This is a genomic window from Streptomyces sp. NPDC050560, from assembly GCF_044457285.1.
GTDB lineage: Bacteria > Actinomycetota > Actinomycetes > Streptomycetales > Streptomycetaceae > Streptomyces.
On sequence record NZ_JBITGT010000003.1, the window covers coordinates 393,703 to 507,471 of the forward strand.

Here is a 113,769-nt window from a genome sequence, read left to right on the forward strand (position 1 = left end):
CTGCCGCGCCTGGGCCCGCCCCCCGGCGGGTCTTCGCACCGTGCGCACCCCGGGCGGCGGCGTGATGAGCGCCCGCCAGGTCTGCCTGGGCCGGCACTGGTACCCGTACGGCTACGCGCGCACCGTCACGGACGGCGACGGCGCCCCGGTCAAGGAGTTCCCGCCCGCGCTCGGCGACCTCGCGCGCGCCGCGGTGGCCGCGGCTTACGGCGCCCCGAGCACCGCCCCGTACGACATCGCGCTGATCAACTTCTACCGCGGCGACGCCCACATGGGCATGCACCGCGACAGCGACGAGCGGAGCGAGGACCCCGTGGTCTCGTTCAGCCTCGGCGACACCTGTGTCTTCCGCTTCGGCAACACCGCCTCGCGCGGGCGCCCTTACACCGATGTGCGGCTGCGCAGCGGCGACGGCTTCGTCTTCGGCGGGCCCTCCAGGCTCGCCTACCACGGGGTGCCCTCGGTGGCCGCGGTCAGCGCCCCCGTGGCGCTCGGCCTCGACGGGCGGCTCAGCGTGACCCTGCGGGTGAGCGGGCTCACCGGGTGACGGCGTCGGCTTTCGGTCACCGCGCCGCCCGGGCGCGCACGACGGGGCCCCACGCCGGGCGATCATGACAGACTCGCGGGCATGAGCGGCCACCCGACATCCCAGGCGGCGGGCGGAGGACCCCCGCGCACCCGGCTCGAACGGGGGCGCAACGCCCTGGGCCCCGCCCTGGAACTCGTCCACACCGGACGCGCCCCCACCCGCGCCGTGCTCACCGCGGAACTCGGCGTCACCCGGGCCACCGCGGGCGCCGTGGCCGCCGAACTGGCCGCGCTCGGGCTGATCAGCGTCGACGCACGGCCGAGCGCCGAGGGCTCCCAGGGGCGCCCCTCGCACCGGCTGCACGTCGCGGGGGAGGGCCCGGTGGCGCTCGCCGTGCAGGTGCACACCGAGGGCTACCGCTCGGCGCTCGTGGCCCTCGGCGGCCGGGTCGTCGCCACCACCGTGGGCTGCGACCCGGTGACCGCCGACCCCTCCGAGGTGCTCGGCGCCGCGGTGGCGGCGGGGGCGCGGCTGCTGCGCGAGACCGGGCGGCGCTGTGTCGGCGCGGGGCTCGCCGTGCCCTCCGCGGTCGCCGAGCCCGACGGGGTGGCGCTCAGCCCGCTGCACCTCGCCTGGCCGATGGGGTCCCCGGTGCGGGACATCTTCGCCCGGCGGGTGCGCGAGGCGGGCCTCACCGGCGAGGCGTTCGCCGCCAACGACATCAACCTCGCCGCGCTCGCCGAGCACCGGCACGGCGCCGGGCGCGGCGCCCGCGACCTGCTCTGCGTGGCCACCGGGCACCGGGGCGTGGGCGGGGCGCTGGTGCTCGACGGGCGGCTGCACACCGGCAGTTCCGGCCTGGCGCTTGAGGTCGGCCATCTGACCGTGAACCCCGAGGGGCGGCCCTGCCACTGCGGCGGCAGGGGCTGTCTCGACGTCGAGGCCGACCCGGTCGCCTTCTGCGCCGACACCGGGCACCCCCTCGCGCCCGGCGACTCACCGCTGCGGCACGCCGAGGCGCTGATCAGACGCACGCCCGCAGCGCCCGTGGTGCGCGAGGCCACCGCCGCCATGATCGACAGGCTCGGGCTCGGGCTCGCGGGCCTGGTGAACATCCTCAACCCTGACCGCATCGTGCTCGGCGGCTTCCACGCCGACCTGCTGCGCGCCGACCCCGACAGGCTGGGCGCCGCCGTCGCCGACCACACCCTCTGGGGCCGCGGCGGCCGCGTCCCCCTGCTGCCCTGCGCCCTCGACCACCCCAGCCTCGTCGGCGCCGCGGAACTCGCCTGGCAGCCGGTGCTGGACGACCCCCTGAAGGCGCTTGCCTGAAGGGCGGTGGCCGGTCGTGGGCGGGCGGTGGCCTCCGGCGGTTGGCAGGGGGCGGGCGGTGGCCTCCGGCGGTTGGCAGGGGGCGGCCGGGGGCCGGCGGTTCGGCTCCGGGCGGGCATGGTGCCCGGGCGCGCCGGTATGTCGGCGGCCACACAAGCCGCCGCCACATCGCCGGGCGCGCGCAGCCCCTTCTCGCGCCCCATGCTTTCCGGCCCCGGCGCCTGGGCAGATCTGTCCCGTGCCCACCGCCTCCGGAACCGCCCCGGCCGCCGGGCCCTGGTACGCCCGCCCCATCGCCCGGATGTGGACCTGCGCCCCCGCGCCCGACGGGGTGGCCGCCTTCCACGCCGCGCTGCCCGGCTATGCGCCCACCCCGCTCACCGAACTCCCGCCGCTCGCCGCCGAGCTGGGCGTCGGGCGGGTCTTCGTCAAGGACGAGTCGCACCGGCTCGGGCTGCCCGCCTTCAAGGCGCTCGGCGCGTCCTGGGCCGTCCACCGCATCGTCGAGGCGCACCGGGGCGGGGCCCCGCTGACCCTGGTGACCGCGACCGACGGCAACCACGGGCGCGCCGTCGCCCGGTTCGCCCGGCTCGCCGGGCAGCGCGCCCACATCCTGGTGCCGCGCGGCGTACACCCGGACGCCCGCGCCGCCATCGCCGCCGAGGGCGCCAGGGTGACGCGTGTCGACGGCGACTACGACGACGCGGTACGGCGCGCCGCCGCGGCACGCGGCACGCCCGGCACGGTGCTGGTGCAGGACGTCGGCTGGCCCGGCTACGAGGAGATCCCCGGCTGGGTCGTCGAGGGGTACGCCACCCTGTTCGCGGAGACCGCGGCCCAACTCGCCGCCGCCGGGGCCGGTCCGCCGGGCCTCGTGGCCGTTCCCACGGGCGTGGGCTCGCTGGCCCAGGCCGCCGTCGTGCACCACCGGGGCCACCCGGGCACCCGGGCCGCGCTGCTCGCCGTCGAGCCGGTGGGGGCCGCCTGCGTCGGCGCCAGCCTCGCCGCGGGCCACCCGGTCTCGGTGCCCTGCGGCGCGACCACGATGACGGGCCTGTGCGCGGGCACGCCCTCGCGCACCGCCTGGCCCCATCTGCTCGCGGGGCTCGACACGGCCGTCGCCGTCGCCGACGCGGAGTCCGCGCGCGCCGCCCGTGACCTGGCCGCGCTCGGCGTGTCGGCCGGGCCCTGCGGCGCCGCGTCCCTTGCGGGCGCGCGCGCCGCGCTCACCGGGCCGCACGCCCCGACACGCCGCGCCGACCTCGACGTGGGCCCCGGCGCCACGGTGCTGCTGCTGAGCACCGAGGGCGCCGAGGCCAACCCGTCCTGACCACGCGCCGCACGCCCGGCCGCGGCGGGGCGTGCGGCGGCGGGGGTGTTCAGTGCCCGGGGCCGTCGGGCCGCTCCCGGGCGGCGTCGGCGCCCCAACTGGCCAGCAGGCGCAACGCCTCCTGGGAGGGCGATCCCGGCTCGGCGTGGTAAGCGGTCAGCGACTGGTCCCGGTCGCCGGGGAGCGCCAGAGTCTCGTAGCGCAGTGTCAGCTCCCCCACCAGAGGGTGCACGAACCGCATGGTCCCGTACGTCTTCCTCTTGACGTCGTGGGCGGCCCACAGCCTGCGGAAGTCCTCGCTCTTCACGGAGAGTTCGCCGATCAGCGAGGCGAGCAGCGGGTCGTCGGCGTGCAGCCCCGCGCCGAAGCGCAACTGCCCCACGACGTCGTACGCCTTGGACTCCCAGTCGGCGAACAGGGTGCGGGAGGCGGGGTCGAGGAAGGCGATCCTGGCCCAGTTCCGGGCCTCGGGGGCGCGGGCCGCCCAGTCCCCGAAGAGCGCGGAGGCGGTCTCGTTCCACGCCAGCACGTCGGTGCGGCGGCCCCACACATACGCGGGGACGCCCTCCATCGCGGTCAGCATCTCCCGCACCGAGACCCTGACCCGCTGCCGCGGCGGGGCCTGCCGCCCGCCGCGCGGTCTCGGCGCGGCCAGCCGCAGCAGATGGGCGTGCTCGGCCTCGGAGAGCCCGAGCGCCCGGGAGACGGCGTCCAGCACCTCGCGCGAGACATTGCGGGCGTTGCCCTGCTCGAACCGCGTGTAGTACGCCGCGGACACCCCGGCGAGCTGTGCCAGCTCCTCGCGCCGCAGCCCCGGCACACGGCGCCGCCTGCTGTGGTCGGTCAGCCCCACGTCGGACGGCTTGAGGCGGGCCCTGCGGGTGCGCAGGAACTCACTCAGCTCCGCGCCGCGCGGGTCGAGGCCCCGCCGGGAGCCGGCCACCGGGTCGGGCGCCGCGGAGCCCGGGGCCGCGGTGTCCGGGGGCGCGGCGTCCGTGACTGCGGCGGCCCGGTCGGGGGCCGCGGCGGTCGGGGGCTCGGAGCGGGCGGCGCGGTCGGTTGCCATGCCTTCGAGTATCGCGCGCAGCGGGCGTCCGAGCCTGTCCCTGCCAGGGACAGCACCACGGGACGCGGACGTACGGGCCACCGCCCGCCCCGCCGCCGGAAGCAGCCGCGGGCCCGCCGGATACTCCCGGCGGGGTATCCCCACTGCCGCTGGCCGTACGACGACGCGGGCGGCCCGGGCGAGCAGGCTCGGAGGTATACACACCAGACGCCTTCGAGGGAGATGGACCACATGCTCGACCTGGCCTTCGGACCCGACGGGCCCGGCCCGTGGATACTGCTCTTCCCGCTGCTGTGGGCCGCGGCCGTCCTCGGCGTCGTCACCGTGCTGCGGCGCACCGTGTGGCGCGGCCGCAGGGGCCCCTGGCGCCCGCAGCTCGGCGACGAGCACTCGCCGCGCGCCGTCCTCGGCCGCCGCTTCGCCTCCGGCGAGATCGACGAGGAGGAGTACTGGCGCCGTATGTCGGTCCTCGACGAGCACTTCGGCGGGACCAGGGGAGGAGCGGCCTGACCGCCACAAACCCCGCCGCCCGTGTCCTCGGCGCCGTGCAGGTGTACGGCACCGGGGACACCGCGGCACACGCCCTCGACGGCGTCGACGCCGACTTCGACGCCGGACGCTCCACCGCCATCATGGGCCCCTCGCCTCGGGCTCCGGCAAGTCCACCCTGATGCACCGCGCCGCCGGGCTCGGCACGCTCACCTCGGGCGCCGCGTACATCGGCGACACCGAACTCGGCGCGCTCGACGAGCGCCGCCTCACCCTGCTGCGCCGGGACCGTGTCGGCTTCGTCTTCCAGGCGTTCGACCTCGTGCCCACGCTGACCGTCGCCGAGAACATCACGCTCCCGCTCCACCGGGAGGGGATCGACGCCCTCGTCGACGTCGTCGGCCTCGGCGACCGGCTCCGCCACCGGCCGCCCGAGCTGTCCGGCGGCCAGCAGTTGGGGGTACCTCCCAGGCCCTTGGGCACTGGGGGAGGGTTGCCGTCGCCCGCGCCCTCGCCGGGCGCCCCGACGTCGTCCTCGGCGCCGACGGCAAGCCCGTCGGCGGCCAGGGCCCGCCCACCCCCGCGGGCAACTGGCTCACCGACCCCGAGCTGAACCCCTACAGGATCGCCGAGGGCCGTGCCCCCGCGCACCACGGCGAGGTCGTCGTCAACAAGGGCGCCGCCGACGTGTCCCAGACCCGGGCCATGGTGCGCAGGGAGTCCGTGCTGATCGCGGCCTTCGGCACCGCGGGCGGCCTCGCGCGCGGCACCTTCCTCGGCTGGGCGCTGGTCAGGGTCCCCGACGGGGCGTCGGACAGCGGTTTCGCCTTCGCGCTCCCGCCGGTCAGGCTGCTCGCGGTGCTGCTCGTCGGGCTGCCAGCCGCGCTGCGGCCCGCACGGCGCGCGGCCCGGCACCCGGTCCTCGCGTCCCTCGCGGTGGAGTAGCCCGGCGCGCCCCGAAGCCCCGCCCGCCTTCCGAAGAGGGCGGGCGGGGCTACGCCACGACCTCGGCGAGCGCCCCCTGCGCCGAGGCCCGGGCGGTGAGCCGCCCGGCGCCCGTGACGCCGAGCGTGAACCAGACCACCTTGCCCGCGTCGCCCCGCGCCCTCGCGCCCCAGCTCTCGCACATGGCGGCGATCAGCGCGAGCCCGCGCCCGCAGGTCTCGAAGGTGCCTGCCTCGCGCAGTTCGGGGAGGCGGGGGTCGTGGTCGTGCACCGCCACCGTGAGCCGGTCGAGCAGCAGCTCGATCTCGACGGTGCACCTCTTGTCCCGTTGCGCGTGCCTGTGCACGTTGGTGAGCAGCTCGGTCACCCCGAGCGCCACCGGGTCTATCAACGGGTCCTGGTGCCAGTAGCGCAACTGCGCCGAGACGATCCTGCGGACCTGTGTGATCCGCGCCGGCAGGGCCTGAAGCTCTACCGTGCAGTGCCTGCTTGACGGGCTGGTCACGGCTGCGGCTCCCCGAAGGTGAGTTCCGGAAGAACGAGAACGCATGCAGCAGTCCGGCTGCGTTCCGCGACCGCCTGCTCTGGGAACGGCGGGCCGGCCCGCAGCGTGAGCGCTGGTAAACCCTGAGTGATGTGACCAGAGTGACGCAGGACTCATCGCCCTGCAACTCGGAGCGTGGGGAGGCCGATCGCGGCGCCGCACGGTCCCTGGACGGGGCCGGTACGGGAGGGGACAGCGTGCGGCGGCGCCCGGCGCCGTGACCGGATGCGGCCGTCATGCCGCACTGCCCGGCGCGGCCGGGCGCGGCGCTGCCGCGTGCGGTGTCGCACGGCCACGGCCGGGCGCGGCCGTCGCGCCGCGCGGCGCGGGGGTGAGGGAAGAAACCGGTGCCGGTCCGCCGCTATCTGCCGCGCGCCTTGCGGACCGCCTCTATGAAGCGCCTCGCCGCCGGGCCCGACGCCTTGTCGTCGCCCTCGCCGTCCAGCTTCAGCAGATAACGGGTGCCGTTGACCTCGGCCGACGCCTGGTCGCCGCCCGTGAACCAGGGCCGGCCCGCCCGCACCGCCTGCACCGGCGCGCTGTCGATCTCGCTGCCGTAACTGGTGAGCAGCCGCAGCCGCCCCTCGCTGATCCGCACCTGTCCCGCACGGGTCAGCGAGCGCAGCCGCCTGCCGATCCCCACCCGGGTCGCCGTGTACTCCGGTTCCGCCATGTCCGAACGCCGCCCCTCGTGCTCCACCGGTCCCCGGCGCCGCGGCGCCCGGGACGCTTCCCGCCTCGAAGCGCGGCGGCGGCTCCGGGGACCGCTCCGCCCGCGACTTCGCATGTATGCAGTGTGCCCGCACCCTCCCCGACCTCACCAGTCCGGGTACCCAAGAGCCCCGCGACGCATCCGCGCGCGCCCCGTACACCTCCTTCGCGACCCCCCTCGAACAGCTTTCCTTTGCACTGGTCAAAGGGTTGTTTATGCAGGTGGAACGGGGCAGAACGGCTATGCTCCGTACTGCGCGAGCGCCGCGAGGGGCGCCGTGCGACCAAGGAGCCGCGTGGTGAGCAGCACACCCAGGGGGCCGGCGCCCGACCCGGCCGGCACGCTCGACGTCGACCGCAGCGACAGCGCCTACCGCGACTGGCTGAAGGACGCCGTGCGCAAGGTGCGCGCGGACGCCAACCGCTCGGCCGACACCCATCTGCTGCGCTTCCCGCTCCCCGAGCACTGGGGCATCGACCTCTACCTGAAGGACGAGTCGACGCACCCCACCGGCAGCCTCAAACACCGCCTGGCGCGCTCCCTGTTCCTCTACGGGCTCTGCAACGGCTGGGTCCGCCCCGGCCGCCCCGTCATCGAGGCGTCGAGCGGCTCCACCGCCGTCTCGGAGGCGTACTTCGCGCAGCTCATCGGCGTCCCCTTCGTCGCGGTGATGCCGCGCACCACCAGCGCGGAGAAGTGCCGCCTGATCGAGTTCCACGGCGGGCGCTGCCACTTCGTCGACGACCCGCGCTCGATGTACGAGGAGTCGGCCGCGCTCGCGGCCCGCACCGGTGGCCACTATATGGACCAGTTCACCTACGCGGAGCGCGCCACGGACTGGCGCGGCAACAACAACATCGCCGAGTCCATCTACCGCCAGCTCGAACTCGAACGCCACCCGCACCCGGCGTGGATCGTCGCCACCGCGGGCACCGGCGGCACCTCCGCCACCCTGGCCCGCTATGTGCACTACCTCCAGTACGACACCCGTATCTGCGTCGCCGACCCGGAGAACTCCTGCTTCTTCGACGGCTGGACGAGCGGCGACGCCGACGTCGGCACCGACTGCGGCTCCCGTATCGAGGGCATCGGCAGGCCCCGTATGGAGCCCAGCTTCCTGCCCGGCGCCATCGACCGGATGATGAAGGTGCCCGACGCGGCCAGCATCGCCACCATCCGCGTACTGGAGCGGCTCACCGGGCACCGCGCGGGCGGCTCCACCGGCACCGGGCTGTGGAGCGCGCTGAAGATCGCCGCCGAGATGGTGGCGGGCGGGCGCACCGGGAGCGTGGTGACGCTGCTGTGCGACCCGGGCGACCGCTACCTCGACAAGTACTACTCGGACTCCTGGCTCGCCGCGCAGGGCATCGACATCGCCCCCTACACCGACGCCCTCGACGCCCTGCTCGCCACCGGGATCTGGCGCGACGGCCCCAGGCCGGGCGGCCGCGAGGCCCCTGCCGCGCCCTGAACTCCCCTGGCCGCGGCCCGGGTCAGCCCTCGGCGGCCGCCGGGGCGTCCTCGTCCGCACCGGCGCCCTCGTCGTCCGCGTCGACCCCCGGGGTCCCCGGGATCTCGTCCCGGCCCGCGATCACCAGGTGCCGCAACTGCTCCCCGACCTCGGCGCGCGCCTCGGGCGGCAGCCCCGCGTCCGTCACCAGGGTGTCCACCTGGGACAGGGCCGCGAACGAACTCAGGCCCACGGTGCCCCACTTGGTGTGGTCCGCGACCACCACCACCCGGCGCGCCGACTCCACGAGCCGCCTGTTGGTCTCCGCCTCCGCGAGGTTCGGCGTGGACAGGCCCGCCTCCACCGATATCCCGTGGACCCCGATGAACAGCACGTCGAAGTGGAGCGCCGCGAGCGCCCGGTCGGCCACCGGGCCCACCAGCGAGTCCGACGGGGTGCGCACCCCGCCCGTCAGCACCACCGTCGCCGCGCCCTGGCGCCGCGCGGTGCCGCGCTGCGCGCTGTGGAACACGTCGGCCACCCGCACCGAGTTGGTGACCACCGTCAGATCCGGCACGTCGAGCAGCCGGTGGGCGAGCGCGAACGTCGTGGTGCCCCCGGACAGCGCGATCGCCGTCCCGGGCGCCACCAGGCGCGCCGCGGCCAGCGCGATGTCCTCCTTGGCCGTCGGCTCAAGCTCCGACTTCGCCTCGAAACCGGGCTCGTGGGTGCTCGCCTCCACCACAGGGACCGCGCCGCCGTGCACCTTCTCCACCGCGCCCTGCCGGGCCAGCGCGTCCAGGTCCCTGCGGACCGTCATGTCGGAGACGCCGAGCTTCCTCGTCAGCTCGTTGACCCTGACCCCGCCGCGCCGTCGTACCTCGTCGAGGATCAGGGCGCGGCGCTGCTCCGCCAGGAGGTTCTGATTCTCGTTCACCGACGGCCCCGTCCTCTCGCGTGAACCCGGGCGCCGTGCCGGGACGCCGGGAATGCTCATCCTCGCACGCCACCGGCCCTGCCGCGGCACGGTGGCGGCAACCCGGCGCCCCCACCGCTCACACAGACAGGGGAGATTGCGTGAGGAGGGGTGTGGGAGGCGCGGGGAGCGGAATCCTTCCTCTGTACATGACAGCCAGGGCGGACACGATCGCGAGGCACACCGTGGAACAGGCGACCCGACCGGCGGCCGAGCGCACCACACCACCCGACCCCGCCGGGGCCGCCGAGCCCTCCGCGCCCGTCACGGAGCCCGCGCTCGAACTCCTGGTGCACGGCGTCGGCGGCACCACCCCCGAGGAGATGCTGGACGCCCCGAGCACGGTGCGCGTCACCGGCGACGAGACCGCCGCCGTCTACCGGCGCGAGTGCGACGTCGACGCCGAGAGCCGCCCGCGCGACTACCTCGACCGCCCGGTCCCCGAGGCGTACGTCTGGTGCAACCTGACGTCGGGCAACGCCTCCCGCGCCCTGTGGCTCCTGCTGCTGCCCTTCATGGTGGTCAACCTCGCACACTGGATGCGCCCCTCGGCCCGCTCCGCCCGCTCCCGCACCGTGCGCGCCCACGGCCTGCTGGTCAGGCTCGCGGGGCTGACCCTCACCGTGCTGCTCGTCGCCGCCGCCACCGAGGTCGCCCTCGACCTGCTCGCCTGGCAGTGCGCGGGCACCGGCGCCTGCTCCGACGGCAGGTCCTGGCTGCGCTTCCTGTCGCCCGACGCCTCGGGCGGCGGCTGGTGGTCCCAGCCGGGCCGCAGGCTCGCTCTCGCCGCCGCCGTGCCCGCCGCCCTCACCGCGCTGCTGTGGTACCTCGCGCACCGCACCTGGAGCGCGTACGAGTCGCAGGAGCCGCCGACCGGCGAGCGGGACCGCGCCGACTCCTCCTCCCTCGCAAGCCCCGGCTTCTGGTACGGCCGCCGCTTCGTCGCCCGGCTGCGCGCCGCGCACACCGCCGCGGGCCTGCTCACCGTCGCCGCCGCCGTCTGTGCCCCCGCCGCCCGCCACGACCGCGCCCCCGGCGGGCCCGCGGTGCTCGCGGCGCTCGGCTGGGCGCTGGAGGCCGCGCTCGTCGCGGGCGGCCTCGCCGCGGTCTGGGTGGTTTCCCGCAGGGGCCGCAGCGAGCGCCGCCTCGACCGGCGGCTCGACGGCGCGCTGCGCCTGCTGCCGCTCGCCGCCGTCGTCCTGCTCGCCGCCGCCGTGCTGTACGCGGGCTGGTCGCGCCCCGGCTGGCGCTCCGCGGGACGGCTGCCGGGCGACGCCGCCTTCGGCGCCATCGCCCTGCTCCAGGGCCTGCTGGTGATCGCGCTCGCCGTCGTCGCGCACCTGCTGTACCGCCGCTCGCCCGACCCCCGCACCGTGCTGCGCGGCCTCGGCGCCCCCGCCGTCGCCCTGCTCGCCTGCGCGCTCGGCGGCGTGATGACCGGCGGGGTGGCCCAGCGGGTCGCGGACTGGCTGGACGGCGGCGGCACCCCGGGCAGCATCGCGGGGCCGCCCGCGCTGCTCACCTGGCAGGCGTCGGTCATCCCGCCCCTGCTGCTGATCGTGGCGGTCCTCGTCGCCGTCCTCGCCGTACGCACCGGCCGCCGTACCCGGCGCGGCCTCGCGGCCGTGGCCACCGACTACCCGGGTGAGCCCCAGGACGACGCGCGCACCAGGCGCATCGCCGCCACCCGCGCCCGCGCCGCCCTCACCGACTCGGCGCCCGCCGCGGTCGGCGTCATCGCCGCCGTGACCCTGCTGTTCGGCGCGGGCGCCCTCGCCGGGGCCTGGGCCACCGGGGAGACACCGACCGCGGCCACCGACGGCGGCTGGGCGTTCGTGGCGGGGGCCGCCAGGTCCTCGCAGGCGCTGGGGTCGTGGCTGATAGGGCTCGGCTTCATCCTCTTCGTCACCTGGGGCCGCCGCGCCTACCGCGACGCCTCCGCACGCCGCACCATCGGCATCCTCTGGGACGTCGGCACCTTCTGGCCGCGTGCCGCTCACCCCTTCGCGCCGCCCTGCTACGCCGAGCGCGCGGTCCCCGACCTCACCTGGCGCATGGCCACCTGGACCGCGGCCACCGACGGCCGCCTCGTGCTGTCGGGGCACTCCCAGGGCAGCGTCCTCGCCGCCGCCGCGACCTGGCAGCTCGCCCCCGCGACCCGCCGCCGGGTCGCCCTGCTGACGTACGGCTGCCCGCTGGAACGGCTCTACGGGCGCTGGTTCCCCGCCCACTTCGGCCCCGCGGCCCTCGAAGGGCTGCACCGCGAGGCGGTCTGCTGGCGCAACCTGTACCGGGCCACCGACCCCATCGGGGGGCCCGTCAGGGTCACGGGGCCCGAGGTGGACCGGCTCCTGAAGGACCCGCTCGCCTACGGCCGCACCCCTGAACACCCGCTGCCCGCGCCGATCCTCGGCCACGGCGACTACCAGGCCGACCCGGACTTCGCCGTGGAACGCGAACACCTCCTGGCCCGGCTGCGCCCCGCCGTCCCGGGGCCGCGCCCCGAACCGGCCGGCGACCCCGTACCCGCGGAGGCCGGGAGCGCGGGCACCGCCGCCGTGGAGTCAGCCACCGCGGAGCCCGCCAGGGAGTCCACTGCGGAGCCCACGGCGGCGCCCACCGGGGCCGCCGGGCCCGACACGGGCCAGGATCAGGGCAGTTCCGGCAGGTCGTCCGGGTAGAGCAGGGTCAGGTCGTCCGTGGTCGGCTCGGGAAGCTGGGCGACCCGGCCCGCGTGCCGCTCCACCATCGCCTCGAACGTCCCGCGCGCCGCACGGCCGTTGCCGAACGCCGGGCCCTTCGGCAGCGCCTCGAAGTGCTTCAGCAGCGCCTCGTCGGTGCCGGGCCCGAGCCGGTACTCGTGCTCGTCCGCCTGCTGCTCCACGATCCGCAGCAGCTCGGGGGGCGCGTAGTCGCCGAAGGTGATGGTGCGTGAGAAACGCGACGCCACGCCGGGGTTGGCCGACAGGAAGTGCGCCATCTCCTGGGTGTAGCCGGCGACGATCACCACCACCGCCTCCCGGTGATCCTCCATCAGCTTCACCAGGGTGTCGATGGCCTCGCGCCCGAAGTCGCGCCCCGAGTCGTGCGGCGCCAGCGCGTACGCCTCGTCGATGAAGAGCACCCCGCCGCGCGCCCGCTCGAACGCCTCCTGGGTGCGGATCGCCGTCGAGCCGATGTGCTCGCCGACCAGGTCGACCCGGGACACCTCCACCAGGTGCCCCTTCTCCAGCACCCCGAGCGCCGCAAGGATCTCCCCGTACAGCCGCGCCACGGTGGTCTTGCCGGTGCCGGGGGAGCCCGTGAAGACCAGATGGCGCCTGGCCGAGGCGGCCTTGAGCCCGGCCGCCCTGCGCCGCCTGCCCACCTCGATCATGTCGGTCAGCGCCCGCACCTCGCGCTTGACGCTCTCCAGGCCCACCAGGGCGTCCAGTTCGCCGAGGACGTCCTTGGAGCTGCGCGCCGCGGGCGGCGGCTCCTCGCCCGTCCTCGGCGACGGCACCTCGCTCAGCAGGCCCGCGGTGGCGGGGGCGGTCTGTACGAGGGTCTGCCGCTCCGCGGGCGCCGCCGTCACCTCGCCGCTCTCGTCGCTTGTGCAGTCCTCCACCTGGGGGCCCTGCGCACCCGAGGCCCCTGCGGCGTCCGCGAACTCGTAGCCCCCGCGGGCACACCGCTCCGTACGGCAGCGCTTCAGCGCCGTACGGCAGCCGTCTATGACATGGAAGCCGTAGCCGCCGCTGCCGGTGACCCGGCAGCCGGTGAAGGTGCCGCGGCCGCCCGCCGACACATAGAAGCCGGCCTCCGCCGGCGAGGTCACGGTGCACCGGTCGACGGTGGGGTCGGCGCCCTTGGTGACGATCACCCCGGTCTGGGTGCCGTCCACGGTGCAGCCGAAGAGGGTGCCGCCGCTGCCGTGGTCGCGGAACCAGGCGCCGGTCGCGGCGTCCTTGATGCGGCAGTCGTCGAGCTGCGCGGTGGCGCCGTCGCTCACCGACACCGCGGTGTTGCGCACCTGCGCCAGGTCGCTGTCGACGACGTCGGCGCGCGAGCCCCGGTCGAGCACGAAGAGCGCGTCGGGCACGTCGTGCACCCGGCAGGACTCCAGGACGGCGGTGGCGCCGTCGCTGACCCACACCGCCGGGTAGTCGCCCGTACTGTCGTGGATCTCGCACTGGTTGGCGTCGACGCGGGTGCCCGGGTCCCACACCGAGAGGCCGTTGCGGCCGAAGCGGCGGACGGTGGAGCGGGTCAGCGTCAGCACCGAGCGGGAGCGCAGGTCGATCGCGTTCTCCGGGACGTCGTGGACGCGGCAGTCGGCGAGGGTGAGCACCGCGTCGGTGTCGAGGGTCAGCCCGTCGGCGGTGGTGCGGTGCACCTCGCAGTCGGTGAGGTGCACCGAGGCGCCCGAGGTCACCTGCACCCCGCTGCCCTGGATCTCGTACACCTCGCAGCCGAACGCCTCCACACCGGTGCCCTCGCCGGTGACGGTGAGCCCGGCGCCCGAGGCGTGGTGGACCCGGCAGCGCTCGAAGCGCGGCCGTGCCGCGCCGCGCACCGCCAGGCCGGCCTGCCCGGCCGCCACCACCTCGCAGTCCTCGAACACCCCGCCCGCCTCGTCGAGCACCGCGAGGCCCACGCCCGCCGGATTGTCCACGGCGCAGCGGCGCACCGTCGGGCGCGCGCCGCCGCGCACCTCGACGCCGGTCGCGGAACGGGTCACGATCCGCAGGTCGGTCAGCTCCGGGGTGCCGTCCTCGACGAGCAGCGCGGGCGCCGCCGCGTCCTGGCCCTCCACCTGGAGGTCGCGCACCACCGCTGAGGCGCGCACGGTCAGCGGCACCCCGTCGGCGGGCGCGATGCGCACCGAGCCGGGGGAGCCCTCGGGGCCGCGCAGGGTGACGGCTCGCTGCACCACGAGGTTCTCACGGTAGGTGCCGGGGGCGACGGTCAGCACGTCACCGTCGGCCGCGACCTGGAGCGCGGCGGTGAGAGACGCGTACTCGCCCGTGCGGCGCCGCCACCGCGATGTGCCGGTGTGCGTCACCTGGACCGTGCCCTGTGCCATGTGGTGCTCTGTCCCCCACCTGTGTGGTTTCGCGGGTGCCGCGAAGCGTGCCGGAAGGATGCCGGGGAGCCCGGCCGGTCCACCGTAGCGCGTACGGGGCGGGAGAGTTGGCGCGGAGCCTGGCCGGTCAGATGCCGGTGCCTGTCTTGCCCCAGTCGGGCCCGGCCTGCTGCCAGGCGCGGTCCCAACGCGCGTACCTGCGGCGCATGATGCGCCACAGCAGCAGGCGGCGTACGCCCTCCACGAGGGCCACGGCGGTGAGGGCCGCGCCGAGGCCGGTGAGGGCGGCGTGCGCCGAGGCGGTCGCGGGGGTCAGGGGGCGGGGGATGACGCGGTTCGCGTCGTCGGTCCAGAGTGTCATCGCGTCGCCCGGGCGGGGATCGCGCACGTCGGCCGGGACCCGGGCGCGGTGCTTGCCGCCGTCCGCGGACTTCCACGCGGCGAGCACCCGCCCGCCGGGGTCGCGCAGCGAGGGCGCCTCCGGGTCGGCCACCGCGGGCTGCCTGCGCTCCGGGCGCACCACCACGGCACGCACCGGGTGCCGCTGGCGCTGCTGCTGGACCACCGTGCGCTGGAAGGCGCGGTCGGACACCAGGCCGGTGACCACCCCGGCGGCGGGCGCCGCGAGCACGGCCGCAAGCAGGGTGACCAGCATCAGCCAGGCTTCCAGCAGATCCGTGGGACGGCACAGCGGATTGTGCCGCCAGCGCCTGATACCGGCGATCACTCGCACCGCCCGCACCCCCTCACCATCCTCCCCCGACGGACAGACCGCGCGGCGGAGCCCCACGGGCCCGGCCCCTCGTGGCACCCGGGAGCGCCGGACCGTTTTCCACCGCACTCGGTGAACGGCCTTGCCGGTCCTGCGGGTTCCCGGGCGGCACACATCCATGCGGTGACACACGGCACACCGGCGGGGGAGGGGAGGGGGTTCGAAGAGAGGAAGAAGGGGGCGTGGTGCGGGCGAGTCCGCCCTGCCTGATCCGGTGCGGACAGCCGTGACCTCCCGCCCGGCGTGCGCGCGGCGGCGGTCGGCACCGGAACCAGCAGAACCGACGGGAAAGCAGGAAGGACCGTCAAGGGGCGCGGCGGGGGCGGCGCGGCGCACGGGCCTCACGGCCCCGCGGTGTCAGCGGGGCGGGGGCGGGGCGGCGGCGCCGGAGCCGCGTGGGCGCGCTCACCGGGGAGGCGGCCGCCGCGTGGTGCGACCGCTCCCGGTGGCCGCGGTCAGTAGCCGCGGTAGGGGCGGTTGTACGGGTCCTCGTACGCCTGCGGGGCCGGGGGCCTCGGGGCGGCGGGGCGCATCGCCTCGTACCCGGTCGCCATCGCGGGCCGCGGCTGCGGGGGGCGCTGCTGCTGCGGCCACGGCTGCTGGGGCGGGGCGGCCTGCGGCGCCTGCTGGTAGCCGCGGGGCGGCACCGGCTGCTGCGGGATGTACGGGGGCGGGGCCTGCTGGAGCGGTGCCACGGGCGGCGCCTGCTGGTAGCCGTACGGCGGCTGCGGCGGCACCGGGGACGGCGCGGCGGGCAGCGCGGGGAGGGCCGAGGGCAGGGCCGGGAGGTGGCCGCCGGTCTCGTAAGCGGAAGGGACGCGGATCGGAGCGATCTGCGGGGTGCCCCGCTCTGCGACCAGGGAGTCGTAGATCGGAGTGTCCGGGAAGGACGGCGCGGAGTAGTAACCGCCGCCATAAGTGGAGCGGGGGGAGGTCATGGGACATAAGTTAAGCCCACGATGTGCTGGTTGGGGAGACCGATTAGAGGGTTCTTTACCGCGACCTCGTCACGCTCGCGTCACTTTACGATCCCCAATCCGAGCGAACATGGGAAAAACGGTCGCCGCGCGAAGTGCTGATCGTGTAAAGACCGGCTCCGCCAGGGCTACTTGAGAGGTGAACCGCCCCCGCCCCGAGGCGTCCCCCGGCGCCGTGTGCGGCACCCGCGGGCGTCGGGGAATAGGCTGGAGCCCGGAGCAGGAGGAAACGACGAAGAAATTCGGCCACCGGCCGAAGTGGAGCCGTGCGATGGGGGCGGACATGTCAATGTCCAAAGGTTCGAATGTTCCGGTGCCGGCACCGGCGGTCCGTGTCGAATTGACCTGGACGGCGGGACCCGGTGTGCCGGACGTGGACGCGTCCGCCCTGCTCCTGGCCTCGGGCCGGGTCAGGTCGGACGCCGACTTCGTCTTCTACAACCAGCCGGTGCACGCCTCCTCGGCCGTGCGGCACGAGGGCAAGCGCGCCGACGCCGGGCGCACCACCGACACCCTCCACGTCGACCTCGCCGCGGTGGAGGCCGGCGTCGAGCGCGTGGTGCTCGCCGCGTCCGCCGACGGCGGCACCTTCGGCCAGGTGCCGGGGCTGGGCGTGCGGGTCACCGACGCCGCCGACGGCCGGGAGATCGCCCGCTACGACAGCTCCGACGCCACCGTCGAGACCGCGTTCGTGCTCGGCGAGCTGTACCGCAGGCAGGGCGCCTGGAAGTTCCGCGCGGTCGGCCAGGGCTACGACTCGGGACTCGCGGGCCTGGCAACGGACTTCGGCATCAGCGTCGAGGAGCCCGCCCCCGCCGCGGTCGCCCCGCCCGCCGCCGCTCCGGCTCCGCCTGCTCCCGCCGTGCCGCCCGCGCCTCCGGCTGCCGCCGCACCGCCGCCCCCCTCCGCACCGCCCGCGCCCCCCGCGCCGCCCGCCGCGCCCGCGCCGGTACGGCTGACGAAGGTGACGCTCACCAAGCAGGCGCCCACGGTCTCCCTCACCAAGCAGGGCGGCACCTCGGGCACCCTCGACGTCAACCTCAACTGGGAGGTGCACAGGCAGTTCAAGGGCTGGGCCTCCAAGCTGGGCAAGGCCGTCGCCGCCCACTCCGACCTCGATCTCGACCTCTGCGCGCTCTACGAGCTGGCAGACGGCCGCAAGGGCGTCGTCCAGGCGCTCGGCAACGCCTTCGGCGCCCTCGACCGCGCCCCGTACATCCACCTCGACGGCGACGACAGGACCGGCGCGGTGCAGAGCGGCGAGAACCTCACCATCAGCCTCGACCATCGCGACAAGCTGCGCCGTGTCCTCGTCTTCGTCACCATCTACGAGGGCGCGCGCTCCTTCGCCGACCTGCACGCCACCGTCACCCTGCGGCCCCAGCACGGCGCGCCCGTGGAGTTCAGCCTCGACGAGTGCACCGTGCCGTCCACCGTGTGCGCGCTCGCACTCCTCACCAACGAGGGCGACGACCTGGTGGTCCACCGCGAGGCGCGCTATCTGGTGCCGCAGCGCGGCGTCAGCCCCCAGCGCACCGTCGACCGCGAGTACGGCTGGGGCATGAACTGGACACCGGGCCGCAAGTGACCGCGCGCTCAGGACGCGCCGGGCCCCGCCGTCCCCGCGCCCGCCGCGTCCTCTGTGCCCGCCGTGTTTCCGGCGGCCGCCGTGTCCCTCGCGTGCTGTGTGCCTCCGGCGTCCGCGTCCGGGCGCGCGTAGGTCCGCCCCTTCCAGGCCGCGCCGCGGCCCCGGTAGTGCTGCACCGCGGAGTCCACCGTCATCAGCAGGTACAGCAGCGCCGTGAACGGCAGCAGCGGCGCGAGCCACGGCGGCAGCCGGTAGTAGCGCTGCATCGGCACGAAGGTGCCCGCCATGACCAGCCACGCCGCCCCCGCCAGGGCCGCCGCCGCCGGGTCGCCCGCCGCGAGCCCCGCCACCACGCCCGCGGGCGGCACCAGGTACACGAGCGCCAGGCCCGCCACCGTGCCAAGCAGAAGCAGCGGATGGTGCCTGAGCTGGGCGTACGCGCTGCGCGACACCATCCGCCACAGGTCGTGCAGCCGCGGATAGGGCCGGACGCTGTCCACCCGCTCCGCGAGCCCGAGCCACACCCTGCCGCCCGCGGCCTTCACCGCCCGCGCGAGCGACACGTCGTCGATCACCGCCTGCCTGATCGACTCGGGCAGCCGGGCCCGCTCGGCCATCGACGTCCGCAGCAGCACACAGCCGCCCGCCGCCGCTGCCGTCCTCGACCCGGCACGCCCGATCCGGCGGAACGGGTAGAGCTGCGCGAAGAAGTACACGAACGCGGGCACCACGAGCCGCTCCCAGCAGCTCGCCACCCGCAGCCGCGCCATCAGCGACACCACGTCGTACCCGGTGGACTCGGCCGCCGCCACCAACTCCCGCAGGCTGTCACGGTCATGGGCGATGTCCGCGTCGGTCAGCAGCAGGTACCCGGGCCGCCGCTGCCGCGCCAGCTCGATGCCCTGGCGGACCGCCCACAGCTTGCCCGTCCACCCGGCGGGCGGCTCGCCGGGCGACGACACCGTCAGCGGCAGGCTCCCAGGACGCGCCGCCAGCTCTCTTGCCAGGTCGCCCGTGCCGTCCGAACTGCCGTCGTCCACCAGGAAGATCTCGGCCTGCCCCGGATAGTCCTGCGCCAGCAGCGACGGCAGGCTCAGCGGCAGCACCTCCGCCTCGTCCCGCGCCGGGACGACCACGCACACCGACGGCCACCGCGCGGGCGCCGCGCGGGGCGGCAGCCGTACGTCGGTGCGCCAGAAGAAGCCCTGGGCGAGCAGCAGCCACACCCAGGCCGCGAGGGAAACGAGACAGATCAGCGTCAGGGGACTCACGCCCCGCAGTCTGCCGTACCGCCGCCCGCCGCTTCACGGGACGCCCCGCCACGCGCGGCCGTACACGAGGAGTTCGGGCGTGCGCGGCGGCGGGCGGTGCCCGGGGTGGGCCCGGTGGCTACGCTGGGGGCCGTGAAGATCGCACTCATGGACTCCGGGATCGGGCTGCTCGCCGCCGCCGCGGCCGTACGCCGGCTCCGCCCCGACGCCGATCTCGTCCTCTCCGGGGACCCCGAGGGCATGCCCTGGGGCCCGCGCACCCCCGAGGACCTCACCCGGCGGGCGCTCGCCGTCGCCGAGGCCGCCGCCGCCCTCGCCCCCGACGTGCTGATCGTCGCCTGCAACACCGCGACCGTGCACGCCCTGCCCGCGCTGCGCGCCCGCTTCGAACCCGGCATCCCCGTCGTCGGCACGGTGCCCGCGGTGAAGCCCGCGGCGGCGGGCGGCGGCCGCATCGCCATCTGGGCCACCCCCGCCACCACCGGCAGCCCCTACCAGCGCCGCCTCATCGAGGAGCACGCCGCCGGGGTCCCGGTGACCGAGGTGCCCTGCCCCGGGCTCGCCGACGCCGTCGAGCACACCGACGCGGAGGCGGCCGGTGCCGCCATCGTCGCGGCCGCCGCGCGCACCCCCGCCGACACCACCGCCGTGGTCCTCGGCTGCACCCACTACGAACTCGTCGCCGAGCGCATCAGGGCCGCCGTCCGCCCCACCGGCACGCCCCCGCTGGTGCTGCACGGCTCGGCGGGCGCGGTCGCCGCCCAGGCGCTGCGCCGCTGCGGCGAGCAGCCCGCGCCGCAGGCGCCCGCCCGCGGCCGCCTCACGGTGCTGCACGGCGGCACGGAGGCCACGCTCGCGGCGGAGGCGCTCGCGTACCCCGAGGGGCGGCTGCTCGCCGCCGTCAGCCCCGCGCGCTGAGCCCGTGTCCCCCGGGCGGGTGACCCCGGCGGCCCGCGTGCGACGCGCTCGCGCGGTGTGCAACGGCCCCCCGGGCGCGGGGGTGTGAGGCGCGCACGGGGGCCCCGCCGTGTGTGACCCGGTGCCATCGCTCCCGAAGATGGGTACCCTCGGGTGCATGAGGCGCCATCTCCCCGGCAGGACCGGCCCCGCCGAGCCCCTGCCCGAGACCTGGAACGGCCGGGCGACGAACCGCGTGCAGTGGGTGCTCGCGGCCGCCGGGGCGGCCTGTCTCGCCCTGGGCATCGAGCTGGCCGTGGACTCCTCGTGGGCCAACCACATCCTGGCCCTGGTGATGGCCGTCGTCGGCTGTATCGCCGTCGGACTGCTGATGCTCTTCGGCACCCTCGCGTTCGTCCACGTGGCCGTGAAGCTCGACCGGGACTACGTCGAGGTCCGCTGCGGACACATCGGAGTGCCGCGCCGCCGCATCCTGCTCGCCCATGTCGTCGACGCCGACTTCGCCCCCCGGGTCACCCCACGCCAGTGGGGCGGCTGGGGCTACCGCTGGCGCCCCGGCAAGGGCACCGCCGTCGTGGTACGGCGCGGCGAGGGCCTGGTGCTCTACCTCGGCGACGGCCACCGCTTCACGGTCACCGTCGACAACGCCGAGGCCGCCGTGCGCTTCATCCGCAACCGCTGCCGCCCCGACGAGCCCACCGCCACCCTCTGACCCACGCCGCCCGGCCGCCAGTCTCAGGACTCCTGGACCACCGCCCGGCCTCAGCGCGCCGCGGGCACGTCCCCCGGGCAGGCCGCACCGCCCGCCGGGGCCGCGCCGCCCAGCGGCCGCGCGGTCGCGATGCCCGCGAGCAGCCCCGCGCCCGCCGTCACCGTGGTGAAGCTGAGCGCGTTCCCGCCCATCGCCAGCACCGCGAGCGCCGTCAGCGCCGCGCCCGCCGTCAGCACCAGCGGCGCGGGCCGCGCCGACCTCCCCAGCGCCAACAGCAGCCAGCAGAACCCGGCCCCGAGCAGCAGCACCCCCACCACCCCCTGCTCCACCGCCTGCTGGAGCAGCGCCGAGTGCGGCCTGCCGTCCCCCGGCAGCGTCCCCACCGGCACCGAGGACACCTCCCCGAACCTGCCGGGCCCGGCGCCGAGCCCCGGGTGCTCACCCGCCAGGCCCAGCGCGTCGTGCCACAGCGCCACCCGGTGCGAGCCGAGCGCCCCCGCCGCCGAGGCCGCGGGCCCCGCCGGCAGCACTCCGCCCGCCACCGCCCACACCCCGGCGCCCGCCAGGAGCGCCGCGACCCCCAGACCCACAAGACCTGAGCGCCTGCTCATCCGGGGCGCCGCGAGCGACGCGAGCACCACCACCGCAGACGCCACAAGCCCCGCGAAGGAACCGAGCGCCGCCGCCAGGCCCACCACCGCCAGCGCGAGCACCCGCAGCAGCACCCGCGTCCGCGGCCGCCGCGCCGCCCACGCGGCACAGCACGCGGCCCCTGCCGCCAGCGCCAGCACCCCCGCCGTGCCCGCCGTGTCCCCGAGCGGCGACGTCGCGTCCGGCACCCGCGCCGCGTGCGGTGTCAGCACCACAAGACCGACGCCTGCCACCGCGCCCGCCGCGGGGGCGCCCACCGGCAGCACCGCGCCGCCGATCCGCCCCGCCGCGTAGCCCGCCGCGACCGCGAGGACCGCGAGCAGCACACCCTCGGGCCTGCCGTCGTCCGCGGCGGCCGTCACCAGCGCCCAGACCGCGCAGGCGCCGAGCACCGCCACACCGGCCGCGGCGGCGCCGTCGCGTGTGTACCCCACCGGTTCTTCCGCCACCGGCACCATCCCCCATGCCCCACCCGTCGCCTCCCCGGTCCTCGCCGGGGCGGACGGCCCCCACCGCACACCGGGCCCCCTGACCCCCGACGGAGACTGCGCACACCGTAACGGCTCGGAGCCGTACTGTGGATGGGTTGTGGCGGAAAAGGTCATAAAGAGTGCACCCGGTGACGCCGCACCGCCCGGGGCCGGGCGCCGACCGCGGCTGACCGCAGGCCGGTGGCGGCTGCTCCAGGAGGGCGCGCCGTACACTCACCCGGGTGACCGCCACCGCGACCTCCCTGGAAGAGCCACCACCGGCCATGGGACCTCCCACCGCACGTCGTCGGCGCCGCGTCCCGGCCCGGCTCCTGCCCGCCGCCGTCGCCGCGGCGAGCGGGCTGCTGCTCTACGTCAGCTTCCCGCCCCGCACCCTGTGGTGGCTCGCCCTGCCTGCCTTCGCCGGGCTCGGCTGGAGCCTGCGCGGCAGGAGCTGGAAGGCGGGCGCCGGGCTCGGCTACCTCTTCGGGCTCGGCTTCCTGCTGCCGCTGCTGGTGTGGACGGGGGTCGAGGTGGGCTCGGGCCCCTGGCTCGCGCTCGTCGCCGTGGAGGCGCTGTTCGTCGCGCTGGTGGGGGCGTGCGCCGCCGTGGTGTCCCGGCTGCCCGGGTGGCCGCTGTGGGCCGCGGCGCTGTGGACCGCGGGGGAGGCGCTGCGCGCCCGGGTGCCGTTCGGCGGCTTCCCCTGGGGCAAGATCGCGTTCGGGCAGGCGGACGGGGTGTTCCTGCCGCTCGCCGCGCTCGGCGGCACCCCCGTCCTCGGCTTCGCCGTGGTCCTGTGCGGCTTCGGCCTTTACGAGGCCGTACGCCTCTTCCTTGTCGTTGTTCCACGCCGCACGGGCCGCCCCCTGCCCTGGCGCAACGGGACCGCCGACGCCGCTGAGACAGCGGAGTCGGGAGAGGCGGGGGATACGGGAGCTACGGGGGATACGGCGGAGGGGAACGAGACGGGGGAGGCTCCCGGGGTGCCCCCGCGCCGCACCGTACCGCGGGCCGCCGCGCTGACCGCGGCCCTGGCGATCGCCGTGCCGCTGGTGGCGGCGCTCGCGTCCCGCTCCCTGGTCAGCGACGCCGCGGAGGACGGCACCAGGACCGTCGCCGTGATCCAGGGCAACGTGCCGCGCGCCGGGCTCGGCTTCAACGCCCAGCGGCGCGCCGTGCTCGACTACCACGTCAAGGAGACCCTGCGCCTCGCCGACCGGGTGCGCAGGGGCGAGGTGGCCCGCCCCGACCTGGTGCTGTGGCCGGAGAACGCCTCCGACGTCGACCCCTTCACCGACCCCGACGCGCGCGCCGGGATCGAGAAGGCGGTGCGCGCGGTCGGGGCGCCGCTGTCCGTCGGCGGCGTGGTCGTGAAAAACGACGGGCGCCTCTACAACGAGCAGATCCTCTGGGACCCCGCCAAGGGCCCCGTCGACACCTACGACAAGCGGCAGATCCAGCCCTTCGGCGAGTACATCCCGCTGCGCTCGCTCGCCGAGAAGTTCACCAGCACCGTCGACATGGTCGCCCAGGACTTCTCCCGCGGCACGAAGCCCGGCGTCTTCACCATGGACGGCGCCAAGGTCGGCCTCGCCACCTGCTACGAGGCCGCGTTCGACTGGGCGGTGCGGGACACCGTCACCGACGGCGCCCAGATGATCTCGGTGCCGAGCAACAACGCCACCTTCGACCGCAGCGAGATGACCTACCAGCAACTCGCCATGTCCCGGGTGCGCGCCGTCGAGCACAGCCGCGCCGTCACCGTCCCCGTGACCAGCGGTGTCAGCGCCGTGATCAGGCCGGACGGGCGGCTCGTCGCCAAGACCGGCATGTTCACGCCCGCCTCGCTGGTGGAGAAGGTGCCGCTGCGCTCCTCGCTGACCCCCGCCACCCGGATGGGCACGGGGCCCGAGTGGTTCCTCGTCGCCCTCGCCGTCGGCGGCCTCGGCTGGGGCGTCACCGCGGCGGTACGCGCCCGGCGCGCCTGAGCCGCGGGCGGAGGCCCGGCCGGGGCGTCAGAGCAGGCTCGGGTCGGGCACGTCGGGGTCGAACCAGGTGGGCTCGGCGGCCAGGGCCCGCTCCAGCCGGAAGTGGCAGAAGTCGCCCAGCGGCGGCAGCGCGTCGAGCGCGAACCAGCCCACCTCCGTCGACTCGTCGTCGTTGACCCGGGCCTCGCCGCCCGTCGCACGGCAGCGGAAGGTGATGTCCATGAACTGGCACCGGTCCCCGTTGGGGTACTCCGTCGGCTTCAGGGTCTTCACCAGCACCACGCGCTCCGGCACACACCGCACCCCGGTCTCCTCGTGCACCTCGCGCACGGCGGTCGTGGCGGGCTGCTCGCCCGGCTCGGGGATGCCGCCCACGAGGGTCCACTCGCCGTTGTCGGCGCGCCGTACCAGCAGCACCCGGCCCGCCTCGTCGAACACGACGGCGCTCACCCCGGGCAGGAACAGCAGTTGGTGTCCCGCCGAGGCACGGAGGGCGCGAATGAAGTCCGGTGTCGCCATACGAAGATCCTAACCGGGCCCCCCGCGCGCACCCGGCGCCGCACGCTCCCCCCTCCGGCGCCCCACCGCCCCGCTCCCACCGCCGCTCCCTCGTCCCTCTGCCGCGCCGCACCCCGGCGTCCTAGAGTCGCCCCATGACCACACCGCAGCCGCCCGCCACACCCGGCAGACCCGCCTCCATCGCCTCCGCCGCCCCCATCGGCGCCTCGGACCTCGAAGGGCGCACCGCGCTGGTGACCGGGGCCGCCGGCGGTATCGGCAGGGCCTGCGCGCTGCGGCTCGCCGCCGCCGGGGCCCGGGTCAGGGCCGTGGACCGGGACGAGCCGGGGCTGCGCGCCCTCGCGGCCGACGGCGCGGGGCTGCCGGGCGGCATCGAGAAGGTCGTGCTCGACCTCACCGACCTGGACGCCGCCGAGGCGGTGGCGCCCGGCAGCGACATCCTCGTCAACAACGCGGGCATCCAACTGGTGCGCCCCATCGAGGAGTTCCCGCCCGACGTCTTCCACACCGTGCTCACGGTGATGCTGGAGGCGCCCTTCCGGCTCATCAGGGGCGCCCTGCCGCACATGTACGCGGGGGAGTGGGGCCGTATCGTCAACGTCTCGTCGGTGCACGGGCTGCGCGCCTCCGTGTTCAAGTCCGCGTACGTCGCCGCCAAGCACGGGCTCGAAGGGCTCTCCAAGACGGCGGCGCTGGAGGGCGCGGGGCGGGGCGTGACGTCCAACTGCGTGAACCCCGGCTATGTGCGCACCCCGCTGGTGGAGCGGCAGATCGCCGACCAGGCGAGGGCGCACGGCATCCCGGAGGACCGGGTGCTGTCCGAGGTGCTGCTCACGGACAGCGCCGTGAAGCGCCTGGTGGAGCCCGCCGAGGTGGCCGAGGCGGTGGCATACCTCTGCTCGCCCGCCGCGTCCTTCGTCACCGGCGCCTCACTGGTGATGGACGGCGGCTGGACCGCGCACTGACCGCCGCCGGGACGCCTCGGACGGCGGACGGGGGGTGCCCGTCCGCCGCCCGAGGCGTGTCCGCCGCCCCTGAGGGGTGTCCCGCGGTGCCTAGCCCATGCCGAGCGTGGAGTCGGTGCCTTCGAGGGACTTGGCGCCCTGGTTGGCGGAACCGGTCAGGGTGGTGTGGGTGTAGTCGGAGAACGGCTTGGCCACCCGCTCCACGAGGTAGACGGTGTTCGGGTCGGTGTCGAGGGTGAACTCGCCGTCCGAGGTGGTCAGCACCTCGGCGTTGTCGGACGCCCTGCGGACCCTGAGCTGCTGGTCGCCCCAGGGGTTCACCACCCGGGTGGTGTTGCCGTACAGGCTCTTGATGCCGACGTACTTGGTGTCGCCCGCCTCCCGCTCGGAGCTGACCTGGAAGCCGCCCTCCGCGAGCAGGGTGAACTTCCCCGTGAAGCCCGCCCTGTCGGGGATCGCGGGGAAGACCCGGATTCTGCCGTCGTAGGACTGCATCAGCGACTCGTTCATGGCGGCCAGGTGCACGCCCAGGTACTCGAAGACGCCGTTGGTGTTGCTGGTCATGCCGTTCGGGTAGTTCTGGTACTTCTGCAACATCGTCTTCATGCCGGAGAAGGCGTCGTCGCCGAGGCCGAGCCTGGCCGCCTGCACCGCGTCGTTGGCCCAGACGTTGCCGTACGGGAAGGGCCTGGCCCGCCAGGTGTCGACCGCCTTCCGCTGGTCGGGGTGGCCGATTCCGGTCCTGTCGTAGGGCCAGACCAGCTCGGAGGCCACGTTCTCGTTGTTGCGGGTCTGGGAGACGGGCGGGGTGTGCGGCAGGTAGACGTCGTCGTCCTGCGGGTACGCGATCAGATGGTCGAGGATGTTCTGCCACTGCGGCCGCAGCCCGGCGTCCTGGCCGAGCTGCTCGGACACCTCGATGGCGATCGGGAACACGTTGCGCACCGCCGCCAGGTCGGTGATCGCGTTGGGCACGTCCCAGTACGTCTCGTGGGAGTTGCTGCTCGCCACGTAGTACTCGTTCCTGCCCTGGTCGTACGAGAGCATCCCCTGGTAGAACTTCACGACCTCGCGCAGGAACGGGTACGCGGTGTCCCGCAGGTAGCCGGTGTCGTCGGTGTACCGGTACTGGAGGTACATGTTGTACGCGGCCTCGGCGCCCGTCGACCAGATGTCCTGGGTGAAGTCGCTGTCGACGGTGCCCCTGGCGTTGCCGTCCCACCCCATGGTCTCCGGCACCCAGATGCCGTCCACGCCGTACCGCGTCTTGGTGTACGACTTCAGCGCGTCGAAGTTGCGGCTGTAGAGCCGGTTGAAGCCGTTCATGAGGTCGGCGTGGCCCGAGGCGAGGAACGAGTTGTAGACGTCGCGCTGGTTCCAGTACCAGTACGCGTTGCTCCACTTGGTGTCGTCCCCGGTGGAGCGGAAGACGCCGTTGATGAAGTGGAAGGGGTAGTCGCCGTAGCCGCCCGCGGCGATCATGTAGGTGCTCAGGTAGTACACGTTCTCCAGGTAACCGGCCTGCCCCGAGTCGTCGGAGTACTGCACGAACGACTTCTGCCAGAACGCGTGCCACCAGTCGCGGAACGCGCCCAGGGTGCTGTCGTAGCCGGTGGCGGAGGTCTGCTGGAGCTCCTGCCTCGCCCGTGCCACCGAGTCCCCTCCCGGGGCGCCCTTGCGGCTGCTGGACGTGAACCAGATCGTGTAGCTGTCGGACGGGTCGACGGTCAGCCGCACCCGGCTGCCGTCGACGACCTCGGTGGAGAACGGCGCGCCCTCGACGGTGGCGGCGAGCGTGTAGCCGAAGCCCTGGGGGTCGTCCTGGCCCCGGCTGAGGCCCGCGGCGCCGGAGTCGGCGAACGTCCTGACGTCCTTCCAGGTGTCCAGGTCCGGCACGTCGCCGCTGTTGCCGAGGCCGCCGAGGTCCCACAGGCTCAGGTCGAGCGAGACCGCGGAGACGTCGTCGCGGCCGTCCTCGACGTGGATGCCCATGACCTCCGAGTCGGGGGCGCCCATCACGGTGACGGTGCGGTCGTCGGCGTAGCGGGTGGTGAGGGTGCCGTCGTACAGGGAGAGCCGCTGCTGGTAGCCGGAGGCGCCGTCGTCGAGGGCGGGCGTGGTGGACAGCTTGACGTTGCCCGCGCCGAACGCGCTCTGCTGGGCGTTGTCCACCCCGCCGACCTGCATCATCAGCCCGTCGTCCTGCCAGACCATCGCCCCCGTGCGGCCGTTGCCCACGGTCAGCGCGTCCTTGGGGTCGGTGTTCTGGCGGTTGTAGACGATGTCGTGCTGGGACAGGTAGGCGCCCCGGTCGACGTCGAGGGCGCCGCCCGACGTGTCGAAGGCGGCGTCGGTGGCGGAGGCGACCTCCGGCGGCGCGGCCGACGCGGGCGCGGCGCCGAGACCTCCCGCCACGCAGACGACGGCGGCCAGCGCCGCGGCGAATCTGGGAACGCGGAACGTGGGGGCTCTCACGGAGATCTCTCCCGGGTCGGGGGACTGCGGGGGATGAGCATGCGCATGACATACGCAGGGTGGAGCAACAGGCAGTTAACATCGGAGGTTTAGGGCGGGTCAAGAGGGCGGACAGCGGGGGCTTCTGACGCCCCGCCATGCCCGATGCCCCGCCACGGACGAGGGCCGCCGGGAAAGCCCCGACGGCCCTGTGGTCCGATGTATTCGGTTGTTCTGCGGTGCAGCTACGGGACCGCCGCCACGAGTGCGCGGCCCGGAGCCCCGCGCCCGCGTCGGTGGAACTGCGGTCAGTGGAACTGCGGGACGATCAGATAGATCCCGTACGCCACCACGGCCGCGCACGCCAGGAAGCACAGCCCCGCCACCACGCGCGCACCCGCGCCCGCGCCCTCCGCGAAACCGCCCGCGGAGCCACCGGGCTCCGGGTCGTCCGCGCCCGTGCCGGCCAGCGCCCGTACCCCCAGCGCGAAGACCACCACCACGGCCACCGTGACACCGACGCTCACCCCGGCCACCTCGCCGAGCGCGTTCCAGTCCAGGTCCATCGCCGCTCTCCTCTCCTTCGCTTTTCGCCCTTTTTCGGCGACCGGCCTACACCCCGGCGCCCGTGGGCGTGGAGCGCACCGGCACCGTGTGCGCCTCGTTGACGTTGCCCGAGTGCACCGGGTTGCGGCGGCTCATGTAGACGATGAACGCGGCCACCGCCAGCGTGACCAGCAGCACCGCCACCACACCCGGGGTGCCCCCGTGCACCACCACCCCGGCGGCCACCGCGCCGACCGCCGCCGCGGCCGGGAGCGTGATGCACCAGGCCGCCGCCATCCGTCCCGCCGTGCCCCAGCGCACCTCGGCCAGCCTCCGGCCGAGGCCCGCGCCGAGAATGCCGCCGGAGCAGACATGCGTCGTGGACAGCGCGAAGCCGAGGTGGGCGGAGGCGAGGATGACGGTGGTCGCCGACGCCTCGGCGGCGAAGCCCTGCGGGGCGCGGATGTCGGTGAGGCCCTTGCCCATCGTTCTGATGATGCGCCAGCCGCCGATGCTCGTGCCCAGGCCCATCGCGAGACCGGCCGACGCGATCACCCACACCGGCGGCCCCGAACCGCTGTCGAGCGCCCCCGCCGAGATCAGCGTCAGGGTGATGACGCCCATGGTCTTCTGCGCGTCGTTGGTGCCGTGCGCCAGCGAGACCAGCGAGGCCGACACGACCTGCCCCGCCCTGAAGCCCCGGTCGACCCGGGAGGCACGGGCCCGCTCGGTGAGCCGGTACGCCAGATAGGTGGCGAACAGCGCCCCGACCCCGGCGACCAGCGGCGAGGCGACGGCGGGGAGCAGGATCTTCTCGACGACCTGGCCGAAGTGCACCCCGTGCTGCCCCGCGCCCACCCACACGGCGCCGATGAGGCCGCCGAAGAGGGCGTGTGAGGAGCTGGACGGGAGCCCGAGCAGCCAGGTCGCCAGATTCCAGAGGATCGCCCCCACCAGACCCGCGAAGATCATTCCGGGGGTCACCAGGGAGTCGTCGACGATGCCGCCCGAGATCGTCTTCGCCACCTCGGTGGAGAGGAACGCGCCCACGAGGTTCAGCACGCCGCTGATCACCACGGCGACCACGGGCCGCAGGGCACCCGTCGCGATCGAGGTGGCCATCGCGTTGGCCGTGTCATGGAAGCCGTTCGTGAAGTCGAAGGCCAGCGCCGTGACGATGACCATCGCCACGAGGAAGGTGATGTGTTCCACCCGGCCAGACAAGAGGCCGCGGCCGACCGCCGACCCACCGGGACATGACAGGAGTGGAGGAGTTCGGTGAAGACGGCGGAACGGCTCAGTCCCGCGTCACCCGTGCGGCCCAGGCCACCGCGCCCAGCAGGTGCCGCGCGAAGGCCGGGTCGCGGAAGGACTCCCGGGTGTGGCCGAGCCCGGTGTAGAACACCCGGCCGCCGAGCCGCTCGTGGCACCACACCAGGGGGTGGTCGGCGCCCATCCCGCCGCCCTCGTAGCTGGACTCGTCGGCGGTGGCGAGCACCCTGACCCGGGGACGCGGGTTGGCCCGGAAGTTGTACCACTCGTCGACGAAGTCCCAGCGGTCCTGAAGGTGCGCCATGGCCGGGTGCGCCGCGTCCTCCACCACGGCGGTGCCCGGCTGGAGTTCGGGGTGCCCGTCGAACCAGGCGCCCAGCAGCTCCTCGTAGAACGGCCAGTCGTACTCGGTGCAGGCCGCGGCGTGCACCCCGACGAAGCCGCGGCCCGCGGCGGTGTGCGCGCGCAGCGCCTCGCGGCCCGCGGCCGTGAGGACGTTCCCGCTGGTGGACAGGAACACCACGGCGTCGCTCTCCGGGAGCAGCCGGGTCAGCTCGTCCGGGTCCTCGGTGTGCCGTACCGCGAGGCCCCGCGCGGGCCCGGCCCCCGCCACGCACTCCACCCCCGCCTCGATGGACTCGTGGCGGTAGCCGGTGGTGCGGGTGTAGACGGTGATACGGGTGGCGGTACTGGTCAAGGGGGGCTCCGGCTCAGCGGCGGCGTACGGTGACGGTGTGCGTGCCCGGGGGCAGCCCGGGCAGGATGACATGCCCGTTCTCCAGCCGCACACCGTGGTACCTGCTGGTGCGGTCCCACGCCCTGCGGCCGTCGCGCCGCACCACCGTGGGCCCCTCCGCGGGCACCGGCACCCCCACCGAGGCGACGCCCTCGGGGGACTTCAGCGTCAGGTCGAACCAGCCGTTGGGACGTCCGCGCCAGGAGACCGCGATGACGCCCGCCGGGGTGCTCAGCCTGCCCTGCGCGTGCGCGAGCCCGCCCGGGCTCGGCGACACCAGGTAGCCGCCGCCCGGCGCGGGCCTGATACCCAGCAGATGGTGGGTCAGCGCCGACGTGGGCCCCGTGGACCAGCCGTGCGACGCGCTCATGTACGAGCCCTGGTAGTCGGGCGAGCCGTCGCGCAGATAGCCCTCCCAGAAGGTGCTCGCGGTGCCCTGCGGCGCGCCGAGCATATAGCCCCACTCGCGGCGGATCAGGTCGAGCGCCCTGCGGTCCTCGCCCGCGGTGAAGTGCGCGTGCACCTCCATGCCGCCGGGGAACGGGTGCACCGAGTCCGCGCTCTTCTCCGGGCTCAGCGCGCCCACCGCCGTCCACCGCCCGGCGAGCGCCGCGCTGACCCGGCGGGCGCGCTCCTCGTCGGCGAGGCCGAACCACACCGCGAGCGCGTTGCCGTCCTGCGGGTACAGCGCGGCGCCCGGGCCCTCCGGCTTGTCGCGGTACAGGCCCGCGGCCTCGTCCCAGTAACCCCCCGCGGCGACCGCGGACTTCAGCGCCTCGGCGCGCTTGACGCAGGCGGTGGCCGTGTCCGGGTCGCCGGCCGCGCGGGCCAGCGGCGCCGCGGTCACCAGCGCGTGGTACATGACCGCGTTGGCCTCCAGGTTCTTGCCGTCCGCGTCGGTACGCGCCCAGTCGGCGGCGGCCGTCACCGCGAGCAGCCCGTCGCCGTCCAGCTTGGCGGTGATGTGGTCGAGGGCCCTCAGATAGCCGGGGTAGCGCTCGCGCAGCCATCCGGTGTCCCCGCTGAAGCGCACGTACAGCGCGGTGCCGACGAGGGTCCACAGGTGGTACGCGTCCGACGTGCCGAGGAAGTTGACGGCGGGGCCCGCGTACGGCAGGGCGCCGTCCTCCGTCTGGTGGCGGTAGAGGGTGTCGAGGGAGGCCCGCACCGCCGCCAGGTCGCCCAGCGACACATGGTCGGTCAGCACCGAGACGCCCAGGTCGCCGGGCCACACCGTGCGGTCCCGCTTGGCGCCGTCCACCAGCACCGGGTCCCCGGTCTCGCCGACCAGGGCGCTGTTGTCCCAGCCCAGCTCCGGCGGCCCCCACACCCGGCCCTGCCGCGGCGCGATGATGTTGGTCTGCACCGTGTAGGCGCCCGCGTACCAGATCCGGTTGAGCAGGTCGTCGTCGCAGTAGAAGTAGTTGGGGTACGCGCGCAGGTCCGCGGCGTCGGGCGCGAAGGTGATGCGGACCGAGCAGCCCGCGAGCGCCACGGTGCCGTCGGACTCGTTCGTCACCGTCAGATAGCGGAAGCCGCCGCGCAGTTGGCTCGCCGGGTTGGCCGCCGCCGCGGCCCCGGTGCCCGCGAGCGGGGTGTCGCGCTCGGTGGAGACGGTGCCGCCGGGGGGCGCCGCGTAGACGACCGCGGGCTCGTCGTTCGCGCCGCCGTTGGAGCCGTCGCTCGCCGCCGCGTCGAGGAACGACGACAGCTCCGCGTACGCCAGGCCGATCCGCCGGCCGCGCTCGGTGCCCTCGCCGAGCGCCACGGTGACGAAGCCGCCGACCTCCTTGCCGAAGTCCAGCGTCACCGAGGCACCACGGCCGCTGAGCCGGGTGCGGGCGGCGCCGTCCTTGCCCAGCAGGTCCTGGGCGCGCTCCACGGAGCCGGTGGTGGTGCGCACCGCGACCGGGCGCACCGTGCGGCGCGCGGGGGAGAGGTTGAAGGTGTCCCAGCGGCCCGAGGGTGCCTTCCCGGCCCGCTCCCGCACCGCGCGGACCGCGCCGCCGCCCGGCCGTGAAGCCTGCTGCGGGGGCGCCGCGACCGCGTCCGTCGCCGTCGCGAGCCCGGCGGCCGTCGCGGCGGCCGCCGCGCCCGCCTTGAGCAGGGCGCGGCGCTCGGGGCCAGGCCCCCCGGCTCTCGGCATGTCATCTCCTCGCCGGCGCGGTCGCGGTGCCGAACCGGTGTCGTCAGGGCCGTCACGGCCTTCGGAGCGACGGCGGGGGGCCGAAGACCACCTCACCGTATGTAACGTTTTAGCAAAAAACGTACGGGCTGATGCCGTACGCGGTCAAGACCATCATCCTCCCCCGGCCGCCCCCGCGGACCCCTCCGGGGCGCGGATGTGGCGCGCGTCCGCCCGCGCGAGGGTGGAGCGGCGCACCACGAGCTCGGGTTCGAGTACCACCCGACGGTGCCGGTGGCGCCCCGGTTCGTGCCCCGTCTCCTCCATCAGCAGCCGCGCGGCGATCCGCCCGAGCTGCTCCGACGGCTGGCGCACCGACGTCAGCGGGACGGCGGCAGCGGCGGCGAACTCGATGTCGTCGTACCCCACGATCGCCACGTCCTCGGGCACCCGGACACCCGCGGCGAACAGCGCCTGGAGCACCCCGAGGGCGAGCAGGTCGTTGGCGCAGAACACGGCGGCGGGCGGGCGCACCGTGCCCAGCAGCCGCGCCCCCGCGTCGAGCCCCGAGGCCACGTCGAGGCGCTCCGCGCGCACCACCGTCAGCGCCGCGGGCCCGAGCCCCGCCTCCCGCAGCGCCGCCAGCGCCCCCGAACGCCGGTCCCCGCACTGCGGCAACTGCGGGGGGCCTGTGACATAGGTCACCGAGCGGTGCCCGAGCCGCAGCAGGTGCCGCACCGCGAGCCGACCGCCCGCGACGTCGTCCACCGACACGGAGCAGCCCCGGTCCCCGTCCGACAGCACCCGGTCGACCAGCACGAACGGTATGCGGTGGCGGCGGAACGCGCGCAGGTTGCCGCTGTCCGCCGGGGTGACCAGCACCCCGCGCACCCGCTGCTCGCTGAAGAGCGACAGGTACTCGGCCTCCTCGGCCGCGCTCTCCGCGCTGTTGCAGACCATCACCCCGAGCCCCGCCTCCCTGGCGGCGCGCTCGGCGGCGCGCGCCACCGTCACGAAGAACGGGTTGGCCATGTCGAGCACCAGCATGGCGATGATCCTGCTGCTGCCCGCGCGCAGTTGCCGCGCGCTCTCGCTGCGCACGTACCCGAGGCGCGCGATGATCGCGAGCACCCTGGTCCTGGTCTCCTCCGCCACCCGGTCGGGGCGGTTGAGCACGTTGGACACGGTGCCGATGGAGACGCCCGCCTCACGCGCCACGTCCTTGATGCCGACGGTGTGCTCCACCCGGCCCGCCTCTCTCCGCTGTCGACCCCCGCGCCCGCGCACCGCGTCGGCGGCCCGTTCACGGCGCGCCGCCGCCGCGGGCGCCCGCGAGGCGCGCGGCGGCGCGCTCCCAGGGCGCGGCGTCGCCCGAGGGCGCGTACCGCTGCGGCGGGGCGCTCGCCGCCAGCGCCGCCCGCAGCTCCGCGAGCCCGCCGCCGAGCACCCCCGCGGCCCGCGCCTGCACCAGGACGTTGCCGTACGCCGCCGCCTCGGCGGGACCCGCGGCCACCGGCAGCCCGCAGGCGTCCGCGGTCAGCCGGCACAGCAGCGCGTTGCGGGCGCCGCCGCCGACGATGTGCACCGTCGAGACCGCGCGCCCGGCGAGCCGCTGGGCGTCCTCGACGGCCAGCTTGTGGGCCAGGGCGAGCGAGTCCAGCACACAGCGCGCGATCTCGGCGGGGCGGTGCGGCACCGGCTGCCCGGTGCGGCGGCAGAAGTCGGCGATACGCCCCGGCATCCCGCCGGGCGCGAGGAACGCGGGGTCGCCCGCGTCCACCACCGAGCGCAGCCCCGGCTCCCGCGCCGCGTCCCGCAGCAGGGTGTCGAGCCGCTGCGGCGCCCCCGCCTCCGACCACGCGCGCAGGCACTCCTGGAGCAGCCAGAGCCCCATGATGTTGCGCAGGTAGCGCACCGTGCCGTCGACGCCCAGCTCGTTGGTGAAGTTGGCGCGGCGGCTGTCCTCGGTGAGCACGGGCGCGTCCAGTTCGAGACCGGCGAGCGACCAGGTACCGGTGGCGATGTAGGCGAAGTCGCCGTCCACCGCGGGGACCCCGGCCACCGCGGAGGCGGTGTCGTGCGAGCCCACCGCGGTCACCGGGACCTCCCCCGCGAGCCCCAGCTCGTCCAGGACGTCGGGCAGCAGCACCCCCGCGGGATCGCCAGGACCGCGCAGCGGCGCGAACAGGCCGAGGTCGATACCGAGCGCCCCGGCCACCGCGGCCGACCAGTTGCGGGTGCGCGGGTCGACGAGCTGGGTGGTGGACGCGTTGGTCAGCTCCGTGCCCTCCTCGCCGGTCAGCCAGTACGACAGCAGGTCAGGGACCAGCAGCAGCCGCCGCGCCGCGGCGAACGCCGGGGTGCCGCGCGCCGCGGTCAACTGGAAGACCGTGTTGAACGGCAGGTGCTGGAGCCCGGTCGCCGCGTACAGCTCCCGCGGCCCGAGCCGCGCCCACACCCGCTGCGCCGCGCCCTCGGTACGGGCGTCCCGGTAGTGCACCGGATTGCCGATGAGGGCCCCCGACGCGTCGAGCAGCCCGTAGTCCACCGCCCAGCCGTCGATGCCGACCCCGGCAGGCGGGCCGCCGATCTCCTCCGCCGCGGCCCGCAGCCCGGTGAGCACGCCCCGGTGCAGCCGCAGCACGTCCCAGTGCAGCACCCCGCCCACCCGCACCGGCACGTTGGCGAACCGGTGCGCCTCCGTGAGCGCCACCCGCCCCCCGGCCACCCGGCCCACCATCACCCGGCCGCTGGACGCGCCGAGGTCGACGGCGGCGAACGCCGTGGCGGCGGCCGGGGAGGCGGAAGCGGCAGACACGGGAACCTCGGCAGGGGGACGTGGCGGGCGGGACGGGGGTTCAGCGCAGGAAGGCGGCGGCGACCCCGGCGTCGACGGGGATGTGCAGCCCGGTGGTGTGCGTGAGGTCGCCCCCGGTCAGCGCGAACACGGCGTTCGCCACATGCTCGGGCAGCACCTCGCGCTTGAGCAGGGTCCGCTGGGCGTAGAACTCGCCCAGCTTCTCCTCCGGCACCCCGTACACCGCCGCGCGCTGCGCCCCCCAGCCGGAGGCGAAGATGCCGGAGCCGCGCACCACCCCGTCGGGGTTGATCCCGTTGACCCTGATGCCGTGCTCGCCCAACTCGGCCGCCAGCAGCCGCACCTGATGGGCCTGGTCGGCCTTGGTGGCGCCGTAGGCGATGTTGTTGGGCCCGGCGAACACACCGTTCTTGGACGCGATGTAGACGATGTCGCCGCCCAGGCCCTGCGCCGTCATCACCCGCGCCGCCTCCCGCGACACCAGGAACGAGCCGCGCGCCATGATGGCGTGCTGCCGGTCCCAGTCCGCGGCCGAGGTCTCCAGCAGCGGCTTGCTGACGGAGATCCCCGCGTTGTTCACCACCAGGTCGACCCCGCCGAAGGCGAGCAGCGCCTCCTCGAAGGCCCGCGCGATCTCGGCCTCGCTCGTGACGTCCACGGTGACCGGCACCGCCCTGTCGGGCCCGCCGAGTTCGCCCGCGACCTGCGCCGCCGCCCCGGCGTTGACGTCCGCGACGACCACGCACGCGCCCTCAGCGGCCAGCCGGTGCGCGATCGCCCTGCCGATGCCGGAGCCCGCGCCCGTCACCAGCGCGATCCTGGTGGCGAGGGGCTTCGGCGGCGGCATCCGCCGCAGCTTGGCCTCTTCGAGGTCCCAGTACTCGATGCGGAACTTCTCCGACTCCTCGATCGGCGTGTACGAGGAGACCGCCTCGGCGCCGCGCATCACGTTGATCGCGTTGACGTAGAACTCGCCCGCCACCCGCGCCGTCTGCTCGTCCTTGCCGAAGGAGAACATCCCCACGCCCGGCACCAGCACGATCGCCGGGTCGGCGCCGCGCATCGGCGGCGAGTCCGGCAGCGCGTGCCGCTCGTAGTAGGCGCGGTACTCCTCCCGGTAGGCCGTGTGCAGCTCCCGCAGCCTGGCCAGCGCGGACTCCAGCGGCGCTGCGGCGGGCAGGTCGAGCACCAGGGGGCGCACCTTGGTGCGCAGGAAGTGGTCGGGGCACGAGGTGCCGAGCGCCGCGAGCCTCGGGTGCTCGGCGCACGCCAGGAAGTCGAGCACCGCCTCGCCGTCGTCGAAGTGGCCCACCTGCGGCCGGTCCGCGGAGGCCAGCCCCCTGATCACGGGCGCGAGCGCGGCCGCGCGGCGGCGGCGCTCGGCGGGCGGCAGCGCCTCGTACCCGGGCAGCGGGGGGCCGAAGGGCTCAGGACCGCCGCGCTGCGCGAGGAAGGTCTCCGCGGTGCGGATGATCTCCAGCGAGTTGCGCTCGCACTCCTCGCTCGTGTCGCCCCACGCGGTGATGCCGTGCCCGCCCAGCACACAGCCGACGGCCTCCGGGTTGGCCTCCTTGACGGCCGCGATGTCGAGCCCGAGCTGGAAGCCGGGCCGCCGCCACGGCACCCACACCACCCGGGGCCCGAAGCACTCGGCGGTCAGCCGCTCCCCGTCGGCCGCGCAGGCCAGCGCGATGCCGGAGTCCGGGTGCAGGTGGTCGACGTGGGCGGCGTCCACCAGGCCGTGCATGGCGGTGTCGATGGAGGGCGCGGCGCCGCCCCTGCCGTGCAGGCAGTAGTCGAACGCGGCGACCATCTCGTCCTCGCGCCCGACGCCCGGGTAGACGTCGGCCAGCGCCCGCAGCCGGTCGAGCCGGAGCGCGGCCAGGCCGCCCGCGGTGAGGGTGCCGAGGTCGCCGCCGGAGCCCTTGACCCACATCAGCTCGGTGTCGCCGCCGGTGACCGGGTCGGTCGCGGTGGCCTTGGCGGACGTGTTGCCGCCCGCGTAGTTGGTGTTGCGGGGATCGGCGCCCAGCCGGTGCGAGCGCTCCAGCAGGGCCGCGGCCTCGGGGTGCAGCGGGGAGTTCATGTCACGTCGTCTTTCGCGTCGGGTGCGGAGGGGCGAATGCTGCGCTCTTGCCGGTACGTCCCGGCGGCGGGGGAGCCGGGCCGCCCGCGGCCACGGACCCGGACGGCGGGGCGGCGGCTTATACGGCCGGTCCGTCCCGTGGTCCGCCGTCCGGTGCCCTGCCGTCAGGTGGCCTGTTGTCCGGTGCCGTGCCGTCCGGTGGTGCCCCGTCCGGTGGTGCGCCGTCCGGCCGGGCGCGGCGAGCGGCGCGCGCTCGGGCGCCGGGCGGCCGCCACGGGCGCCGGTCGCCGGGAAGCGGAGCGGGGGAGGCCGGGTGCCGCAGGGGCGTCAGGCGCCCCAGCCCGCCTGCTGACCGCCGACCCGCTCGGCCACGATCCGCTCGGCGTAGCCGGAGCGCCGGTAGGCGGCGGTGGGGTCGGGGTCGAGCCCCATCTCCTCGCGCACCTCGGCGAGCAGCGGCCGCACGTCCGTGTTGTACGCGTCCATGAACACCCCGTACGCGCCCAGTACGTCGCCCTCGCCCTGCGCCGCGGCCAGTGCCTCCCGGTCCACGAGGAGCGCCTTGGCCGTGGCCTCCTGGACGTTCATCACGGAGCGGATGATGGCCGGGATCTTCGGCTCGATGTTGTGGCACTGGTCGAGCATGAACGCGGTCCGCTCGCCGAGGCCGCCCCCGCGCACCACCTCGTACATGATCCGGAAGAGCTGGAAGGGGTCGGCGGCGCCCGCCATCAGGTCGTCGTCGGCGTAGAAGCGGGAGTTGAAGTCGAAGCCGCCGAGCTTCCCCTCGCGCAGCAGGAACGCCACGATGAACTCGATGTTGGTGCCCGGCGCGTGGTGCCCGGTGTCGACCACCACCCGTGCCTTGTCGCCCAGTTTGAGGCAGTGCGCGTACGAGGTGCCCCAGTCCGGCACGTCGGTGCTGTAGAAGGCGGGCTCGAAGAGCTTGTACTCCAGCAGCATCCCCTGCCCGTCGCCGAGCCGCCCGTACACCGCGTCGAGCGCCTCGGCGAGCCGGTCCTGCCGGGCCCGGATGTCGTCCTGGCCCGGGTAGTTGGTGCCGTCGGCGAACCAGAGCTTCAGCTCGCGTGAGCCGGTCGCGTCCATGATGTCGACGCATTCCAGCAGGTGCGCCAGGGCCTTGCGGCGCACTGCCGCGTCGGGGTGGGCGACGGAGCCGAGCTTGTACGAGTCGTCCTGGAAGACGTTGGCGTTGACGGTGCCGAGGCGCACCCCGCGCTCCTTCGCGTACCCGGCGAGCGCGGCGTAGTCGTCCACCCGGTCCCAGGGGATGTGCAGCGCCACCACAGGGGCCACCCCGGTGTGCGCGTGCACCCGGGCCGCGTCGTCGATCTTCTCCTCGGGGGTGCGGGGCACTCCCGCCTGCGCGAACACCTTGAAACGGGTGCCGCTGTTGCCGTAGGCCCAGGACGGCGTCTCGATGATCTGGCTCTTCAGCGCCGCCTTGGCGGCTGGTACGGCGGTCATCCCTCAGCGCTCCCGTATCATCCCCGGCATCATGAATCGTTTCACGCTGGGAAGCTAAGTGAGCCCCGGGAGTGTGTCAAGACCGGTCGTCGCCGTGTTTCGGCTGTCCAGCGCGGTGCGTTGGCGGAGTTTATGGAATTGGTGGTCGTCGACCCATTGACGGTCCCGGAATCGGGCGTCTAGTTTCCCTGAAACCTGAATGAAACCTTTCACCCCAGCGCCGCGGCCACCCCCCACACCCCGGGCGCGGCGCCCCGCGGCCCCGTAAGACCGACGAGCACCCGACCGAAGAGCAGGCGAGCCGAATGCCGCTGAGGAGCAGTCCATGAAACCGTCCGCTCCGGGCCCCGACGCCGTACTGGCCCTGGAGGATGTCAGCAAGTCCTTCGGTGCCGTACGGGCGCTGCGGGGGGTCTCCCTGAGCCTGGCCGCGGGCGAGGCGCACGCGCTCGCGGGCGAGAACGGCGCGGGCAAGTCCACCCTCATCAAGACCCTGGCCGGGGTGCACAGGCCCGACACGGGGACGGTGCTCCTCGACGGGCGCCCCGTCGCCTTCCACGGCCCCGCCGACGCCCGCGACGCGGGGATCGCGGTGATCTACCAGGAACCCACCCTGTTCCCCGACCTGTCCATCGCCGAGAACATCTTCATGGGCCGCCAGCCGCGCGCCGCGCTGCGCCGCATCGACCGCGGCGCGACCCGCCGCGCCACCGCAGGACTGATGCGCCGCCTCGGCGTCGACCTCGCCGCCGACCGGCCCGCGCGCGGCCTGTCCATCGCCGACCAGCAGATCGTCGAGATCGCCAAGGCGCTCTCCTTCGACGCCCGCGTCCTCATCATGGACGAGCCCACCGCGGCCCTCACCGGCAGCGAGGTGGCCCGCCTCTTCGCCGTCGTCGAGGCGCTGCGCGCCGAGGGCGCCGCGGTGCTGTTCATCTCGCACCGCATCGAGGAGATGTTCGCCCTCTGCCAGCGCGTCACCGTGCTGCGCGACGGCGCCCTCGTCAGCTCACGGCCGCTCGACGGGCTCACCGAGGACGACCTCGTGCGCAGCATGGTCGGCCGCGACCTCGACGAGCTGTACCCCAAGCAGCCCGCCGCCCTCGGCGACACCGCCCTCTCGGTACGGCGGCTGACCCGCGAGGGCGTCTTCCACGACGTCTCCTTCGATATCCGCCGCGGCGAGATCGTCGCTCTCGCGGGCCTCGTCGGCGCCGGCCGCTCCGAGGTCGCACAGGCCGTGTTCGGCGTCGACAGGCCGGACGCGGGCCGCGTCGAGGTCGACGGCAGGGCGCTGCGCCCCGGCTCGCCCACCGCCGCGATGGCCGCGGGGCTCGCCCTGGTGCCCGAGGACCGCCGCCAGCGCGGCCTGGTGATGGACATGTCCATCGAGCGCAACATCGGACTCACCGGGCTCGACGCCGTCGGCAGCGCGGGCCTCGTCAGCAGGACGCTGGAGCACGCGCGCGCCGCCGACTGGGCGGTGCGCCTGCGGCTCAAGTACTCCCGCCTCACCGACCTCGTCGGCGTGCTCTCCGGAGGCAACCAGCAGAAGGTCGTCCTGGCCAAGTGGCTCGCCACCCGCCCCTCCGTACTCATCGTCGACGAGCCCACCAGGGGCATCGACGTCGGCACCAAGGCCGAGGTCCACCGGCTGCTGTCGTCGCTCGCCGCCGAGGGCCTCGCGGTCCTGATGATCTCCTCCGACCTGCCGGAGGTGCTGGGCATGGCCGACCGGGTGCTCGTCATGCACGAGGGCCGGCTCACCGCCGAGATCCCCCGCGACGAAGCCGACGAGGAGACCGTCATGGCCGCCGCCACCGGACGCACGGAAGCGAAGGGGGCGGCATGACCACCACCCTGGAACGTCCGCAGGGCACCGGTGAGTCCGAGGGCCGCTCGGCGCGCTCGCTCGTCGACGCCATCTTCCGGGCCCGCGAGATCAGCATCGCCGGCGCCCTTGTCCTGCTCATCCTCGGCACCCAGCTCGCCAACCACCGCTTCCTGTCCGACCAGGGCATCAAGGACCTGCTGCTCAACGCGTCCATCCTGGTCCTGCTCGCCGTCGGCCAGTCCGCGGTGGTCATCACCCGCAACATCGACCTCTCCGTCGGCTCCGTGGTGGGCCTGTCCGCCTTCGCCTGCGGCAAGTTCGTCTCCGGCACCGGCCACAGCGCCGTCCTCGTCCTGCTCGTCGGGCTCGGCATCGGCGTGCTGTGCGGGCTCGTCAGCGGCACCCTCGTCAGCTTCGGCCGGGTGCCCGCGCTCGTGGTCACCCTCGGCATGCTCTACATCATCCAGGGCTTCGACTACTGGTGGGCCAAGGGCCGGCAGATCAACGCCTCCGACGTGCCGGACCCGGTGCTGCACCTCGGCAGCGGCAGCGTCCTCGGCATCCCCTACCTGCCGCTGATCGCCGCCGTGGTGCTCGCCGCGGCCGCCTGGTTCCTGCGCGCCTACCCCACGGGGCGCGAGCTGTACGCCATCGGCTCAAGCCCCGAGGCGGCACGGCTCGCCGGCATCCCCATCCGCCGCCGGGTCTTCGGCGCCTACGTCTTCTCCGGCGCGGTCGCCGGATTCGCCGGGGCGCTCTGGCTCGCCAGGTTCGGCACCGTCGTCGCCGACAACGCGCACGGCTGGGAGCTGACCGTGGTCTCCGCGGTCGTCGTCGGCGGCGTCGCCATCACCGGCGGCACCGGCACCGTCTGGGGCGCCGCACTCGGCGCCCTGCTGCTGACCACCATCGGCAGCGTCCTGGTGGTGCTCAAGGTCAACTCCTTCTGGCAGGGCGCCATCACCGGCGCGCTGCTGCTCGCCGCCATCAGCGTCGACCGCATCGTCAACCTGCGCGTGACGCGCGCCCTGAGGAAGAGGAGCAGGGGCCATGACGCCTGAGAGCACCCCGTCGGCCCCGGCAGCCGCCAAGGGCGACCCGCCGCTGAGCGCCGGGCAGCGGCTGCGGGCCACCGCGCTGCGCTGGGACACCGCCGTGGGCGTGCTGTTCGTCGCCGTCTTCGCCGTCGGACTCGGCACCACCGACGGCTTCTCGGCGAGCGGCAACCTCGCCTTCGCGTTCAACGACATCATCGAGGTCGGGCTGATCGCGCTGCCGATGACGCTGCTCGTCGTCGCGGGGCAGGTCGACCTGTCGGTCGCCTCCATGCTCGGCCTCGGCAGCGCCCTCACCGGCAACCTGTGGAACGCCGGCTGGGCCTTCGAGGCCATCGTCCCCGTGGTCCTCCTCGTCGGAGTCGCCGGGGGACTGCTCAACGGCTGGCTCGTCACCCGCGTCGGACTGCCGTCGCTCGCCGTCACCATCGGCACCCTGGCGCTCTACCGCGGGCTCGCCTCCGTGGTCCTCGGCAGCGACGCCGTCACCGACTTCCCCTCCGCCTACGCGAAGCTCGCCGTCGACACCACCACCGTCCCCGGCACCTTCCTCACCTACCCGGTGGCGCTCTTCGTCGTGCTCGCCGTGGTCACCGCCGTGGTGCTGCACTCCACCCGGGTCGGCCGCTCCCTGTTCGCCATCGGCGCCCAGGAGGACGCCGCCTGGTTCGCCGGGATCAGGGTCAAGCGGATCAAGCTGCTGCTGTTCGTCGCCACCGGGCTCGTCTCCTCCTTCGCCGGGATCGTCTTCACCCTCCGCTACGGCAGCGCGCGCGCCGACAACGGCCTCGGCTTCGAGATGCTCGTCATCGCCTCCGTGCTCCTCGGCGGTGTCGACTTCGACGGCGGCCGCGGCACCCTCTTCGGCGCGGTGGCCGGGGTGCTGCTGATCGGCGTCCTGAAGAACCTGCTCACCCTGAACGACGTCGCGAACGAGGTCCAGGTGATCGTGACCGGGGCGCTGCTCGTCGCCTCCGTCCTCACCCCCCGTCTCGTCGCGGCCCTGGAAGAGCGGCGCCACCGGCGCGCGGCGTCCACCGGAGTCGAAGACCGGCGCCCCGAGGGCGCCGCCACCACTAGCTGAAAGGCACCGCTCGACATGATCCTGCGAACCCAGGCCCGACGCCGCACCGTGGCCGCCGCGGCAGCGGCCTGCGCCCTGGTGGTCACCCTCGCCGGCTGCTCAGGCACCACCAAGGACGACAACGACAAGGGCGCGGACGGCTCGTCCGCGGGCTCGGGCGCCAAGGCCGACCCCGACGCGCCCCTGAAGAAGAACCTCAAGCTGGCCTTCCTGCCCAAGGCCGTCAACAACCCCTACGAGAAGATCGTCGACGACGCCGGTATCGCGGCGGCCGGCGACTTCGCGGGCAAGGGCAAGGAGGTCGGCCCCTCCGACGCCAGCGCCTCCTCCCAGGTCTCGTACATCAACACCCTGATCCAGCAGCGCCAGGACGCCATCCTCATCGCCGCCAACGACCCCAACGCGGTCTGCGGGCCCCTCAAGCAGGCCATGCAGAAGGGCATCAAGGTGGTGTCGTACGACTCCGACACCGCCAAGGACTGCCGCCAGGTCTTCATCAACCAGGCGTCGTCCGAGGAGATCGGCCGCAGCCTGGTCCGCAACATCGGCAAGCAGATCGGCTACAAGGGCAAGGTCGCCATCCTGTCCGCCACCCAGAACGCCACCAACCAGAACACCTGGATCGGCTTCATGAAGGACGAGCTGAAAAACCCCAAGTACAAGGGGATGAAGCTCGTCAAGGTGGCCTACGGGGACGACGACGACCAGAAGTCGTTCCAGCAGACCCAGGGGCTCCTCCAGGCGTACCCCGACCTCAAGGGCATCATCTCGCCCACCACGGTCGGCATCGCCGCCGCCGCCCGCTACCTCAGCGACTCCTCGTACAAGGGCAAGGTCGTTCTGGGCGGGCTCGGCACGCCGAACCAGATGCGCAAGTACGTCAAGGACGGCACCCTCGACCAGTTCTCGCTGTGGAACCCGGAGAAGCTGGGCGAACTCGGCGCCTACGCCGCCGCCGCGCTCGCCTCCGGGCAGATCACCGGCGCCCAGGGCGAGAAGTTCAAGGCGGGCGACCTCGGCGAGTTCACCGTCGGCAAGGACGGCGAGGTCATCCTCGGCCCGCCCACCGTCTTCGACGCCAAGAACATCGACCAGTTCCATTTCTAGTTCCAGGAGGCGGCTCCCATGGCACGCGTGTGCTTCCTGCTGAAGGTGCGCCCCGACCGGATGGCGGAGTACCGGAGGCGGCACACCGAGGTGTGGCCGCAGATGCGGGCCGCGCTCACCGCGTCCGGCTGGCGTGACTACTCGCTCTTCCTCGGCCCCGACGGCACCCTCGTCGGCTACCTGGAGGCCGACGACTTCGCCGCCGCCGAGCGTGCCATGGCCGCCACCGAGGTCAACGCCCGCTGGCAGCGCGAGATGGCGCCCTTCTTCGAGGTCCCCGCCGGTGGCGCGGCCGGCACGGCGGACGACGCCAGGGTCCTGCTGACGGAGGTCTTCCACCTGGACTGACCCCGCACGCCCGCCCCCGGGTACGGCCGGGGTGCCGGGCCCGGCAGCCGCCGCGCCCGGCACCCCGGCCGTACCCGCACCCCCGCCGCACCGACCGCACCACCCGTACCAGCACGCGCGAGGAGCGACCCATGACCACCCGCACCCCAGCCGTCGCCCGCAGGCCGAGGATCGGCCTCGTCGCCGGGGGCCTCGGCGCCTACTGGTCGCAGTTCCCTGGCCTGCTCCCGCAGTTGCGGCGCTCCGCCGACCGGGTCGCGCAGCGGATGCGGGAGTTCGACGCGGACGTCGTCGACGCCGGGTTCGTCTCCGACGCCCAGGAGGGCGCCGCCGCGGCCGACACGCTGCGCGCCGCCGACTGCGACCTCATCGTCGGCTTCCTCACCACCTATATGACGGCGACCATGCTGCTGCCGATCGCGCAGCGCTCCGGCGCCCCCGTGCTGCTCATCAACCTCCAGCCCACCGAGGCCATGGACCACGCCGCCTTCGGCACCGGCGAATGGCTCGCGTACTGCGGCGCCTGCCCGCTGCCCGAGATGGCGAACGCCTTCGAGCGCGCCGGGGTCGCCTTCCGCTCCGTCTCGGGACACCTGGAGGACGAGCGCGCCTGGCGGCGCATCGGCCGCTGGGTGCGCGCCGCCGGGGTGCGCGCCGCGCTGCGCGGCGGACGCCACGGCCTCATGGGCCACCTCTACCCGGGCATGTACGACGTCTCCACCGACCTCACCATGGTCCCCGGCAGGCTCGGCGGCCATGTCGAGGTCCTGGAGTTCGACGACCTGCGGGTGCGCGCCGAGGCCGCCACCGGGGACGAGGTCGCGGCCCGGCTCGACGAGGCCCGCGCCCTGTTCGAGATCACCGACTCCGTCGACCCCGCCGACCTGGAGTGGGCGGCCCGGGTCGCCGCGGGACTCGACCGGCTCGTCGCCGACTTCGACCTCGACTCCCTCGCCTACTACCACCGCGGCCTCGACGGCGAGGTCCACGAGCGGCTGGGCGCCGGGATGATCCTCGGCGCCTCCCTGCTGACCGCGCGCGGCGTCCCGGCCTGCGGCGAATACGAGCTGCGCACCTCGCTCGCCATGCTGATCGCCGACCGGTTCGGCGCCGGGGGCTCCTTCACCGAGTTCCAGGCCCTCCACTTCCGCGACGACGTGGTGGAGATGGGCCACGACGGCCCAGGACACCTCGCCATCAGCGAGCGCCGCCCGCTGCTGCGCGGCCTCGGCGTCTACCACGGCAAGCGCGGCTACGGGGTCTCCGTCGAGTTCGACGTGAAGCACGGGCCCGTCACCCTCGTCGGCCTCGGCCAGACACGGGACGGCCGCTACCGGCTGATCGCCGCCGAGGGCGAGGTCGTCGGGGGACCCCTGCTGGAGATCGGCAACACCACCTCGCGCGTCGACTTCGGCTGCGACCCCGGCGAGTGGACCGACGCCTGGAGCGCGTCGGGCGTGGGCCACCACTGGGCCCTCGCCACCGGCCGCCTCCTGCCGGAACTGCGCTGCCTCGCCGACCTCACGGGGCTCGACCTCGTGGAGGTACGGGCGTGACCCCCGCCCGCAACCCGCCGCGGCGCGGGGCGCCTACCCCCGGGGCTGCGCCGCGCGCAGATGCCGGCTGACGTCGCCGACGAGGCGGATGTGCACCCGGCGCTCCACGAAGCGCCAGCCGTCGCCGCGCCGCTCGAAGCGGTCCCGGTAGCGGCCGCAGGCGACGGGCTGGAGCGGCAGGCCGGGCAGCGCCTGGAGCACGGTCACATACGAGCGGGCGCGTGCCGTGCCCGCCGCCTCGTCGACCTCCACGAGCAGGTTGGTCGTCACGTGCTGGGTGCGCGGGGTGCCGTCGTCGTAGACGACCAGGGTCCGCCGGAACATCTCCTCGATCGCCTCCCGCCCCCGCACCGGGTCCCCGCTCCCGGCGAACTCGGCGTCGGCGAGCAGGGCGCCGAGCCCCGCGAAGTCGCCGTCGTCCACCAGCTCCGCGTAACGCGCGATCAGGTTCTCGACGGCCCGTTCGCCCGACGGGCCGCCGCCCGGCCCGCGGTCGGCCGGGGACACTGGGGACGCTGGGGACACGGCTGCCTCCGTACGACGGGCGGTGGCGCGGGCCCGCCCCGGCGCCGGGGCCGCGCCCGCGCGGTGGTGTGCCCCCAGCCTGCCCTGCCCGCGCGGCGCCCGCCCGGCGGGGGTCGTCCCCGATGGGAAAGAATGCCCACGGACCGCCAACCCCCGAGGAGAGGCAGAGCCCATGCGGATCGCCAGCGCCGACGTCGTGGTCACCAGCCCCGCGCGCAACTTCGTCACCCTCGTGATCACCACCGACGACGGCCTCACCGGGCTCGGCGACGCCACCCTCAACGGCCGGGAGCTGTCCGTCGCCTCCTACCTCCGCGACCACGTCGCCCCGCTCCTCGAAGGCCGCGACGCCTCCCGTATCGAGGACACCTGGCAGTACCTCTACCGCGGCGCCTACTGGCGGCGCGGCCCGGTCACCATGGCCGCCGTCGCCGCCGTCGACACCGCCCTGTGGGACATCAAGGCCAAGGCCGCAGGGATGCCCCTCTACCAGCTACTCGGCGGCGCCTCCCGCACCGGCGCCCTCGCCTACGGGCACGCCTCGGGGCGCGACGTACCCGAACTCCTCGACTCGGTCCGCGCCCACCTGGAGCGCGGCTACCGCGCCATCCGGGTACAGACCGGCATCCCCGGACTCGACTCCGTCTACGGCGTGGCCTCCTCCGCCGCGGGCGGTGGCGAGCGCTACGACTACGAGCCCGCACGCCGCCGCCCCCTCCCCGCGGAGGAGACCTGGGACACCCGCGCCTACCTGCGCCACGTCCCCACCGTCTTCGAGGCGGTACGCGCCGAGTTCGGCCCCGGGCTGCCCCTGCTGCACGACGGCCACCACCGCATGACCCCCATCCAGGCCGCGCGCCTCGGCAAGGACCTCGAACCGTACGACCTGTTCTGGCTGGAGGACGCCACCCCCGCCGAGGACCAGACCGCGCTGCGCCTCATCCGCCAGCACACCACCACCCCGCTCGCCATCGGCGAGGTCTTCAACTCCGCCCACGACTACACGGTGCTGCTCCAGGAGCGCCTGATCGACTACGTGCGCTCCGCCGTCACCCACGCCGGAGGCGTCACCGGCCTGCGCAGACTCCTGGACATGGCAGGGCACTTCGGCATCAGGTCGGGCATCCACGGCCCCACCGACATCTCACCCGTCGGCATGGCGGCCGCCCTCCATCTCGACCTGGCCGTGCACAACTTCGGCATCCAGGAGTACATGCGGCACGCCCCCGAGACCCTGGAGGTCTTCCGCACCTCCTTCACCTTCACCGACGGGCTGCTGCACCCCTCCGACACCCCGGGCCTCGGCGTCGGCCTCGACCTGGCCGCCGCCGAGCGCTTCCCCTACGCGCCCGCCTACCTCCCCGTCAACAGGCTCGCCGACGGCACGGTCCACGACTGGTGAGCGGCCCACGAGCCCACCCGCGCGGCCCGGGCGCCCCCACGGCATGCAGTAGCGTCGGACCGTGACATCCAGTCGTGAAGAAGCCGGTGGGGCGCCCGCGGACGCCACGGCACCCAGGCCGCGGGCACCGCGCAGGGCGCCCGCGGCGCGCCCGCCGCGGCGCGCCACCCTGCGGGACGTGGCGGACCTCGCGGGCGTCTCCGTCGCCACGGTCTCCCGGGTGCTCGCCGACAACTACCCGGTGTCGGTGAGCACCCGCAACAAGGTCATGCGCGCCGTGCGCCGCCTCGACTACGTGGTCAACGCCCACGCCCGCGCCCTCCAGGTCGGCGCCAGCAGGACCATCGCCTTCGTCCTCGACGACATCACCGGGCCCTCCTTCGCCCAGGCCGCCGCCGGGGTCGAGGAGGAGGCGGCGGAGTGCGGCCGGATCTGCGTGGTGTGCACCACGGGCGGCGACAGCGAGCGGCAGGCCGCCGTCATCGACCTGATGCGCACCCAGGGCACCGAGGCCGTCATCCTCATCGGCGGCACCACCGACGACGACGCCGCCCAGGAGCGCCTCGCCTCCTACGCGCGCGCCCTCGCCGCCTCCGGCTCCCGCCTCGTGCTCTGCGGCCACCCGCCGCTGCGCGAGGAGGCCCCCGTCACCGTCGTCGACTACGACAACGAAGCCGGTGCCTACGCCGCCACCGCCCACGTCCTCTCCCAGGGCCACCGCCGGGTCGCGTTCCTCGGCGGCCGGGCGGGCCACCTCACCGCCTCCGCCCGCCTCGCGGGCTATCTGCGCGCCCTCACGTCCTTCGGCGTCGATCCCGACCCCGCCCTCCAGATCCCCGGCGACCTCAGCTTCTCGCGGGAGTCCGGAGTGCGTTCGCTGCGCCGCGCCCTGGACGAAGGGGTCCGCTTCACCGCGGTCGTCGCCGCCACCGACATGGTCGCCGCCGGGGCGCTCTCCGTCCTCAGGGACCGCGGCGTCCGGGTCCCCGAGGACGTCTCCCTGGTCGGCTACGACGACATCCCCCTCACCGTCGACCTCACCCCCCGCCTCACCACCGTCCACGTCCCCTACCGCGAACTCGGCCGCACCGCCGTCCGCCACGCCCTGCGCCCCCGCACGGGACCCCAGGACGAGCCGGACCACGTGGTCCTCGGCACCCACCTGGTGGTACGGGACTCGGTGGCACCGCCGGGGGCGTGAGCGGGGCCGCCGAGGGGAACCACCCGCGGTCTCTCAGCCGTCCTGCGGAGGCGGCTGACCGCCGGGCCGCCCCGTGCCCGCGCGCTCGTGGGGCAGCAGCGGCGGGTCGCCCGCGGGCCGGCCGCGGCGCCCGTGGCGCAGCGCGGCGGCAAGCACCGGCAGGGTGAGGAGCCGGGCGGGCGGCCTGCTCATGCTCATCACGTCGAGCATCGCGAGCGACGCCCCACGGCTGCGGCCGCCCGCGACGACCACCCGGTCGAGATAGGCGCCGAACAGCCGCTCCACGGCCGTCGGCGGCCGCTCGCTCGCCCCCTCGTAGCAACTGTCCTGGGTGACCGCCACGTCCCAGGCGGTGCCGACGGGCCCCGCGGCGGCCCGCTGGACGCGCCGCGCGAGCCCGGGGGCGGCGAGCCCGTCGCGGGCGACGCGCTCACGCAGCGCGACCACGCTCAGCGCCGCCGCCGACATCCCGTGGCCGTACAGCGGGTTGTACGTGGCCACCGCGTCCCCGAGCGCCACGAACCCCTCCGGCCAGTGCGCGCAGCGCTCGTAGTAGCGGCGCAGACTGGCCGTGCTGCGGCTGACGGCGACCCCGGTCAGCGGCTCGGCGCCCGCGATCAGCTCGCCGATGACCGGGTGCCTGAGCGAGCGCGCGAACGCCTCGAACGCGTCCGGGTCGTCGTCCGGCCGCGCACCCCTGGTGCCGGAGAGGGTGACGACCCAGCGGCCGCCCTCCACCGGCAGGATCACCCCGGTCCTGCCAGGACCGCCGGAGCGCGGGTCGGCCTGGACGTTGACCACCGGGAGCGCGCCGGTCGGGGCGCGGAAGACACGGGTCGCGTAGCCCACCCCCGAGTCCACGGTGCGCACCCGCACCGGCGGCAGGCCGAGCGCCGAGAGCCAGACCGGGGCGCGGGTGCCGCGGCCGCTCGCGTCGACGACGAGGTCGGCCCCGAGCACGGACTCGGCGCCGTCGCGCAGCACCCGTACGCCCGTCACCCGCCGGGCGTCGCCGGTCAGGCCGAGCGCGTCGGCCTGCTCCAGGAGCCCGACACGCGCCGTCGCGAGCACCCGGGCGCGGACGGTGGCGTCGAGGAGGTCGCGGCTGGCGACCAGCATGCTGTGCGGATGGTCCCAGCGGGGCAGCCAGGGCCCCTGCGGGCTGAGCGACACCAGGTCGGCGAACATCGGCACGCGCCGCCCGCCCGCCGCGACCAGCGCGTCGGGGAAGCCGGGCAGCACGCTCTCGATCGCGCCGATCCCCCCGGACCACAGCAGGTGCGCGTGCCGTGCCTGCGGCAGCCCCCTGCGGGGCGCGGGCCCCTCGGGGAGGGTGTCGCGCTCGACGACGGTGACGTCCGCGTAGCGGGAGAGCGCGGCCGCGGCCAGCAGTCCCGTGAGGCTGCCGCCGATCACGACGGCGGTGGGTTCACTCATGGTCGGCGGGCACGCTCCGTCCGGCCGCGCGCAGACAGCGCGCCACCACGGCGGGCCTGCGCAGGGCCAGGGACACCGGCTCCACGGCGCGGAAGTCCTCGGACAGTGCCGTGGCGCGGGCGCCGTCGGCGGGCCCTTCGACCCGGTATCTCACCATGGCGTCGAGTATGTCGGCCGCACCGGCGATCCCGCGCGCCTCGGCGTCCGCGTGTCCCGCGCTGCGCGCCTGCGCGCGTACCCGGCCGCGCAACTCCGCGTCGAGACACGGCGCCAGCCGCAGCAGCCCGTCGCTGATCTCCGACTGGCGCCGCAGCAGCCGCAGTTCGTACGGGGACCACCAGCCGACCCGGGCGAGCACCGGTCCCGGCCCGAGCGGGCGCAGCGTCCGCCACAGCGGTCCAAGGGCCCGGTAGGAGCGCCTGGCCCGCCGGCACGCGGCGAGGTGCGGCGCCGCCTGGGGCAGCAGGAAGCCGAGCGCGACCAGGACCGCGCAGCCCGCGGCGAGCGGCGGCGCGAGCACCGTGCTGAGCCAGTCCGCGTCGCGCCCCGCCCAACGCGCAACGACCGCGGTGAACTTGGCGATGTCGTACGCCAGGCCGAGGAGTTGGCCGGCCAGCATGGCGACGAGGCCCGCGCGCAGCCGTCGGCGCACCGTGCCCACCCAGGCGGCGATCAGCCGGATCGCGGCGAGCACCCCGGCGGTGTGCCCGAGCAGGTAGAGCACGATGTGCTCCCTCGCCCATGGGGTGTTCGCGTAGTACGTGTCCAGATCGCGCAGCCGCTCCACGCGCATGTCGGCGAGGCCGAAGGTCACCCACAGGCCCGCGACGACGCACGCGTAGCCGCCCCACACCCGGCGGATCTTCCGCCGCCGCCGCGCCGACGCGCCCTCACGCCAGGTGATGAGCAGGGCGAGACAGGCCGCGTCGAAGCAGGTGAGCACGGTGTAGGTGAGGGGCGCCGCGATGTTGGGGACGCCGAGGAGCCGGTTCTCGAAGGCGAGGGCGCGCGGCGCCGCCACCACGAACACACAGAGGGCGAGCGCGAGCACCCCGGCGACGGCCCGCAGGTCACGGGTGCCAGGGTCGCGCCATGCCCGGACGATGCCGGGCAGCCGCGGCAGCAGCGCCGCGCACAGCGCGAGCGCGGGGACCGCGTAGGCGAGGAACGGCACGTGCGCGGGCACGGGTCACGGCCGGGGGCGCGGTTCGAGTGCCGAGGCGATACGGCCCTCCACGGTGTCCTGGCCGACGGGCTCCCCGGCGCCCTGCTCGCGCAGCCAGGGCCCGAACCTGCCCCTGCACAGCAGTCCGAAGGTCTCCGCCGCGGACTCGGCGCCGCCGTCGGAGACCGCGCGTGCGGCGACCGCCACCACGCCGTCCCAGCCGCCGCCGTCGTCCGTGAACGAGCGCGCGGCGGCCGCCGCGTCCGCGGCCAGGTGCCCGTGGTCGCCCTGCTCAAGGTGCCACAGCTCATGGCCCAGGATGAGGAGTTGGTGCTCGGGCGTGGTCCGCTCCTCGACGATGATGGTGGCGGCGCCGTCGAAGTCGAGATAGAGCCCGGAGGCGCCGAGCCCGTCGGGGAACGGTCTGAAGTACAGGTGCAGCGGCCTGCCCTGGCGCTCGGCCATGGCGTCGCACAGCGCCCGCATCAGCGCCTCGGGCGCCGCCGGACGCTCCAGGCCCCCGGCCGTGCGCGCCGCCAGCTCCGCGAGGAGCCTCCTCATCCTCTTGCCGCTCACCGGTCTCCCTCCGGTCCTGGTACGGGCCGCGCCCGGCCCGCGCGCCCGCCGCGTGCCCGCGCCGTGTGACGCCGCATCACAGTCTCTCGCGGACCGCCCCGCGGCACCCCGTTTGGATTTCCTGGCCGGAAAAGCACCGCGCCCCCGGCGGCCCGCCCTGGCGCCCTCACGACCGGGCCCAGGCGCGCTGGCTATGCTGGCCGCGATGTTCGCACCCCACGGCCCCACCCTGCGCGAGCTGGCGGTCCAGGCGCTGTCCTCCGTCGAGCGCGGCTACGACCTGCTCGCCCCGAAGTTCGACGCCACCCCCTTCCGCACCCCCGCCCCCGTGCTCGACGCCGTCACCGCGCAGCTTCGCCGCCGCGGCCCCTACCGCACCGGGCTCGACCTGTGCTGCGGCACCGGCGCCGGGCTCGGGGTGCTCGACGCCGTGTGCGGGGAGCTGGTCACCGGGGTCGACGTGAGCACCGGCATGCTCCGGCAGGCACGCGCCGCGGCCGCCGCCGCCCGTACGCCCGCGCACCTGGTACGGGGCGACGCGCTGGCGCTGCCGTACCGGCAGGCGTTCGACCTGGTGGTGAGCTTCGGCGCGTTCGGGCACTTCCTGCCGCGCGAGCGGCCCGCGCTGTTCGCCGCGGTGCTGCGGGTGCTCAGGCCCGGCGGCAGCCTCGCCTTCCCGCTGCCCGCCTCGCCACGCCCCGGCACCCCGGCCGATCTGGCGCTGCTCGGCTTCGACACCGCGATGCGGCTGCGCAACGCCCTGTGGCGGCCCCCGTTCGTGATGTACTACCGCACCTTCAGACCGGTGCGGATCCGCCGCGAGCTGGTGCGCGCCGGTTTCGAGGTGGACATCCGGCCGCTCACCGCGCTCGGCACCCGCGCCGACGGCCGCCCCCGCTGCGGCCTGGTCGTCGCCACCCGGCCGGGGCCCCGCTGACCCCCGCGTGGGCCGCCCGCCGCCCCGGGCGGGCCCACGCCGCGCCGCCTCAGACGTGCGGCCGTACGAACGTGTAGCCGCGCTCCAACAGCCGCGGCAGATAGCTGGAGACGGCGTCGACGGTCTGCGAGCGGTCCCCGCCGCCGTCGTGCTGGAGGATGACGGAGCCCGGCTCCACGCCCGACGTCACCGCCGCCTCGATCCGGGAAGTCCCGGGCCGCGCCCAGTCGTTGGTGTCGATGGACCAGCCGAGCGGCTCCATGCCGAGCGCGGCGCACTCGGTGAGCGAGGGCCGGTCCCAGTCGCCGTACGGGGCGCGGCACCAGCGGGGCGGGGCGCCGAGCACCTTCTCGATGACGTCGCTCGTCCTGCCGAGCTGGTCCTTGACCCCGGCCCGCGACAGCTTCGTCAACTGGGGGTGCGTATAGCTGTGGTTGGCGACGACGTGCCCCTCGGCGGCGATGTCGTGCAGCAGCCCGGGGAAGGCCGCGGCGTTCTCCCCGATGACGAAGAAGGTGGCCTGTACGCCGTGCTTGCGCAGGGCCGCGAGCACCTTCGGGGTGTACTCGGGGTGCGGGCCGTCGTCGAAGGTGAGCGCGATGCTGCGGGCCTTGCCCGGGAGGGTGAACTCGGCGTGGGTGCGCACCTCGGGGCGGGCCGCGGGCGCGCCGAGCGAGGAGTCGCCCGCGATCGGCCGCAGCCGGTACACGGCGGGCGGCCTGCCCTGCGCCGCCACCGCGGCGGGCCCCGGGTGCGGGGCGACGGGCGAGGCCGGTGCCCCGGGTGCCGCGGCCGGTGCGGGGGAGCCGGAGGAGCCCGCCGTCACCGCGAGCACGGTGCCGGTGACGGCCGCCGCACCCGCCCCGAGGGTGCCGACCAGGAACCAGCGCCGAGTATTAATCTGATTATCAGAGGAAGTGTCTGGCATGACTCTTCCTTGCCACACCGGCCACCACGGAGCCGGGAGCCGCGCCCCGCGCCACCGCCCGCACCACTCCACCGGCCGACGGCCCCCGCCCCGGCCGGGCCGTGGGCGGCGACCGCGAGACGTCGTCGGCCCCTTCCGCGGCAAGGGAGGAGTGTCAGAGGCCCCCGTGGTGGGCGATGACGGCGCCGGCCAGCAGGGAGAGCTGGGCGCGCTGCGCCTCGGACAGCCCTTCGGTGAGGGCCGTGATCCGCCGCTCCACCTCGATCTCGCCCTCGTGCGCCAGCGCGCGGCCCCGCTCGGTCAGCGACACCTGGAACGCCCGCTTGTCGTGCGGGGCGACCGTGCGCCGCACCAGGTCGCGCCGCTCGGCGCGGTCCACGAGGCCGGTCATGCTGGACTTGTCCAGCTTCAGATGCCGCGCGAGGTCCCGCATCAGGGGGGTGCGGTCGCGCAGGATGCCGATCAGCCGCAGTTGGGCGACCGACAGCTCATGGCCCGCCGCGACCCCGGCCATGACCTCCTGCACCAGGAACGACAGTTGGACGAGCCCGTCCACGATGCCCAGGTCCGAGGCGGGCGCGTCCCCGGCGTCCGGCGGTGTGCTGTGCGGGGGCGTGGTGGTCGCGGGGGTGCGGGCCGCGGTGGGGGCGTCGTCGGGCATGGCGCCGATCCTATCTTGACGTTGGTATGTGTCACCAACTAATTTGGTTTGTGTCACGTACTAATCGGGTGGCGGTCGCGGACCGCCCGCCAACGGAGGAATCACGATGTCCACAGCCGTCCCGGCCCCCGCCCCTTCCCCCGCCCCGCCCGGCGCCCGCCCGGGCCCGGCAGAACCCGACGTGCTCGTCTGCGGCGCCGGGGCGGCCGGGCTGACCCTGGCGCTCGACCTGGCACGCCGCCAAGTCCCGTTCCTGCTGATCGACAAGGCCCCGCACCCGTTCGTCGGCTCCCGGGGCAAGGGCATCCAGCCGCGCAGCCAGGAGGTCTTCGAGGACCTCGGCCTGATCGACAGGCTGGTCGCCTCCGGCGGAACCTACCCCGTCCAGCGCGTGCACACCGCCGAGGGCCACACCGACGCCGTGGACGAGGCCGCCGCGGCGGCCGCGGTGCCCACCCCCGCCGAGCCCCTGCGCGGCGCGCTGCTCGTCCCGCAGTTCCTCACCGAACGGCGGCTCGCGGAGCGGCTGGCCGAGTTCGGCCACACCGTCCACCGCGGCCACGAACTCACCGGCTTCACCCAGGACGCCGACGGCGTGACGGCCACCGTCGCCACCCCGGACGGCGAACGCACCGTACGCGCCCGCTACCTGGTCGGCGCCGACGGCGGATCGAGCCTCGTCCGCAAGAGCCTCGGCATCGGCTTCCCCGGCAAGACCCTCCCGATGCGCGCGATCGTCGCCGACGTCCACGTCGACGGGGTCTCCGCCGACGCCTGGCACCGCTGGGGCACACGCACCGAGCGGCAGATCGCGCTCTGCCCGCTGCGCGGCACCGACCTGTTCCAACTCCAGGGCCCGATACCGCTCGAAGGCGACACCGACCTGTCCGCCGACGGGCTCACCGCGCTGCTGCGCGAGCGCACGGGCGCCGACAACATCGTCGTACGCGACGTGACCTGGGCCTCCGCCTACGGCATGAACGCCCGCCTCGCCGACAGCTACCGCTCGGGCCGGCTGTTCCTCGCCGGAGACTCCGCCCACTGCCACCCCCCGACCGGCGGCCAGGGCCTCAACACCGGTATCCAGGACGCCTACAACCTGGGCTGGAAGCTCGCCGCCGCCCTCGACGGCGCCCCCGACACCCTCCTCGCCAGCTACGAGCAGGAGCGCCGCCCCATCGCCGCCGCCGTGCTCGGCATGTCCGAGCGGCTCCTCGAAGCGGCCCGCAACCAGGACTTCAGGCGCGGCCGCGAGACCAGCCAACTCGACCTCGGCTACCCCGGCTCCCCGCTGTCGCTGCCCTGCCCCGGGCGCGACGGCGGCGTCCTGCCGGGCGACCGCGCCCCCGACGCCCCGCTCACCGGCGCCGCGGGCCTGCCCGTCCGGCTCTTCCACCTGTTCCGCGGCCCCCACTGGACCCTCCTCGGCCACGGCACCGGCCTCGCAGAAGCCCCCGCGCCCCGCCGCGGCCTGCACGTCCACACCATCGGAGCCCGCGGCGAACTGCGCGACACCGAGGGCCACTTCCGCGACGCCTACGGGCTTGCCGCGGGGGAGTGGGTCCTCGTACGCCCCGACGGCTATGTGGCGGCCGTGCTGCCCACCGCGGAACTCGCCGCCGCCGACGCCTACCTCGACTCCGTCGCGGTCCGCCGCCCCGCCTGAACCCCGTCCGACGCGGCCCCGCCGCCCGGCACGCCCGGCCCCGCCGCCCGGCACGCCCGGGCCCGCCGACCGTACGGCGGGCCCGGGCCCCGTCACACCCCGCCGTGCAGGACCGACGTCTCGAAGCGGCCGAACGCGGACTCCTGCCGCCATTCGAGCGCCGCCTTCGGGCTGTGCGCCAGGAAGTCGGCGCACCGCGCGCCGGGCGAGCGCGCGCCGGGGCGGCTGTCCGCGCACTGCGGCACCGTCTCGTAGCGGCCCGGCGCCCGCCACAGGTCGCCGCCCGGCAGGAACGCGTACGCGAGCGACGCCCGCGCCAGGTCCTTCAGGTCCCGGTAGCCGAGCCCGTAGGTGCGCGCCGCACGCGCGTACTCGTCGCCGATCGTGATCCGCGCGACCCCCTGGTCGTCCGTCGCCAGCACCACCGGCACCCCGTACCTGCGGTACAGCGGGAACGGATGGTCCTGCCCGCGCACCTGGAGGATCTGGTCGTTGCTGGTGAGCGGCGTCTCCACCGCCACGTGCCGGCGCGCCATCAGCCGCAGCAGCGCGGCCGAGCCGTCCTCGCCCGCGATGTCCACCCCGTGCCCGACACGCTCCGTGCGCGCCGTGCGCACCGCGTCCGCGACATGGAAGCGCAGATCCTCCGGCTTCACCAGGCCCGGCACCAACTCCCCGGCGTGCAACGACACATGGGCACGCGGGAACCGGGTCCGCAGATACCCCACCATCCGCATCTGCAGGTGGTAGTCCCGCAGCGCCACCTCACCGTCCTCCGGCTGTACGAGGTTGATGCCCACGTACCGCGGATCGCGCTCGGCCAGCGCCATCCCCAGCGCGATCTGCGTGAACACCCGCTCCGGCGCCCCGCCCCTGCTCACCTGCGCAATGAACCGGTAGGGCACCGAGCACGCGGGCCGCGGCCGCGCCGTGTCGCAGCGGGCCACCTCGCGGAACTGCGCCACCCCCGCGTCCGCCTCCCGGCGCGCGTCGGCCACCACATCGTCCAGGGCGCCGTCCGCGCGCAGCGACGCCAGCATCCGCGGCATGTCCGCGTCCCAGCCCACCTTCGCCGCCAACGCCTTGGCCCCGCCCGACGCCGGGGTCGTCATCAACTCCTGGTAGAGCTGGTGCTGGTCGGCGGCGCGGTCCAGCACGTCGGCGAGCAGCTCGCCGGTGTGCCGCCACGTCACCTCGCCGAACTTCTCGAAGGTGGCGAAGAAGTGGTCGTGGCCCGACTCGGCGCCCGGCGTGAAGCCCTCCATCGACCACGCCCTGATCACCCGCTCCCGCAGCGCGGGATCGGTGCGCATGTCGGTGGCGGGCCGGGTGCCGGCGCCGCACGGCGGCTCCACCGTCACCATGTCGGAGGTGCGCAGGCACAGCCCGTCGCGGACCGCGAGATCGGCGAGCAGTTCGGTGGAGGCGGCGCCGGACAGATGGCTGTGCAGCTCGCCGCCCTTCGGCATGGCGCGGACGAACGCGTCGAGCCCGCCGGGCAGTTCACGAAGGGAGCGGAACCGGGACTCGACCCGGCGCTCGGCGGCGGTGGGAGCCGCGGCCGCCGCGGCCGCCGCCACCGGCGCGTGCCCGTCGGCGGGCCGTGGGGCCGCACCTGCCGGGGCGGTGACGAGCGAGGTGAGGGCCGCGGCGCAGGCGAGCGCGGCGGCGAGTGGCGCGCGTGGGCGGCGCCGACGTACACGGGGAGCAGAGTGCATGCGGGCATCCTGCTGGGGCGCCGTCCCCCGCCGCCCCACCGACAGGCGGTGACCGGGCGATCACCACCCGCACAGGGCACTGCCCGAACGCCCGCGCGGAATCGGCCCGCCCCGTGCCCGCGCCCCGTCTCGTATCACGGAACGCGATGGCCACCGGGAACATCCGCCGGGCTACGGTCCTTGCACCTGCTGTCGCCGTCGGCCCGCGCCGCGCGGCGGCAGCCGACGCAGTGAACGAGAGCGAGAGGGCACATGGCCAAGGCGTATGTGTACACCCGGCACGGCGGCCCGGAGACCCAGAGCTTCGTCGACCGCGAGGTCGCCGAGCCGGGCCGGGGCGAGCTGCTGGTCGCGGTGCGCGCGGCGGGCGTCAACCCCGTCGACCACAAACTCAGGGGCGGCTACACCCGCCCGGGCGGCACCCCCGCCGCGCTGCCCGCGGTCCTCGGCAGCGAGGCGGCGGGCACCGTGGAGCGCGTCGGCCCGGGCGTCGAGGGCTTCGCGCCGGGCGACGCCGTCTTCGGCACCACCCTCGACGGCGCCTTCACCGAGCTGACCCTCATGCCGACCGCCGTCACCGCGCACAAGCCCGAGGGGCTGTCCTTCGCGGTCGCCGCCACCCTCCCCGTCGCCGCGGCCACCGCCTACGACGCCGTGCACCAGCTCGCCCTGCCGCCCGGCGCCACGCTCCTCGTCACCGGGGCGGGCGGCGGTGTCGGCGTCGCCGCCGTGCAGCTCGCCACCGCCCTCGGGCTGCGCGTCATCGGCACCGCGAGCCGCGCCAAGGCGGACTTCGTGCGCTCCCTCGGCGACGGCGTCGTCCACATCCCCTCCGACGCCGACCTGCCCGCCGCCGTCGCGGCCGCCGCGCCCGGCGGGGTGGACGGGGTGCTCGACCTCGTCGGCGGCGACGTCCTCGCCACCGCCGCCGCCCTCCTCGACGACCGCGCCAAGCTGCTGACCGCGGCCGACAAGCAGAGCGTCACCCGCTACGGAGGACAGCCCGTCGTACGGGCGCGGAACGCCGCCGTGCTCGACGCGGTCGGCGCGCTCGCCGCCGACGGCACCCTCGACCCGCACATCACCGAGGTCCTCCCGCTGGAACAGGCGGGCGAGGCACTGCGCCTCGTCGAGGAGGGCCACGCACGCGGCAAGGTCGTCATCGAGGTGAGCAGGTGACCCACCCCCTCGACGACCCGGTGCTCGCCGCGCTGACGGGACCGCACGCCCACCTCGCCGAGCGCGCCGGACGGCTGCTGCGCTACCCCGTCGACGCCGCCCCCTGGCTCGCCTTCACGGACGGCCCCACCGACGCCGACTGGGCCGCTCTGGCCGCCCTCGCCGGCCCCGGCGCCGAGGTGTCCATGCCGCTGACCACCGCCGTGCCGCCCGCCGACTGGGAGTACACCCTCAGCCTGCCGGGCGTCCAGCTCGTCGACACCGACGTCGCCGCGGACGCCGCCGTCGACCCGGAGGCGGTCCGCCTCACCCCCGCCGACGTGCCCGACATGCTGGACCTGGTGGCCCGCACCAAGCCGGGCCCCTTCCTGCCGCGCACCATAGAACTGGGCACCTACCTCGCCATCCGCCGCGGGGGACGGCTCGTCGCGATGGCGGGGGAGCGGATGCACCCGCCGGGCTGGGTCGAGATCAGCGCCGTCTGCACCGCACCCGAGGCACGCGGCCAGGGCCTCGCCGGCAGGCTGATCACCACCCTGACGGCGCTGGCCCGGGCGCGCGACGAACGGGCCTTCCTGCACGCCGCCGCCGAGAACACCGGCGCCATACGGCTCTACGAGAACCTCGGCTTCCGGCACCGCGCCGATGTGCGCTTCCGCGTCGCCCGGGTCCCCAAGCGGTCCGCCGAGGTCCCCGTGGCGACCTGAGCCACCCGCCGCCCCGCCGCCCACGACACGGCGGCGGGGCCGCGCACCCACGGACCGGCGCCTCAGGCCAGCGTCGCCGCCGTCGGGTCCCAGTCCTCGGGCAGCGGCACCGGGGCCACCGGGGCGCCCGCCGGCTCCGTGAACTCCGCGCGCGCCGCCGACTCGTCGACCGCCGCCATCGTCCGCAGCACATGCAGCGCCAGTCCGCCCGAGGCGCGGTGCGGATGCCCGTCCCTGATCGCCCGCGCCATGTCGAGCACCCCCAGGCCCCGCCCGTCCGTGCGGCCCGTCACCGGCAGGTCGAGCCAGTCGTCCGAGCCGTTGGGCCGCACCCGCAGCGGGCCCTGGAACGTGTTGGGGTCGGGCACCGCGAGGGTGCCCTCGGTGCCCGTCACCTCGAACATGATCCGCCGTACCGACGAGTCGAAGCTGAACGTCGACGCCGCGCGTACCCCGGAGGCGAACTCAAGCAGCGCGTTCACATGCGTCGGCACCAGCACAGGAAACGGCGTGCCCGCCTTCGGGCCCGAGCCCACCACCCGTTCGAGACGCGCCCTCGTCGCCGTCGCCGCCACCCGCGACACCCCGCCGAACAGGGCGGTGAGCGCCGTCAGATAGTAGGGGCCGATGTCGAACAGCGGCCCCGCGCCCTGCTCGTAGAGGAACGCGGGATCGGGGTGCCACGCCTCGGGGCCGAGGCTGCGCATCGACGTCGTCGCCGCCACCGGGGTGCCGATGCTGCCCGCGCGCACCGCGCGCAGCGCCGACTGGAGGCCCGCGCCGAGGAACGTGTCCGGCGCGTTGCCCACCAGCAGGCCGCGCTCCGACGCCTCCGACAGCAGCTTCTCCGCCTCGCCAGGCGTCAGCGTGATCGGCTTCTCGCCGTACACATGCCTGCCCGCGTGCAGCGCCGCGGCCGCCACCTGCCCGTGCGCCGCGGGCACCGTCAGATTGACCACCAGCTCCACCTCGGGCACCGCGAGCGCCGTCGCCAGGTCCCCGGCCACCGGCACCCCGTGCGCCCGCGCCGCCGTCTCGGCCCGTACCGGGTCGAGGTCGGCCACCGCCAGCAGCCGGATGTCGGGAAAGGTGGAGAGCACGCTCAGATACTGCTGGCTGATGACCCCGGCGCCGACCACCGCGACCCCGACAGGACCCCTCGTCATACGCCCTCCCCGGCGTCCGCGCCCACGACACGCGGGCCGCCGCCGCTCACGCCGCGGCCCCCGCGCCCACCAGGTACTCCCGGCTCGCGCCCAGCTCCGCGAACACATCGCCCGCGCACGCGTCGAACTCCACGATCCGCCAGGCGTCCGCGGGCGCCGCCGCCAGCACGTCGGGCACCCGCATCACCCCGGAGCCCACCGCCACGTTCGGCTCCTCACGCACCCCGGGCCCGTCCTTCACATGCAGCGCGCGCACCCGCTCCCCGAGCCCGGCGAGCAGCGTCGGCACGTCGGCGCCGCCCACCGCCGCCCAGTACGTGTCCACTTCGAGGAACACCGCGGGCTCCAGCAGGTCCGCCAGCACTTCGAGGGCGTGCCGGCCCCCGAGCAGCGGCTCGACCTCCCACCAGTGGTTGTGGTAGCCGAGCCGCAGGCCGTGCGCCGCGGCGCGCTCCGCGAGGCCGTTCAGCAACTCGGCTGCGCGGGCGACGCCCTCGCGCGTGGTGAAGTCCTCAGGGGGAATCCCGGCGGGCACGATCGCGTCCGGCGCGCCTGCCTCCGCCACCGCGTCGAGCACCCGGTCCACATCCTCCCCGGGCGTCACGAGCGCCTTCACATGCGCCCCCGACACCGCGAGGCCCAACTCGCCGAGGCGGGCCCGCAGCAGCGCCGGGCGGTCCAGGACGTCGTACGGCTCGACCGCCCCGTATCCGAGCCCTGCGATCCTCGCCAGCGTCGCGTCCCGGTCCGCCGCCAGCTCCGCGCGCACCGAGTACAACTGGACACCGAGCGGTCGTGGCATACGGGGGCCTCCCTGAATCCACCGCCCGGGACCCGGGCGCTCCGACCTGTTGTGCCTGCCCGCCGTGGCGGCGGGTCATGCGCGGGCCCGGCAGCGTGGCCGACACCGGCCGCGCCGTCGCCGCCAGGAGCGCACCCGGGCGGCGACGGCGTACGGCAAGGAGCGAGGAGGCGGCGGGGCGCCCCCGGTCCGGGCGGGTCAGTGGCGGCGCTGGGTGCGGCGGCGCACGAGCCAGGTGCCGCCGCCGGTGGCCGCCACCACCAGCGTGGCGCCGATCGCCGCCGTCACGGGCCCGTGGTCACGGGAGCCGCCGCCGAGACCGCCGCGCACGGCGAGCGCGGTGGCGGACGGCACCTCGGTGGGCGCGGGCGAGACCGTACGGGACGGCAGGGGCGCCGACGTACGCGTCGGGGTGGGGGAGGCGGGGCGCGCGGTGGCGCCCGTGACGGTCGCGGTGCCGGTGCCCGCCGTGGTGCCGTCGGCGCACATCACGATCACCGTGTAGCTGCCGGGGCTGACGTTCCGCCACAGCGCCCTGCGCAGCCCGCCCTCCCGCGCCAGGGTCGCCTGGCGGCCCTGGGAGAAGACCGCCTGGCCGTCGGCGAGGAGGGCGGCCTCGCCGCCGTCGCGGCACGCCTCGGTGGTGGCGCGCACCGTGTCGCCCGTGGCCGCGACGGAGACGTCGGGCCCCTGGGCGTGCGCGGCGGGGGCCAGGGCGAGCGGCAGCGCGGCGGCCACGGCCGCCACGCAGATCAGTCCTGGCCCCGTGGCTATCCGGGAAGTACGCATGGTTGCCTCCGGCGCCGCGGCGGCGGGCCTTCGGATCGGCCACCGGGGTCGGCTGGGTCCGAGGCGCCTCCCCACGAGCGAACGCGCGCTCGGGCCACGGCGCATGCGGTCCTGGCCCGTGCAGGTGACCGGGTCACCCGGCCGCGCCGGCCCCGCTCGCTTCCGCCCGCCGCGCGCCCCGCACCCGGCGCGGCGCGCCGCGCCGGGTGCGGGGCGCTGCGCCGTATGGGGCGCCCCGCGGTGCCGTGGCCGTCGAGGGGGCATGGATAGGGCGCCCGACGCGGTCCCTTCGTGAGGAGCCCTGCATGCACGCGCGCCCCGTGGTGTTCCTGGCCGCCCTCGCCGCCGTCGCGCTGGCCCCCGGCGCGCTCCGCCTCGACCGGCAGGAGCCGCACGCCCCCGTGGTGGCGGCGCCGGGGCCGCCACCGGCCCGTGCGGGGGTGAGCGCCGCGGAACTCCTCGCCGCGACCGCGGACTGCGACCAGATCTCCGACGGCCGCTACCCGCGCGACGAGGGCGGCCCCGAGGACGTCCCGGTGTGCGGCACACCGCGGGCCGTCCACTGGGAGGCCGACCTCGACATCGACTGCGACGGCGAGCCGGGCGCCCACTGCAACGCCGACACCGACCCGCTGTTCGCCGCCGCCACCGCCGTGGAGCGCTCCGGCGGCGGCTACCTCAGCGCAGAACGCACTCCCTACGTCGTCGTGCCGGGCCCCGGCGGGCGCTGGGACCCGGCGGCGTCCGGCGTGCGCGGCGGTGAGGTCGCGGCCCTGGTCCACCACGGCCGTATCGTCTACGCGGTGGTCGGCGACACAGGACCCGCCGACGTCATCGGCGAAGCCTCGTACGCCGCCGCGCGGGCCCTCGGCATCACCGCGGACCCCGCGGGGGGCGGCGCCGCCGACGGGGTGACCTACGTCGTCTTCAGGAACACCAGGGTGGCCGTGCCCGAGGACCCCGCGGCGGCCGCCGCCCAGGGCCGCGGGCTCGCCCGGGACCTGGTGCGCGCCCACACCCGCCGCTGAGCCGCCCACGGCTCACGCCTTCCGGTAGTCGTACGCCTCCCTTGCCGCGGCCTCCACGGCGTCGAGCCCGGCCCCCGTGGACGCGGTGACCACGGCTGCCACCGCGCCCTCCAGGAGCGGCGCGTCCACGAGGCGGGTCTCCTGCGGCAGCTCGTCGCCCTCCGCGAGCAGCGCCTTCACGGTGAGCACGGCGCTGCCGAGGTCGGCCAGGACCGCCACCCCCGCACCCCCGTCCACCCGTGCCGCCGCCGCCGAGACCAGCTCGGAGCTGGTGCCGAACCCGCCGCCCTCGGTGCCGCCCGCCGCCGCCACCCGCACGCCCCCGCCGCCCGCGAGCGCGACCGCGAGGTCGGCCACCGACGCGGCCACGGCGGCGCTGTGCGACACCACCACGATGCCGACAAGGCCCGCGCCGTCCCCCGCTCCGCGGTCCTCGTGCCCTGGTTGCTCACTCATCGCCGCCCCCGCTCTCCTCGGCCGCGGTCTGCGCCAGCGCCTCGAACAGCAGCGCCGCCGAGGTGGCGCCGGGGTCCTGGTGCCCGATGCTGCGCTCGCCCAGATAGCTGGCCCTGCCCTTGCGGGCGAGCAGCGGCGTGGTGCCCACCGCGCCCTCCTCCGCGGCCCGCGCCGCCGCCGCGAACGAGGTGTCGAGGCCGTCGAGCGCGGGACCCAGCGCGTCGAGCATGGTCTTGTCGCCGGGCGAGGCGCCGCCGAGCTTGGCCACCGCGTCCACGCCCGCGCGCAGCGCCCGCGCGAGCCCGGCCCTGTCCACCTCGGGGACCTCGCCCAGGTCCTTGCCGGTGCGCCGCAGCAGCGTCCCGTACAGCGGGCCAGAGGCGCCGCCGACGCTGGAGATCAGCCGGCGGCCCGCGAGCGCGAGCACCGCGCCCGGGGTACCGGGGGCGTCGTCCGCCTCCAGGGCGACGCGGACGGCCGCGAAGCCCCGGTTCATGTTGGTGCCGTGGTCGGCGTCCCCGATGGCTGAGTCGAGCGCCGTCAGCCGCTCCGCCTCCCGCTCCACGAGCGCGGCGGCCGCGGTCAGCCAGCGGCGGAAGAAGTCTGCTCGAAGCAAGGGATCTCCTCGGTGTTCGGTTCCTGCCCGGGCGGGCGCACGGCGCGCCCGCCGCGGGGGTGCGGAGTCGGTCTCACATGCCCCAGCGCAGCCCCGGGGTGCTGACCGGGGCGTCCCACAGCCGCAGCAGCTCCTCGTCCACCTGGCAGAGCGTCACCGAGGCGCCCGCCATGTCGAGGGAGGTCACGTAGTTGCCCACCAGGGTGCGGGCCACCGCGACGTTCCGCTCGGCGAGGACCCGCTGGACCTCGGCGTTGAACCCGTACAGCTCCAGCAGCGGGGTGCCGCCCATGCCGTTGACCAGGGCGAGCACCGGGTTCCTCGGGTTCAGGTCGTCAAGCAGCGCGTCCACCGCGAAGTCGGCGATCTCCCGGGACGTCATCATGGCCCGCCGCTCACGGCCGGGCTCTCCGTGGATGCCGATGCCCAGCTCCAGCTCGCCGGGCGGCAGGTCGAAGGTGGGGCTGCCCTTGGCGGGCGTGGTGACGGCGCTCAGCGCCACCCCGAAGCTGCGGGAGTTCTCGTTCACCCGCCGGGCGATCTCCGCCACGTCCTCAAGCGGGCGGCCCTCCTCCGCGGCGGCGCCCGCCAGCTTCTCCACGAACAGCGTGGCGCCGGTGCCGCGCCGCCCCGCCGTGTACAGGCTGTCGGTGACCGCCACGTCGTCGTTCACCAGGACCTTGGCGACCTGCACCCCCTCGTCCTCGGCCAACTCCGCCGCCATGTCGAAGTTGAGGACGTCGCCCGTGTAGTTCTTCACGATGAACAGCACGCCCCTGCCGCTGTCCACCGCCGCGGCGGCACGCACCATCTGGTCGGGCACGGGAGAGGTGAACACCTCGCCGGGACAGGCGGCCGACAGCATTCCGGGGCCCACGAAGCCGCCGTGCAGCGGCTCGTGCCCGCTGCCGCCGCCGGAGACCAGCGCGACCCTGCCCTCGACCGGCGCGTCCCTGCGCACGACCACCCTGTTGTCCACGTCCACGGTCAGCTCGGGGTGGGCCGCCGCCATGCCGCGCAGCGCGTCCGCGACGACCGTCTCCGCGACATTGATCAGCATCTTCATGTGTGTCTCCCGTCGACAATGACTGCTCACACCTGACCAGGATCTTCCAGGACACGCGCAGGGTATGCCCGGGGATCGGGCGCGGTCGCGGCGGGCCGCCGGGGCTCGCGCCCCGCACGGACCAGTATCGGTCCAGCCGCCTTGCGGGGCACGGCGAAGGCGGGTAGCGGTACGGACGGCCGGGTGGCCGACGGGGTGCCGGGGCCGCCGCGGGGGCGACGGGGCGGCGCCGGGTGCGCGGCGGTCACGGCGGCCGCGCACCCGGCGCTCAGTAGGCCAGGCTCACCTGGATCGCCTTGCCGCCGTCCGCCAGCGGGCTGATGGTGATCTTCTCGGCGAGGCGGCAGACCAGCGGCCAGCCGTGTCCCCCCGGCAGCAGCCCGCCCGGCGCCGCGGTGGCCACCGGCACGTCCCCGCTGCGGTCCCCGACACTCACGACGACCCGGCCCGCGCGCGCCACGATCTCGAACAGGGTGACACCGCCGCCGTGCCGTATGGCGTTGGTGACCAGTTCCGACACCACCAGCAGGCAGTCGCCCACCACCCGGGCGTCCAGGCCCCGCAGTCGCTCCCGGGCCAGATCGCGGGCCAGGGCGACGTGCCCCGGCCAGGTCGGTGACCCTTGCCCGTCGGGCTCGTCGCCCGTCGTCACCGTCGTCACAGCGATCACCCCCATTTCCTGACTGCTCCGCCGTTGCGTCTGCCCGCCCCCGTGCGGTCCATGCGGGTCCCGGACCGGCCGGGGGCCGGTGGGCCCGCCTCAGTACAGCCAGCCGTCGGGGTCGGCGGGGCGGTACACGGTGACCGCGCGGGGCAGCTTGTCCAGCATCAGGTGCCGGTCACCGGCCTCGGCGACCTCGCCGTCGTACGAGAAGCGCGGGTCGCCTTCCAGTACCTCGATCCGCAGCCGCCGCACCTGCGCGGTGGTGAGCACCCGGGAGCCGTGCAGGGTGCCGGTGAGGACGGCGAGCAGCAGCCGGGTCCTGGCGAAGGCGCTGCCGCCGTCCACGGCCCGCACGTCGAGCAGCCCGTCGTCGAGGCGGGTGCGGTACGCGGGCGCGAACCCCGCGGGATGGTAGACCCCGTTGCCCGCGAACAGCAGCCACAGCCGCTTCGGGGTGCCGTTGACGGCCACCGTGACCGGGCTGCCGGTGGCCAGCACCCGGGCGAGCCCCACCGCGAGCGCGGGCCACTTGCCGATGCGCGGTTCGAGGCGCTCGCGCACGTGCACCAGGTCCGAGTAGACACCGAGGCTGAAGGTGTTCAGGAACAACTGCCCAGGACCCTCCCGCGGCTCCGCGCGGCCCGCGTCCGACACCACCGCCTCGCCCCGGCACACGGCCTGCGCCACGTCGGCCGGGGTCGCGTTGCCGAGGTCGGAGGCGAAGTGGTTGAAGGTACCGCCGGGGAACACCGCGAGCGGCACGCCGTGCCGCACGGCGGCTCCCGTGGCGGCGTTCACGGTGCCGTCGCCGCCGAACACCCCCAGCGCGCCCGCGTCCCCCGCCGCGTCCCGCGCGGCGTCCTCAAGCACCCGCGACGGGTCGTCGTCGGGGGCGAGCACGGTGACCCGGGCGCGGGGCAGCAGCCGCCGCAGCTCGGCCGCGGCGCCCTCGCCGTCGCGGGTGGGGCCGGACGACGGGTTGACCACGAGCCGCAGCCCCGCCCCCTCCGGCAGTGCGGGCGCGGGCCGCCGCGGTGGCGCCGCCGCGGCGGCGGCCTTCGGGCGCAGCGGCCACCAGCGGCAGGTCAGCAGTGCCGTGCCGACACCGATCAGGGCGCCCGCCACGAGGTCGCCGCGGTGCCGCTCCCCGGCCCTGACCCGGTACCCGGCGACCGCCCCGGCCACCGGCGCCACCAGCAGCCCGTAGCGCGGCGCCTCCAGCATGGCGCCCGCGGTGAGCGCGGCGGCCGCCGCGGTGTCGGCAGCGGCCCCCGGCGGGCGTCCAGGGCGCGCGGCGCCGCGCACCAGGGCGCGGGCGGCGCCGAACGCGAGCACCAGCGACCCGGTTCCGCGCAGCGCGGCCCTGCGCACGGTCCGCCCGTCGGGCGGCCAGGGGGCGGCGGCCCGCGGCCCCGGCTCCTCTTCCCGCTTCCCCTCCCGGTTACGGTGCAACGCTCACTCCTCGGTTCCGGGGCAGGCCGTGCGCCGCCCCTGGGCCCGGCTCTTCTACCCGGGCCCGTGGCAGGTACCCCCGGCCCGCCGCACGGCGGGGCGCCGGAACGGGGCATGCGGCAGGGGCCCGCGCCCCCGCCGCACGTGTGCCGCGCCCCGACGCCGCCCACGCGGGAGGGCGCCGGGGCCGTACGGCCCTGGTAGTGCTTGGTCATGTGCGATCTGCGATGGCGGGTCTTCTTGATCGGCCGTGTCGTTGACTGGATGTGCTGAGCGAGGAGTTGGCTGCTGTCCGGTGTGATCTGGAGGACTTCGCGGCGGAGATGTTCGAGTCGTTCGCGCGGGCGGATCAACGCCGGTGGGGCGGGGTCTATCGGCGGGGGCTGCTGCCGGACGGCACCCGGACGTGCAGAGCTACTGTCCGCGCTCCCGCGAACCGGCCGGCAACGGCGTCGGGCAGACCGGCGGCACGGCGCAGGTCGACCGGGCTCGGCACCCGCACTCGGGCGCGGCCCGCACGATGGAAAACCGTGCTGGCGGCAGTGCACAGTGCGGCGTACACGGACACGCCCTCCGCTCGGCAGCGGGTCACGGGCCGTACGCTCAGGCCGCGTTGCAGGGCCAAGGCGAAGACGTGCGGCGCCCGTCCCGAGCACCGGGTCGGCTCGCCAGGCGCGTTTGTCAACTCCAGGCAGAGTTGGAGAGGTGGCCGGGCGAAGTCGGCACACAAAGGGACGCAGCAGGTCTGAACGACGCCATGCGGCTCACGCTCTGCTGGATGCCATCCCGGCTACCCGTAGCGGCGAGCGCCGTCGGTCGGGGTAGAGGCGGGGAGTGATCTTGTCACTCGCTCAGCGCGGCTCCGCCGGGCGGGCGCCTCGTAGGAACTGTGTCACCGCTGTGCCCACGAGTCCTTCGAGCCGTGCGGGCTCGATCATGCCGCTGTTGAGCATGGAGGTGATCCCCAGGACGGTTGCGTAGATGATGAGTCCGGTCTCCTCCGGGTCATCCCCCTCCAACTCCCCGCGCTCCTGGCCGTCTTTGATCAGGTCGCCGATCTGACCGAACGTGGCTGCGGCGGCCTCGGCGACCGCCGTAGCTCCCGGGCGGTGCTTGCTGGAGTTCATCAGCTCGGTCAGCGCGGCATTCTCGGTCGCGAACCGGACGTAGGCCGACGCGAATGCGTGAAGGCGGGCGGGCAGATCGTCCTCGTCACCGATCTCGTTCACCGCGGCGCGCAGCTTCTCGCCCAGGCGCATGAAGCCCGACTCGGCGAGGGCGTCGAGCAGTGCGCGGCGGTCCGCGAAGTGCCGGCGGGGTGCCGCGTGGCTGACGCCGACGTCCCGTGCCAGGTCCCGCAGGGAGAGCTGCTCGGCCCCGTGCGCCCGCAGGCTGCGCTCCGCCGCGTCGAGCAGGTCCGTGCGGAGATTCCCGTGGTGGTAAGGCCGCCGCTCGATGGTGTCAGGCATGGGAGCAGCCTACCCAAACTGAATGTTTTCATTGACAACAATGTTGCCAGTGCCTACTCTCGCGGTATGTCCAGATTCTCTCTCGCCGACCTGCCCGACCTGACCGGTCGCACCGCTGTCGTCACCGGCGCGAACAGCGGCATCGGGCTCGTCACGGCCCGTGCCCTCGCCGAGCGCGGAGCTCGGGTTGTCCTGGCCGTACGCGATCAGGAGAAGGGGGAAATCGCGGCGGCGACCATGACGAGGCCGGTCGAGGTCCGCGCCCTCGATCTCGCCGACCTCTCCTCCGTCCGGGCCTTCGCCCGTGACCTTCCGGGCCCCGTCGATCTGCTGGTCAACAACGCCGGTCTCTCCTTGGGGCCGCCTTCCCGGACCGCGGACGGATTCGAGTTGCAGTTCGGGACCAACCACCTGGGTCACTTCGCCCTGACGAACCTGCTCCTTCCGCGCATCAGGGAGCGGGTCGTGACGATTGCCTCGCTCGGGCACCGGATCGGCTCCCTGGACTTCTCCGACCTCCAGTGGGAGCGCAGGCAGTATCGGCCCAACGCCGCGTATACGCAGTCCAAGCTGGCCAACCTCCTGTTCGCCGCCGAACTCCAGCGCAGACTCACCCGCGCGGGATCACCCGTCATCTCGACGGCCGCGCACCCCGGCATCGCCTCGACGAACCTGATGCGAACGGAGAGGAAACCCTCCCTCGGCCTGCGCTTCGAGAAGTTCCTCGTCGGGCTCGTCGCCCAAAGTGCCGAGGAGGGCGCCCTGCCCACCCTGTACGCCGCCACCGCGGACCTTCCCGGCGACAGTTATGTCGGCCCCGACCGGCTCTGGGGCATGCGCGGCGCGCCGACGCCGGTCGGACGGTCCGCCCGAGCACATGACGGCTCGGCGGCACGGCGGCTGTGGGAGGTGTCGGAGGACCTGACCGGCACGCGTTTCCCCCTGGACGCGCCCGCAACCCCTGCCTCGTGAAAGGACCCGCCTTCGTGATCCGTCCGCCCCAAGACTCGTGGAAAGACCAGCGGAAGAACCCTCGGAAGCCCGACGAACTCGTCGTCGTCTCCGGCGCCTCGTCGGGCATCGGAGCCGCGACAGCCCGTGCCCTCGCCGCGATGGGCTACCACGTCCTCGCCGGGGTACGCACCGACCGCGAGGCGGACGCCGTCCGGGCCGACGGCATCGAACCGGTCACCCTGGACATCACCGTCCCACAACATGTGGAGGCCCTCGCCCGGCGGATCGCCGACGACCCTGAGCAGCGCGCCCTGCGCGTCCTGGTCAACAACGCGGGGATCGAGATCAACGCCCCCGTCGAGGTGCTCCCTCTTGCTCTGTGGCGCGAGCAGTTCGAGGTGAACCTCTTCGGCCACATCGCCGTCATCCAGGAGCTCCTGCCCTTCCTGCGGCGGAGCCGGGGTCGAATCGTCAACATCAGCTCCGTGGGCGGAGTGGCCGCGCTGCCCGTCTTCGGGGCGTACGCGGGAACCAAGTTCGCCCTCGAAGCGGCCAGCGACTCCCTCCGCCGCGAGGTCTCGGCGCACGGCGTACAGGTGGTCGTCGTCCAGCCCGGCGGCGTCCGGACCGAGATGGCCGCCCGCAGCGGTGACCTCTCTCTCGAACTCGCCGCCGCGATGAGCATCGAACACCAGCATCTCTACAGCCGCCTCATCAACGCGACGGTGGCGTCCAACACGGCCTTCCTCGAACGCGCCCTACCGGCGGCGAAGGCGGGGGCCAAGATCGCCAGGGTGGCGACCAGGCGCCGACCGCGCGCCCGCTACACCCTCGGCACGGACGCCGCCTTCATCATCCTCCTCACTCGGTTCCTGCCGGTCCGGCTGATGGACACCATCCTCACCATGAGCCACCGACCCCGGAACCCGAAAACCGTATCCATGCCTGCACCCGAGTCCGCAGGGAGTCCTTCATGACCATGCTCGCCGACCGCATCGAACTGATCGAGCTGATGGGCCGCTACGCCGACATTGCCGACCTCAAGGACTTCAACAGCCTCCCCGCCCTGGTCTACACAGACTCCGTGGCCCTCGACTTCTCCTCGGTCACCGGCCTGCCGCCCATGACCGTGCCGCTCGACGAGTACGTCCAAGTGCTGGGCCAAGCCTTCGCCCCCTTTTCCGCCACCCACCACACCATCACAGGTCACGTCGTCGAGATCGACGGCGACCGCGCGGCCCTCCATGCGCACGTCCGCGCCGAACACTGGGTGTCGGAAGAGCGGGCGGGCGGCGGCCCGGACCGATGGCTGGTCGTCGGTTTCTACGACAACGAGGCCATCCGGACACCGCACGGCTGGCGCCTCAGCAGCGTCAAGCTCACCGCCACGCACCAGGAGAACGCCCACCTGCTGTAGCGCTTGGTCATGTTGGTGCGGGGTCCGGGGTGTCGCGGTGACAGGTGGGGCAGGCGCCGGTCCAGATCGCGAGGAGTATCTGGGGCTCGCGGACGACTCGGCAGCGGCTCAGGCCGACGCCGTCTCTGGTGCAGAAGGCGTGGGCGACTCAAGAAGACCCGCCATCGCAGATCGCACATGACCAAGCACTACTAGGTCGTGGCTTCAAGAGCCCGTCTGGTCGGGGCGGCCCGGCACGCGCTCCCCCAGCCTTCGGCCGGGAGGTGCCCCCACGCGGCGTTGTCGTCGGTCGCCGACTCCCCCACGCTCGGCTTCGCTCCCGCGGGGGCACCCCCATCGCGTCGACTCCCTCCTCCGCCTTGCGATGGGGGCACCTCCCACGCCCTCCGGGCAGTGGGGGAGCACCGGACCACCGGACCACCCCGACCCCGCCCTCCAGGCGGACGACGCTCTCTTGAAGACACTCCTTAGTCCCGGTGGATGGTGAACGTGGACGTGGTGTTCTCGATGTCCACGGCGTTGTCGTCGAGCGTGAGGCCGTGGAAGGTCACCTCGCCGACCGCGGGGCCCTGCCCCGTCTCCGGCATCGGGTTGGCCCACAGGCCGAAGCCGGACTTGGCGTCGTACTCGTCACCGCTCCTGCGGGCGCCCGTGATACTCACGTCCGTGAGGACGGTGTCTTTGATGGGGAACTGCGGCTGGCCTCCCACGTAGTTGGTCTGGAACATGATCCCGCTGTAGGTCGGGTCCGTGATGTCGACGTCGTTGATCCTGATGCCCTGGAACACCTTCGACGCCGAGAACAGCCAGATGCCGGGGAACGTCTGGGCGCCCCAGAAGTGGCCGCCCGAGCGGTCGACGGAGATGTTCTCCAGGGTGGTCGGGTCCGTGCCGAAGCCGTTCATCGGGTAGCCGAAGTCCAGCGAGCTGACGGTGATGCCGGAGTACACCAGGGTGTCCGCGATCCTGATGTTGCGGAAGGTGTTGTCGTAGCCGCCGTAGACCGCGACGCCCGCGGCCCGCCACGGCAGCAGCGCCGTCAGGTTCTCGTAGACGTTGTCCTTCTCGTCGGCGCCCCCGGCGTCGATCGCGGAGAACAGCGCGAAGCTGTCGTCGCCGGTCGAGCGTGCCTCGTTGTTGACGACGTGGTTGTCGGTGCTCCCGTTGGTCATGTTGACCCCGTCGGCGAAGGTGTCGCGGATACGGGAGTTGCTGAGGGTGACCCGGTCGGTGTTCGCGCCCCAGTAGAGGCACACCATGTGCTCGGCCCAGACGTTGTCGATGGTGATGTCGGAGATGTTGGAGAAGTCGAACACCTTCCCCGGGCCGTCGATACGGGAGGTGTAGTTGCCGAAGTAGGCGAAGCCGGAGAACGAGGACCCCGCCGCCGCGGCCTCGGCGCGGAAGCCGACGTCGGTGTTCTCCTGCGAGGAGGGCGCGTGGAACCGGGTGAACCAGGGTCCCGCCCCCGCCACCCGTACCGGCTTGCCGTAGACCTGGAACTTGCTGGAGGTCTCGTAGTCGCCCGCCGGAAGGTACACGCCCTTGAGGGCGCCGGTGGTGTCCATACGGACCCGGTCGAGGGCGTCCTGCACGTCCTGCTGGGAGAACCCGGCGGGCTCGGTGTACGCGGCCGGGTCGGGGTTGGGCAGCTCCTCGGCCCGCTCCAGGTCGACGAAGTCGATCGCGTACGCGGAGGTGTTCGCGGCGTCCTTCTGGAGCCGCACCTTGCTGCCCGCGGGCACGGTGGTGCCCAGTGGCAGACCGGCCTCGTCGTAGACGTGGCGGGGCCCGCCGGAGCCGGGGGAGTTGCCGGGCGCGGTCTCGTTCCCGTACAGCCAGGCGTACTTGGAGGTGAGGTCGACGGCCTTCAGGAAGGTGCCGTCGACATAGACGTCGAGGGTGGCGTCGGTGCCGCCGCCGCCCGCGGAGTCCGGGATGGAGAAGCGGGTCACCAGCGTGTTCGCCGGGGCCTGCGTGGTGAACTCCACATAGCTGCCGGTCCTGTCGAGCGAGACGGCCCTGCGCCCCGACGCCTCGCCCGCGAGGTCGCCGACGGTCCTGTTCGGGCCGATGGCGGTGGCGCCGCCGCCGAGCGTGCCGTCCTCGGCCTCGTAGGTGTCGTAGGGCATGTCGGCGCCGCGGCCCACGAACAGCGGCTTGCTGCTGGTGTTGTTCCCCCGTTTGACGGGGACCTCGTTGGCGTCGTCCGCGATCACCGTCCTGACGGTGAACCGGCCGTCGGTCGCCTTCCAGGTGCCGAGGGCGACCGGCGCGGTGGTGTCGCCCGCGGCGACGGCGCCGTTCGCCGCCCCGGTGAGGCGCGTGACCTCGTCCCCGGACGCGTCGAGCACGGAGAGCGTGATGCCGTGCGCGCCGCCCGCCGAGGGCCTGGTGCCCTGGTTCCTCACGGCCACCGAGAAGGCGACGGTGTCTCCGGCGGCGACCGCGGTCGGTGTCCAGGCGACAGGCGAGGCCACCAGGTCGGAGCTGTCGACCGGCTTCACCACCAGCGGATCGGGCGCGGTGTAGGCGTTGTTGGCGTCGTTCTGCTCGATCACGGCGTTGTCCGGGTCGGCCTCGGCCGACACCTCGTAACTGCCCGCGTCCCGGGCGCCGATGTCGGCGGTGGCCTCGGCGGACTCGCCCGCGGCCAGCGCGCCCACCCGGGCGGTGCCGACGTCCTCGGAGCCGAGCCGGAACACCACGTCCGTGGCGGGCGCGGCGGCCGACCCCGCGTTGGACACGGTGGCGCTCAGCGACACCCGGTCGGACTCGACGGGGGCCGCGGGGTCCGAGGTGATCCCGGTGACCGTGAGGTCGGGGTTGGGCGCCGGGGTGCCGAGCACCCGCAGCTCGGCGACCTGGCCGCCCGGGGCCCCGGTGTTGCCCGTGAAGCGCAGCCTGAGGTCCGCGACCCGGCCGCTGACCGGGACGGTGACGCTGTTGCCCGTGGCCGGATCGAAGGCGTAGTCCCTGGCGGCCACCAGCGTGGTGAAGGAGTCGGAGGACTGCCCACGGCCCTGGACCTCGAAGGTCTGGGTGCGGCCGCCCCAGACCGGGTCCGGGTTCAGCGCGACGGCGACCTGCCCGATGTCGGCGTCGGCGCCCAGCTCCACGGTGAGGGTGCTGATGCCCGCGCCGCCCTCCCAGTACGTGGCCAGGTCCCCGTCGTTGGCGTTCTCGGCGACATAGGTGAACGTGGACGAGGAGGCGCTGATCGGCTTGCCCGCCGCGAGGTCCACGTCGTCGGCCCGCGCGCCCGGCCTGGTGGCGGTGGCGCTGTCGGGGGAGCGGTTGCCCGCGGCGTCCCTCGCCCGCACGGAGTACGTGGTGCTCGACGCGGCGGAGCGCGCGCTCGCCCTGGTGTCCGTGTAGCGGGTGGTGCCCCCGGGCACGGTGGCCAGCAGGGTGCCGCCGTCGGCGTACACGTCGTAGCCGGTCACCTTGGTGTCGTCGGCCGAGGCGCGCCAGGACAGGGCGGTGCCGTGGGTTCCGGCCCGGGCGACGGTCAGTTGGCCGGGCGTGGTCGGTGCCACGGTGTCGCCGCGGCGCGCGGCGCGGGTGGCCCCGGCGGAGTCGGGGGACTGGTTGCCCGCCGTGTCGCGGGCGCGCACGGTCCAGGTGACGCGCTCGGCCGCGGGCGCGGTGTCGGTGAAGGAGGTCGCGGAGCCGGCGACGCTCGCGCGCAACTCGCCGTCGGCGTAGACGTCGTACGCCGTGACCTTCCTGTCGTCGTGCGCGGCCGACCAGGTCAGCCGGGTCCGCTCGCCGTCGGGCGGCCCCGCCCGCAGGCTCCTCGGCGCGCTCGGCGGCGAGTTGTCGCCGCCCGTCGGCCCGTACACCGAAAGCTCGCCCAACTGGGCTGCCTTTCCGGCGCTGTTGGCGGTGATCAGGGCGCGCACATAGCGGGTGGTCGTGGTGTCGAAGGGGATCTCGACGCTGCGGCGGCCGTGGGCGCCGAAGTCGTAGGAGCGCGCGGCGGTCAGGTCGGTGAAGTCCCTGCCGTTGGCGCTGCTTTGGAGCTTGAGCGTCTGGGACCTGCTCTTCCAGCCGCCGGGCAGCGCGAGCGCGATCCGGTCGACCCGGCGGGTGGCGCCGAGGTCCGCCTGCACCCACGCGGGCAGCGCGCCGCGCCCCGACTGCCAGTAGGTGGCCGCCTCGCCGTCGCCAGCCGCCGACGCCGCGCGCCCCTCCGCGGTACTGCCGGCGGTGAACTTCGCGCCCCTGGCCAGGTCCGTGCCCGACTCCTTGGCCCTGCGCACCCGCAGCTCCGACAACTGGGCTTTCTTCCCCCGGCTGTTGGCGGTGACGGCGATCCGGACGAAGCGGGTCTTCGAGGCCGGGAAGTCCACCGTGGCGGTGTTGCCTTCGCGCGGGTCGAAACGGTAGGTGCGGGAGGCCGCGAGGGTGGTGAACGAGGTGCCGTCCTCGCTGCCCTGGACGGCGAGGGTCTGGGTGCGGGCCCCGAACGAGGAGGGGACCTCAAGGGTGACCCGGTCCACGCGCGCCGTCCCGCCCAGGTCCTCCTGGACCCACTGCGGGAGGCCGCGCCCGGTGCTCTGCCAGTACGTCCCCCGGTCGCCGTCGGCCACCGCCGCCGGGCCGTGGCCCCCGGCGGCGCTGCTGGCGCGGACGGACGCACCGGCGGCGGGCGACGGGCCGCCGTCCGCGGCGTGCACGGCCGGCAGGCCCACCACGGTCAGGGCGGTCGCCGTCAGCGCGGTGAGCGCGCGGCGTCGTGAGCGTCGTCTTCCCGGTCTTCTCATCGGTCTCCTGTCCCCGGCGAGCCGATCGAGCGCGCGGCCGGCGCGCCGTTGTCGTCTGGTACGTGCGGATGGGGGGCGTACGCGGCGGTCGGGCGTACGGGCGTCCACGTGCGGGAGAGCGGAGCTGTATCTGAGATCGCATTCTTGCGTTCAGTTGTTGGAGAATTGCAGAGTCGAGTTCCCAAGTCCACCGTTTGAACAGACCTTCTTGCCGATGACTGTGGACCGGAGAGCGACTTCGCGTCACCGGACGCCGCCGCGCGGGCCACGGGCCGAAAAGCACCGCACCCCCGGCTGGTTTGCCGCACCCCGGCGGCGGCTACCCGCGCTGCATGGGACCGGGCCCAGGGGCGGGCAGCGCGGAGAGGAGAGCGGAACGGTGACGTTCACGACGAGGCAAGCGGAGGACCGCACCGATCTGGTCAGGTTTCTGGAGGAGGGGTTCGCCTGCGCGCAAGCCTGCGCCGACTGTGCGCGCGTGTGCGCGGGCCGGGTGAGTTTCGCCGCCCCCGGCGCGGGCGGCGCCGGACAGGAGCTGCGCCGCCAGGCGGTGCTGTGCACCGAGGTGTGCGACGCCACCTGCGCCCTGCTGTCCGAGCAGACCCACCAGGACGAGTACGCGCTGCGGGTCCAGGTCGAGTGGTGCCGGGCCATGTGCCTGGAGTGCGCCCACGTCTGCGACCGCTGCCCGGGCGCCGAGGACTGCGCCGCCGCCTGCCGCGCCTGCGCCCGCGCCTGCACCGACTTCCTCGCCGTCCTGGCCTGAGCGCGCCGCCGCGGCGGCGCGACGCGCGCGCTCGGTCCCGGAAGCCGCCACGCCCCGTACAAAGCGGTCCTGCCAGTCGCCATACTGGACGCTGAAGGCGGGGTGCGAGGACACGCGACGGGGGCGACTGCACGAAATGGCGGAGAGACTCCAGGGCCGCTACCAGTTGATCGAGCTCATCGGCAGGGGCGGCATGGGCGAGGTGTGGCGCGCCCGTGACGAGGCCCTGGGCCGCATGGTCGCCGTGAAGTGCCTCAAACCCGTCACTCCCCAGCGTGACCAGTCGTACATCCGCATCATGCGGGAGCGTTTCCGCCGCGAGGCCAGGGTCGCCGCCGGGCTCCAGCACCGCGGCGTCACCGTCGTCCACGACTTCGGCGAGTCCGAGGGCGTGCTCTACCTCGTCATGGAACTCCTCGAAGGGCACAACCTCGGCCAGCTCCTCACCTCCGCTGACGGCGGGGGCCTGCCCGTCCCCGACGTCGAGGACATCGCGGGACAGCTCGCCACCGCCCTCGCCTACACCCACGGCCGCGACGTCGTGCACCGCGACCTGAAACCGGCCAATATCATGCGGCTGCCCGACGGCACCGTGAAGATCCTGGACTTCGGCATCGCCCGCCTCGGCCACGACATCGGCTTCACCTCGCGCCTCACCCACACCGGCGTCGCCATGGGCACCCCCCACTACATGTCGCCCGAGCAGATCAGCGGCCTCGACATCGACGAGCGCAGCGACCTCTACTCGCTCGGCTGTGTCCTGTACGAACTCGTCACCGGGGCACCGCCGTTCGACATGGGCGACGCCTGGGCCATACTCGTCGCCCACCGGGACACCCCGCCGCGGCGGCCCACCCGGGTGTGCCCCGCGCTGCCGCCCTACCTCGACCAGATCATCCTCGACCTCCTCGCCAAGGAGCCGGAGGGCCGCCCAGGCACCGCCGCCGAACTGGCCGAGCGCATCGCCCACGCCGAGCGCGCCCCGGCCGCCGTCGCCCCGGCCGCCGCCACGGGCGGGGCCTCCGCGCCCGCCGTCGCGCCGCCCGGGCCCATGCCAGGACACGGGCCCGCCACCGCCCCCGACCTCCCCGAGCCGCCTGCCTGGGCCGCCGCGATGAGCACGGGCCCCAAGGCCGTCGCCGCGCCCGCGGCGCCCGGCGCGCCCGCCCCGCTCGCCGGCACCTGGACACCGTCCGCCCCCACGCACGCGGCCCCCACCGCCACCGCCCCCGCGGCCCCGCCCGACCCGGCCGCCCTGGCCGCCCGCCACGACGCGGCCCTCGCGCTCGGCGACCGCGGCGACTGGCGGCAGGCGTACGAGCGGCACCGCGAGGTCGCCGCCGCCAGGGCCGCCCTGCTCGGCCCCGCCCACCCCGACACCCTCGCCAGCCGCTACGAGGCCGCCTTCGCGCTCAGCCGCACCGGGCGCGCCGCCGACGCCCTCGACGAGTACCGGGACGTCGTGGACGGCCGCACCGCCGCGCTCGGCGAGGACCACGCCGACACCCTGGCCGCCCGCCAGGAGACCGCCTTCGAACTTGGCAGGCTCGGCCGCCACGAGGAGGCACACCGCGTCTACACCGCCGTCCTCACCGCCCGCGAGCGCACCGCGGGCCCCGACCACCCCGACACCCTGCGCTGCCGCCACAACCTGGCCTGCAACCTGAACCGGCTCGGCAGGACCGAGGACTCGTACCACATGGCGCACGACGTCGCCGTCGCCCGCGCCCGCGTACTCGGCGCCCGCCACCCCGACACCCTCGCCACCCTCTACGAGGTCGCCTACGCGCTCGGCCAGCTCGGCCACTGGGCCCGCGCCCTGGAGACCTACCGCGGCATCGCCAGGGCCCGCGCCGACGTCCTCGGCCCCGCCCACCCCGACACCTTCGCCGTCCACTACGAGATCGGCATCAGCCTCGGCCGCCTCGGCCGCAGCGCGGAGGCGCTCGACCTCTACCGCGGCCTGGTCGCGGCCCGCAGCCGCGCCCAGGGCCCCGAGCACCCCGAGACGCTGCGCGCCCGGCACGGCCTCGGCGTCAACCTCGGCCGCCTCGGCCGCTGGGAGGAGGCGGTCGCCGAGGCCCGCGCCGTGTGCGCGCTGCGCCGCAGGGTCCTCGGCAGGGACCACGACGACACCCTGGTCAGCCAGCGCGAGGTCGCCGTCGGGCTGCGCTGGCTGCGGCGCTGGCCCGAGGCGCTGCGCGAGTGCGAGGAGCTGGCGGCGGCCAGGGAGCGCGTCCTCGGCGCGGACCACCCCGACACCCTCACGGCCCTTGAGGACCGTGCCCAGTGCCTCGAACAGGTCGGCAGGAAGGGGGAGGCCGCGGACGTACGGCGCTCGGTCGCCGCGGCCCGCGGCGGTGCAGAGCAGGGCTGACACCCCCGCCGACGGGCGCCCGGTTGGCGGCTCGACCCTCCCGTGCTACCAAGAAATATGCCTGCTCGTAGCGCGTATGACACGGTGATTGTCGGGGGCGGACACAACGGCCTGGTGGCCGCGGCCTACCTCGCCGGAGCGGGACGCTCCGTGATCGTCCTCGAACGCCTGGGGACCGCGGGCGGCGCGGCCGTCTCCACCCGCCCCTTCGCCGGGGTCGACGCCCGGCTCTCCCGCTACTCGTACCTCGTCAGCCTGCTGCCCGACCGCATCGTCGACGACCTCGGGCTGCGCTTCACCGTCCGCAAACGCCCGGTCTCCTCCTACACCCCGGACGGCACGGGGGGCCTGCTGGTCGGCGACGAGGAGCGCACCGCCGAGTCCTTCGAGCGGCTGACCGGGGGCGCCCGCGAGCACACCGCGTGGCGCGCCTTCCAGGGCCGGCTCGCCGAGGCCGCCCGCAGCGTCTTCCCCACCCTCACCCAGCCGCTGCCGACCCGCTCCGAGCTGCGGGAGCGGGTCGGCGACGCCACCACCTGGCGGCTGCTCTTCGAGGAGCCGATCGGGCTCGGCGTCGAGGAGTACTTCCAGCACGACCTGGTACGGGGCATGGTCCTCACCGACGCCCTGATCGGCACCTTCGTACGCGCCCACGACCCCTCGCTGCGGCAGAACCGCTGCTTCCTCTACCACGTCATCGGCGGCGGCACCGGCGACTGGAACGTGCCCGTCGGCGGGATGGGCGCCCTCACCTCCGGGCTCGCCGACGCCGCGCGCGCCGCCGGGGCCGAGATCGCTACCGGGCACGAGGCCACCCGCGTCGAGACCGACGGCACCCGCGCCGAGGTCGCCTACCGCGCCGCCGCCGACGAGGGAACGCTCGCCGCCCGGCACGTCCTGGTGAACACCTCGCGCCAGGAACTGGCCACCCTGCTCGACGAGGTGCCCCCTGCCCCCGCCGAGGGCGCCCAACTCAAGATCAACATGCTGCTCGAACGGCTCCCCGCGCTCCGCGACCCCACCGTCGAACCGCACGAGGCGTTCGCGGGCACCTTCCACATCGCGGAGGGGTACGACGCTTTGGAGCGCGCCTACGCGCAGGCGGCGGCGGGCACACCGCCGAAGGCGCCGCCCTCCGAGGTCTACTGCCACACCCTCACCGACCCCAGCATCCTCGGCCCCGGCCTCGCCGAGCGCGGCTGGCACACCCTCACCCTCTTCGGCCTCCACACCCCCGCCAGGCTCTTCCGCGGCGCCAACGACCGGGTGCGCGACGCCCTCGCCGAGGCCGCCCTCGACCAACTCGACGCCCGTCTCGGCGAGTCGGTGCGCGACTGCCTCGCCAGGGACGCCGAGGGGAGGCCCTGTATCGAGGTCAGGTCACCGCTCGACCTGGAGCGCGATCTGCGGCTGCCCGGCGGCCATATCTTCCACGGCGACCTCGCGTTCCCCTACCTGGAGGACGGCGCGCACCCCGACGGGGCCGCAGGGGGCACGGACGCGGCCCACCGCTGGGGCGTCGCCACCGGCCACCCCAACGTGCTGCTGTGCGGGGCGGGCGCGGTGCGCGGCGGGGGAGTGAGCGGCATCGGCGGGCACAACGCGGCCATGGCGGTACTGGGGCGGTAGCGGGCGCGCGGGACGCCGGGAGACGGGCGGGACGAGGCTTATCCGGCCTCCCGCTCCCGGAGGTCGACGACCCGCCGGATCTTGCCGACCGACCGTTCGAGCGACTCCGGGTCGACGATCTCCACCGCCGCCGTCACCCCGGCCGCGTCCTTGATCCGCGCCGCGATCGTGCGGGCCGCCGCCTCCCGCACCCCGGCCGCCGCGCCCGCCCTGGCCTCGGCGCGCACCGTCAGCTCGTCCATCCGCCCCCGCCTGGTCAGCCGGAGCTGGAAGTGCGGCGCCACGCCCGCCGTGCCCAGCACGATCTCCTCCACCTGCGTCGGGAAGAGGTTCACCCCGCGCACGATCACCATGTCGTCGCTGCGGCCCGTGATCCGCTCCATCCGCCGGAACACCCGCGCGGTGCCGGGCAGCAGCCTGGTCAGGTCCCTGGTGCGGTAGCGCACCAGCGGCATCGCCTCCCGGGTGAGGGTCGTCAGCACCAGCTCCCCGCGCTCCCCGTCGGGCAGCACCTCTCCGGTGACCGGGTCGACCACCTCGGGCAGGAAGTGGTCCTCCCACAGATGGGGCCCGTCCCTGGTCTCCGCGCACTCCTGCGCCACCCCGGGGCCCATCACCTCGGAGAGCCCGTAGATGTCCAGCGCCCGGATGGCGAACCGCTCCTCGATCTCCGCCCGCATCGCGTCCGTCCACGGCTCCGCGCCCAGCACGCCCACTTCGAGCGAGGTGTCACGGGGGTCGGCGCCCTGCCGCTCGAACTCGTCGAGGATGGTGAGCAGATACGAGGGCGTCACCATGATGACCTCAGGCCGCAGGTCCCGGATGAGCCGCACCTGCCGCTCCGTCATCCCGCCGGACGCCGGGACCACCGCGCAGCCGAGCCGCTCCGCGCCGTAGTGCGCGCCGAGCCCGCCGGTGAAGAGCCCGTAGCCGTACGCCACATGGACCGTCATCCCGGCCCTGCCGCCCGCGGCCCTGATCGAGCGCGCCACCAGGTCGGCCCAGACCGACAGGTCGCCCGCGGTGTGCGCGACGACCGTGGGCTGCCCCGTCGTCCCGCTCGACGCGTGCAGCCGCCGCACCTCGGATCGCGGCACCGCGAGCATGCCGTACGGATACGCGTCCCGCAGATCGGACTTGGCGGTGAAGGGGAAGCGGGCCAGGTCGTCGAGCGAGCGGCAGTCCTCCGGCCGCACCCCCGCCCGGTCGAACGCCTCCCGGTAGAACGGCACCCGCTCGTACACCCGCGCGAGCGTCTTCCGCAGCCGTTCGAGCTGCACCGCCCGCAGCGCCCCCGCCTCAAGCGACTCCCCGGCATCCATCGGCATGGCCTCAGTAATCCAGCCACCCGGGGCCACGTCAAGGCACCGGTGCCACACCCGTGCCCGGGGCGCGGGCCGCGGTGCGTGGCGCCGGTGCTTCACCCGTTCGGCCCCCTCGCGCGAGTACGCTGGCGCCGGACAGCCGCATCGAGAGGAGCACGGACGTGCCCAACAGCACCACCCGGACGGGCCAGAGCACGGCACCCGGTGGCTGGAACAAGCCGGACCTCGATCTCAGCAACGCCGACTGGCAGTCGAGCAGCAACGGCCGGGGCGACGTGGAGATCGCCTTCGTCGAGGGCTTCATCGCGATGCGCAACGGCGACAGCCCGGGCAGCCCCTCGCTGATCTTCACCCCGGACGAGTGGGGCGCCTTCGTCCACGGCGCACGCGCGGGCGACTTCGACCTCACCTGACCCGCGGACGACCGGCCCCCGGCCGCGAGGCGAAGCCCTCGGCCCCCGGTGCGGACGGAACGCGCCAGGTTCCCCCCGGCCGCGGGAGGCCCGCGTGTGACCGGCCGGCCCGATGGCATCCGGGGCATTTTCCGGACACGGGAGCCGCCGCCCCCGCGCCGCGCGGGGTCGCTGGGCGACGCTGGGGGGTAGCAGCCCAGCAAGGCCACGTGCCGGAGACGAGGGACCCATGAGCAGTCTGCCCGTCATCGTCGCCGTCGACGGCTCCGACGACAGCGCGCGCGCCCTCGACTGGGCCATCGGCGAGACCCGGCTGCGCGGGGCGGTGCTGCGGCTCGTCCACGTACGCCAGTACGCCGCCTGGGCCCAGCCCGAGGTACTGGTCGCCGGGGACGAGCTGCCCGCGGAGGACCCCGTGCTCGCCGGGGCCCGGGCCCGCTTCGAGGGCCGCGGCGACCTGCCCGACCTGGAGTACCTCAGTGTCGAGGGCGCGCCCGCCGCCGCCCTGCCGGAGCTGGGGTCGAGCGCCCAGCTCATGGTCCTCGGCTCCCGCGGCCGCGGCGGCTTCGCCAGCCTGCTGCTCGGCTCCAACGGCATGGCCGCGGCCCGCGACGCGGACTGCCCCGTCGTCGTGGTGCCGCGCCCCGGGCGCCAGGCGCACGGCGAGCGGTCCCTCGTCGAGGGGCCCAGGGTCGTCGCCGGGGTCTCCGCCGACGCGCCCGACGACAACACGCTGCGGTTCGCCTTCGCCGCCGCGGCCAGGCGCTCCGCCACCCTGGAGGTCGTCTCGGCGTTCCCCTGGCCCTCGTACGTGTGGACGGCGGCGGGCGACTTCACCCCGAGCGTCGAGGACGAGCAGGCCGCCCAGGCCGCCATCGCCGACCAGATGGAGGAGATCCTCGCGCCCTACCGGCGGCGCTGCCCCGGCGTCACGGTGGAGCTGCGGGTGGCCTCGGGGGACGCCGCAGGGCACATCGTGGCCGCCTCGCAGGGCGCCGAACTCGTCGCCGTCGGCCGCCACCACCGCAGGCTGCGCAACCCCGCCAGGCTGCTCGGCTCGGTCACCCACGCCGTGCTGCTGCACGCCGCAGCGCCCGTCGCCGTCGTACCGCCGGGCGAACTCGACACGGCGGACCTCGGCTGAGCGCACCGCCCGCGGCTCACCACAGCACCTCGCAGCCACGCCCCGCCAGCTCCCGCAGCGCGGCGGGGGACGGCCGCACCCCCGTCCAGCGCAGGTCGAGCTTCTCCAGCGCGGGCAGCCCCGCCACCCAGTCCGCCACCCCCGCAAGCGGATTGGCCCGCAGGTCGAGCCGCCGCAGCAGCGGCAGCCCGCGCAGCGCGGCGGGCACCGAGCGCAGCGCGTTCTCCCGCAGCTCCACCTCCCGCAGCTCCCGCAGCGCCGCACACGACGCGGGCAGTCCGGTGAGCCGGTTGCCGCGCAGCCACAGCTCCCGCAGCCGCCCGAGCCCGCCGACGCCGTCCGGGAGCCGGGTGAGCCCGCAGCCCTGGAGCCGCAGCTCCACCAGCGACACGAGGCCGCCCAGCGTCTCGGGCAGCGCGGCCAGCGGATTGTCGCCCGCGTTCAGATAGCGCAGCAGCCGCAGCCGCCCCACCTCGTCGGGGAGCCGGGCGAGCCGGTTGCCGTGCACGTAGAGACAGCGGTCGAGCCCGGTCAGCAGGCCGATCTCGGGGGGCAGCGAGGACAGCCGGTTGTGACCGAGGTCCAGCGTGCGCAGCGCGCCGAGGCCGCCGACCGCCGCGGGCAGCGCGGTGAGCCGGTTCCCGGCGAGCACCAGCACCTCGGTGTCCCGGCCCCGCCACACCTCCCCGGGAACCGCGTCGAGCCCGGCCCGCCAGTAGTCGACGACGACGTCCCCCACCGCTCCCGCACCCTCCCGCGGATGCCGCCGCCACCGCCGCTGGCGGCGTCCGCCTTGTGAACTGCCTCGTGAGGCCGCGTGCGTCAGAGGAGTTTCGCCTTGATGGCGTCGACCGCGTCCTTGGCCTCCTTGAGGCTCGCGCCGGTGGCCTCGCGGTGGACCTTCACCGCCTGGATCGTCCTGCCCTCGCGCACGAGTGCGCGCACCTCCGCGAGGTCCGGGTCGTCGTCCTGGACGCCCAGGTGCCGCAGGACCAGGTCGAGTTTGCGCTCCACCCGGGCGAGGCGGCGCTCCAGCGTGTAATCAGTGCCGAAAAACATGCCCGGAAGCCTAGCCCCGCGGCGGCGGCCACCGCTGGGCGGCAGGTGGCGGCGCGGATCGCGGGGGCACGTACCATGGGCCCCATGTCCTTCCTCCGCCGCCGCAGCGCCGCCACCCCCGCGGGCCCGGACTTCGACGTCCTCGCGATGGACCCGGGCGACTGGCCCGGCAATCTCGGCGCGGGGCTGCTGCCCGCGCCGGACGGCAGTTGCCAGGGGGTGTTCCTGCGGTACGACCTCTTCGGCGGCCGAGGCCCCGCGATGATCATCGGCAACCTCCCCGAGGGCTCCCCGGCCCGCGAGGTCGCCGAAGGCGAGATCCCCTTCGAGGTCGGCCAACTGCTTGTCGCGCTGGAGAACGACGAGGAGATCACCGTCGTCGGCTCCGAGGACGTCCCCGTGATGCAGGGGGACAATCTCCTGGTGGTGCGCAGGGTCAAGCTCTCGGAGGACCGGATCTCCTGCGTCCAGTTCGACCGCAGCGACGGCGTGCTCGTCACCATCGCCGCCTGGGACCGGCCCATCACCGACGACCTCTACGCCCTGCTGAAGCCGCTGCCCGCCGAGCTGTTCCAGCAGCGCTGACGAACACCCGCGCCCGGCGGTCACGAGGGCGGTGGACGCCCCTCGCGTCCACCGCCCTCGTCATATGTGCGGGCGCCCTCGTCCTGTGTGCGGGTCGGCTTCCCGCGGTGCCGGCCGCCGTGGGGGTGCGGCCGGCACCACGCGCGCGAAATGCCGCCCGCGTCCTGCGCCGCCCTGCTCGATCACGCTGACGCGCCCTCAGTTCCCGCTGGACAGAAGGTTTTTGCACAGGCGCCTGACGATCGGCCGGGGGAGGTACGGGGCGCTGCGGGTCGCGGTGCTATCGGGTCCCGACGGCCGCCCGCACCGCCTCACGGGCGAGCTGGCAGTCGTCGTGCAACCGCCGCAGCAGCAGCCGCTGCTCCTCGCCGCTCGCGCCTCCGGTGGGCTGGGGGGTGCCGCGCTGCGCGGGCTGCGGATCGCGCAGGCCCCGCTGGACGGCGGTCTCGTACATCCGGATCTCCCGGGTGAGCACCAGCATCAGGTTCACCAGGAACGCGTCGCGCGCCGCCGGGCCCGCGAGCTGTGCCTGCTGGCTGATCGCGCGGCGCGCCAGCGGGGCGTCCCCGAGCACGGCCCACGCGGTGGCGAGGTCGTAGCCCGGCAGGTACCAGCCCGCGTGCTCCCAGTCGACCAGCGCCGTACCGGTGGGCGAGAGCAGCATGTTGGAGAGCAGCGCGTCCCCGTGGCAGAACTGCATCAGCCCGCCGCGGCCCGCCGCCGAGTGCGCGATGCCGTGCAGCAGCTTCTGCAGGTCGCCCAGGTCGCGGTCGGTGAACAGGCCGAGCTCGTGGTACCGGGAGATACGGGACGCGTAGTCCAGCGGCCGGCCGAACGTGCCCTCGGGCGGCTGCCACCGGTTGACACGGCAGATCGCGCCGAGCGCCGCGTGGATGTCGACGCGCGGCGGGGCCTGCACCGGGTGCCGCTGGAGCGCCGCCACCCGGCCGGGCAGCCGCTCGATCACCAGCGTGCAGGTCGCCGGGTCCGCGGCGATCAGCTTCGGCACCCGCACCGGTGGTCGGTTCCTGACGAAGGCGCGGTAGGCAGCTATTTCGTGCCGGATGCGCTCCATCCAGGCGGGGGAGTGGTCGACTAAACACTTCGCCACCGCGGTGCCCCGGCCCACGGTGCCCACCAGCAGCACGGAACGGCCGCTGCGGCGCAGCAGTTGCACGGGCGTGAACTCGGGGCAGATCCGCCGCACCGCGGCGAGAGCCGTACGCACCTGCGCCCCCTGGGCCCCCGAGAGGTCGAGCCTGCCGGGGACCGCCAACGCCCTGGCCTGGTCGGCCCGGCGGCCCGCCAGCGCCCTCGGCACCTGACCGGTGCGGGGCCCGAGACCGAGGCCCGGCGGCGACGGCGACCGCGTGGTGGCGGGGGCGTACCGCGCCCGCGACGGACCTGACACGGAGGACGGCACTACGTACATGGGCGATACAGATCCCTTCATGTGCCTGTGGTTTCGGTACGCCACCCGGGCCCGGACCCCCGCACCCTGGGGAGCGCGGCGGCAGACGGGCCGGGGCGGCGCGCTCCTACCTGACACCGGGTGCCCACTGGCACACCATCTGGCGGACCCTGGCGAACCCTGGCGAATAGTCGCCGCGCATCTGCCAGGGGGCTACTGTCGACCCAGCCGAGAACCTGGGGGCTTTACGTGAGCGGACAACCCAACACCCGCCTGGCGGACCTGTTCGGCATCGCCGGATGGTCCAAGGGCGAACTCGCGAGACTGGTGAACCGGCAGGCGGCAGCCATGGGCCACCCCCAGCTGGCCACCGACACCTCTCGGGTGCGGCGCTGGATCGACATGGGGGAGATCCCCCGCGATCCCGTGCCCAGGGTGCTGGCGAAGCTGTTCACCGAGCAACTCGGCCGTGTCGTGACCATCGAGGACCTCGGACTGGTCAGGCACGGGCGCGCCGGCAGACGGCGGGGCGGCGGGGGCGACGAGCCCTCGGACGGCCTGCCGTGGACGCCCGGGCAGACTGCCGCGGTCCTCACCGAATTCACGGGAATGGACCTCATGCTCAACCGACGCGGTCTGGTGGGCGCGGGCTCCGCACTCGCCGCGGGCTCCGCACTCAGCAGCGCCATGCACGACTGGCTGCACACCGACCCGGCCCTCACCACCCGATCCCCCCACTCCGACCCGCCCCTGCACGCCGACCCCGCTGGGTACGACCGCTATGAGGCCGCCCCCATCGGGTCGCAGGAGATAGAAGAACTCGAACGCTCCGTCGAGGTGTTCCGCGCCTGGGACGCGGCACGCGGCGGCGGACTCCAACGCAAGGCCGTCGTAGGCCAGTTGAACGAGGTGGGCGGCATGCTCACCTATCGGCACCCGGAGCATCTGCAACGCCGCCTGTGGGGTGTCGCCGCCAACCTGGCGGTGCTCGCGGGCTGGATGTCCCACGACGTCGGCCTGGAGCCGACGGCACAGAAGTACTTCGTCATCGCCGCGCACGCGGCCCGTGAGAGCGGCGACCGGCCACGCGCGGGCGAGGCCCTGTCCAGGGCGGCACGCCAGATGGTGCACCTGGGCAAGCCCGACGACGCGCTCGACCTGATGAAACTCGCCAAGTCGGGCTCGGGCGCCCAGACCCTGCCCCGCACCGGCGCCATGCTCGCGACCATCGAGGCGTGGGCACAGGCGTCCATGGGCAACGGGCAGGCGATGCGCCGCACCCTCGGCGTCGCCGAGGAGCTGTTCGCGTCCGACAAGGGGGATGTGCCGCCCCCGAGTTGGATGCAGATGTTCGAGGAGGCCGACCTCTACGGCATGCAGGCGCTGGCCTACCGCACCCTGGCGGAGCACGACCCCAAGGCGGCCTCGCTCGTACAGGGCCCCGCCAAGCGGGCGCTGTCCCTGCGCGACGAGGCCAGGTCGCGCTCGGAGATCTTCGACAACCTCTCCCTGGCGGCGGGGTACTTCATCGACGACGACCCGGACCAGGCGGACCACTACGCCCGCCTCGCCCTGGTGTCGATGGGGTCGAACTCCTCCCAGCGCACCTGGGTGAGGCTCCGTCAGATGTACCGGCTCACCCACCAGTACGCCCGCGACCCGAAGATCAGGGAGCTGCGCGAGGAGATCGAGGACTCCCTCCCGAAGCCCGTCACCAAACCGGAGAAGGGCACGAGCAGAAGGGCGTGAAGCGCGTGGACAGGGCGGGGGCGGACGGGCACGGCCCGGTCCGCCCCCGCCGTCCGCGCGTGCTGCCGTGCGGCCCTCACGCCCCGTCGTAGAAGCGGGGCCGCTCGGCCCGCGGCACCGCCACCCGCCGCCCCTCGTCCAGCGCGCGCACCCCGGCCTCCGCCGCCACCGCCATCGCGTAGCCGTCCCACGCCGAGGGGCCCGTCACCGTGCCCGCCCTGGTGGCGTCCACCCACGCCCGCACCTCGCGGTCGTACGCGTCCTCGAACCGGGTCAGATAGTCCCGCGGGACCTCCCGCGCCGCCGTGGTGCCCGACGTCACCAGCACGGCGTGGTCCTCGCCGATCCTGGCGCTGCCCCGCTCGCACACCGCCTCGCAGCGCACCTGGTAGCCGAAGCCGCAGTTGACGAAGACCTCCACGTCCACCACCGCGCCGCCGTCCGTCTCGAACACCACGAGCTGGGGGTCCTGAAGCCCCTCCGGCGCACCGGACGAGACCCCGGGACGCACCACCGTCACCGCCGTGATCTCCTGCCCGAGCAGCCAGCGGGCCGCGTCGATCTCGTGCGACACACTGCTGTTGATCATCATCGCGGAGGTGAACCCCGGCGGCGACGACACGTTGCGGTGCACACAGTGCAGCAGCAGCGCCCGCCCCAGGCCGCCCCCGTCGAGCAGCTCCTTCAGCCGCAGGTACTCGCGGTCGTAGCGGCGCATGAAGCCGACCTGGAGCAGCCGCCGCCCGGCGCGCTCCTCCGCGGCCATCACCCGCAGCGCGCCCTCGGCGTCCGGGGTCATCGGCTTCTCGCAGAGCACCGGGAGCCCCCGCTCGAACGCGGCGAGCAGCGCCGCCTCGTGGTCGGGCCCGGGCGAGGCCACCAGCACCGCGCCGACGCCCGGCGCGTCCATCGCCGCCACCGGGTCGGTGAACGCCCCCGCGCCGCGGACGGCGGCCACCGCGGCCGAGGCGCGCGCGGGGTCCGTGTCGGCGACGGCGGCCACATGCGCGCCGCCGACCAGCCGGTCGATCCGGCGCACATGGTCCCCGCCCATGCGGCCCGCCCCCAGTACGGCGATCCCCAACGAGTCACTCACGCGCGCGTCCCCTTCCTCCGTGCTGCCCATACGCCCCGGGTGGCCTGTGCTGCTCGTGTTTCCCGGCCCCGCCCCGGAGTCCGCCTAGCTGTTCAGGTACCGGATGACGGCCAGTACCCGGCGGTTGTCGTCCTCCGACACCGGGAGGTCCAGCTTGGTGAAGATGGCCGCCACGTGCTTCTCCACCGTGCCGGGGGAGACCACCAGGCCCTGGGCGATCGCGGTGTTGGAGCGGCCCTGCGCCATCAGCGACAGCACCTCGCGCTCCCGCGCCGTCAGCGACTCCAGCGCGTCCGCGCGCCGCCCCGCCCCGGCGAGCTGGGTGACGACCTCCGGGTCCAGCGCGGTGCCGCCCGCCGCCACCCGGGACAGGGCGTCCACGAACTCGGCCACGTTCGCCACCCGGTCCTTCAGCAGGTAGCCCACCCCGGACGAGCCCGCCGCCAGCAGCCGCGTCACATAGCGGGTCTCCACGTACTGCGAGAACAGCAGCACCCCGGTGCCCGGGTGGTCCCTGCGGATGTCGAGCGCGGCCCGCAGCCCCTCGTCGGTGTGGGTCGGCGGCATCCTGATGTCCACCACCGTCACCCGCGGCCCGTGCTCGGCCACGGCGGCCCGCAGCGCCTCGCCGTCGCCCACCGCCGCACACACCTCGTAGCCGTGCTCGCCCAGCATCTGGGCCAGCAACTCCCGCAGCACGGAGGCGTCCTCCGCGATCACCACACGCATGGCGGGCATGCTCTCACGCCCGCATCGGAAGCTCGACGGTGACGGCCGTGGGGCCGCCGTCCGGGCTGTCGACGTCCAGCGCCCCGTCCACCGTGCGCACCCGCTGCGCAAGACCATCGAGGCCGCCGCCCGGCGCCTGCCGCGCCCCGCCGCGCCCGTCGTCGGTGAGCCGCAGCCGCAGCAGCCCGCCCTCGGCCACCGCGCTCAGCTCGGCCCGCCTGGCGCCGCTGTGCTTGATGGCGTTCGCCAGCAGTTCGGCCGCGCAGAAGTACGCGATGGTCTCGATGGCCGCCGTGGGCCGCCGCGGCACGTCCACCGCGAGGCGCACCGGGACGGAGCTGCGGGCGGCGAGCGTCGCCAGCGCGTCCGGCAGGCCGTCGTCGAGCACCGGGGGGTGCAGGCCGCGCGCCAGGTCGCGCAGCTCCACGACGGCCTCGGTCGCGTTGTGGTGCGCCGTGTCGACCAGCCGGCGCAGCCCCGCCCGGTCGAGCGGCCCGTCCGCGGGCCCGAGACGCTCCCTGATCATGTCCAGACTCATCGCCAGCGCCACCAGCCTGACCTGGGCGCCGTCGTGCAGATCGCGCTCCACCCGGCGCAGTACGGCCGCCGCGTCGTCCACCGCGAGCGCCCTGGTCTCCTCCAGGTCGCGCACCCGCTGCGCCAGTGTCCCGGGGCCCAGCAGCTCCCTGGCCAGCCTGCGGTCCGCCATCACCACGAGCCGGGTCAGCCAGGGCGCGAGCACGAGCAGGCCGAGGCCCACCGCCGTCGTGAGGACCGCGCTCGACGCCACCGGGAACTGCGGCGGCTCCCCGAACGGCAGCGGGGTCAGCGGCGGCCCCACCCGCGCCCCGCCCTCGGCGCGTTGCAGCGCGAAGGCCCAGCGCGGCAGCGCCGTCAGGTCGAACAGCGCGATGGCCCAGCACATCACCGCGTACCAGCCGAGCGCCGCGAGCGGCAGCTTCAGCAGGACGTACGCCAGACACCGCCAGCCGTGCCGGTCCCGCAGCCGCGCGTCGAGCCGGGAGAACATGCCGCCCGGGCGCTCCACCGGCGGCGGCGCCGGAATCCGCTCCCGCAGTAGCAGCGCCGTGAGCCCACGGTGCGCCGCGCCGAACCCGCGGGACAGGCCGAGCGAGGCCGCCATCAGCAGCGCCCCCAGCACGGCGCCGACGATGGACACCAGCAGTCCGAAGCCCGCCGCGAGCAGTACGAGCACCGGCGCGAAGCCCAGCGCCGCGAGCGGCAGCCCGGCGAGGCAGTGCGCGGCCTCGGCCCAGGCGCGCCCCGTCAGCGGGGTCCGCAGCACGGTGCGCGCCCCGGCGAGCACGGTGCCCGCCGGGGCGGCGCGCCGCGGCCCGGCGGACCGCCGGGGCGCGGGGGAACGGGTCTCGGGCACGCACACAGTCTCGCGCCCCGTGCCCGTCTCAGGCATCCCGTCGGCCGATCACCACCGCCCCGGCGGCCAGCGCGAGCGCCGTGTAGAGGCACATCAGGCCGAGGCCGGCCCAGGGCGACAGCATGTCGTGCAGCGGCCTGCTCACCGCCAGGGAGTTCCCGGCGATCAGCGTGGGGAAGAACCTCGCGACGGTGGTCCCGGTGAACCCGGCGGCCATGGCGGGCAGCACCAGGGTGACCCCGACCAGGCCGGCGAGCGCCCCCGCGGTGTGCCGCACGAGCGCGCCGAGGCCGACCCCGATCAGCCCGATCATCGGCAGGTAGAGCCCGGAGAGCAGCACCGCCCGCAGCACACCGCCGTCGCCCAGTTCGGGCTTCGGCACGTCGGGCGAGAGCACGGCCCTGCCGACGAGGAACGTCACCACCGTGACCACCTCGCCCACCACCAGTGAGAGCCCTCCGAACACCGCGGCCTTGGCGCCGAGCAGCAGCGGCCGGTTGGGGACCGCGGCAAGCGTGGTCCTGATCGAGCCCGTCGTGTACTCGCCGGTGACCACCAGCACCCCTACGGCGCCGACGACGAGCTGCCCGAAGGCGATGCCCGCCAGTACGTTGTTGGTCGGGTCGAAGCCCGCGCCGCCGCCCCCGCCGCCGGGCGCCTCGGTGTTCGCCATGGTGACCACCCCGGTGCCGATCATGGTGACCACCACGAGCAGCAGGGCCCACAGCGGCGAGCGCAGGCTGCGCAGCTTGATCCACTCCATCCGGGCCGCGTGCCGCAGCCCCACGCCCCCGGCGCGCGTGCCCGCCGGTGCCGCCGTCGTCGCGCTCATCGCCGCCCCCGTCCGCCCGCGGTGGACCCGGACTCCCGGGTACGCCCCGGCGCAAGGCCCCGGTACTCCGCCCCGTCCCCCGTCAGCCGGAGGAACGCCTCCTCCAGGGTGCCGCCGTCCGCGGTCAGCTCCGCCACCGACGCGTCCGCGACAAGCCGGCCCCGGCCGATCACCAGCAGCCGGTCGGCGGTCAGCGCCATCTCCGCGATGAGATGGCTGGACAGCAGCACCGTCCTGCCCTCCGCCGCCAGCGACCTCACCAGCGTCCTCACCCAGCGCACCCCCTCGGGGTCGAGCCCGTTCACCGGCTCGTCGAGCAGCAGTACCCCGGGGTCGCCGAGCAGCGCCGCCGCGATACCGAGGCGCTGCGCCATCCCCAGCGAGAACTTCCCCGCGCGCCGCTCCGCCACCGAGGCGAGGCCCACGGTCTCCAGCACCTCGTCGACCCGCCCTGCCGCGATGCCGCCGCCCGCGGCCAGCGCCGTCAGATGCGCACGCGCGGTACGCCCCGGGTGGAAGCCGCGCACGTCGAGCAGCGCCCCCACCTCGCGCAGCGGCCACCGCAGCCGCCGGTAGGGGCGGCCCCCGATGTGCGCGTGGCCGGTGTCGGGCCGGTCAAGCCCCATGATCATCCGCATGGTCGTCGACTTGCCCGAGCCGTTGGGGCCGAGGAACCCGGTGACACCGCCGGGCCGCACCGTGAAGTCCAACGCCTCCACGGCCACCTCGGGCCCGTAGCGCTTGGTCAGATTCCGTACGTCGATCATGAGGCTCCCCGTGGCGTTCCAGGCCGTGTCGTCACCGTGCGGGCCGCACACCGCGGCCCCCTACGGCACCTCACGCTAGGCACGCCGTGGCCCCGGCGGATCGCGGCCGACCCCCGTCTTTCCCTGGGGGAATTCCCCCAGGACCGGCAGGCCGCCCGGCCCGGGGCCCATGACATGCTTGCTCACGACACGCACCTCAGGACCACTCACCTCTCGCAGGAGCGCCGTTGTACACCGCACATCCCGACCGGTACGCCGCCATGCCCTACCGCCGCGTCGGCCGCAGCGGTCTGAAGCTGCCCGCGCTCTCCCTCGGCCTGTGGCAGAACTTCGGGCCCGACCGCCCCGCCGAGCGGCAGCGGGACATCCTGCGGCGCGCCTTCGACCTCGGGATCACCCACTTCGACCTGGCGAACAACTACGGCCCGCCGCCGGGCGCCGCCGAGGAGGTCTTCGGCCGGGTGCTGGCGGCCGACCTCGCCCCCTACCGCGACGAGCTGATCGTCTCCACCAAGGCCGGGTACCTGATGTGGCCGGGGCCCTACGGGGAGTTCGGCTCGCGCAAGTACCTGCTGGCCTCCCTCGACCAGAGCCTCGCCAGGACGGGCCTCGACTACGTCGACATCTTCTACTCGCACCGCTTCGACTCGGACACCCCGCTCGAAGAGACCATGGGCGCCCTGCACAGCGCAGTACAGCAGGGCAAGGCGCTGTACGTCGGCGTGTCCAACTACACGCCTGAGCAGACCAGGCGGGCCGCCCGCATCCTGGAAGGACTCGGCACCCCGCTGCTGATCAACCAGCCCCAGTACTCGATGCTCAACCGCACCATCGAGGACGGCCTGGTGGCGGCGCTCGACGAGGTCGGCGCGGGCTGCATCGCGTACTCCCCGCTGGAGCAGGGCCTGCTCACCGGCCGCTACCTCGACGGCATCCCGGCGGACTCCAGGGCGGCGGGCGCGAGCCCCTTCCTCACCCCGGAGCGGCTGACCGGCGAACTCCTCGGCAGGCTGCGCGAGCTGAACACGATCGCCGAGGGCCGCGGCCAGACCCTCGCCCAGATGGCGATCGCCTGGACGATGCGCACCGTGACCTCCGTCCTGATCGGCGCGAGCAGCACCGCCCAGCTCGACGACGGCATCGCCGCCGTCACCGCCCGGGAGTTCTCGGACGAGGATCTTGGCCGCATCGACGCGGTGCTCTCCGGGGCCTGACCCCGCACCGTCGCCCCGGGGCCCGACCCACCCCCTCGGCCGACCGCGGTACTTCGGACGGACCCGCCCGGGCGGCGCCCGCGCGGGTCCGCTCCTAGCGTTCTTCGCGTCGGGGCATCCGCACCGGGTGCCCGTGGTGACGAGCCAAGGAGCGATGCGATGCGGGCGAAGGAGCGTGCCGCCGCGGCGGTGCTCGGCGCGATGGCGATCGCGGCGGCCGCCGCGGTCCCGGCCGCCGCCGCGGCGCCCGCGGGGGACTGCGGGGGCCGCACCGCGGCCGACGGCGCCCGCCCGGTCGCCGCGGTGCGCTGCGCGGGCCCTGCGGCAGGCCCGGACAGGGCCGGGGAGCAACGGGAGGGCGAGGGATGGCGCGAGGAGCCGCCCTCGGGACTGCCGCCCGCCTCCGACTCCGGGTCGGCCGCGGCCGCCGCGGAAGACGCAGCCGACGCAGCCGACGCGGACGACGCGGACGCGTCGGACCCCTACCGCGAGCCGGGCGCGGGCAAGGACCTCGGCTGGGGCGAGTCGCCCCAGTGGGACACACCCCCGGGGCACGACGGCGACGAGGGCGGTGACGGCGGTGGAGGCGGCGGCGAGGACCCGGGCCGCGACCATGGCGCAAAGCCCCCCGGCCACCCCGAGCCCCAGGACCAGCACGGCACCGCGCCGGGCTACGCGGACCACCATCCGCAGGACCCGGCCGAGGACAAGGGCGTCAAGGCAGGGCTCGGCACCGCCGAGAACCCCCTGAGCACCCCTCAGCTCGTGCTCGGCGCCGCGCTGCTGGCGGGCGCCGTCGGCGTCGCCGGCTACCAGGGCGTACGCGCCGGGCGCGCGCGGGCCTGGGGGCGCCGGGCCTGAACACCGGCGTTCGCGCGGGCGTCACGGTCCGGTGCGCGCCGGGGCGCCTCAGGCGTCCGCGCCCGGGCGCACGCGCGCCATACGGCGTCGTACCGGCGCGTAGTGGTCGGCGACCGCCCGGGTGAAGCCGTCGACGTCGCCCGCGCGTGCCGCGTCCACGATGCCCTGGTGGGCGTCGGCCGTCGCCCTCTCGTCGATACGCGCCAGCGACCGCAGCTCGCCGGAGACCACCGCGTACACGTCCCAGAACGCGAGCGAGAGCTGCCCGATCAGCTCGTTGCCGAGCGGCGCCACCAGCAGCGCGTGGAAGGCGCGGTCGGCCTCCACGAAGCCACGCCCCTCGCCGTCGGGGCGCTCCCGCATCCGGCGCACCGTCTCGTCGAGCGCGGCCAGCCGGGGGGCGTCGAGCGCGGCCACGATGCGTTCCGCCATGCCGCGCTCGAACAGCTCCCGCACGTCCACCAGGTCCGCGAGGACGCGCACGTCGTCGCCCGGGCTGAGCAGACCGCGGAAGGTGAGGCTCTCGACCAGCGCGGAGAGGCTGAGGCGGCCGACGTACGTGCCGTGTCCGTGCCGCACCTCGACGATGTCCAGCGCGTCGAGGACCTTCACGGCCTCCCGCACGCTTGAACGGCTCGCGCCGAGCGCGGCGCACAGCTCGGTCTCGGTGGGCAGCGGATCGCCGGGGCGCAGGCGGTTGTCGAGGATGTAACGCTTGATGCCGTCGGCGACCTCCTGGCGCAGGAGCTGCCGCACCATCCGGGGACCGTGCCTGGACGAACTCTCCACGTCTCTGCCCCTCTCGCAGACCTCGCCTACGCTACCAGGGCATCGGACGTCAGATGTATGGTCGGGCGCGCTCACCGGCAACGGGGCGCGGCCCGGGGCCCCGGCCGTGGTGTGCGCGGTCGGCGCCACCGTGGCCGAGACCCGTCGGCGCCGGGGGCGCGGCGCCGGGCCGCCGGGGCGGCCGGGAGGAGCGGCGCGGGGCGCCGCCCGGCTCAGGTGCCGGTGGAGTAGGAGTGCGCGCCCGCGCCCGCGAGCCGTCCGCCGTCCACGATCAGGTACTCGTCCCTGATCGGGGTGCCGGCGAGCCAGGACTCCAGGATCTCCCGGGTGCCCGCCGCGTAGCGGGCCTGCGCGGACAGCGTGGAGCCCGAGATGTGCGGGGTCATGCCCTGGTGCGGCATCGTCCGCCACGGGTGGTCGGCGGGCGCGGGCTGCGGGTACCAGACGTCGCCCGCGTACCCGGCGAGCCTGCCGCTCTCCAGCGCCCTGACCACGGCGTCGCGGTCGGCGATCCTGGCGCGCGCGGTGTTGATGAGGTAGCTGCCGCGCCGCATGCTGCCGAGCAGCGCGTCGTCGAAGAGCCCCTCGGTCTCGGGGTGCAGCGGCGCGTTGACGGTGACCACGTCGCAGTGCGGCACCATCGCGGCGGCCGACTCGTGGAAGGTGAGGTTCAGTTCGCGCTCGACCGACTCCGGCAGCCGGTGCCGGTCGGTGTAGTGCAGCCGCACGTCGAAGGGGGCGAGCCTGCGCAGTACCGCGAGCCCGATCCGGCCCGCCGCGACGGTGCCGACGTCCATGCCCTCCAGGTCGTAGGCGCGCGCGACGGCGTCGGCGATGTTCCAGCCGCCGTCGAGGACGACGCGGTGCGCGGGCAGGTAGTTGCGCACCAGCGACAGGATCATCATCACCACGTGCTCGGCGACGCTGATGCTGTTGGAGTACGTCACCTCGGCGACGGTCACGCCGTGCGCGATGGCCGCGTCCAGGTCGACGTGGTCGGAGCCGATGCCCGCGGTCACGGCGAGCTTCAGCCGGGGCGCGCGGGCGATCCGCTCCGCGGTGAGGTAGGCGGGCCAGAACGGCTGGGAGATCACGACGTCCGCGTCGGCCAGCTCCCGGTCGAAGGCGGAGTCGGCGCCGTCCTTGTCGGAGGTGACCACCAGGGTGTGCCCGGCGGCCTCAAGGAACGGACGGAGACCGAGCGCCCCGGAGACGCTGCCGAGCAGATGGCCGGGGGTGAAGTCGACGGCGCTCGGGGTGGGGGCGGTCTGGCCGTTCGGGTAGTGGTCGATGACGGGGATCGCGTCGCGGGCGTAGGCGGGGGGAAACCCGTCCGCCGGGTCGTCGTAGAGGACGCACAGGATCTTGGCCATGGAGGGCGGCTCCTCAACCGGTCGGATGTCGGGTGGTGCGGGAGCGTGTGCGTCCACGCTCGCCCCGCCCGTGCCCCAGGGTCAAAACGAACGTTTCTATGGGCCGATAGCGATCGGCTATCGACCCCTGCGGGCCCGCGTGCCCGGCCTCCGGGCCGCGGGCGGACCGTGCGAGGCGCGGCCGGGGCCGCATTATTCGAGAGACAGCCGCATTACCCGAGGCAGCCGCATTGCCCGGGAGGTGGTCGCCCGCCGGTACGGGGGCGAGCGCGTCCGGGGTGCTTCCTTCCGGTACCCGGTGCTCAGCCCCCGGCACCCGGGCCCGTGCCGGGGACGGCGGCCTGCCCGGAGTCCGCCGCGAGATGGCTGCGCAGCAGTTCCTCAAGCGCCTCCCGCACCCCCGCCTCCCGTGCCACCGCCAACAGGGCCCGGGGCAGCGGCGGTTCTGGCGTCCGGGCCACCGTCACGAGCCCGACCCGCGCACCGTGGGCCGGACCGGCGAGCGGCAGCACCCGCATGCCCTCGGGCACCCCGAACATGTGCAGCCAGGCGTGCGAGACCACGCTCGACCAGCGGCCCGCCGCCAGATGCGCGTACAGGCCCGCCACGGTGTCGGTCTCGATCGCGGGCCTGGCCGTGACCCCCTCGGCGGCGAAGCACTCGTCGACGATCCTGCGGTTGCGCATCCGCGACGACAGCAGGCACAGCGGCAGCGCCGCCACCCGCGCCCACCGCACCCGCCCGCCCTCGTCCGCGGCGCCCGCACCGCCGAGCGGCCCGTCGACCGGGGTCAGCAGCACATACCGCTCCTCGTACAGCGGGATGGCGCGCATATGGCGCAGCGCGTCGTCGTCCAGGTACGTCATTGCGATGTCGATGTCGAAGTCCCCGAGCCGGCGCACGATGTCCCGGGACGACAGCGACTCCACCAGCGTCACCCGGGTCCCCGGATGCCGCGCGCAGAACGGGGTGGTCAGCAGCGAGGCCACCGTCAGCGCCGTGGGGATGGCGCCGAGCCGCAGCACCCCGGTGAGCCCGCCGCGCAGCTCCGACAGCTCCTGGCGCAGCGTGTCGCGCTCCGCGAGCACCCGGTGCGCCCAGGCGAGCACCCGCTCGCCCTCGGGCGTCAGCCCCTCGAAGCGCTGCCCGCGCCGTACGATCGCCACCCCCAACTCGGCCTCCAGTCTGCGGATTCCGGCGGACAGCGACGGCTGGGACACGTAGCAGACGGCGGCGGCGCGGGCGAAGTGGCGCTCTCGGGCCAGGGCGGTCAGGTACTCCAACTGGCGAAGCAGCATGGCACACCATGGCCCGCCCCCGACGCGCCCGTCCAGACCCGGTTCGCGGCGCAGGCCGTGGCCCGGCGGGGGCCGCCGTGGCGGCCCGGCGGCGGGGGCGTCGGGCGGTGTGTTCTTCCACCGCCGTGACCTGGGTGTTCCGCGGTGCGGCGGCCGAGAACCCATTGCGGTCACCGATCCGAACACACATCCTTACGGGGGCCCGTGCACACCGGGACCGGAGCCGCGGCACCACCGGGGCGGGCCCGTACTGCGACACGAGATGGGAGCGTGCAGCGATCTTGACCAGCAGCGCCCGACGGGCCCTCGTCGTCCGCGGTGGGTGGGAGGGCCACCACCCCGTGACGACCACCGACTCCTTCCTGCCCTTCCTGGAGAGGGAGGGTTTCACCGTGCAGGTGTCCGACTCCCTCGACAGCTACCTGGACGCCGAACTCCTCGCCGCCACCGACCTGGTGGTGCAGTGCTGGACCATGGGCGCCCTCGCCCCCGAGGCGACGGCGGGCCTCGCCGCCGCGGTCCGCGCGGGCACCGGCCTCGCCGGGTGGCACGGCGGCATCGTGGACTCCTTCCGCGGCGACGTCGACTACCACCAGCTCACCGGCGGCCAGTTCCTCATGCACCCGCACGGCATCCACGAGCACGGCGTCACCATCGTGCCCGGGCGCGCCGACCACCCGGTGGTGAAGGGCCTCGGCGACTTCCGCGTCACCACCGAGAAGTACTGGATGCTCACGGACCCGCTCATCGACACCCTCGCCACCACCACCTTCCCCGCCGAGGACACCCGCGACCGCGAGGTCGTCATGCCCGCCGTGTGGACGAGGAACTGGGGCGCGGGCCGGGTGTTCGTGTCCGCCATCGGCCACCGGCCCTCGGACTTCGACGTGCCCGAGGTGCGCACACTGACGGAACGGGGGCTGCTGTGGGCGAGCCGATGAGGGTGGGCCTGGTCGGCGCGGGGAAGATCAGCGGCGCGTATCTCGACACCCTGTCCCGGCTGGACGGCGTGCGGCTGACCGCCGTCACCGACCTCGACCCGGCGCGCGCCGCCGCGGTCGCCGAGCGGGCCGGGGGCGCCGCCGTCGCCGCGTCCGCCGCCGATCTGGTGGCCAGGGACGACGTGGACACCGTGCTGAACCTGACGGTGCCCTCCGCGCACGCCCCGGTGGCGCTCGCCGCGCTCTCCGCCGGCAAGCACGTGTATGGCGAGAAGCCGCTCGCCACCACCCGGGAGGAGGCCACCGCCGTCCTCGGCGCGGCCCGCGCCGCCGGGCTCAGGGTGGCCTGCGCCCCGGACACCGTCCTCGGCACCGGCACCCAGACCGCGCGCGCCGCGGTGGACGAGGGGCTCATCGGCGCCCCGGTCGCCGCCACCGCCTTCATGACCACCCCGGGGCACGAGGCGTGGCACCCCGACCCGGAGTTCTACTACCGGCCGGGCGGCGGCCCGCTGCTCGACATGGGGCCCTACTACCTGTCCGCGCTCGTGCACCTCCTCGGCCCCGTCGTCCGGGTCACGGGGGCCACCGCGAGGCCGCGCTCCGAGCGCGCCGTCGGCAGCGGGCCGCGCGCGGGCACCGTCTTCCCCGTGACCGTGGACACTCATGTCACCGGGGTGCTCGAACACACCGGGGGCGCGCTCACGACCCTGGTGATGAGCTTCGACGTGCACGCGGCCCGGCTGCCGCGCATCGAGGTCCACGGCACCGAGGGCTCCCTGTCCGTGCCCGACCCCAACCGGTTCGACGGGTCCGTCGAACTCTTCCGTGACGGCGAGTGGAGCCCGCAGCCCGTGACGGCCGGATACCGCGACGCGGGGCGCGGCACCGGGCTCCTCGACCTCGCCGCCGCCCTCGCGGACGGCCGCCCGCACCGCGCCTCGGCACAGCTCGCCGCCCATGTGCTGGACGTGATGCTCACCCTGCTCGACGCGGCCCGCCAGGGCCGCTCGCTGCCGGTGTTCAGCATCTGCGAACGCCCGGCCCCGGTGATCTGACCGGGAACGGCCCGGCCGGTGGCCGCGGGACACCCCCCGTGGCCACCGGCTTTTCCACCCCGGACGAGTCAATCGACTTCCTTTACGTACTCGCCTCCCGCCGTGGCCGAAATCCCCTGACGATTCATCCGATGACCGATCCGCGTCCGGGCCCCACGGCTCCAACGATGGAAAACGCGCGGGGCGTTGACGCCGTCACACCGGTGGTTTTACATGGCGGCAGCCGATCGCACCGGAGGGGCCGCCGATGCACGACCACGAGACGTCCGATGGAAAGCGCCCGTCCGCCGAGGGTCACGGCCGACCGCGCACCCACGGGGCGTGCCATGCCTGAGGCGCCCGCAGTCGGGGCCGGGGACACCCGCGCGGTGCTGCGCCGCTGGGCCGCCGCGGACGGCCCGCTGGCCACCAGGGCCCGGGTGGTCCTCCTCGCCGATGAGGGCGTCAGGGACGCGGAGATCGCACGGCGGCTCGGGGTGTCACGGCAGACCGTCGGCACCTGGCGGCACCGCTGGCGCACCGCGGGCCTCGCCGGGCTCGAACAGCGCCCCCGTACCGGAAGGCCCGTCACCGTCGACGAGGCCGAGGTCGTCACCCGGGGCCTGCTCGCGCCCGGCGGCGGCGCGAGCCGCACCGTCGCCCGCGAACTCGGCCTGTCCCACGCCACGGTGGCCGCCGTACGGCGCCGCTGGCGGCTGGTCCCCGGCGCGCCGCCGCGCCCCCGGGTGCCCACGAGACCCCCGCTGCCGGACGCCGACACCTGGGTCATCGGGCTGTACGCGGACCCGTACCACGGAGTCCTGGTCCTCGGGACGGCGCCCGACGAGCCCGCAGCCGGCGCCGCCGACCCGGCGCTCGGCGCCGACGTCCTCGCCTGCCTCGACGGCGCCCTCGACGCCGTACGCGCCACGCCACACGGCACACCGCCCGCCCCCGGCCGTGGCCCCGCCGCCCACCTCGCCGCGGTCGCCGCCCGCCACCCCGGGCTCGCACCGCACGCCGTCACCCTCTGGGGAGACGAACCCCCCGCCACCGACGGCGCGGTGCGCCACCGGCTGCCCGCACGCTCCACCTGGCGCGGGCTGCTGCACGCGCTGGTCGCGCTGGACAGCGCCCGGCACCCCGAGTCGTCCCGCCGGGTCTACCTCGACCTGCTCGCCGCCCTCGAACGCGCCCCGGGCGAGGGCCCGCTGCGCTGGCTGCGCGAGCCAGTGCCCGGCACCGCGCCCCGCGGCGCGGTGCCGCACCCCGGGCCCCCGGGCGGCGACCACCACCCCGATCCCGGCTCGTACAACGAGTGCCTGGTCATCGAGAGCGTACGGCTCGCGGGCGGCGCCACCCGCGGCGAGATCGCCGAACGCACCGGGCTCACCCAGCAGTCGGTCTCCCGCATCGCACGCACCCTGCTGGACCGCGGTGTGCTGATGGAGACCGGCAGACAGCGCACCGGTTCCGGCAAGCCGCGCACCCCGGTACGGGTGCGCCCGGGCGCCGCCCACGCGCTCGGCCTGCATCTGGACCCCGAGGTGCTGACCGCCGTCGTCACCGACCTCGACGGCGCCACGGTGGCGCTCGCCACCCGCCCGGTCGACCCCGGCGCCGCACCCGCCGCCTATGTCGCCGAGGCCGCGGAACTGGCCCGCGAGACACGGGAGACGGCGCGCGGCGCGGTCCGCCCCGACGGGTTCCTCGGGATCGGCGTGGCGGTGCCCGGACCCGTCGACATCGCCTCGGGCACCGTGCTCGGCCCCCCGCTGCTGTCGTCCTGGCGGGACCTGCCCCTGGTGTCGATGCTCAAAGAACACCTCGACTGCCCGGTCGCCGTGGAGAAGGACGCGCTCGCAGCCGCGGCGGGGGAGCGGTGGGTGGGCCGCGACCGCAGGGCACGCGACTTCGCCTACCTCTACCTCGGCACCGGTGTCGGCGCCGGGCTCTGCCTCGGCGGCGACCTGTACCGCGGGGTGAGCGCCAACGCGGGCGAGTTCGGCCAGCTCTGCGCGCTCGCCCTCGGCCGGGTCGACGCGGACGGCCGCCCGGAACTGCTGCCCGAGTGCAACCCGCCCGCCTATGTCGCGGGCCGCGCGGCCTTCGGGGGCCCCGGCGCCTACCACGCGGCGGGCCGGGCCGCGGCGGCCGGGGACCCGGCCGCCCGCGAGACGCTGCGCACCCTCGCGCGCGCCATCGGCCGGGGCGCCCTCGGGCTCGTGGACCTGCTCGACCTCGATCTGATCGTGCTGGGCGGCCCGTTCTTCACCGACGACGTCGCCGGTTTCTACCTCACCGAGATCGCCACGGTCGTCAACGAGTTCCCCACCGCCCGCCGACTGCGCCGCGTGGAGGTGGAACGCGCCCTCCTCAACACGGAGGCCGCCGCCACCGGAGCCGCCTCCACCCTCTTCCACGCGGCGTTCGGCCCGCGGGGCAGGGCGAGGGGCGCACGGTAGCCGCGCACCGCGGCCCGCCCCCGCAGGTCGGGCGGCGCGGCGGTCGCCGGGCGGACGGCGGCGGAGGGCGGGGTCGAGTACGGCGGGCGGTGTGTAGGCCACGTCGTTCGGCCCCGCCTCGGTACCGGGGGGGGTGCGATCTCGTCGATCCGGTCGAGGACGTCGTCGCCCAGCGCGACCTCCGCGCCCGCGAGGAGGCCGTCGAGCTGGTCCATCGTGCGGGGGCCGATGATCGCCGAGGTGACGCCGGGGCGCGCCACGGCGAATGCCATCGCCAGATGGGTCATCGCGTCACAGGAAGGACCTCGCGCTCGATGACGCGGTTGACGATCGAATACGGCGGCTGCTCCGTGCGAGCCCGCGGCGCTCGGCGACCCACGGCGCCTCGACGATCTCGGCCGCGGGGAAGGTCGACGTGCCGATGGCGCGGACCTTGCCGCCGCGGACCGGATCGCGGACAGGGCCGGGCCCCGGGCCCTGGAAGCTCCGCGCGGCTGCTGCCGGCCCGTGGCCTCCATGACACCAGTGGCCACGGCGCCGGGGACAGCACGACCGTGCCGACTCCTTGCCCGATCCTCCCGCCCATGGCAGTGCCGGTGCGGACCCCGACCACGGAGCCGGGAGAGTCTTACGAAGCTTGGCGGGACGGAGCCTCAGCCCCCGATCCCGTCCAGTTCGGCGAGATCCGTGGCGGAGAGCGGGAGTGCCGCGCCCGCGACGTTCTCCCGCAGGTGGGCCACCGACGAGGTGCCGGGGATCAGCAGGATGTTCGGCGACCGCCGCAGCAGCCAGGCCAGTGCCACCGACATCGGTGTCGCGCCCAGCCGGGAGGCCACCGCGGACAGCGCCGTGGACTGTAGCGGGCTGAAGCCGCCGAGCGGGAAGAAGGGCACGTAAGCGACGCCCGCCGCGGCGAGTTCGTCGATCAGCCCGTCGTCCTGGCGGTGGGCGAGGTTGTACATGTTCTGCACACACACGATCGGCGCGATCGCCCGCGCCTCGGCGACCTGCTCCGCCGTCACGTTGCTCACCCCGAGGTGCCGGATCAGGCCCTGCCGCCGGAGTTCGACGAGGGCCCCGAAGGGCTCGGCGAGCGAACCGGGCCTGGTGCCCTGGGCGTCGCCGAGCCGCAGGTTGACCACGTCGAGCGCGTCGACGCCCAGGTCCTCCAGGTTCTCGTGGACGGCGCGCCGCAGGTCCTCGGGCCTGAGGGCGGGCGGCCAGCCGCCCTGCGCGTCGCGGTCGGCGCCGACCTTGGTCACGAGGTGCAGCGCCTCGGGGTAGGGGTGCAGCGCCTCGCGGATCAGCCGGTTGGTGACGCGCGGGCCGTACGCGCCCGCCGTGTCGACATGGGTGATGCCGAGGGCGACGGCCTCGCGCAGGACGGCGAGCGCGCCGTCGTGGTCGGCGGGCGGGCCCATCACCCCGGGTCCCGTGAGCTGCATGGCGCCGTAGCCGACGCGGGTGACGGTCAGATCGCCCAGGTTCCAGGTGCCGCCGGGGGAGGACGCCATCGTCGTTTCGTTCATGGAGCCGATGTTCGCCCGCGCACCGGGGCCGGGGCCAATACCGATGCGGTTCCGTGTGATACCCGTTCGGTATCACCGGGCGGTACGCTGCGGGGATGGACGCCCTGGACGTGCTGGAGACCCGTGAGCTGAGGTACTTCGTGGCCGTGGCCGAGGAGCTGCACTTCGGCCGCGCCGCCGACCGCCTCGGCATGGCCCAGCCGCCGCTGTCCCGGGCGGTCCAGCGGCTGGAGCGGCGCCTCGGCGTCTGCCTGTTCCGGCGCAACCGCCGCGGTGTCCGGCTGACCGGCGCGGGCGAGATGCTGCTGCACGAGGGGCGCGCGGCCCTGGACGCGACCGCGGCGGCCGCCCGCCGCACCCGCCGCGCGGGCGCCGCCACAGGACCCGGCGGCTCCCGCGACCGCCTGGTGCTCGCGGTGAAGGCGGGCGCCTCCCACGAGCTGCTGCACAAGCTCCTCGACGCCTACGCGGCCGAGCCGGACGCCGCCGAGGTCGAGGTGCTGCCGAGCGGCATGTGCGAACAGGAGGGCATGTTGCGCGACGGCCGCGCCGACGTGGCGCTGATGCACGCGCCGTTCAACTCCCTCGCCGGTTTCGACAGCGAGGTGCTGATGACCGAGGGGCAGAGCGCCGTCCTTCCCGCCGGGCACCCCCTCGCCGCACACCCGAGCCTCACGCTGGCCGACATCGCCGACGTCCCCGGTCTGCCGCCCGCCCGCTGGCCCCGCCACGGCGGCTACCCGCCGGGACCGGGACCGGAGGTCCACGACCTGACCCAGCTCGCCCAACTGATCGCCCTCGGCCGCACCATGGCCGTCTTGCCCGACTCCGCCCAGACCTGGCTGTGGGCCGGGCACACCGCCGTCCCCCTCGCCGACGCGCCCCCCGTCACCACCCACATCGCCTGGCCCGCCCACAGCGGCTCCCTCCCCCTCGCCGCCCTGATCCGCACGGCCGTACGGCTCTGACGAGTTGGGCCCGCGCCGCTCGGGTACGCCCCGCAGCCGTGCCCGCCGCGGCAGCGGTGCGGCGGTGTCCGACTCGGCCTCCCTGCCCCGATACCGAACACACGGTCACAAAACCATCACCTCTCTTCACTGTTCCCCCATATCTCCCCGGACGGCGCTAGCGTCGGCGTCCCTCACATCGTCGAGGGGGGAGCAGATGTCGCATCCGTACACAACTCCGGGGCCGCCGGGGCCCGTTCCGAGGACTCCTGACAGCAGGCCGCTGTACCGGCGCAAGCGGGTGTGGGCCGGGGCCGTGGTCCTGGTGGCGGTCGGGGTGCTCATGGGGGTCGGGGGCTCCGGGTCCGACTCCGGGTCCGGCAGCGCCCAGGCGGCGCCCGCCGAGGCCACCGTGACGGCCACCGCCACCACCACAGAGACGGCCGAGCCGGAGCCCGGCCCCACCGTGACACGTACCGTCACGGCGAAGCCGGAGCCCGCGCCCACCGTGACCGTCACCAGGGCGGCGCCCGCAGGGAGCGGTTCCGGATCGTCCGGCGGCAGCGGCGGCGGCAGTAGTGGCAGCGGCGGCAGCAGTGGCGGCGGGGGAGGGGGTGCCAGCGTCTACTACCGCAACTGCGACGACGCCCGGGCACACGGAGCCGCGCCCGTCCATCGGGGCGACCCCGGATATGCCCCGCACCTCGACCGGGACGGGGACGGCGTGGGCTGTGAATAGGCCCCGCGGCGAGGGAAGTTGAGCCGCGCCCCCGGGCATCCACACCCCGGGGGCGTACCGCGGGTCCGCACGTCCCCGTATGCCGGACTGGGAGTTTTGGGCAAGAGGTCGAGAGGATCGTTCTTTCCGCGGCCCCGGCGCGGCGGTTGTCTGGGAACAGCACGTTTTCGGTACGGGGTTCCCGGACTCCGCAAGCTCAGGAGGCACGTCATGAAGGTAGCCGTCGTCACGGGCGCCAGCTCGGGCATCGGTCGGAGCGCGGCTCTCCATATCGCACGGCGAGGCGTCGGCGTCGTCCTCACATACAGCTCCAACGAGCGGGGCGCCAAGGACACCATCGCGAGGATCGAGCAACAGGGCGGCACCGCGGTGGCGCTCCGGCTCGAACTCGGCGACACCGCGCAATTCCCCGCCTTCCAGGAGGCCGTGGCCGCCGCATTGCGCGAGAACTTCCAGCGGGACTCCTTCGACCATCTGGTCAACAACGCCGGATTCGCCGGCATGGCGATGATCGAGGACACCCGCGAGGAAGAGTTCGACCGGCTCACCCGTGGGCTGTTCAAGGGACCGTTCTTCCTCACCCAGGCCCTGCTGCCGCTCATGGCCGACGGCGGCGCCGTCGTCAACCTGACGAGCAACGCCACGCTTCCCCAGGTGACCGCGCCGGGATACGCCGTCTACGCGGCCCTCAAGGGCGCCGTGGTGGTGCTCACCCGCTATATGGCCAAGGAGTTCAGCGCCCGCGGCATCCGGGTCAACTCCGTCGCCCCGGGGGCGACGGTCACCCGTTTCGCCGACGACGCCTTCAGCAGGAATCCGGAGATCATCCCGGAGCTGGCGAAGACGTTCGCCCTGGGGCGGGTGGGCGAGCCCGACGACATCGGCGCCGTCATCGCCATGCTGGTCTCGGAGGAGGGCCGGTGGATCACCGGCCAGGACCTGGAGGTCTCCGGCGGCCAGAACCTCTGACACCGGCCCCCGCGGTGGGTGGGGCCACCCGCACCGCGGCGTACGGGCGGCCCCAGCCCCATGCACGATCCTGCCGCCATCAAGGCAGCGGCGGGTGTTCCGTGCAAGACTGGCGCCATGTCTCCGCTGGACGAGATGCGTGAGTTGCTGCACCGGCACGCGCGCGCCGACATGACCACACCGATCGACGGTGTCCAGGCATGCAGGTTCGACCGTCCCGACGCCGCGACGGCGGGCATGTCAGGGACCGTGCTCGCGGTGATCGCCCAGGGCGGCAAGCGACTCGCCCTGGGCGAGCGCCTGTATGAGTACGGGCCCGGCCAGTACCTCGTCGCCTCCGCCGACCTCCCCGTCACCGGGCACGTCCTCGACACCGGACAGCCCACCCTCGGCTTCGGCATGACCCTCAGCCCCACCGTCATCGCCGAGCTGCTGTGGGAAGCCGACCCCCGGGACCTGCCGGCCCCGGCGCGCGCCGCGCCACCCGGCATCGCGGTCTCCACGGCCCCGGCCCCGCTGCTTGACGCCATCGTGCGCCTGCTGCGGCTCCTCGACCGGCCCGCCGACCGCAAGATCCTCGCCCCCATGGTCACGCGCGAGATCCTCTGGCACCTCCTGCGCGGCGAGCAGGGGCCCGCCATCCGCCAACTCGGCCTCGTCGACAGCGGCCTTGCGCACATCAACCGCGCGGTGCAGCAGATCCGGGAGGACTACGCCCACTCCTTCCGGGTGGCGGAGCTGGCGCGTACCGCGGGCATGAGCGTGTCCGCCTTCCACCGCAACTTCCAGGCGGTGACGGGCATGAGCCCCATCCAGTTCCAGAAGCGCATCCGCCTCCAGGAGGCCCGGCTCCTCCTGGCCGGCCACCCCTCCGACATCACCGGTGTCGGCCTCAGCGTCGGCTATGAAAGCCCCTCCCAGTTCAGCCGCGAATACCGCCGCATGTTCGGCGTACCGCCCAGCAAGGACAACAACGTCGGGACCCCCTCGCCCCCACACGCCACAGCCCTGCCCTGACGGTCTGCCCGCCCGACGCCCCCGCCCCCCCGGGGCGACCGCCGGACGGGCGGAGAGCGGCCCCGCAGCGCACCGGTGGGGGTGACGTGACGGCCTCGGCAGGACCCCGGGCCGTGGGTCAGGGCGAGGAGAGCGGGTCGCGACCGTATGTGAGGGCCCGGTAGATCGGGTACTTGTCGGCCAGCACCGCGACCCGCTTGCGCAGCACGCGCGACGACTCGTCGTCGAAGCCCGACAGCAGCGCCTCCGCGAGCACGTCGGCGAGCAGGAGGAAGTCGTCCCGGGCGAAGCCCCGGGTCGCCAGCGCGGAGGTGCCGAGACGCAGCCCGGAGGTGACCAGGGGCGGCCGGGTGTCGAAGGGCACGGTGTTGCGGTTGACGGTGACCCCGATGGCCCGGAGCCGGTCCTCGGCCTGCTTTCCGGTCATCGCCGAGCCCCGCAGGTCGACCAGCAGCATATGGACGTCCGTACCGCCGCTGAGGACCGTGATGCCCTCCGCCGCGACGTCGGGACGCGAAAGCCGCTCCGCGATGATCCGTGCGCCCTCCACCGTACGGCGCTGACCGTCCCGGAAGTCCGCACTTGCCGCGATCTTGAACGCCACCGCCTTGGCGGCGATGGTGTGGGCCAGCGGGGCCGCCTGCTGCCCGGGGAACACCGCCGTGTCGATGCGGTCGGCGAGCGCCCCGGCGCAGAGGATCATGCCGCCGCGCGGGCCGCCGAGCGTCTTGTGCGTGGTGGAGGTGACCACGTGCGCGTACGGCACCGGGCTGGGGTGCACACCGGCTGCCACAAGCCCGGCGAAGTGCGCCATGTCGACCATCAGACTGGCCCCGACCTCGTCGGCGATCGCACGGAAGGCCGCGAAGTCGAGCCGGCGCGGATAGGCCGACCAGCCCGCGACGATCAGCCGGGGGCGGTGCTCCCTGGCCAGCCGCGCGACCTCCGCCATATCGACCGTGGAGTCCTCCCGACGCACGTGGTAGGCCACACACCGGTAGAACCTCGCGGAGAAGTTCAGCCGCATGCCGTGGGTGAGATGGCCGCCGTGCGCGAGGTCCATCGCGAGGATCGTGTCACCGGGGTCGAGGAGCGCGTCGTACACGGCGGCGTTCGCCTGCGCCCCCGAGTGCGGCTGTACGTTGGCGTGGTCGGCGCCGAACAGGGCCTTCGCCCGCGCCACCGCCAAGTGCTCCACGGCGTCGACGTGTTCGCAGCCGCTACAGTAACGCCGCCCGGCGTAGCCCTCGGCCAGCTTGTTCATGAACACCGACCCCTGCGCCGCCATGACCGCCCCGTGCGTGTAGCTCTCCGAGGCGATCATGCTCAGGGTGGACCGCTGCCTGTTCAGCTCGCCGGAGAGTTCACCTGCGACCTCGGGGTCGACCTCCAGCAGCGTGCGGTCGACGACCGCCGTCGGAGAGTGCGCGAGACTCATCATGGGGCCTTTCTTGAACAGTCGTTGAGGGTGTGGTCACAGCAGTGCGCCGTTGACGCGGGCGAGTTCGCGCACCGTCTGTACGAACTCGCCGAGGACCGGGGCGGTGAACACCGCGTCGTCGGGCAGGGGCAGCGCCAGTCCGGCGCGCAGCCCGGCCGCCAGGCCGACCGCGTCGTCCGGTGTGCCGCCCCGCTCGAAGAAGTGGTCGTCGGCCCGTGGCTCCGCGGTGTCCAGGGCCGCCGTCCAGGCGGTCGCCACCGCCTTCTCCACCGGCCCTGCGTCGGCACGGAACCCGTTACGGGCCTGGTGGGCGGCGAAGACGTCCCGCAGCCTCGCGCGGTCGAGCTTGCCCACGGCGGTGACGGGCAGTTCGTCCAGCTCCAGGATGTGCGCGGGCAGCGCGGCCGCGGGAAGGTGCGCGCGCAGCGCGCGCCGCACCTCCCCGGCGGCGCCGCCGTGCCCGTCCTCGGGCACGAGGAAGGCGACCGTGCGCGGTGGCCCCCCGGGGCGCGGCGTCGACACGACCGCCGAGGCCCGCACCCCGGGCTGCCGTGACAGCAGCGCGTTCAGCCGCGCCGAACCGGCCGCCGTACTCGGGTCCTTCGCCCCGTCGGTCACCCGTCCCAGCACCTCCAGGGTGCCGTCCGCGCGGCGCCGGGCGAGGTCGTCGGTGCTGAACACCGCGTCGTGGGCGCTCCCGTGGAAGGGGGAGCAGACGGCGCCCGGGCCGCTGCCCCCGAGGTAGCCGTGGGTGGGGTGGGCGGTCCGAATGGACACCCGGCCGACCTCGCCGGTGCCGCAGGGCGAGCCGTCCGGCGCCGACAGCAGGAGCCCGGCGCCCGGCATGCCGGTCCCCGCGGGGTGCACCAGGTCGTCGCAGCCGTGGTCCACGCGGTGGAACGCCTGGATCATCGTGCATTCGCTGGTGCCGTACAGGTTGACCAGGTGGGCGTCGGGGGCGAGGCGGTGCCATGGCCGGGTCAGCCCGCTGTTCAGCGGCTCGCCCGAGAAGAACAGGCGGCGCAGCGCGGGCAGCCGCCCGACGCGCCCCGCCTCCCGCAGCCAGCGGGACGACAGCGAGGGCATGGTGTGCACGGAGGCGATCGCGGCGTCCCGCAGCCACCCCAGGACGGCCGCTCCCGTGGGCTCCAGCGGGGGCGGTGGCACGTACAGGGTGGCTCCGCTGATGAGCGGGGTGACGATGTCGCGCAGCACACCGTCCGTGAACAGGCTGGTGAGCTGGGCGCATCGGTCACCGGGCGCGAACCCGAAGGCGTCGCGCTGCCACAGCACGAAGTGCGACAGGCTGTCGTGCCGCCCCAGCAGGGCCTTGGGGGCGCCCGTGGTACCCGAGGTGAAGTTGATGTAGGCGGCGGACGGCTCGGCGAAGGAACGGTCGGGGCCACGGCCCCGGCGCAGGACGGCGAGACCGGCGTCGGCCGAGTGCACCACCACGTTGTCGACGGCCTCACCGGCCGCGTCCAGGTCCCGTGCCGACGGTGGCCCGCCGACCACGAGCAGCGTCTGCGCCCGCGACACGGTCAGCCGTGCGGCGCTCTCCCCGGCCGACAGCGCGGCGTCGACGAGGACCGGAATCCCACCGGCCTGCCACACCCCGAGGAGGGTCGCGTAGAGCGAGAACCCGCGGTCCGCGGTGCGCACGGCGACGACCTCGCCGGGGCGCACGTCGAGCGCCCGCAGGGTCCCGGCGACCTCGCAGGCACGCTCCGCCAGGGCGCCGTACGACCAGGACCGGTCGCCCCGTACCACCGCCGCCGTGTGGGGCGCATCGGCGGCCGCCTCCCGGAACAGATCCACCACCTGCGGATACCGGGACCGCGGCCGCCTGAGGTGTGCCGCGGCGGCGTCCTGTCGCGGCGGCTCCAGGGGCCCGGGGCCGGGACGGCCCGCGGTGCGGGCGAGCAGGGTCAGGTACGCGGAGAGGAAGGTGTCGACGAACCCCGGGCTGTACAGCTCACCGGGGTAACGCACCTCGACGCGGAAGTCGGCCCCGTCCGGGAGCACCCGCACCGCCAGCGGGCACTCCGCGAGCGGCCGCGCGATGTCACGCACCACCATCCGCAGGCCCGCAGCGTCGCGGGCCGGTGGCATGTCGCTCCCGACATCGAACGTGACACCGGCGAGCGGGGCGCGGTCGGCGTAGCTCTCCGGCGCCCGCGCGGCCACCAGGGCGTCCACCGGTATGTGCCGGTGGGCCACGGCGGCGCGCACCTCCTCGTACTGGACGCCGAGGAACTCGCGGAAGGCCAGGCTCCGCAGCGGGTCGGCGCGCACCACCACGGCGTTCTCGAAGGGGCCCACGCGCCCGCGGTCGTCCGGGCAGCGGCCGGACACCGGGAGCGCGACGGCCGTCTCGTCCTCGCCGGTGAAACGGGTCAGCGACCGTACGAAGACCGCGAGCAGCACCACCGGCAGCGGCGCCACGTCAGCGAACCGCGCGGCCAGAGCGGCGACGGTCGCGCCGTCCAGGGGGAGGGAGCGCCGCTCCTCATGCGTCGGGCCCGCGGGGCCCGGCCTGTCGGGCGGGGGGATGCTGCCGCGGGGAGTACGCCGCAGCCGGTCGGCCCAGTGGCCGGGGGCGGCGTCGTGGGCGGCGCGGTCCGGAGGACGGCGCACCGGAGCGGCCGTCGGCTCCTCGCCGCCCGCGAGCGCCGCGTAGCCCGCCGACAGGGCCTCGAACAGCAGCCCGGCCGACCGGACGTCCGCGAAGGACCGGCGGCACACCAGCACCAGCACATGCTCGGCCGCGCCCACCCGCAGCAGCGTGGCGCGCACCGGGGGGCCGTCGAGCGGCGGCAGCGGCCGGGACAGCGCCTCGCGCGCCCACGCCCACGTCTCCTCGGGTGCCGGTGCCGGTGCCGGTGCCGGTGTGGGTGTGGGTGTGGGTGCGGTGTGCGGCCCGGCCCGGTCGGCGACGTCGAACGCGACCGGGCCCCGGCCCGCGGTGTCCGCGCTCCCGGCGGGCGCCTCGGCGTGTGCGGTGACCGCCAGGTCGAGCGCGCGCCGCAGGAGGGGTACGTCGAGCGGCCCCGTCAGGTCCACTACGAGATGGGTGCTGTCCCATACGTCGTCGGGCCGCGCCCGCGCCAGGAGAGCGCACCGGCGCCGGCCGTGGGGGCCGCTCGCGCGGTGCGCGGCGGCGGTGTCCCCGGTTGGCCCCTCCCACACGGTGGTCGCGGCGTCGGGCGGGCTTTCCGCGTTCATGGTGCGGTAACTCCCTTCCGTTCGCGGTCAGTTCTTCAGCCGGCCCTGGACGAGTTCGTAGGCGCAGTTCAGCACCAGGTCGAGGTCCGCGATGATGTCGTCCACGTCCTCGCAGCCG

At 74.8% G+C, this 113,769-nt stretch carries 96 protein-coding genes and 2 pseudogenes (2 of these 98 cut by a window edge); 45 read left to right on the forward strand and 53 right to left on the reverse strand.

Features of this window, described 5'->3' with window-relative positions; translation table 11 throughout:
* From ACIBIW_RS09190 to ACIBIW_RS09200, 3 genes are all read left to right on the forward strand, one after another.
* On the forward strand, positions 1-547 hold the 3' portion of the coding sequence (locus tag ACIBIW_RS09190; RefSeq protein WP_399333653.1) for an alpha-ketoglutarate-dependent dioxygenase AlkB. The gene continues 104 nt to the left of window position 1, outside the view; the window shows 547 of its 651 coding nt (coding positions 105-651); its start codon lies beyond the left edge, outside the window; its stop codon occupies positions 545-547.
* An 81-nt stretch (positions 548-628) separates the two neighbouring features.
* Positions 629-1,861: an ROK family protein gene (locus tag ACIBIW_RS09195; protein ID WP_399333655.1), complete on the forward strand. Its 1,233-nt coding sequence runs from the start codon at positions 629-631 to the stop codon at positions 1,859-1,861.
* A 301-nt stretch (positions 1,862-2,162) separates the two neighbouring features.
* Positions 2,163-3,191: a pyridoxal-phosphate dependent enzyme gene (locus tag ACIBIW_RS09200; protein ID WP_399334017.1), complete on the forward strand. Its 1,029-nt coding sequence runs from the start codon at positions 2,163-2,165 to the stop codon at positions 3,189-3,191.
* A gap of 49 nt (positions 3,192-3,240) precedes the next feature.
* Here the strand turns inward: ACIBIW_RS09200 and ACIBIW_RS09205 are convergent, their stop codons facing one another.
* On the reverse strand, positions 3,241-4,257 hold the full coding sequence (locus tag ACIBIW_RS09205) for a helix-turn-helix transcriptional regulator (protein ID WP_399333657.1): 1,017 nt from the start codon (positions 4,255-4,257) through the stop codon (positions 3,241-3,243).
* Positions 4,258-4,488: 231 nt separating this feature from the next.
* On the opposite strand from ACIBIW_RS09205, the gene ACIBIW_RS09210 reads away from it, so the two are divergent.
* The 3 genes and pseudogenes from ACIBIW_RS09210 (at position 4,489) to ACIBIW_RS09220 (ending at position 5,691) form a co-directional block, all read left to right on the forward strand.
* Positions 4,489-4,767, forward strand: a complete 279-nt coding sequence (locus ACIBIW_RS09210; RefSeq protein WP_399333659.1) for an SHOCT domain-containing protein — start codon at positions 4,489-4,491, stop codon at positions 4,765-4,767.
* A pseudogene (locus tag ACIBIW_RS09215) lies at positions 4,764-5,280 on the forward strand (ATP-binding cassette domain-containing protein); the annotation flags it as partial. The gene ACIBIW_RS09210 and the pseudogene ACIBIW_RS09215, both read left to right, overlap by 4 nt.
* 153 nt (positions 5,281-5,433) lie before the next feature.
* Positions 5,434-5,691: a hypothetical protein gene (locus ACIBIW_RS09220; RefSeq protein WP_399334031.1), complete on the forward strand. Its 258-nt coding sequence runs from the start codon at positions 5,434-5,436 to the stop codon at positions 5,689-5,691.
* A gap of 49 nt (positions 5,692-5,740) precedes the next feature.
* Here ACIBIW_RS09220 and ACIBIW_RS09225 read toward each other — a convergent pair whose 3' ends face one another.
* Together ACIBIW_RS09225 and ACIBIW_RS09230 are read right to left on the reverse strand one after the other, a co-directional pair.
* On the reverse strand, positions 5,741-6,196 hold the full coding sequence (locus ACIBIW_RS09225) for an ATP-binding protein (RefSeq protein WP_399333661.1): 456 nt from the start codon (positions 6,194-6,196) through the stop codon (positions 5,741-5,743).
* 400 nt (positions 6,197-6,596) lie between these two features.
* Positions 6,597-6,908, reverse strand: a complete 312-nt coding sequence (locus ACIBIW_RS09230) for a hypothetical protein (RefSeq protein ID WP_399333663.1) — start codon at positions 6,906-6,908, stop codon at positions 6,597-6,599.
* A 337-nt stretch (positions 6,909-7,245) separates the two neighbouring features.
* Here ACIBIW_RS09230 and ACIBIW_RS09235 point away from each other — a divergent pair, with 337 nt between their 5' ends.
* Positions 7,246-8,418 (forward strand): PLP-dependent cysteine synthase family protein, encoded by a 1,173-nt coding sequence (locus tag ACIBIW_RS09235; RefSeq protein WP_399333665.1) that lies wholly within the window; start codon positions 7,246-7,248, stop codon positions 8,416-8,418.
* Positions 8,419-8,440: 22 nt separating this feature from the next.
* On the opposite strand, the gene ACIBIW_RS09240 is transcribed toward ACIBIW_RS09235, so the two are convergent.
* The gene (locus ACIBIW_RS09240) at positions 8,441-9,334 is read right to left on the reverse strand and encodes a DeoR/GlpR family DNA-binding transcription regulator (protein WP_399333667.1); all 894 of its coding nucleotides are present in this window, start codon (positions 9,332-9,334) and stop codon (positions 8,441-8,443) included.
* A 188-nt stretch (positions 9,335-9,522) separates the two neighbouring features.
* On the opposite strand from ACIBIW_RS09240, the gene ACIBIW_RS09245 reads away from it, so the two are divergent.
* Entirely contained in the window at positions 9,523-12,054 is a 2,532-nt protein-coding gene (locus ACIBIW_RS09245; protein ID WP_399333669.1) for a hypothetical protein, read from the forward strand.
* Here the strand turns inward: ACIBIW_RS09245 and ACIBIW_RS09250 are convergent.
* From ACIBIW_RS09250 to ACIBIW_RS09260, 3 genes are all read right to left on the reverse strand, one after another.
* The gene (locus ACIBIW_RS09250; RefSeq protein ID WP_399333671.1) at positions 12,024-14,438 is read right to left on the reverse strand and encodes a right-handed parallel beta-helix repeat-containing protein; all 2,415 of its coding nucleotides are present in this window, start codon (positions 14,436-14,438) and stop codon (positions 12,024-12,026) included. The two genes, ACIBIW_RS09245 and ACIBIW_RS09250, sit on opposite strands and share 31 nt — an antisense overlap.
* Before the next feature lie 127 nt (positions 14,439-14,565).
* A complete protein-coding gene (locus ACIBIW_RS09255; RefSeq protein ID WP_399333673.1) occupies positions 14,566-15,180 on the reverse strand; it encodes a hypothetical protein in 615 nt (204 codons plus the stop codon).
* A gap of 485 nt (positions 15,181-15,665) precedes the next feature.
* Positions 15,666-16,148: a DUF6643 family protein gene (locus tag ACIBIW_RS09260; protein ID WP_399333675.1), complete on the reverse strand. Its 483-nt coding sequence runs from the start codon at positions 16,146-16,148 to the stop codon at positions 15,666-15,668.
* Between the two features lie 310 nt (positions 16,149-16,458).
* Between ACIBIW_RS09260 and ACIBIW_RS09265 the strand changes: the two genes are divergently transcribed.
* Positions 16,459-17,775, forward strand: a complete 1,317-nt coding sequence (locus ACIBIW_RS09265) for a TerD family protein (protein ID WP_399333677.1) — start codon at positions 16,459-16,461, stop codon at positions 17,773-17,775.
* An 8-nt stretch (positions 17,776-17,783) separates the two neighbouring features.
* On the opposite strand, the gene ACIBIW_RS09270 is transcribed toward ACIBIW_RS09265, so the two are convergent.
* The gene (locus ACIBIW_RS09270) at positions 17,784-19,046 is read right to left on the reverse strand and encodes a glycosyltransferase (RefSeq protein WP_399333679.1); all 1,263 of its coding nucleotides are present in this window, start codon (positions 19,044-19,046) and stop codon (positions 17,784-17,786) included.
* A 132-nt stretch (positions 19,047-19,178) separates the two neighbouring features.
* Here ACIBIW_RS09270 and ACIBIW_RS09275 point away from each other — a divergent pair, with 132 nt between their 5' ends.
* Together ACIBIW_RS09275 and ACIBIW_RS09280 are read left to right on the forward strand one after the other, a co-directional pair.
* Positions 19,179-19,964 (forward strand): glutamate racemase, encoded by a 786-nt coding sequence (locus ACIBIW_RS09275; RefSeq protein WP_399333681.1) that lies wholly within the window; start codon positions 19,179-19,181, stop codon positions 19,962-19,964.
* A gap of 157 nt (positions 19,965-20,121) precedes the next feature.
* Positions 20,122-20,676, forward strand: a complete 555-nt coding sequence (locus ACIBIW_RS09280; protein ID WP_399333684.1) for a hypothetical protein — start codon at positions 20,122-20,124, stop codon at positions 20,674-20,676.
* Positions 20,677-20,726: 50 nt separating this feature from the next.
* On the opposite strand, the gene ACIBIW_RS09285 is transcribed toward ACIBIW_RS09280, so the two are convergent.
* Positions 20,727-21,761: an O-antigen ligase family protein gene (locus ACIBIW_RS09285; protein WP_399333686.1), complete on the reverse strand. Its 1,035-nt coding sequence runs from the start codon at positions 21,759-21,761 to the stop codon at positions 20,727-20,729.
* Between the two features lie 278 nt (positions 21,762-22,039).
* On the opposite strand from ACIBIW_RS09285, the gene lnt reads away from it, so the two are divergent.
* Positions 22,040-23,785 (forward strand): apolipoprotein N-acyltransferase, encoded by a 1,746-nt coding sequence (gene lnt, locus ACIBIW_RS09290; RefSeq protein WP_399333688.1) that lies wholly within the window; start codon positions 22,040-22,042, stop codon positions 23,783-23,785.
* Positions 23,786-23,812: 27 nt separating this feature from the next.
* Here the strand turns inward: lnt and ACIBIW_RS09295 are convergent, their stop codons facing one another.
* Positions 23,813-24,304 (reverse strand): NUDIX hydrolase, encoded by a 492-nt coding sequence (locus ACIBIW_RS09295; RefSeq protein WP_399333690.1) that lies wholly within the window; start codon positions 24,302-24,304, stop codon positions 23,813-23,815.
* 134 nt (positions 24,305-24,438) lie between these two features.
* Here ACIBIW_RS09295 and ACIBIW_RS09300 point away from each other — a divergent pair, with 134 nt between their 5' ends.
* Positions 24,439-25,269, forward strand: a complete 831-nt coding sequence (locus ACIBIW_RS09300; protein WP_399333692.1) for a 3-hydroxybutyrate dehydrogenase — start codon at positions 24,439-24,441, stop codon at positions 25,267-25,269.
* Positions 25,270-25,359: 90 nt separating this feature from the next.
* Here ACIBIW_RS09300 and ACIBIW_RS09305 read toward each other — a convergent pair whose 3' ends face one another.
* The 9 genes from ACIBIW_RS09305 to rhaI all read right to left on the reverse strand — a co-directional run bounded on the left by ACIBIW_RS09305 (position 25,360) and on the right by rhaI (position 38,794).
* Positions 25,360-27,744 carry a glycosyl hydrolase family 95 catalytic domain-containing protein gene (locus ACIBIW_RS09305; protein WP_399333695.1) on the reverse strand — a complete coding sequence of 795 codons (2,385 nt, stop codon included), beginning with the start codon at positions 27,742-27,744 and terminating at the stop codon, positions 25,360-25,362.
* A gap of 287 nt (positions 27,745-28,031) precedes the next feature.
* Entirely contained in the window at positions 28,032-28,289 is a 258-nt protein-coding gene (locus tag ACIBIW_RS09310; RefSeq protein ID WP_399333698.1) for a hypothetical protein, read from the reverse strand.
* A gap of 46 nt (positions 28,290-28,335) precedes the next feature.
* Positions 28,336-29,481 (reverse strand): anion permease, encoded by a 1,146-nt coding sequence (locus tag ACIBIW_RS09315; RefSeq protein ID WP_399333700.1) that lies wholly within the window; start codon positions 29,479-29,481, stop codon positions 28,336-28,338.
* Positions 29,482-29,566: 85 nt separating this feature from the next.
* On the reverse strand, positions 29,567-30,238 hold the full coding sequence (locus tag ACIBIW_RS09320; RefSeq protein ID WP_399333702.1) for a ThuA domain-containing protein: 672 nt from the start codon (positions 30,236-30,238) through the stop codon (positions 29,567-29,569).
* Between the two features lie 13 nt (positions 30,239-30,251).
* Complete coding sequence (locus ACIBIW_RS09325; RefSeq protein ID WP_399333704.1) at positions 30,252-32,423, reverse strand: alpha-L-rhamnosidase C-terminal domain-containing protein; 2,172 nt, start codon at positions 32,421-32,423, stop codon at positions 30,252-30,254.
* Positions 32,424-32,576: 153 nt separating this feature from the next.
* Complete coding sequence (locus ACIBIW_RS09330) at positions 32,577-33,647, reverse strand: LacI family DNA-binding transcriptional regulator (RefSeq protein WP_399333706.1); 1,071 nt, start codon at positions 33,645-33,647, stop codon at positions 32,577-32,579.
* Positions 33,648-33,705: 58 nt separating this feature from the next.
* Positions 33,706-35,142, reverse strand: a complete 1,437-nt coding sequence (locus ACIBIW_RS09335) for a rhamnulokinase family protein (RefSeq protein WP_399334019.1) — start codon at positions 35,140-35,142, stop codon at positions 33,706-33,708.
* A gap of 118 nt (positions 35,143-35,260) precedes the next feature.
* Positions 35,261-37,306, reverse strand: coding sequence for a bifunctional aldolase/short-chain dehydrogenase (locus tag ACIBIW_RS09340; RefSeq protein WP_399333708.1), 2,046 nt, complete (start codon positions 37,304-37,306; stop codon positions 35,261-35,263).
* Between the two features lie 327 nt (positions 37,307-37,633).
* Positions 37,634-38,794, reverse strand: coding sequence for an L-rhamnose isomerase (gene rhaI / locus ACIBIW_RS09345; protein ID WP_399333710.1), 1,161 nt, complete (start codon positions 38,792-38,794; stop codon positions 37,634-37,636).
* Positions 38,795-39,119: 325 nt separating this feature from the next.
* Here rhaI and ACIBIW_RS09350 point away from each other — a divergent pair, with 325 nt between their 5' ends.
* The 6 genes from ACIBIW_RS09350 to ACIBIW_RS09375 all read left to right on the forward strand — a co-directional run bounded on the left by ACIBIW_RS09350 (position 39,120) and on the right by ACIBIW_RS09375 (position 45,778).
* Positions 39,120-40,646, forward strand: coding sequence for a sugar ABC transporter ATP-binding protein (locus tag ACIBIW_RS09350; protein WP_399333712.1), 1,527 nt, complete (start codon positions 39,120-39,122; stop codon positions 40,644-40,646).
* Entirely contained in the window at positions 40,643-41,689 is a 1,047-nt protein-coding gene (locus tag ACIBIW_RS09355; protein ID WP_399333714.1) for an ABC transporter permease, read from the forward strand. The genes ACIBIW_RS09350 and ACIBIW_RS09355 overlap by 4 nt, the downstream gene beginning before the upstream one ends.
* Positions 41,679-42,767, forward strand: coding sequence for an ABC transporter permease (locus ACIBIW_RS09360; RefSeq protein WP_399333716.1), 1,089 nt, complete (start codon positions 41,679-41,681; stop codon positions 42,765-42,767). The genes ACIBIW_RS09355 and ACIBIW_RS09360 overlap by 11 nt, the downstream gene beginning before the upstream one ends.
* Positions 42,768-42,782: 15 nt before the next feature.
* Positions 42,783-43,874 (forward strand): rhamnose ABC transporter substrate-binding protein, encoded by a 1,092-nt coding sequence (gene rhaS, locus ACIBIW_RS09365; protein ID WP_399333718.1) that lies wholly within the window; start codon positions 42,783-42,785, stop codon positions 43,872-43,874.
* A gap of 18 nt (positions 43,875-43,892) precedes the next feature.
* Positions 43,893-44,222 carry an L-rhamnose mutarotase gene (locus ACIBIW_RS09370; protein WP_399333720.1) on the forward strand — a complete coding sequence of 110 codons (330 nt, stop codon included), beginning with the start codon at positions 43,893-43,895 and terminating at the stop codon, positions 44,220-44,222.
* Positions 44,223-44,353: 131 nt separating this feature from the next.
* On the forward strand, positions 44,354-45,778 hold the full coding sequence (locus ACIBIW_RS09375) for an arabinose isomerase (RefSeq protein ID WP_399333722.1): 1,425 nt from the start codon (positions 44,354-44,356) through the stop codon (positions 45,776-45,778).
* Between the two features lie 33 nt (positions 45,779-45,811).
* Here ACIBIW_RS09375 and ACIBIW_RS09380 read toward each other — a convergent pair whose 3' ends face one another.
* Complete coding sequence (locus ACIBIW_RS09380) at positions 45,812-46,303, reverse strand: nuclear transport factor 2 family protein (protein WP_399333724.1); 492 nt, start codon at positions 46,301-46,303, stop codon at positions 45,812-45,814.
* 172 nt (positions 46,304-46,475) lie between these two features.
* On the opposite strand from ACIBIW_RS09380, the gene manD reads away from it, so the two are divergent.
* Entirely contained in the window at positions 46,476-47,705 is a 1,230-nt protein-coding gene (gene manD / locus ACIBIW_RS09385; protein ID WP_399333726.1) for a D-mannonate dehydratase ManD, read from the forward strand.
* A 61-nt stretch (positions 47,706-47,766) separates the two neighbouring features.
* Complete coding sequence (locus ACIBIW_RS09390; protein ID WP_399333728.1) at positions 47,767-48,906, forward strand: LacI family DNA-binding transcriptional regulator; 1,140 nt, start codon at positions 47,767-47,769, stop codon at positions 48,904-48,906.
* A 33-nt stretch (positions 48,907-48,939) separates the two neighbouring features.
* Here the strand turns inward: ACIBIW_RS09390 and ACIBIW_RS09395 are convergent, their stop codons facing one another.
* Genes ACIBIW_RS09395 through ACIBIW_RS09405 form a run of 3 tightly spaced genes read right to left on the reverse strand, consistent with a single transcriptional unit; the run spans position 48,940 to position 52,084 of the window.
* Positions 48,940-50,343 carry an NAD(P)/FAD-dependent oxidoreductase gene (locus tag ACIBIW_RS09395; protein WP_399333730.1) on the reverse strand — a complete coding sequence of 468 codons (1,404 nt, stop codon included), beginning with the start codon at positions 50,341-50,343 and terminating at the stop codon, positions 48,940-48,942.
* Positions 50,336-51,529: an MAB_1171c family putative transporter gene (locus ACIBIW_RS09400; protein WP_399333732.1), complete on the reverse strand. Its 1,194-nt coding sequence runs from the start codon at positions 51,527-51,529 to the stop codon at positions 50,336-50,338. Before ACIBIW_RS09400 ends, ACIBIW_RS09395 begins: the two co-directional genes overlap by 8 nt.
* A gap of 3 nt (positions 51,530-51,532) precedes the next feature.
* The gene (locus tag ACIBIW_RS09405) at positions 51,533-52,084 is read right to left on the reverse strand and encodes a hypothetical protein (RefSeq protein WP_399333734.1); all 552 of its coding nucleotides are present in this window, start codon (positions 52,082-52,084) and stop codon (positions 51,533-51,535) included.
* A gap of 205 nt (positions 52,085-52,289) precedes the next feature.
* On the opposite strand from ACIBIW_RS09405, the gene ACIBIW_RS09410 reads away from it, so the two are divergent.
* Positions 52,290-53,021 (forward strand): class I SAM-dependent methyltransferase, encoded by a 732-nt coding sequence (locus ACIBIW_RS09410; RefSeq protein WP_399333736.1) that lies wholly within the window; start codon positions 52,290-52,292, stop codon positions 53,019-53,021.
* Between the two features lie 49 nt (positions 53,022-53,070).
* On the opposite strand, the gene ACIBIW_RS09415 is transcribed toward ACIBIW_RS09410, so the two are convergent.
* Positions 53,071-53,949 (reverse strand): polysaccharide deacetylase family protein, encoded by an 879-nt coding sequence (locus ACIBIW_RS09415; protein WP_399333738.1) that lies wholly within the window; start codon positions 53,947-53,949, stop codon positions 53,071-53,073.
* Positions 53,950-54,103: 154 nt separating this feature from the next.
* Entirely contained in the window at positions 54,104-54,610 is a 507-nt protein-coding gene (locus ACIBIW_RS09420; protein ID WP_399333740.1) for a MarR family winged helix-turn-helix transcriptional regulator, read from the reverse strand.
* A gap of 106 nt (positions 54,611-54,716) precedes the next feature.
* On the opposite strand from ACIBIW_RS09420, the gene ACIBIW_RS09425 reads away from it, so the two are divergent.
* Complete coding sequence (locus ACIBIW_RS09425; protein ID WP_399333742.1) at positions 54,717-56,276, forward strand: FAD-dependent oxidoreductase; 1,560 nt, start codon at positions 54,717-54,719, stop codon at positions 56,274-56,276.
* A 92-nt stretch (positions 56,277-56,368) separates the two neighbouring features.
* Here ACIBIW_RS09425 and ACIBIW_RS09430 read toward each other — a convergent pair whose 3' ends face one another.
* The gene (locus ACIBIW_RS09430; RefSeq protein WP_399333744.1) at positions 56,369-57,994 is read right to left on the reverse strand and encodes an adenosine deaminase; all 1,626 of its coding nucleotides are present in this window, start codon (positions 57,992-57,994) and stop codon (positions 56,369-56,371) included.
* A 252-nt stretch (positions 57,995-58,246) separates the two neighbouring features.
* On the opposite strand from ACIBIW_RS09430, the gene ACIBIW_RS09435 reads away from it, so the two are divergent.
* Both ACIBIW_RS09435 and ACIBIW_RS09440 read left to right on the forward strand, forming a co-directional pair.
* Entirely contained in the window at positions 58,247-59,173 is a 927-nt protein-coding gene (locus ACIBIW_RS09435; protein ID WP_399333746.1) for an NADP-dependent oxidoreductase, read from the forward strand.
* A complete protein-coding gene (locus ACIBIW_RS09440; RefSeq protein WP_399333748.1) occupies positions 59,170-59,880 on the forward strand; it encodes a GNAT family N-acetyltransferase in 711 nt (236 codons plus the stop codon). Before ACIBIW_RS09435 ends, ACIBIW_RS09440 begins: the two co-directional genes overlap by 4 nt.
* Positions 59,881-59,942: 62 nt before the next feature.
* Here the strand turns inward: ACIBIW_RS09440 and ACIBIW_RS09445 are convergent, their stop codons facing one another.
* From ACIBIW_RS09445 to ACIBIW_RS09455, 3 genes are all read right to left on the reverse strand, one after another.
* A complete protein-coding gene (locus ACIBIW_RS09445; protein WP_399333750.1) occupies positions 59,943-61,046 on the reverse strand; it encodes a Gfo/Idh/MocA family protein in 1,104 nt (367 codons plus the stop codon).
* Between the two features lie 46 nt (positions 61,047-61,092).
* The gene (locus tag ACIBIW_RS09450; protein ID WP_399333752.1) at positions 61,093-61,848 is read right to left on the reverse strand and encodes a sugar phosphate isomerase/epimerase family protein; all 756 of its coding nucleotides are present in this window, start codon (positions 61,846-61,848) and stop codon (positions 61,093-61,095) included.
* Between the two features lie 198 nt (positions 61,849-62,046).
* Complete coding sequence (locus ACIBIW_RS09455; protein WP_399333754.1) at positions 62,047-62,637, reverse strand: hypothetical protein; 591 nt, start codon at positions 62,635-62,637, stop codon at positions 62,047-62,049.
* 305 nt (positions 62,638-62,942) lie between these two features.
* Between ACIBIW_RS09455 and ACIBIW_RS09460 the strand changes: the two genes are divergently transcribed.
* Positions 62,943-63,665, forward strand: a complete 723-nt coding sequence (locus tag ACIBIW_RS09460; RefSeq protein WP_399333756.1) for a glycoside hydrolase family 75 protein — start codon at positions 62,943-62,945, stop codon at positions 63,663-63,665.
* A 12-nt stretch (positions 63,666-63,677) separates the two neighbouring features.
* Here ACIBIW_RS09460 and ACIBIW_RS09465 read toward each other — a convergent pair whose 3' ends face one another.
* The 6 genes from ACIBIW_RS09465 to ACIBIW_RS09490 form a co-directional block, all read right to left on the reverse strand.
* Positions 63,678-64,121 (reverse strand): PTS-dependent dihydroxyacetone kinase phosphotransferase subunit DhaM, encoded by a 444-nt coding sequence (locus tag ACIBIW_RS09465; RefSeq protein WP_399333759.1) that lies wholly within the window; start codon positions 64,119-64,121, stop codon positions 63,678-63,680.
* Complete coding sequence (gene dhaL, locus ACIBIW_RS09470) at positions 64,114-64,737, reverse strand: dihydroxyacetone kinase subunit DhaL (RefSeq protein WP_399333761.1); 624 nt, start codon at positions 64,735-64,737, stop codon at positions 64,114-64,116. Before dhaL ends, ACIBIW_RS09465 begins: the two co-directional genes overlap by 8 nt.
* Before the next feature lie 73 nt (positions 64,738-64,810).
* Complete coding sequence (gene dhaK, locus ACIBIW_RS09475; RefSeq protein ID WP_399333763.1) at positions 64,811-65,803, reverse strand: dihydroxyacetone kinase subunit DhaK; 993 nt, start codon at positions 65,801-65,803, stop codon at positions 64,811-64,813.
* A gap of 268 nt (positions 65,804-66,071) precedes the next feature.
* A complete protein-coding gene (locus ACIBIW_RS09480) occupies positions 66,072-66,473 on the reverse strand; it encodes an ATP-binding protein (RefSeq protein ID WP_399333765.1) in 402 nt (133 codons plus the stop codon).
* A gap of 90 nt (positions 66,474-66,563) precedes the next feature.
* Positions 66,564-67,919: a diacylglycerol/lipid kinase family protein gene (locus ACIBIW_RS09485; protein WP_399333767.1), complete on the reverse strand. Its 1,356-nt coding sequence runs from the start codon at positions 67,917-67,919 to the stop codon at positions 66,564-66,566.
* A gap of 851 nt (positions 67,920-68,770) precedes the next feature.
* Positions 68,771-69,388, reverse strand: coding sequence for a TetR/AcrR family transcriptional regulator (locus ACIBIW_RS09490; protein WP_399333769.1), 618 nt, complete (start codon positions 69,386-69,388; stop codon positions 68,771-68,773).
* Between the two features lie 66 nt (positions 69,389-69,454).
* Here ACIBIW_RS09490 and ACIBIW_RS09495 point away from each other — a divergent pair, with 66 nt between their 5' ends.
* From ACIBIW_RS09495 to ACIBIW_RS09505, 3 genes are read left to right on the forward strand one after another with little or no spacing between them, the layout of a single operon-like run.
* Entirely contained in the window at positions 69,455-70,360 is a 906-nt protein-coding gene (locus ACIBIW_RS09495) for an oxidoreductase (protein ID WP_399333771.1), read from the forward strand.
* Between the two features lie 14 nt (positions 70,361-70,374).
* The gene (locus ACIBIW_RS09500) at positions 70,375-71,319 is read left to right on the forward strand and encodes an SDR family NAD(P)-dependent oxidoreductase (RefSeq protein ID WP_399333773.1); all 945 of its coding nucleotides are present in this window, start codon (positions 70,375-70,377) and stop codon (positions 71,317-71,319) included.
* Positions 71,316-71,759 (forward strand): nuclear transport factor 2 family protein, encoded by a 444-nt coding sequence (locus ACIBIW_RS09505; protein WP_399333775.1) that lies wholly within the window; start codon positions 71,316-71,318, stop codon positions 71,757-71,759. Before ACIBIW_RS09500 ends, ACIBIW_RS09505 begins: the two co-directional genes overlap by 4 nt.
* Before the next feature lie 467 nt (positions 71,760-72,226).
* Here the strand turns inward: ACIBIW_RS09505 and ACIBIW_RS09510 are convergent, their stop codons facing one another.
* Entirely contained in the window at positions 72,227-76,528 is a 4,302-nt protein-coding gene (locus tag ACIBIW_RS09510) for a discoidin domain-containing protein (RefSeq protein WP_399333777.1), read from the reverse strand.
* Positions 76,529-76,907: 379 nt separating this feature from the next.
* Between ACIBIW_RS09510 and ACIBIW_RS09515 the strand changes: the two genes are divergently transcribed.
* The 3 genes from ACIBIW_RS09515 to ACIBIW_RS09525 all read left to right on the forward strand — a co-directional run bounded on the left by ACIBIW_RS09515 (position 76,908) and on the right by ACIBIW_RS09525 (position 81,300).
* Complete coding sequence (locus tag ACIBIW_RS09515) at positions 76,908-77,294, forward strand: ferredoxin (RefSeq protein WP_399333779.1); 387 nt, start codon at positions 76,908-76,910, stop codon at positions 77,292-77,294.
* Positions 77,295-77,430: 136 nt separating this feature from the next.
* On the forward strand, positions 77,431-79,671 hold the full coding sequence (locus ACIBIW_RS09520; RefSeq protein WP_399333781.1) for a tetratricopeptide repeat protein: 2,241 nt from the start codon (positions 77,431-77,433) through the stop codon (positions 79,669-79,671).
* A 57-nt stretch (positions 79,672-79,728) separates the two neighbouring features.
* Positions 79,729-81,300 (forward strand): phytoene desaturase family protein, encoded by a 1,572-nt coding sequence (locus ACIBIW_RS09525; RefSeq protein WP_399333783.1) that lies wholly within the window; start codon positions 79,729-79,731, stop codon positions 81,298-81,300.
* 38 nt (positions 81,301-81,338) lie between these two features.
* Here ACIBIW_RS09525 and paaK read toward each other — a convergent pair whose 3' ends face one another.
* Complete coding sequence (gene paaK, locus ACIBIW_RS09530) at positions 81,339-82,628, reverse strand: phenylacetate--CoA ligase PaaK (RefSeq protein ID WP_399333785.1); 1,290 nt, start codon at positions 82,626-82,628, stop codon at positions 81,339-81,341.
* A 158-nt stretch (positions 82,629-82,786) separates the two neighbouring features.
* On the opposite strand from paaK, the gene ACIBIW_RS09535 reads away from it, so the two are divergent.
* The gene (locus tag ACIBIW_RS09535) at positions 82,787-83,038 is read left to right on the forward strand and encodes a DUF397 domain-containing protein (RefSeq protein WP_399333787.1); all 252 of its coding nucleotides are present in this window, start codon (positions 82,787-82,789) and stop codon (positions 83,036-83,038) included.
* Positions 83,039-83,267: 229 nt separating this feature from the next.
* Entirely contained in the window at positions 83,268-84,182 is a 915-nt protein-coding gene (locus tag ACIBIW_RS09540) for a universal stress protein (protein ID WP_399333789.1), read from the forward strand.
* Positions 84,183-84,198: 16 nt separating this feature from the next.
* On the opposite strand, the gene ACIBIW_RS09545 is transcribed toward ACIBIW_RS09540, so the two are convergent.
* Entirely contained in the window at positions 84,199-84,921 is a 723-nt protein-coding gene (locus tag ACIBIW_RS09545) for a leucine-rich repeat domain-containing protein (protein WP_399333791.1), read from the reverse strand.
* 83 nt (positions 84,922-85,004) lie between these two features.
* Positions 85,005-85,241, reverse strand: coding sequence for a hypothetical protein (locus ACIBIW_RS09550; protein WP_399333794.1), 237 nt, complete (start codon positions 85,239-85,241; stop codon positions 85,005-85,007).
* Positions 85,242-85,325: 84 nt separating this feature from the next.
* Between ACIBIW_RS09550 and ACIBIW_RS09555 the strand changes: the two genes are divergently transcribed.
* Positions 85,326-85,826 (forward strand): hypothetical protein, encoded by a 501-nt coding sequence (locus tag ACIBIW_RS09555; protein ID WP_399333796.1) that lies wholly within the window; start codon positions 85,326-85,328, stop codon positions 85,824-85,826.
* A gap of 280 nt (positions 85,827-86,106) precedes the next feature.
* On the opposite strand, the gene ACIBIW_RS09560 is transcribed toward ACIBIW_RS09555, so the two are convergent.
* Positions 86,107-87,258, reverse strand: a complete 1,152-nt coding sequence (locus ACIBIW_RS09560) for an aminoglycoside phosphotransferase family protein (protein WP_399333798.1) — start codon at positions 87,256-87,258, stop codon at positions 86,107-86,109.
* A 228-nt stretch (positions 87,259-87,486) separates the two neighbouring features.
* On the opposite strand from ACIBIW_RS09560, the gene ACIBIW_RS09565 reads away from it, so the two are divergent.
* Positions 87,487-88,986: a hypothetical protein gene (locus ACIBIW_RS09565; RefSeq protein ID WP_399333800.1), complete on the forward strand. Its 1,500-nt coding sequence runs from the start codon at positions 87,487-87,489 to the stop codon at positions 88,984-88,986.
* A 76-nt stretch (positions 88,987-89,062) separates the two neighbouring features.
* On the opposite strand, the gene ACIBIW_RS09570 is transcribed toward ACIBIW_RS09565, so the two are convergent.
* The 5 genes from ACIBIW_RS09570 to ACIBIW_RS09590 form a co-directional block, all read right to left on the reverse strand.
* Complete coding sequence (locus ACIBIW_RS09570) at positions 89,063-90,082, reverse strand: Gfo/Idh/MocA family protein (RefSeq protein ID WP_399333802.1); 1,020 nt, start codon at positions 90,080-90,082, stop codon at positions 89,063-89,065.
* A gap of 84 nt (positions 90,083-90,166) precedes the next feature.
* Complete coding sequence (locus ACIBIW_RS09575) at positions 90,167-90,811, reverse strand: response regulator (RefSeq protein ID WP_399333804.1); 645 nt, start codon at positions 90,809-90,811, stop codon at positions 90,167-90,169.
* A 13-nt stretch (positions 90,812-90,824) separates the two neighbouring features.
* Entirely contained in the window at positions 90,825-92,207 is a 1,383-nt protein-coding gene (locus tag ACIBIW_RS09580) for a sensor histidine kinase (protein WP_399333806.1), read from the reverse strand.
* Between the two features lie 28 nt (positions 92,208-92,235).
* Positions 92,236-93,039 (reverse strand): ABC transporter permease, encoded by an 804-nt coding sequence (locus ACIBIW_RS09585; RefSeq protein ID WP_399333808.1) that lies wholly within the window; start codon positions 93,037-93,039, stop codon positions 92,236-92,238.
* Entirely contained in the window at positions 93,036-93,806 is a 771-nt protein-coding gene (locus ACIBIW_RS09590) for an ABC transporter ATP-binding protein (protein ID WP_399333810.1), read from the reverse strand. The genes ACIBIW_RS09585 and ACIBIW_RS09590 overlap by 4 nt, the downstream gene beginning before the upstream one ends.
* Before the next feature lie 227 nt (positions 93,807-94,033).
* On the opposite strand from ACIBIW_RS09590, the gene ACIBIW_RS09595 reads away from it, so the two are divergent.
* Positions 94,034-95,020: an aldo/keto reductase gene (locus ACIBIW_RS09595; RefSeq protein WP_399333811.1), complete on the forward strand. Its 987-nt coding sequence runs from the start codon at positions 94,034-94,036 to the stop codon at positions 95,018-95,020.
* Positions 95,021-95,179: 159 nt separating this feature from the next.
* Positions 95,180-95,881 (forward strand): hypothetical protein, encoded by a 702-nt coding sequence (locus ACIBIW_RS09600; protein ID WP_399333813.1) that lies wholly within the window; start codon positions 95,180-95,182, stop codon positions 95,879-95,881.
* A 48-nt stretch (positions 95,882-95,929) separates the two neighbouring features.
* Here ACIBIW_RS09600 and ACIBIW_RS09605 read toward each other — a convergent pair whose 3' ends face one another.
* The 3 genes from ACIBIW_RS09605 to ACIBIW_RS09615 all read right to left on the reverse strand — a co-directional run bounded on the left by ACIBIW_RS09605 (position 95,930) and on the right by ACIBIW_RS09615 (position 99,341).
* Positions 95,930-96,640: a FadR/GntR family transcriptional regulator gene (locus ACIBIW_RS09605; protein WP_399333815.1), complete on the reverse strand. Its 711-nt coding sequence runs from the start codon at positions 96,638-96,640 to the stop codon at positions 95,930-95,932.
* Positions 96,641-96,882: 242 nt separating this feature from the next.
* On the reverse strand, positions 96,883-98,043 hold the full coding sequence (locus ACIBIW_RS09610) for an NAD-dependent formate dehydrogenase (protein ID WP_399333817.1): 1,161 nt from the start codon (positions 98,041-98,043) through the stop codon (positions 96,883-96,885).
* Positions 98,044-98,345: 302 nt separating this feature from the next.
* Positions 98,346-99,341: a LysR family transcriptional regulator gene (locus ACIBIW_RS09615; RefSeq protein WP_399333819.1), complete on the reverse strand. Its 996-nt coding sequence runs from the start codon at positions 99,339-99,341 to the stop codon at positions 98,346-98,348.
* Between the two features lie 281 nt (positions 99,342-99,622).
* Between ACIBIW_RS09615 and ACIBIW_RS09620 the strand changes: the two genes are divergently transcribed.
* The 3 genes from ACIBIW_RS09620 (at position 99,623) to ACIBIW_RS09630 (ending at position 103,784) form a co-directional block, all read left to right on the forward strand.
* Positions 99,623-100,282, forward strand: a complete 660-nt coding sequence (locus ACIBIW_RS09620) for a ThuA domain-containing protein (RefSeq protein WP_399333821.1) — start codon at positions 99,623-99,625, stop codon at positions 100,280-100,282.
* Positions 100,267-101,340: a Gfo/Idh/MocA family protein gene (locus tag ACIBIW_RS09625; protein ID WP_399333823.1), complete on the forward strand. Its 1,074-nt coding sequence runs from the start codon at positions 100,267-100,269 to the stop codon at positions 101,338-101,340. The genes ACIBIW_RS09620 and ACIBIW_RS09625 overlap by 16 nt, the downstream gene beginning before the upstream one ends.
* Before the next feature lie 326 nt (positions 101,341-101,666).
* Positions 101,667-103,784, forward strand: coding sequence for an ROK family protein (locus tag ACIBIW_RS09630; RefSeq protein WP_399333825.1), 2,118 nt, complete (start codon positions 101,667-101,669; stop codon positions 103,782-103,784).
* 30 nt (positions 103,785-103,814) lie between these two features.
* Here the strand turns inward: ACIBIW_RS09630 and ACIBIW_RS09635 are convergent.
* Positions 103,815-104,237, reverse strand: a pseudogene (locus ACIBIW_RS09635) (aldo/keto reductase); the annotation flags it as partial.
* 200 nt (positions 104,238-104,437) lie between these two features.
* Entirely contained in the window at positions 104,438-105,313 is an 876-nt protein-coding gene (locus tag ACIBIW_RS09640) for an aldo/keto reductase family oxidoreductase (RefSeq protein ID WP_399333827.1), read from the reverse strand.
* Positions 105,314-105,408: 95 nt separating this feature from the next.
* Between ACIBIW_RS09640 and ACIBIW_RS09645 the strand changes: the two genes are divergently transcribed.
* From ACIBIW_RS09645 to ACIBIW_RS09660, 4 genes are all read left to right on the forward strand, one after another.
* On the forward strand, positions 105,409-106,281 hold the full coding sequence (locus ACIBIW_RS09645; RefSeq protein ID WP_399333829.1) for a LysR family transcriptional regulator: 873 nt from the start codon (positions 105,409-105,411) through the stop codon (positions 106,279-106,281).
* Positions 106,282-106,477: 196 nt separating this feature from the next.
* Positions 106,478-106,999: an excalibur calcium-binding domain-containing protein gene (locus ACIBIW_RS09650; protein WP_399333831.1), complete on the forward strand. Its 522-nt coding sequence runs from the start codon at positions 106,478-106,480 to the stop codon at positions 106,997-106,999.
* 210 nt (positions 107,000-107,209) lie between these two features.
* The gene (locus ACIBIW_RS09655; protein ID WP_399333833.1) at positions 107,210-107,968 is read left to right on the forward strand and encodes an SDR family NAD(P)-dependent oxidoreductase; all 759 of its coding nucleotides are present in this window, start codon (positions 107,210-107,212) and stop codon (positions 107,966-107,968) included.
* 117 nt (positions 107,969-108,085) lie between these two features.
* A complete protein-coding gene (locus ACIBIW_RS09660) occupies positions 108,086-108,985 on the forward strand; it encodes an AraC family transcriptional regulator N-terminal domain-containing protein (RefSeq protein ID WP_399333835.1) in 900 nt (299 codons plus the stop codon).
* A gap of 118 nt (positions 108,986-109,103) precedes the next feature.
* On the opposite strand, the gene glyA is transcribed toward ACIBIW_RS09660, so the two are convergent.
* The 3 genes in view from glyA to ACIBIW_RS09675 are tightly spaced (at most 33 nt apart) and all read right to left on the reverse strand, a layout consistent with a single transcriptional unit that may run on beyond the window.
* Positions 109,104-110,426, reverse strand: coding sequence for a serine hydroxymethyltransferase (glyA, locus tag ACIBIW_RS09665; protein WP_399333837.1), 1,323 nt, complete (start codon positions 110,424-110,426; stop codon positions 109,104-109,106).
* A gap of 33 nt (positions 110,427-110,459) precedes the next feature.
* Positions 110,460-113,651 (reverse strand): AMP-binding protein, encoded by a 3,192-nt coding sequence (locus ACIBIW_RS09670; RefSeq protein ID WP_399333839.1) that lies wholly within the window; start codon positions 113,649-113,651, stop codon positions 110,460-110,462.
* 27 nt (positions 113,652-113,678) lie between these two features.
* Positions 113,679-113,769, reverse strand: the 3' portion of a protein-coding gene (locus tag ACIBIW_RS09675) for a PLP-dependent transferase (RefSeq protein WP_399333841.1). The gene runs 1,715 nt beyond the window's last position; only the last 91 of its 1,806 coding nucleotides appear in the window; the start codon falls outside the window, past its right edge; its stop codon occupies positions 113,679-113,681.

Excerpts from the sequence above, each read along its gene's own strand:
- ACIBIW_RS09195 (WP_399333655.1), top strand. The coding sequence starts at position 629 with ATGAGCGGCCACCCGACATCCCAGGCGGCGGGCGGAGGACCCCCGCGC.
- ACIBIW_RS09200 (WP_399334017.1), top strand. The coding sequence starts at position 2,163 with ATGTGGACCTGCGCCCCCGCGCCCGACGGGGTGGCCGCCTTCCACGCC.
- ACIBIW_RS09205 (WP_399333657.1), bottom strand. The coding sequence starts at position 4,257 with ATGGCAACCGACCGCGCCGCCCGCTCCGAGCCCCCGACCGCCGCGGCC.
- ACIBIW_RS09210 (WP_399333659.1), top strand. The coding sequence starts at position 4,489 with ATGCTCGACCTGGCCTTCGGACCCGACGGGCCCGGCCCGTGGATACTG.
- ACIBIW_RS09230 (WP_399333663.1), bottom strand. The coding sequence starts at position 6,908 with ATGGCGGAACCGGAGTACACGGCGACCCGGGTGGGGATCGGCAGGCGG.
- ACIBIW_RS09245 (WP_399333669.1), top strand. The coding sequence starts at position 9,523 with ATGACAGCCAGGGCGGACACGATCGCGAGGCACACCGTGGAACAGGCG.
- ACIBIW_RS09250 (WP_399333671.1), bottom strand. The coding sequence starts at position 14,438 with ATGGCACAGGGCACGGTCCAGGTGACGCACACCGGCACATCGCGGTGG.
- ACIBIW_RS09260 (WP_399333675.1), bottom strand. The coding sequence starts at position 16,148 with ATGACCTCCCCCCGCTCCACTTATGGCGGCGGTTACTACTCCGCGCCG.
- ACIBIW_RS09265 (WP_399333677.1), top strand. The coding sequence starts at position 16,459 with ATGGGGGCGGACATGTCAATGTCCAAAGGTTCGAATGTTCCGGTGCCG.
- ACIBIW_RS09280 (WP_399333684.1), top strand. The coding sequence starts at position 20,122 with ATGAGGCGCCATCTCCCCGGCAGGACCGGCCCCGCCGAGCCCCTGCCC.
- ACIBIW_RS09295 (WP_399333690.1), bottom strand. The coding sequence starts at position 24,304 with ATGGCGACACCGGACTTCATTCGCGCCCTCCGTGCCTCGGCGGGACAC.
- ACIBIW_RS09300 (WP_399333692.1), top strand. The coding sequence starts at position 24,439 with ATGACCACACCGCAGCCGCCCGCCACACCCGGCAGACCCGCCTCCATC.
- ACIBIW_RS09310 (WP_399333698.1), bottom strand. The coding sequence starts at position 28,289 with ATGGACCTGGACTGGAACGCGCTCGGCGAGGTGGCCGGGGTGAGCGTC.
- ACIBIW_RS09325 (WP_399333704.1), bottom strand. The coding sequence starts at position 32,423 with ATGCCGAGAGCCGGGGGGCCTGGCCCCGAGCGCCGCGCCCTGCTCAAG.
- ACIBIW_RS09335 (WP_399334019.1), bottom strand. The coding sequence starts at position 35,142 with ATGGTGGGCCGGGTGGCCGGGGGGCGGGTGGCGCTCACGGAGGCGCAC.
- ACIBIW_RS09340 (WP_399333708.1), bottom strand. The coding sequence starts at position 37,306 with ATGAACTCCCCGCTGCACCCCGAGGCCGCGGCCCTGCTGGAGCGCTCG.
- rhaI (WP_399333710.1), bottom strand. The coding sequence starts at position 38,794 with ATGACCGCCGTACCAGCCGCCAAGGCGGCGCTGAAGAGCCAGATCATC.
- ACIBIW_RS09350 (WP_399333712.1), top strand. The coding sequence starts at position 39,120 with ATGAAACCGTCCGCTCCGGGCCCCGACGCCGTACTGGCCCTGGAGGAT.
- ACIBIW_RS09355 (WP_399333714.1), top strand. The coding sequence starts at position 40,643 with ATGACCACCACCCTGGAACGTCCGCAGGGCACCGGTGAGTCCGAGGGC.
- ACIBIW_RS09360 (WP_399333716.1), top strand. The coding sequence starts at position 41,679 with ATGACGCCTGAGAGCACCCCGTCGGCCCCGGCAGCCGCCAAGGGCGAC.
- rhaS (WP_399333718.1), top strand. The coding sequence starts at position 42,783 with ATGATCCTGCGAACCCAGGCCCGACGCCGCACCGTGGCCGCCGCGGCA.
- ACIBIW_RS09370 (WP_399333720.1), top strand. The coding sequence starts at position 43,893 with ATGGCACGCGTGTGCTTCCTGCTGAAGGTGCGCCCCGACCGGATGGCG.
- ACIBIW_RS09375 (WP_399333722.1), top strand. The coding sequence starts at position 44,354 with ATGACCACCCGCACCCCAGCCGTCGCCCGCAGGCCGAGGATCGGCCTC.
- manD (WP_399333726.1), top strand. The coding sequence starts at position 46,476 with ATGCGGATCGCCAGCGCCGACGTCGTGGTCACCAGCCCCGCGCGCAAC.
- ACIBIW_RS09395 (WP_399333730.1), bottom strand. The coding sequence starts at position 50,343 with ATGAGTGAACCCACCGCCGTCGTGATCGGCGGCAGCCTCACGGGACTG.
- ACIBIW_RS09410 (WP_399333736.1), top strand. The coding sequence starts at position 52,290 with ATGTTCGCACCCCACGGCCCCACCCTGCGCGAGCTGGCGGTCCAGGCG.
- ACIBIW_RS09415 (WP_399333738.1), bottom strand. The coding sequence starts at position 53,949 with ATGCCAGACACTTCCTCTGATAATCAGATTAATACTCGGCGCTGGTTC.
- ACIBIW_RS09420 (WP_399333740.1), bottom strand. The coding sequence starts at position 54,610 with ATGCCCGACGACGCCCCCACCGCGGCCCGCACCCCCGCGACCACCACG.
- ACIBIW_RS09425 (WP_399333742.1), top strand. The coding sequence starts at position 54,717 with ATGTCCACAGCCGTCCCGGCCCCCGCCCCTTCCCCCGCCCCGCCCGGC.
- ACIBIW_RS09430 (WP_399333744.1), bottom strand. The coding sequence starts at position 57,994 with ATGCACTCTGCTCCCCGTGTACGTCGGCGCCGCCCACGCGCGCCACTC.
- ACIBIW_RS09435 (WP_399333746.1), top strand. The coding sequence starts at position 58,247 with ATGGCCAAGGCGTATGTGTACACCCGGCACGGCGGCCCGGAGACCCAG.
- ACIBIW_RS09445 (WP_399333750.1), bottom strand. The coding sequence starts at position 61,046 with ATGACGAGGGGTCCTGTCGGGGTCGCGGTGGTCGGCGCCGGGGTCATC.
- ACIBIW_RS09450 (WP_399333752.1), bottom strand. The coding sequence starts at position 61,848 with ATGCCACGACCGCTCGGTGTCCAGTTGTACTCGGTGCGCGCGGAGCTG.
- ACIBIW_RS09455 (WP_399333754.1), bottom strand. The coding sequence starts at position 62,637 with ATGCGTACTTCCCGGATAGCCACGGGGCCAGGACTGATCTGCGTGGCG.
- ACIBIW_RS09460 (WP_399333756.1), top strand. The coding sequence starts at position 62,943 with ATGCACGCGCGCCCCGTGGTGTTCCTGGCCGCCCTCGCCGCCGTCGCG.
- ACIBIW_RS09465 (WP_399333759.1), bottom strand. The coding sequence starts at position 64,121 with ATGAGTGAGCAACCAGGGCACGAGGACCGCGGAGCGGGGGACGGCGCG.
- dhaK (WP_399333763.1), bottom strand. The coding sequence starts at position 65,803 with ATGAAGATGCTGATCAATGTCGCGGAGACGGTCGTCGCGGACGCGCTG.
- ACIBIW_RS09490 (WP_399333769.1), bottom strand. The coding sequence starts at position 69,388 with ATGCCTGACACCATCGAGCGGCGGCCTTACCACCACGGGAATCTCCGC.
- ACIBIW_RS09495 (WP_399333771.1), top strand. The coding sequence starts at position 69,455 with ATGTCCAGATTCTCTCTCGCCGACCTGCCCGACCTGACCGGTCGCACC.
- ACIBIW_RS09505 (WP_399333775.1), top strand. The coding sequence starts at position 71,316 with ATGACCATGCTCGCCGACCGCATCGAACTGATCGAGCTGATGGGCCGC.
- ACIBIW_RS09510 (WP_399333777.1), bottom strand. The coding sequence starts at position 76,528 with ATGAGAAGACCGGGAAGACGACGCTCACGACGCCGCGCGCTCACCGCG.
- ACIBIW_RS09520 (WP_399333781.1), top strand. The coding sequence starts at position 77,431 with ATGGCGGAGAGACTCCAGGGCCGCTACCAGTTGATCGAGCTCATCGGC.
- ACIBIW_RS09525 (WP_399333783.1), top strand. The coding sequence starts at position 79,729 with ATGCCTGCTCGTAGCGCGTATGACACGGTGATTGTCGGGGGCGGACAC.
- paaK (WP_399333785.1), bottom strand. The coding sequence starts at position 82,628 with ATGCCGATGGATGCCGGGGAGTCGCTTGAGGCGGGGGCGCTGCGGGCG.
- ACIBIW_RS09540 (WP_399333789.1), top strand. The coding sequence starts at position 83,268 with ATGAGCAGTCTGCCCGTCATCGTCGCCGTCGACGGCTCCGACGACAGC.
- ACIBIW_RS09550 (WP_399333794.1), bottom strand. The coding sequence starts at position 85,241 with ATGTTTTTCGGCACTGATTACACGCTGGAGCGCCGCCTCGCCCGGGTG.
- ACIBIW_RS09555 (WP_399333796.1), top strand. The coding sequence starts at position 85,326 with ATGTCCTTCCTCCGCCGCCGCAGCGCCGCCACCCCCGCGGGCCCGGAC.
- ACIBIW_RS09560 (WP_399333798.1), bottom strand. The coding sequence starts at position 87,258 with ATGTACGTAGTGCCGTCCTCCGTGTCAGGTCCGTCGCGGGCGCGGTAC.
- ACIBIW_RS09575 (WP_399333804.1), bottom strand. The coding sequence starts at position 90,811 with ATGCGTGTGGTGATCGCGGAGGACGCCTCCGTGCTGCGGGAGTTGCTG.
- ACIBIW_RS09585 (WP_399333808.1), bottom strand. The coding sequence starts at position 93,039 with ATGAGCGCGACGACGGCGGCACCGGCGGGCACGCGCGCCGGGGGCGTG.
- ACIBIW_RS09590 (WP_399333810.1), bottom strand. The coding sequence starts at position 93,806 with ATGATCGACGTACGGAATCTGACCAAGCGCTACGGGCCCGAGGTGGCC.
- ACIBIW_RS09600 (WP_399333813.1), top strand. The coding sequence starts at position 95,180 with ATGCGGGCGAAGGAGCGTGCCGCCGCGGCGGTGCTCGGCGCGATGGCG.
- ACIBIW_RS09605 (WP_399333815.1), bottom strand. The coding sequence starts at position 96,640 with ATGGTGCGGCAGCTCCTGCGCCAGGAGGTCGCCGACGGCATCAAGCGT.
- ACIBIW_RS09610 (WP_399333817.1), bottom strand. The coding sequence starts at position 98,043 with ATGGCCAAGATCCTGTGCGTCCTCTACGACGACCCGGCGGACGGGTTT.
- ACIBIW_RS09615 (WP_399333819.1), bottom strand. The coding sequence starts at position 99,341 with ATGCTGCTTCGCCAGTTGGAGTACCTGACCGCCCTGGCCCGAGAGCGC.
- ACIBIW_RS09630 (WP_399333825.1), top strand. The coding sequence starts at position 101,667 with ATGCCTGAGGCGCCCGCAGTCGGGGCCGGGGACACCCGCGCGGTGCTG.
- ACIBIW_RS09640 (WP_399333827.1), bottom strand. The coding sequence starts at position 105,313 with ATGAACGAAACGACGATGGCGTCCTCCCCCGGCGGCACCTGGAACCTG.
- ACIBIW_RS09645 (WP_399333829.1), top strand. The coding sequence starts at position 105,409 with ATGGACGCCCTGGACGTGCTGGAGACCCGTGAGCTGAGGTACTTCGTG.
- ACIBIW_RS09650 (WP_399333831.1), top strand. The coding sequence starts at position 106,478 with ATGTCGCATCCGTACACAACTCCGGGGCCGCCGGGGCCCGTTCCGAGG.
- ACIBIW_RS09655 (WP_399333833.1), top strand. The coding sequence starts at position 107,210 with ATGAAGGTAGCCGTCGTCACGGGCGCCAGCTCGGGCATCGGTCGGAGC.
- ACIBIW_RS09660 (WP_399333835.1), top strand. The coding sequence starts at position 108,086 with ATGTCTCCGCTGGACGAGATGCGTGAGTTGCTGCACCGGCACGCGCGC.
- glyA (WP_399333837.1), bottom strand. The coding sequence starts at position 110,426 with ATGATGAGTCTCGCGCACTCTCCGACGGCGGTCGTCGACCGCACGCTG.
- ACIBIW_RS09670 (WP_399333839.1), bottom strand. The coding sequence starts at position 113,651 with ATGAACGCGGAAAGCCCGCCCGACGCCGCGACCACCGTGTGGGAGGGG.